This is a genomic window from uncultured Porphyromonas sp., from assembly GCF_938039215.1.
GTDB lineage: Bacteria > Bacteroidota > Bacteroidia > Bacteroidales > Porphyromonadaceae > Porphyromonas.
The window spans coordinates 1-85,146 of record NZ_CALHVI010000031.1 but is presented as its reverse complement, the minus strand read 5'-3'; the positions used below and the strand labels follow the sequence as shown (position 1 = coordinate 85,146).

Here is an 85,146-nt window from a genome sequence, read left to right as displayed (position 1 = left end):
TACCCAGCCTGATAAGCAGGCTTCTACGCTTACGCTTACTCTCCGCGACAAGACTCTTAAAAGAGCTCTTGACATCCTCTCTGCCCAAGTGATGGCTTACAATCAGGAGGAGGTAGAGATGCGTAATCAGGTCTCTAGGAATACGGCAGAGTTTGTCAACGAACGACTGGAAGCCCTAGGCCGAGAGCTCGGTATTGTCGAGCAAGATATGGCTCGCTTCTCTACACGCAATAAGACGCTGGATTTCTCCTCCAAGGTCGGGAGCTACAATGCTCGCTCCCTCGAAGAGGAAGATGCTTCCATCAAGATCGAGAAGGAACTCAAGCTCGTCTCCTACATGCTCTCTCAGCTAAATAGCCCTAGTACCCGTGGTGGGCTCATGCCTCTTAATATCGCTATTCCAGACCAAGAGCTGGATAGCTATATCACGCAGTACAACCAGCTGAAGTTCCAGCGAGATAAGCTCGTAGAGAGCTCTGGAGGTAGCACGCAGAATCCCGTCATCGCCGAGTATGATGCCACGCTTGATCAGCTCCGCAAGGCTGCTGTCGAGATCCTGAACCAGCAGGCAAATGCCCTAAGAGCTCGTCTCAAGAGTGTTGAGCGAGATCAGTCAGATCTCTTCTCTAAGCTGCCTGGTGTGACTGAAGAAGGTCGTAATAAGGCAGACATTGATCGTCGCCTAGCGATCCAAGAAGGCCTCTATACCGAGCTGCTGAGCAAGCGTGAGGAGTATGCCCTTCGTCAGTCCATGACTCAAGATAGTGCCTACATCCTCGATATGAACGATGCGCCCAATACGCCTCCCGTTAGCCCCAATACGCTACGGACGATCGTCTTGGCTCTCCTGCTTGGGCTTGCACTTCCTACGATCGTGCTGATCACTCGTCTGCTGACGGATAATAAGGTACGCACTCGTAAGGACATCCTTGATCGTGTGTCGATCCCCTTCCTTGGTGATATTCCTAAGGAAGAGCGAACCAAGTCTGGGCATACTCGTGGTGTACGTGAGCAGGGAGGTGATGAGACCTCCGAGGCCTTCCGAGTCCTGCGTGAGAATATGCGCTTCATGATCGGCTCAGGAGAAGGGCAGACGAAGAAGATCATCTTCACCTCCTTCGGGGAATCAGCAGGGAAGTCGTATGTCTCGTACAATCTGGCTAAGACGCTTACCTTCTCGGGTCATCGTGTTGTGCTTGTCGACTTAGACCTACGTAAGGGTACGCTCTCCCACCGTGCTGGTATCATCGGTAAGGGGGTCACGGAGTACCTCTCCGATCCGTCGCTTCAGGTCGAGCAGATCCTCCGCAAGGATCCTAATGCTCCTAAGCTCTCGATCATCTCCTCTGGTGCGGTACCTCCCAACCCTGCAGAGCTTCTCCTTGGCTCACGCCTCGATGAACTTGCCGATAAGCTCAGTGAGCAGTTCGACTTCGTTGTCTTTGACAATGTGCCCTTCGGTAGCGTAGCTGATGCTGCTATCGCTAACCGTGTAGCAGACCTCACCATCTTCATCCTTCGTGCGGCAAGACTCGACCGCCGTGCGCTCCCCGAGCTCCAGCGTCTGTACGATGAGCAGGTACTGACGAACATGGCCATTGTCCTCAATGGTGCTACCGAGGGTGGTCATGGCTACGGCTATGGCTACGGCTATGGTTACGGCTACGGTTACGGCTATGGCTACGGGAACAAGAAGAAGAAAAAGACCTTGCTCCAGCATCTAGGCATTCGCCGCTAAATTATCTACAGAGATACACTCCTCCTTGAGCGGGAGGGGTGTATCTCTTTCTACATTATAGTCCCTCTAGAATAGAAGTCTTATGGCTCGAAATCTCCAATCAGTAGGTGATCTCAGCTACTACGATTGTCTCTTGCCTTGCATTCCGCTAGGGGAGAGCATCACTCCGTGTATCTATCAGACCTGCAGGAGTAAGACTTCCCTGCCAGAGGCTATACAAGAGAACATAGCGAGACTGAAGAAGTCCAATCCCACATGGACGCATGAGCTCTTCGACGACCGTGATATCGAGAGCTTCATCCTAGAGCACTATGGGGAAGAGATCCTCGACTATTACCGTCGCATCAACCCCGTCTATGGGGCCGCTCGAGCAGACTTCTTCCGCTATCTTCTAGTCTATGCCCGTGGGGGAATTTACCTTGATATCAAGAGTACTCTCACGAAGCCTCTAGATCAAGTCCTCCACGCTACAGACCGCTACATCCTATCGCATTGGGACAACCTCCCTGGTGGGATTCATCCACCGAAGCATGGGGTCAATCTCAAGCGACTCCCTACGCTCGCTCGGGGCGAGTGGTGCCAATGGTTCATCGTCTCTGTCGCTGGGCACCCTTTCCTAAGAGAAGTTATCCTAGAGATGCTCGCAGCGATGGATCGCTACAATCCCTTCACTTGGGGTGTCGCAGGTCATGGCATCTTCCCCGTTACGGGACCTCATCGCTATAGTTGGGGGATCGAGCGGGTGCTCCCCCTTCTCCCTGCTGATATGTATCGCATCCTAGAGCGCCCACAAGATCTAGGCCTGCAGTACTCGATCTATGAGCAGGTCTCACTGCTGCACCATCGTGAGGTGCTGGGGGCAAACTACGACGAGCCCCTAGAGCCTGTGATTGCAAGTCGATGGGATCCTCTCTTTGCTCTCTATAAGCCTTGGAAGCGGGTGAAGCAACGCTATAAAGGCTGGAAGCGTCAGCGCCGAGCTCGCCGAGCCCAAAGTAAGAAGTCCAGCTAGCCATGAATGCTATGAGCCCCTCTGGCCCCCTTCTCTCGGTACTTGTCCCCGTCTACAATGTCGCTCCTTACCTCGAGCAATGTCTTGACTCGATACTGAGCCAGCCCTATTCCCATCTAGAGGTCTTGGTCATCGACGATGGCTCTACGGATGGGAGTGGAGCTATCTGCGATCGCTATGCCGAGCGTGATGCTCGCATCCGTGTCGTCCATCAGGCGAATGCAGGGCTCTCAGCAGCACGCAATGCTGCGATGGAGCTGATGCAAGGGGCTTTCTTCACTTGTGTTGATTCGGACGACTGGCTTACGGAGGATGCTTTCTCTGCTCCGATGGCTTACATGGCAGCGAACCCGCTGGTCGATGTCCTAGAGCTAGGCTATATCGAAGTGAATTGTCGGACGGGAGAGGAACGCCCCGTCTTGGCTCAAGGGGTAGAGTATTCCTCGGAGGAAGCTCTTAGCCACCTCGCAGCTCTCTCGGGAGTCACGGGCATGGCTTGGGGGAAGATCTTCCGTACCGATACGATGGGAGGACTTCGCTTCCCCGTGGGAAGACCTTACGAAGACATGCCCTTTGTCTTTGAAGCTCTAGCACGCTCGCACCGCTACCGCTACCTCTCTTGGCTGAGCTATCACTATCGAATAGCTAGGTCGGGGAGTATCACGGAGACCTATGACGGTCGTCTTGTTTACCTCTTTGAGAATCTCCTGGATCTACTGCCAACGATCGAGACTTTGCGTTCGGAGTATCTGCCCCTGCTCCATGAGACGCTCTATCGTCGGCTACTTATATTTTCTCTTTGGGCAATGCGTCACGAGCAGGTTGCCCCAGGGCTACTAGCTCTTCTTCTCCCTTATACGAAGCGATTACGTGGCCTAAGCTATCCTATGGGCTCTACGGCTGACCGCCTTCGTCGTAGCCTTTTCCTCTCCTACCCGAGGCTCTTCCTCTCAATGAAGCGATACATCGGTCGTCGCAACTAATAAAAGACACATACTGCATGGACGAAAAACTTACCTATTGCATTGCTCAGGAGTACATCCAACTGAATACCCCTTCGGCAGAGGCCACACGGGCGATACTGCCGAACTATGAGCCTTTCCGAGTGGACGCACTGCCCGCGGGAGTGCAGCCTCTCTTTACCTTCACGGGGGGAGCTGATCTCCGAGACCTGCCTCGCAAGACCCTTTTGGAAGATAAGTCCTCTGATGGCGTACGGGCATGCGTTTATCACACGACCGATGCTCGGATCTTGCTGGAGCTATCGACAGAGGAGCGCACGCACACGATGGTGATTGATCGTGATTGGACGGAGGTCCAGTCGGATGTCCTGATGGATGATCCTTCGGATTTTTTCTTCATCAATCGTCTTGTCATGATCGTCTATGGGGTGGCTATTGCTCCGCATCACATGCTGAAGATCCATGCTTCCGTGACCGAACTAGCAGGCAATGCTCTGCTCTTCCTCGGTACGAGTGGGACGGGCAAGAGCACGCACAGCCGACTCTGGCGTAAGTTCGTCCCTGGGGCTACTCTGCTCAATGACGACGAGCCGATCCTGCGCATCATGGAGGATGGCGAAGTGCGTGTCTTCGGCTGCCCATGGAGTGGAAGTACACCTTGCTACCGCAATGCCTCTGCTCGTGTCTCTGCCTTTGTCCACCTTCATCAGAGCCCAGAGAACAAGCTGACCAAGCTCCGTGGACGTGATAGTTTTGATTCGCTTTACTCCTCGACGGCTTTCCTGCATTCGGACAAGAAGCGCCACCTCGCTACCTTCGACACGGTAGCGGATGTGCTGGGGCAGATCCCCGTGTACCGCTTGGACTGCCGCCCTGATGAGGAAGCCGTCCAGCTCTCACGCACGCTACTCCCCTAAGAGTCCATCGATGGTGGGAGGAATAAGCAAAAGTGCTCTGCAGAAGCAGATGACGATCCAGAGCGAGCTCTTCTTTGCCGAGATCCTAGATCGGATAGCGGCGGGGAAGCATCCTCGACTCTTGCCTCGTGGCTCGAGTATGCGCCCGTTCATCCGAGGGGACAAGGATCAGATCGTGCTCTCCATGCTCACGGAGGCTTCGTGCGAAGTTGGTCGTGTCGTCTTGGTGCGCATCGATCGTGGCTACCTCATTCATCGCATCACTCGGGTCGATGGCGCTGTCTACACGCTCCGAGGGGACGGCAATCCCTATCAGCGGGAGCAGTGCACACGGGAGCAGATCCTTGCAGAAGTGACCTTGGTGATCCGAGGGAAGCAGGAGATCGCTCTTGGGAGCAAGCTGTGGAAGCGCTACGAGCGCTTTTGGCCCGAGAATGATACGCTCCGTCGCCTAGCGCTAGCGATCTATCGACGGACGCTCTATCGCTGGGGGCTTTAGGAGCGAAGGCGCTTCTCCGTTCCGCTTATTTCTCATCTCCAAGGCTAGAGCCTGAGCCTTGTCTAAGCTGGCTCTAGTTATTCCGCCTCTTTCTCTGAAGGGCGAAGGCTGATAAGGCCACTTTCCCTCGTCTCTTCTCCCTATACTATGGCTACCTGCAGACCTCTGGGCTCTGCAGGTAGCTTTTTTCTGTCTGGATGCCGTGGGGCTTCCCTTCGAGACAGAGCTTTCTTTGCCTGCTCCTTCGCCTTGTCTTCAGCTCGTCTCTCCTCTCCCTCTTTGCTTGAGGTGGGAGCGGTCAGAAAATGGGGGGATTTCACCCGTGATCTTAGGCAAAATGAATATCTTTGCTCGTACTCTTAGAGGCTGCTCTCCTCAGCCTCTTGCTCGGAGAGTGTCACGAGAAATCTCCCTAATCGACGACGATCCATCCTCCTCTGCACCATGTATCGCTACATCTATCTCCTGCTTCTCATCGCTCTTGGCGGTGGTAGGGCTTACGCACAGCAGAGCTTCTCTGCTCCTGGTGGCTTCACTGTCTGTGTCGGAGACAGCCTGCAGTTCGGACTCCCTGCCTATGATAGGACCTATAGGCATATCTTTGATCGTCTCTCTCAAGAGGGGGCGAAGCTAGCTCCTCGCATCAAGGAGGCTTTGCCCTTCACCCGAGCTAAGCTGGAGGGCTACAAGCTCTTCTCAATGGACTCTGCGAGAGCCCAGCTGGATACCTTCCTCGTCCTTCGGCATCCTCGCTTCCCCGAGGACACGCTCTTCGTCCGTCTCAAGGATGCTGTCTCCTTGGGGGAAGTGCTGGTCTGTGATCCCACGCATACGCTTCTCTATCCTGAGGCTAAAGAGCTCACTCCCGACCTCTTTGTACCTGCCCTCCTCCGTGCTGGCTACCTCAGCCCAGGGGAGGACGCGAACGAACTCCAACTCGAGTACTACTCCTCGGCTAGCGGATATAGCTTAGAGTCTGACACCCTAGAGTATCAGCGAGTCATGGCTCGGATCCCTCGAGAGCTCCAGCAGGCGGCCTCTACGATTGAGCTTGGGAAGATATACTACATGGCTTATCCCCTGATATGCGCAGGCTACAACACAGAGTATGGAGGCTATCCTGTGGCAGATCTTCTTACGGGAGGGGTCTTAGGGGCAGCTATCCGCTATCCGAATGCCCGCTATTCGGGTGTGTTTGCTGTTCGGGGCTATATCCCCATCATCCACGTGCCAGCCGAGGTAGCTAAGCGCTATGAGGAGCGCTCGCATAGCGTCGGGAGCGATATACACCCACTGGCAGGACGGCTCTACTTCCGTATGGTGCCCGTCTCGAAGACTACGCTGTCTGAGGAGGCACTTTCGATCCCAGCTCTGGAGATCGAGTGTCTTGGTTTGGACCTCTACGAGTTCGATCACTGTGAGTACTACCATCTGGGCTCGGGCCGTGCCTTGAGTCTCGAGAAGTAGCTCTGCCCTACGCTTACCCTTGGTTTATCTCTGCCTCTTGCTCGGAGGAAGTCTCAGAAAATCTCCCTAATGGACGACGATTCATCTCCCATCTGCTCTATGTATCGCTACATCTATCTCCTGCTCCTCATCGCTCTTGGCGGTGGTACGGCCTCCGCACAGCAGAGCTTCTCTGCCGCTGGAGGCTTCACTGTCCGTGTCGGAGACAGCCTACAGTTCGGACTTCCCGCCCCCGCTAAGAGCTATATCTATGTCTTCGATCGTCTCTCGCAGGAGCAAGAAGAGCTGCCTTCTCGCTTCAAGGAGGCGCTCCCCTTCAGCCGAGCTAAGGTAGAGGGCTACAAGCTCTTCTCTAGAGATGCGACGACCTCCAAGCTGGATACCTTCCTCGTCCTTCGGCATCCTCGCTTCCCCGATGACTCGCTCTTCCTTGATCTTAGCTGGGCTGTCATCTCGGGCGAAGTGTTGGTGTCCGATCCCACGCACACGCCTCTCTTCCCTGAGGCCAAAGAGCTCACTCCCGACCTCTACGTGCCTGCCCTCCTTCGTGCGGGCTACCTTGCTCCTGGGGAGATAGCCAAGGAACTCTATCTCAACTTCGTCTCTACGATCAGAGAAGATACCTTAGCGTCTGACTCCCCCGAGTATCTGCAGTTCGTCGCTCGGTCTTCTGCTGAGCTCCAGCAGAAGACCGAGGCTTTCGACCTCGGGCAGGTGTACTACATGAGCAAGGATGTCACTTGCTCTGGCTATAACACCAAGCGGGGAGGCTATCCTGTGGAGGACCTCTTCCTCGGAGGCTTCTCTGGTACTCCGCCTCGCCACCCAGGAGTGATCTTCCCTGCTAATGTTCAGGTCAGGGGGGATGTGCCCTTTGTCTCCGTTCCTGCTGGGCGTGCTCGGCGCTATGAGCAGCGCTCTTCGAGTGTCGGGAGCGATATACACTTACTCTCGGGACGGGTCTACTTCGTCATACTTCCCGCCTCGAAGCCTCCTCGTCCAGAAGCAGCGCACTTGCTCCCGACGATCAAGATCAGGTGTCGAGGCTTGGACCTCTATGAGTTCGCCCACTGCGAGTACTACCATCTGGGGTCGGGTCATGCCATCATCCCCTTGTAGTAGCCTACTCTTCTTCCACTCTTTATTTCTCCCCTTTTCTTCACCTCCCACATACATTATCCTCATGCCCCAGCGCCTCTTCCTTCTCGATGCTTATGCCCTGATCTATCGAGCTTACTATGCCTTCATCAAGTCCCCTCGGATCGATACCAAGGGGCGCAATACCAGCGCCGTCTTCGGCTTCGTGCTCATGCTCGAAGATCTGCTGGGGAAGGAGAATCCCGATGAGATCGCTGTCGTCTTCGACCCTCCTGGGGGGACCTTCAGGCATCGGGAATATCCCGAGTACAAGGCGCAGCGAGAAGAAACTCCCGAGGGGATACGCATAGCCGTACCGCTCATTCGGGAGCTGCTGAAGGCCTACCGCATCCCCGCCGTCGAAGTCCTCGACTACGAGGCGGATGATGTCATCGGCACGCTCAGCGTGCACGCTGCCGAGGCAGGCCGTGAGGTCTATATGGTCACCCCTGACAAGGACTATGGACAGCTGGTGAGCGATCGGGTGCGTATGTACCGCCCGATGCAGGGAGGGGGCTACGAAGTCTGGGGACCCGAAGAGATTAAGGAGAAGTTCGGGCTCCAGTCGCCTCTCCAAGTCATTGACTACCTTGCCCTCCTCGGGGATAAGGTGGATAACATCCCTGGCTGTAAGGGCATCGGGGAGAAGGGAGCGCAGAAGCTCCTCGCCGAATACGGTACGATCGACAGCCTCCTAGCGCATGCCTCCGAGATCAAGGGTGCTACGGGCAAGAAGATCCAAGAGGGGGCAGAGGCCATCCGCCTGTCCTATTATCTGGCTACGATCCGCAGGGATGTGCCTCTGGACTATACCCCAGGAGCATTTGCCCAAGCGCCCAAGGACGAGGAGGCTGTGCGTAGGCTCTTCGAGGATCTGGAGTTCCGTACGCTCCTCTCCCGTGTCCTTGGTCCAGCCCGTCCCGCTACCCCTAAGCCTCAGCCCGAACCGATGGGCGATCTCTTCGCCCAGCTCGAGGAGCGTGAGGAGGTCGATACCCCCGAAGTCTCAGCCCTACCGAAGCTCTCCATCGAAGTGCTCGATCGCTCTTCCCTCCCCGCCTTCCTCGCTCGTGCTGAAGGGGCGAAGACCCTAGCGCTTGACACCGAGACGACGGGCATCGACCCGCTGACCGCAGGGCTCGTCGCCATCACCTTTGCCCTAGATGCCGAGAAGACCTACTACCTCGATGTGCCAGCCGACCCCGAGGCAGCTCGCTCCCTCCTGCAAGAGCTTCATCCCCTCTTTGCCCGTGAGGGTCTCCTCAAGGTAGGGCAGAATCTGAAGTACGACCTGCAGGTGCTTCGCTCCTACGGTGTCGAGGTTGCTGGGCCTTTCTTCGACACGATGATCGCCCACTATCTCCTCTATCCAGACATGCGTCACGGGCTTGATGAGCTGGCGGAGAAGTTCCTAGGCTATCGGATGATGCCCTTCGAGGAAATGATTGCTCCCCAGACGACTAAGTCCTTCGACCTAAGACTCGTCGAGCCAGAGCGCCTACAGTTCTACGCTGCCGAGGACACCCACATCACCTACCTCCTCTATGAATACTTCGCTGCTCGCATGGAGAAGGCGGGGCTCACGAAGCTCTTCGAGGAGATCGAGATGCCTCTGATGCTTGTCCTCCTCGGGATGGAGCGGGAGGGCGTGCGCCTGGACAAAGCGTGTCTTGCCCGTCAGGCCAAGGAGCTCCAGGAGGCTCTTGCCCTTCTCGAGGAAGAGATCAACACCCTCATCGGCCATCCGATCAATATCAACAGCAGTAAGCAGGTAGGCGAAGTGCTCTTCGATGAGCTCCAGATCGTCGACAAGCCCAAGAAGACTAAGACCGGAGGCTACACGACAAGCGAAGAGGTGCTGGAGAAGCTTCGGGACAAGCATCCCGTCGTAGGCAAGATCCTCGACTACCGAGGGGTAAAGAAGCTCCTCAGTACCTATGTCGAGTCCCTGCCCGAACTGGTCTATCCCGATGGCAAGATCCACACCACCTTCAATCAGACCATCGCTGCTACCGGTCGCCTCTCCAGCAGTAATCCGAACATCCAGAACATCCCCATCCGCACTCCCGAAGGCCGTGCTATCCGTGAGGCCTTCGTACCAGACGAAGGCTGTACCTTCCTCAGTGCCGACTATTCGCAGATTGAGCTTCGTCTGATGGCGCACTTCAGCCAAGACCCTGCCCTCATCGAGGCTTTCCGTTCGGGGCAAGACGTGCATCAGGCTACGGCGGCCAAGATCTATGGTATCCCGCTAGAGGAAGTGTCGCCAGACATGCGCCGTCGTGCGAAGACTGCCAACTTCGGAATCATCTACGGGATCTCTGCCTTTGGGCTCAGCGAACGGCTCTCTATCCCCCGCAAGGAGGCCAAAGAGCTTATCGATGGCTACTTTGCCTCTTATCCTGGGGTGGCTCGCTACATGACGGAGGTCGTCGAGACCGCTAAGAAGCAGGGCTACGTGACGACGCTCCTCGACCGCCGTCGCCTCCTGCCCGACATCAACAGCGCCAATGCCGTCGTCCGTGGTTATGCCGAGCGCAATGCCATCAACGCCCCTCTGCAAGGCTCTGCTGCCGACCTCATCAAGATCGCTATGATTCGCCTAGACGAAGCGATCCGCCAGCGGGGTCTCCGTAGTCGCATGATCCTGCAGGTACACGACGAACTGAACTTCAACGTCCCCTTCGCCGAACTCGAAGAGATGACTGAGTTGGTACGCACGACGATGGAGTCGATTTACCCTTCGCTCCTCGTTCCCCTCGAGGTCAGCATCGGCCACGGCCCCACGTGGCTCGCCGCCCACTAGCCCCGTCGCCTCGCTCCCCGCCCGAGCTGGCGCCTGCTCTCCAGCCCCAAGGGTCGAGCGACGCTCCTCGTAAGGAGTACGAACCAGATCCTCTAAGGGATGAGCGACCCATCTCGTGGGGGGAACGGATAGCATCCTCTGAGGACTGAGGGACGCATTTGCTAAGGGACGAATAGCATAGCTCCTGAAGGTACTCCCCCCTCGTCCCCTCAGCGCATCAATGATAGCCCCCGTAGCGAAAGCCTCCTTTCGCTACGGGGGCTTCTCTCTTCCCTCCACTTTCCCTCCCTCGCCCTGCCTTTGTCGTCTCTCCCGAGGCACCAATAGCGCCTCCCAAGAGGCGCTACTGCTACCTCCGAGGAGGTGCTACTGGTGCTTCTAAGGTGTCGCTATTAGTACCTCCCTAGCATTCCTCTCATCCTTCCTCCCGAGGCAAGAAGCCCACTACAAATAAGCCTCCTCTACAGCCTCTTTTCCCTCGCAATAGCTAAGGGAAAAGTCTATACGAAAACAGTTGCCTGCACGTTCCGAAACTGCTACCTTTGCTCTGAGACTAGTCCCTCATTCATTACCGCCCTAATACATCTTCCTAGCTATGAGTCGTATCTGGACTTCATTCAGAGCATGGGTAAAAGACATGCACCAAGCATGGTCAAAGCATATCTTCATCGTTTCCGTCGTAGCCGTGGCCTTCGGCATGCTCCAGAAGCCCTTCTTGGCACTACTCAGCTTTATCGAGTCGCTTTGCTTAGCCCCTCTATCGCCAGATTGGTTCGGTGGATTAGTTTTCTTCCTTGTCTGCTACCTACTTAAGCGGGAATGGGATTATAGGAAGATCTATGTGCCTCGCCCCGTCTCTTTGTGGCTCTTTCTCCTGCTTGGGATCTATCTGTACTATAGGCATTGGGAAGGCTCTTTCTCGTTTTGGCTGATCCCTTACTTAGGGAAGCTGGCTTGGTCGGATCTCTTACTACTCCCCTGGGGCGGGGCTGTCGCTATTGCCCTTCGACCCAGGTCGAAGGGAGATTATTTGGGCATTGGTATTACTTTGGTTATACTTTGTGCTCTTGGTTATTTCTTACTTCAAGGGAAGAGGGAGGCCTCATTGGGATGGCTTCTCGGGAGTATTGCCATAGCTGTGGTTTCTTGCCTGTTAGGTTATCTCATTCTACGGCGATGGGGCTATAGGCTACAGCCAGAGATCAAGAAAGAAGCTCAAAGGGAGACGGAGCTGAGTTCTCTAGCTATTGATACAGATAGTGCTATTGTAAGTGAGAAAGAGGACTGGTTGGGGTTCTCTGGTATGGCTTGGATTCTCTGTCAAAATCTTGAAATGCTAGACCTGCATGAGAGGTCTCTGACGGTCGGAGTTATTGCCCCCTGGGGAAGGGGGAAGAGTTCCTTTATCAATCTCTTGAGGGAGGGACTGGAGTTCTGTGAGGAGATCATTGTTGTCTTCAATCCTCGAGGCTCAAAGTCGGTCTCCTCGATCCCAGAGGACTTCTTTGATACCTTTGCGAAGGAGTTGTCCCGGCATTACTTAGGCTTTGGCCTCTTGCTCGCTCGGTATACCAAGCATCTAGGATTGCTGAATCAATATGCATGGACTCGTCCCCTAGGCTCTCTCCTTACTCTACTTTTGCCTGGGAAAGAGCAGGAGGCGGTCAATCGTACCCTTAGAGAGCTCGGTAAGCGGGTATATGTTCTCCTCGATGATCTAGACCGTCTCTCAGGAGAAGAAATACTAGAAGTCCTAAAGCTTATGGATCGTAGTGCCTCCTTCTCGAATACGGTCTTCATCACCGCCTATGACAAGGCGTATGTGAACAATGTACTGAAGAAACACCTAGATCACGGGCTTGCTCATTCCTTTATTGATAAGTACATCTCTTGGGAATTCCCCCTGCTAGAGCCCAATAAGGAAATGTTGGAGCGACTCGTAGGTATAGTCTTGTCAAGGAAGGTATACGCTGCATCCCCCATCTGTAGACATATACAAAGAAGCTGGAGTCAGATCGGGCGTACAGTTGTGGAGTCCCTGGATTCAATACGCGATCTCAAGCGTTATCTTAATCTGGTTATCCCTCGCTATAATGGGGCATTTAGCGAGGTGGATTGTAAAGATTTCTTCTTGCTCTATTTGCTTTGCTACAAAGATTTTGGCATTTATTTAGCTCTGCATTCAAGACGAATTTTGCAACTAGATGTTCCTACCCAGACCTATGTGCTTATCCCCAATTATGAGGAAGAACTGAAGCGAGTGTCTCAATGGGAAGGGAGTAAAAGTATCCTAGAGAGGTTGTTCGCTCCGAGCCCAGAAGAGGAAGAGACGGATCCGTGGTGTCGCTCTCTTCGCAGTGCGCTGGGGTTTGATACTTACTTTAGGGGCTTTAACTTCCTGGAAGGTAGTCTTTACGGGCTGGTTTTATCGGAAATAATCCTCTCTATGAGAAAGGGGACCCTCCTTATGGATGTTGATGACCTGATCAGACAGCAAGGGGTAGGACGTGTTGTTGACACCTTCCTCTGTCTAGTGAGATCTTATCTTCAAGGGGGAGAAAATCGAGCAGAGGCAATTAAGACTATGGCATATATGGCCTTCACTGGGAACTTGCCCGAGAGGGAGGCTGAGATCCTGGAGGAAGAACTTTTCGAGTTCTTTTCTCTAGATCGGTATGAGAAGTATAAAGAGCTTCAGGTTGCTCCAGATCTTCCGAGCTATAAGTCCTTGTTGGAGCCAATGCTCACTTTTGTTGTTGAAGAGAACCCTCAATGGATATCTTCGATAATCCAAGACTTGTCTCAGGAAGGAAGTGTATTTCCCGGAGGGTGTACCTATAGTATAGAGGAACTATCTAGGCTACTGTCCGATCATCAGAAGAGCAAAGGAGCTCAGTAGAAGCTCAGCAATGGTATTTGGGAGGATCTCCTAAGCCTTGTTTGTAAGAGGGATTGTAAGAGCTATGCCTAGTATCCTGCGTGGCTACCGAGCAACTTGCCTCCTTGCCCCAGAAGAGCCTAGTGGAGCGTGTATGGATGGTCGCATTTAGGGGTATGATCCCCGTCCTAGCATCGCCAAGCTTGAGCATGCTACTGCTCAGCGCTTACTTCTCCTATAGGAGGAGTAGAGATGTACACTTGATGCGTGGATGGTCGAACAACAGATCCCCCAGCTAGATCTATCTTAGGCTATGTGAGGAGTATCCCAAAGGATGAGCCTTGTAGGAGCTTTGAGCTCTTGTCTGGTGAAGAGGGGGATCTAGAGAGCATCGACTATCTCTATCGGGCGATCTTAGCCCAAGAGGAAAGAGAACGTCAGCAGGCTGCCTCCGAGGGGTAGGGCTATGGCGCTACGGCGACGGAGGCAGGGCTTCCTCCTTCCCCTTGCTCGGGGAAAAAACAGTACCGGCCAGCTCGCACATGCGGGCTGGCCGGTATTGTAGAGGAGAGGGGGGCTTGTGCGCCTTACATCTTCACCATGCCACTGAAGCCCATGAAGGCCATGGCAAGGAGACCCGCTGAGATCAGCGCAATGGGTATGCCCTTCATAGCGGGGGGCAGTTCGGTGCGGCTGAGTTGCTCACGAATGCCGGCAAAGACTACTAGCGCTAGGGTGAAGCCTAAGGCAATGGAGATGGCGTAGACAATGCTCTCGAGGAGGTTGAAGTCCTTTTGGATGACTAGGATCGCTACCCCGAGCACACAGCAGTTCGTAGTGATCAGGGGAAGGAAGACCCCGAGTGCTTGGTAGAGGGCGGGTGATACCTTCTTGAGGATGATCTCTACCATTTGTACTAGGGCGGCGATGACGAGGATGAAGGTGATGGTCTGCATGTACTCCATCCCTAGCGGCTCTAGTACGAACTTCTGGAGAAGGAAGGTGCACATCGTCGAGAGGGCTAGGACAAAGGTCACCGCAGCGCCCATGCCCAGCGCCGTGTCTACTTTCTTAGATACGCCGAGGAAGGGACAGATACCGAGGAACTGCGAGAGTACAACGTTGTTGACGAAGACCGCAGCGACAAAGAGGAGGAGATAATGTGTCATGGGAGGATTACTTCTTGCTACTGAGCTTATTCTTGAGGGCGATGAGGTAGCCTAGCACGAGGAAGGCTCCAGGAGCGAGGACGAAGAGGAGTGCTCCGTATTCCTTGGGCAGGATCTGTAGCGTGAAGACGGCACCACTGCCGAGGAGCTCACGTAGCAGACCCAGCACTGTCAGGGAGAGGGTGAACCCGAGGCCAATACCCACGCCGTCGAGGCACGAGTGGAGGACGCCCTGCTTGGCTGCTACTGCTTCGGCACGACCGAGCACGATACAGTTCACGACGATCAGAGGGATGAAGAGCCCCAGCGAAGCGTAGAGGCTAGGGACGAAGGCCTGCATGAGCATCTGCACGATCGTCACAAAGCCTGCGATGACGACGATGAAGCTGGGGATGCGGACAGCGTCGGGTACGAGGCTCTTGATCAGGGAGATGACGGTATTGGAGCAAATGAGGACGAACATCGTCGCCAAGCCCATCGCCATACCATTGAGCGCTGAGGTCGTCGTGGCGAGCGTAGGGCACATGCCGAGGAGGAGCACGAAGGTAGGGTTCTCCGTCGTGATGCCGTTGCGGATGATATCTAGCGGTTTCATAGGATCGAGGACTGAGGGTAGGGGGTTACTTCGATGCCGAGGAGTCGGCTGGCGCTACTGCGGGTGCTGGGCTGGGAGCTTCACCTGTCCCGACTTCGAGCGTAGAGAAGGTGCGCCAAGCACGATTGACTGCGTCGAGGAAGGCACGGCTACTGATCGTCGCAGCGGTGATAGCGTCTACCTTCCCCCCATCCTTAGAGACGGTAAGGGGGGCTTCCTTCTTCATGTTCAGCCCACGTACATCGCGGATACCAGAGCCTTCGCTCTTCTCGTGGTACCACTCGGGTATGCGAGACCCGAGACCAGGGCTCTCGGAGTGCTGGAGGACGGAGAAGTCTACGAGCTGACCCGTAGCATCGAAGCCGACCATCACACGGATAAGCCCGCTGAAGCCCTTCTGCGTGTAGCTCTCGATGGCAAAGCCTACCAGAGCCCCGCCCTTCTTAGCAGGGTAGACGGTGAGGCTGTCTGTCTCGCCCTCGGGGAGGACGAGCATCTTCTCCTCGAAGGGATTATTATCGAAGGCGGGGGCTACGGCACGGATAGCTTCTACCTTAGCCTTCATCTCTGCCTCGGCGATGGGAGCCGTCGTCACTTGGTTCACGACAGCGAGGATCCCCGAGACGAGGACACATATCCCTCCGAGGGAGAGGAGCATGTTGGGGAGTGTCGAACTGAGCTTCTTCATACGGCTAACGTCCACCGAAGTGCTTCGGACGGATATACATGTTGATCAGAGGAGTGAAGCTATTCATGATGAGGATAGCGAAGGACATCCCTTCGGGGTAGCTACCGAAGAGACGGATGAGGATCGTCAGTAGACCGATCAGCGCACCATAGAGGAGTTGGCCTCGGGCACTCATGGGGCTCGTCACATAGTCTGTTGCCATGAAGATCGCCCCGAGCATCATACCGCCTGTCAGCAGGTGGAAGAGGGGCGAGGGATAGAGCGCTGGGTCAATGAGGTGCATGAGCCCAGAGAAGGCGAAGGCCGTCCCTAGTACGGCTACGGGGATGTGCCACGTGATCACTCGGCGATAGAGCAGGTACCCCAGCCCTAGGAGTAGTGCTAGCGCACTGACTTCGCCCAGACTACCGCCATGGATGCCGAAGAAGAGATCCATGGACGAAGGGATCTGGTCCCAGCTCATGCCAGGAGCACCCGTCTGTATCCCCTTGGCAATGCCTAGCGGGGTAGCACTTGTGACAGCGTCGGTATAGCTCATGTACTGCCCAGGCTGTGGCCAGAGCGTCATCTGAGCGGGATAGGCGATGAGGAGGAAGACACGCCCCACGAGTGCGGGGTTGAAGATATTTCCTCCGAGCCCTCCGAAGCTCATCTTCCCTACACCGATCGCCACCACTGCGCCGATGAGGATGATCCACCAGGGGAGGCTCGAGGGAAGGTTCATCCCGAGGAGGAGCCCCGTAAGAATGGCGGAGCCATCGCCTATGGACGTGGGTCGCTTGTAGAGATACTTAGTGATGGCCCATTCGGTGACGACACAGCCGAGGACACTTACAAGTAGGACAACGAAGGCTCCTAGCCCGAAGGTGAAGAGCGAGACTAAGCACGCTGGGGCTAGGGCGATGAGCACAGCATACATGTTGCGCTCGACGCTGTCACCGCTGTGGATGTGAGGGGAGGGGGATATGATGAGACGATCCATGAGGATTAGCTTTTGCGGGCACGGATGATGGCGGAGACCTTCTGCTTGCCCGTACGGATGAAGTCAAGGAGAGGGCGGTTAGAAGGGCAGGTATAGCTACAGGAGCCACACTCGATGCAGTCCACGATGTAGCCCTTCTCGGTGGCTTCCCAGTCGGCATACTGGACATCCCGCATGAGGAAGGCGGGGTTAAGCCCCATAGGGCAGACGGAGACGCACTTAGCGCAGCGGATGCAGTTGCGCATGGGGCGACGAGTGGATTCTTCACGGGGCAGGATGAGTACGCCCGAGGTGCCCTTGGTCACGGGAACTTCGGTGCTCAGTAGTGCCTTACCCATCATCGGGCCACCGCCGATGATCTTACCCGTGTCTTCGGGTAGTCCGCCCGAAGCCGAGATGAGATGCCCGATAGGTGTACCGATGCGAGCTCGGAAGTTCGAGGGGGTCTCTAGGTGCTTGCCCGTGACGGTGGTGATGCGCTCGACCAGAGGTTTCCTCTTCTGTACGGCTTCGTAGACAGCGAATACCGTCCCGACATTCTGCACGACAGCTCCTGCGGAGATAGGTAGAGCACCGCTCTTGATCTGCTTGCGAAGGACGGCATCGATGAGCTGCTTCTCCCCGCCTTGAGGATACTGCACCTTCAGGGGAAGCACCTCTGTCCCCTCGTAGTCCATAGCGAGCTGGGAGAGGTAGAGGATGGCATCCTTCTTATTGTTCTCGATCCCAATGACGGCACGGCTTACCCCGAGGGCACGCTTGAGGATCTCTACACCGACGAGGATCTCTTCGCCCTTGCTGAGCATGAGGGCGTGGTCGCTGGTGAGGTAAGGCTCACACTCTACGGCATTGACGATCAAGACCTCGGCCTTAGCTCCTGGGGGAGGGGAGAGCTTGACATGGGTGGGGAAGGTCGCCCCCCCCAGCCCTACGATACCAGCAGCGGAGATGCGCTCGATGATCTCCCGAGGCTCTAGGCTGCATGCCTTGATGAGCTCAGGGGAGCGGTCGATGCCTTCTTCCCATTCTTCCTCTTCAGCGGAGACGCTGATGACGATGGCAGGGCGCTTGTATCCCCCAGCATCGAAGAAGCTGTCGATCTTGGTGACCTTGCCAGTGACAGATGAGTGGATGTTAGCGGAGATGAAGCCTCCAGTCTTAGCGATGACTGTACCGACTTTCACGAGGTCGCCCTTCTGTACGGTAGGGACGGCAGGAGCGCCGATGTGCTGACCTATGGGGATGATGACCTCACGAGGCAGGGGTAGCTCTCTAATGGGCTGCTCTGCCGAAAGTTTGTTTTCGGGGGGGTGAATACCTCCGAGACGGAATGTGCGTAGCATGTGTCGTAGGAGAGAGGTCTATAGGTTAGGCGGTAAGCGGTTCGGTGGGAGGTGTCGGAGTGGCTGGAGCTGCAGGCTCCTTCTCCTTCTTGGGGGCTTCTTCCTGAGGTTCCTTAGGCTTGGGGGGAGGGAAGCCTAGCTCATGGATGGCATGGGTAGGACAGACGGGGACGCACTTACGGCAGAGGCGACACTTGGTGTGATCGATGTAGGAGAGGTTGTCAGCGATGGTGATGGCTTCGAACTTACACTCCTTGAAGCAGAGGGAGCAACCGATACACGCATTGCTACAAGCCTTCTTAGCCGCACCGCCCTTGTCCTTATTGACGCAGCTGACGAAGATGCGTCGACTCTTGGGACCTTTCTTGCGTAGCTCGATGATGGTCTTAGGGCAAGCCTTGACACAGGCACCGCAGGCCACGCACTTATCCTCGAGGATGACGGGGAGGCGGGTCTCTGGGTCCATGTACATGGCATCGAAGTTACACGAGTGGACGCAGTCAGCCATGCCGAGACAGCCCCAGCTGCAGTCGGTGTCCCCCTTGTAGAGGGCTGAGGCGATGGCGCAGCTACTAGCTCCGTCGTAGATGTTGGTTCGGGGGCGAGCTTCGCAAGTGCCGTTGCATCGGACGACGGCGACCAGCGGATCTTGCTTCTGGGCAGCAATGCCGAGGATGCCACTGACCTTCTCCATGACGGGTGTTCCCCCGACGGGGCAGAAGAGCCCTTCGAGGGTCTCGCTCTTACAACAAGCGCCAGCGAAGGCGGCACAACCAGGGAAGCCACAGCCTCCGCAGTTCGCTTGAGGCAGGACATCAGCGACCTCTGCGATGCGAGGGTCTTCCTTGACTTCGAACTTCCGAGAGACGAAGTAGAGCAGGAGAGCTCCTATCGCTCCGATAAGCGTCAAGACGATGATCGTAATATACATAGGGAAAGGGTGCTATTCGTGGTGAGGGGCTAGGGACTCGACCTTGAGAGTAAGGCGACGACCCAAGCGCTGACGCTGGGAGTAGAGGAAGAGATAGTAGAGGGTGAGGACACCGAGTGCCAAGGCTACCGAGCCCCCTTCGCTAAGCTGGAGTAGCGACTGCCCAAGGGCAACTGCCGCCACGAGGAGTAGGAGGGGGAGGACAAAAGCCAAGACCACAGCCAAGCGACCTACGCTCGTCTGGGCTACTACTCGGACGGGCTGACCGATGGAGAAGCTCCGTCCGTGCGTCTTGAGATGTAGATAGCGATCCTTGCATTCGGTGCTGACACACCAGTTGCGGGCATGGCAACCGCTGCAGGCACTCTGCTGCTGGATCTGGACGGTGACTTCGTCAGGGGAGATAGCTGTGACGATCCCCAGACGCTGATCCGTCTCTTTAATAGTTCCGTTCATGTGGTGAAGTGCTAATGGGTGAGGGGTCGTAGTTATCGACCCAATTTCATCGGTGCTCTCCTTGTGGATCTCTCGCAGGGAGAGGGGTGAGAAGCGGTAGCACCAGATCCATCCTATTCACATGAGCAAATGTATGCAATCACAGAGAAAGACGCAAACTCAGCGAGGGTGCGTTGCGAAGCGTATGCAAGCTAACCCTCTGATCCAAGCAGGGGTAAGGTGTAGGTCGTACTATGAGGGTAGCTAAAAAAGCCCTGCCCAGAGCTCCCTTGGGAGGGTTCTGGGCAGGGCTAAATATTTTAAGAAGTAGATTGAGCCCTACTTACTCGCTGAGCAGGGTGACATCTGAGGCGACGAGTTGCCCCTTTTCATTGCGGTTCAAGTGAACTTCGACAAAGTCTCCGACGAGGAGGTCATTGAAGTTCACCCCGTTGAGACTCTTGTAGTGGAAGAAGGCATTCTCCTTCACTCCGACATCGATGAATCCGAAGCCTGCCTTGAGGGTGTTGATCTGCCCTCTGATGAAGCCTGAGGGGAGCTCTTCGCCGATGACGATCGTATGTTTCTCTTCGGGGAGGTCGATATGTCCGATGATCTTGACTTCGGGGGCTTCGATCGAATCCTTCACAGATAGGGTGATCTCGGGCTCGGGAGCTTTGGCCAGTCGTGGCTTCTCTTCTTCGGGAGTAGGCTGATCCTGCTCGGCAGGTGGGAGCTCATCATCTCGGAGGCGAGCAACAGATGCAGGGTCGATGGTGCGGGCGTGCGCCGTGGGGGCTTGATAAGGTCGTCCCTTGACCTCTCGGTTGCGCTCTTCGCTTACCCCCTTGTTGACAAAGAGTCCATTGATGATGGGGTCGCTTCGATAGGCTCTGCTGTCGATGAGCTCGTTCATCATGATGGGATAAGTTGCCTCTTCGAGGAGGTCGAAGGAGGTGTAGGTCGTCGTTGGTTCCCGACGAGCTTCTCCCTCGTGCTCCAGATCCCAGCCGAGGACCATCACACGGGTGCCCAAAGCATGGAGCTTGCGAACAAGAGGGATGTAGTCACCATCGGCAGCGATGAGTACGACGATATCAAACTCGTGCTGCAGGGCTCGCTCGTAGGCTTCTAGAGCAAAGAGGACATCCACACCCTTCTCCTTTTTCTTGTTCCCCTTGCCAGCACGAGAGAGGGGAAGATGGTGCATCGTCACCCCCTCAGAGTTGAGCACATCATCAAAGAGTCGTTCGTAGTAGAGTACGTCTCCTGCAGCTTTGGCCGCTTCTGGGGCTGTGAGTCGACCTCGGAAGTAATGAGCATCGACGATCTTGCAGAGTTCAGGCGAAGTCCCCTCAAGTTGGGCAATTTGATATTTGAGGAAGCGGTGTAGTCCTCCTACGCTGAGGCGGCTTTTTCGCTCGTGATACTGATAGTAAAAAGTGCTGACATGCCAGAAGTAGTTGCCGTCGTAGAAGACACCTATTCTAGTCAGGTGTGATTTTTTTTCTTTAAGCATAATTCAATCCATTATAATAATCAACAGAAAATAGCGTTCACTACAAAGTTAGTTTTTTTTCTCCGTAGTTGTTCACTCGTTTTATAAGCTTGTTAAAGCTGTTGTAGTCCAGCTGTTTGTGGCTGGAAAGAGCAGGGCATCTGCTCGAAGATATATGCCGAATATGTCGGCTGGATATATGGATATAACAGTTCGTATCTAGGGGCTGTTGTGGCTACTTGGTGGGGCTTGTATTGAGTGGATCGTCTATGTCTTTGTTTTTGAGTGTCCTAGCCTCTAGCTGTCAGCCCCTATGCTTGATTTGCTTATAGCTTCTCACTCCTTTTGATCACAGAGGAGGGTCAAGGTTTAATCAGCCTTCCCATGATTGACCTTGGGACATGATAAGCGGATCTTCTTTATTGATGTTGCTTTGATCGGGGTGGAGTTTGAGGAGGATGAGTTGGCGGAGAATAAACAGCCTGGATGCTTCTTCCTCGGAGGGTCTTTCATGGACTTCTTAATGGTGGCTTTAGAAACCTACGGTAGGTCGTCACTGCGACCTACCGTGGGTCGTCGAGGCGACCTACAGTAGGTTTTATCGGCGACCTACCGTAGGGTCCGAAATGCCCCCTTCGAAGCGCTCCGCCGTGACCCCTCGAGAAGTCCTTCTACAGGCGGGATGTCGGCAGGTCGAGACCTCTGGGCTTTTCCGATCGAATTTCCCCCATCTTTACTCCTGCTCCACACGCGCCGATTTTGTTCCTAAGGATGCTCGTGGCGAGAAAGAAACAGCCAGAGCTTCCCAAAGCTCTGGCTGTAAGGTCTGAAGGGGGTTGTGCTTGGGACGTGTCGTGAGCGTCGCCACTACATAATACGGAGCTAGCGTGTCGTGCTCCTGCTGGCCTCCCGCCCCTAGAGGGAGAGGCGCAGGGATAGGACGAGCGAGCGTGGACGTAGGTGGTAGGTGGTCCAGTATTCCTCTAGTTCCTCCAGACGGCGGATGGAGTAGCTACGTATGTCGCTGAGGTTGTCGCCGTCGAGGACGAGTTCTACTTGTTTAGAAGGTTTGTAGCTCAGGCTTGCCCCGAGGAAGAGGAAGTCTCGCCGACCAAGGTAGGCACCATTATTATGGCAGTGCTTGGCGTGGAGCTTACCCTGCAGGCGAGTGGGGAGGAAGTCGAGGGAGAGCTGGAGGCGTTGATTCAGTTCGTTGCTTCTCAGTTCTCGCCCAGCGAGATGCGAGCTTAGTCCCTGAAAGCGGACGTCATACTCCAGGCGGTAGCCTCGGATGAGATCCAGTCCTAGGGAGCCCAGTAGGCTGTAGCTTAGGGCTCGGTAGTTCATGCGATCTCCCTGACGGAGTAGCTCTTGATCGCTTTGGGAGAGCGAAGCCGAGAGCACCAGCTGCATCGTCTGCCAGTCGATGTCCTTACGGCCGTAGGCGGAGAGGGTGTAGCGCTCGCTGTGGTGGGGCATGTAGGTCGCCTCGAGGAAACTCTGCCCCTCGTCATCGAGGGTCGTGCCGTAGGCGATGTCACTCCATGAGTGGTGCCATGCCGCTCCGATGTGGGCGAAGATCCGACTGAAGAGATCTCGGTAGGAGAGCCGTGCATCAGCGTTCACGGTAGGACTATCGTGGAGGGTCGCTCGGTAGCGGGACAGGCTACGATAGTTCTGCATCACGGTCGCAGAGAGGAGCTGATGCCAGGGAGTCTCGCTGGAGCTGTAGCTGGCATTTGCCTGGAGACTATAGCTGTCACTGGCCTTCCAGACTAGGGAGAGGGAGGGCTGGAGGTAGAAGCGAAGGCGCTGGGCATCATTGCTCTCTCCTAGGATGGGCATATTGTCTAGAGCGGTGTAGCTGAGCGCTAGAGGGAGGGTGAGCGTCCCCTGAAGTGCTCCATGGCTGTAGCGTGCCACGGGACCAAAGGCTAGGCGCGAGTGTAGGTGGCTGAGCTTACCCTGAGTAGTCCGATGGATATCGGGGTGGGTGAGCTGGGAGTGAAGGGTCGTATAGGTGGCATCCAGGTGGCCCGTGGCCGAGAGCGTCCAGCGTCGGGACTTGACCTTGCCTAGAAGTTCGAATCGATTGACCGAGGAGTAGGAGCTGACTCCTAGCTCCTGCCGAGCTATCTTGGTCCCCTCGAGGCTGAGGGCTTGTGGGGTATAGCTGAGGCTATTGGTAGAGCTCCATTCGAAGCCCGCTCCCCCAGCCGTTCGGTGCACCCAGCGGGTGCGGTTGTTCAGGCGGAGTGATCGGTAGCGGAGTGTCTGTAGGCTCTGTGTCCTCTTGGAGCCTGCTCCTACGACGAGAGGATTTCTGATACTTGTGGAGTGGATCTCCCCATGCCCTTCGTCCCACGCTCCCGAGAGGAAGAAGGTGGAGCTGAAGAAGCTCTGCGTGTGGTTCTTCTCGTAGTTTAGCTGTAGCTCTGCGGCGTGACTCCGTGTGCGGTCACTGATGTCCTCGGTGAGCTGTAGCTGAGCCCCCTCGGGGAGGAGGTAGGTGGTCTTGGCGAAGGAGCTCCCGTAGGCTAGCTGATGGCGGTAGTGGAGATTGTAGCTGAGACTTGCGCTGTCGGCGAGTCGGGTGAGCGTGCTGAGGTTAGCTCTATGACGGTAGCCGAAGAGCCCATTCCCTACAGGAGGGCGGCCATGCACTACGAGGCTGAGCAGACGGATGTCCTCAGAGGTGAAGCCTCCATAGTGCGCTACGGCATCGTCGAACTCCTGCCCTAGATTGTCACTGCTGTAGCGGAGGAGGTGCTGTCGCTTCTTCCCGAAGTGCATGGCTTGAAGCGAGGCATCCCACAGCGGACCTGGAGCGTAGCTTCCTGCACCGAGGCGAAGAGCCTTGGACCATATTCCCTTGGCTTTGTCCGTGAGCTTGAGGTTGATGGCCGCCTGCTGGGTGCTCTGTTGGTCCTCTAGGGCACGCACAGGCTGGTGGTGCTCCAGTACCTGTACGGTGGAGATGTCCTGCGCCCTAATCCCTTGGGTGGCGAGGCCGTAGCGTCCACGTAGTAGGTCTAGGCCCTCGATGTAGAAGCGGTTGATGGGGAGGCCTTGGTACTTGATGACCTTGTTGTCCTCGATCGTGATGCCGGGCAGGCGCTGCAGCACGTCGCCTATGGTGCGATCCTGCTGTAGGGTGTAGGCCGAGACCAGGTAGTTGAGGGTATCCCGCTGTGCCCAGAGCTTCTGAGCTTTCACGATGACTTCACGCAGGAGGCGCTCTTCGTGCTCGAGGTTGAGGTCAAGTGTCTGGGACTGGGCCTTGAGGTGAAGTAGCCGACGCTTGAAGCCTAGGCTCCTGACACGAAGCACCAGAGCGGGGAGCGAAGTCTCTAGCTGGAGTCGGTAGCGCCCTTCGCTGTCGGAGATGGTGTAGGTCAGGAGGCTGGAGTCGGAGGGCTGTAGCAGGGCTAGCACGGCACCCGCTACAGGCTCCGTGCCCGAGCGTAGCTGACCGCTGAGGGTCACCGTCTGAGTCTGAGCTCCGACGGAGGCGAAGCTCAGGACGAGGGTGACGAGGAGCAGAAGGCGCCGACACATGAGGGTTTAGTAGTCTAGGGGCTGGAACTTCGCCGGCTTCATGTTGACTGGGACATCCCCCAGCGTCATCGTGCCGTTCATGACGGTCATACTACTGATCTCGTCGGGCTTGATATAGTAGTAGGGTTTGCTCAGATAGTTGGGATTGGTGAAGAGGCGATTGCGTAGCTCAACGAACTTGCTCCGTGCGCACTTCACAGCTCCCTCTGGTGTGCTGTAGCGGATAGCCTCCTTCACTGCCTCTACGCCCTGGCATTCGAAGCGGTGGATACCATCCTCCGATGTGGCTCGAAGGATCAGTCCAGGTAGTCCACCGAGCCGCCAAGGTCCGAAGCGGGTAGGTAGGCTCTCGGCGAACCAAGCCTCCCATTTGAGACCTGCGTATTCGCCCGTCGCTTTCTGGCAGGAGTGTCCACAGATCGAATCGTACTGGCTGAGTACCGTCCAGCTGATCTGCTTCATGGCCTCGGTGGTGAGGTAGCGGTAGGGCGGGATGATCTCGACGGAGGTCATGCGCCCCTTGGGGTAGTTCTGCCAGGTGGTGGGGACATAGAGTAGCTGTTCGCTCTGATCCTTCTCTCCGTCGTGTCGCTTGCGTCCCATGGTGCAGGCTTGATCCTGTCCGACCTGGAGGGTGAGTCCGTAGCTGACGGTGAGATCCTTACCCTGAGCGTCGGTGCTCCGACAGCTGTATTCGTAGTTCGCCACTAGGAGGGTGTGAGCGATGCTGTCCGAGTCTTGCCTCTGAGCTGTCAGTGTGTAGTAGCCGAGGAGCGTGAGGATGATGATGCTTAGCGTTCTCATGTTTAAATGTTGGAATGGTGTGACTCCTAAATCTTGATTGGTGATGTTTCAAAGGTACTGATTTACCCCCAACTTATTCCGTCACTCTAGGCAGTGGGAAGGAGGGTGGTCCTGCACCCCTCAAAAGAAACCTACGGTAGGTCGTCACTGCGACCTACCGTGGGTCGTCGAGGCGACCTACAGTAGGTTTTATCGGCGACCTACCGTAGGGTCCGAAATGCCCCCTTCGAAGCGCTCCGCCGTGACCCCTCGAGAAGCCGCTCTACAAGCGGGCTGTGAGCGGGTCGAGACCTCTAGGCTTCTCCGACCGAATTTCACCCACATTTGCCCCAGCTCCGAGCGTGCTGATTTTCGCCGTCGCCCCTAGGGGATAAAGAGCTGCGAATGTAGGGTGAGAAGGGTGTCCTCTGGAGAATTAGTAATATCTTTGCCTTGACGTTTCTCCCCATTCGTTCACTCATTTGACACTCACGATAATGGTAGATATTCGCACCTCCTTCGCAGGGCTGACCTTGCAGAGCCCGATCATCCTCAGTAGCTCGGGCTTGACCCGCAATATCGAGCGTACCAAGTCCTTCGTCGAGGCTGGCGCTGGCGCTGTCATCCTGAAGTCGCTCTTCGAAGAGCAGATCCTCATGCAGACGGGGCATCTGATCGCACAGAATGATTATCCCGAGGCAGAGGATTACATCTCTTCCTATGTCCGCAGTGAGGCCATCGAAGGCTATCTGAAGCTGATTCGTCAGGCTAAGGAAGAACTCTCTGTCCCCGTCATAGCTAGTATCAACTGTAGCTCTTCAGGGAGCTGGGCGGAGTTCGCCGAGCGCATCCACGAGGCAGGAGCAGATGCCTTGGAGATCAATGTTATGCGTCTGGAGACGGATCTCTACTTCGATCCAGTCAGGGCCGAGGAGCTCTATGTCTCCATCGTCTCCTCGCTCGTCGGCAAGGGGCTTCCTATCATCGTCAAGCTCTCCCGCTACCATACGAACCTCCCCGTGCTCGTCGACAAGCTCCGTGCAGCAGGGGCCGCGGCGGTGACCCTCTTCAATCGCACCTACCAGATCGATATTGATCTGGATCGTGAACAGCTCATCGGTGGTGAAGTCTTCTCCCATGCGGGTGACTTCACCGAGACCCTGCGCTTCACGGGGCTCGTCCGTGGTCTAGTCCCCGATGTGCAGATCTCAGCGTCTACGGGAGTCTATACTTGGGAGGAGCTGACGAAGGCTATTCTTGCTGGTGCAGATACTACGCAGATGTGTACCGCCGTTTATAAGCAAGGTGCAGCTGCGATCAAGGAAGCCCTTGTGGGACTCCAGCGCTGGATGGTCGAGCACGGCTACCAGAGCCTCGATGAACTCCGTGGCCGTCTGAGCTATGGCTCTGTGTCAGATCCCAGCCTCTTCGAGCGAGTCCAGTTCATGAAGTATTTCAGTAGCCGTCAAGGTTAAGAGTCAAGAGACTTTATCAAACAACATAATATTGTATATAAGAATGAAGAAGCAATCAATGGCGGCAGCGTTCCTCGCTGGCGCTCTCGTCCTATCAAGTTGTGGTGCTAGCAATGCTATCAAGGGTGCTGGTATCGGTGCAGGTGCAGGTGCTCTGATCGGTGCTGGTATCGGTCGTGTCGCAGGTAACACTGCTATCGGTGCTGCTATCGGTGGTGTCATCGGTGGTACTGCAGGTACGCTCATCGGTAAGAAGATGGATAAGCAGAAGAAGGAACTGGAGCAGGATGTCAAGAATGCCAAGATCGAATCGATCAACGATGGTCAGGCTATCCGTGTCACCTTCGACAGTGGTATCCTCTTCGCTACCAGCTCCTCTTCCCTCAGCGCTGCTTCGCAGACGACGCTACGTAAGTTCGCTGCTAACCTCGCAGAGCACAGCCAGACGGACCTGCTCATCGTAGGGCACACGGACAATACGGGGAACGACCGCATCAACGATCCTCTCTCCTACAACCGTGCAGAAAGCGTTCGTAACTTCCTCGCTGGCCAGGGCATCGCATCTTCGCGTATCAAGGTCGAAGGTAAGGGTAGCCACGAGCCTGTAGCAGACAACTCTACTGCCGCTGGTCGTCGTGAGAACCGTCGTGTAGAAGTCTACATCCTTCCTAGCAAGGATATGGTGAAGGCCGCTCAGGACGGTACGCTCAAGTAGTCTCTACTTCGCCTATAAATAAAGCACTCGCCTCGGTCCAAGTCGGATCGAGGCGAGTGCTTTATATATATCTATGGAGTGAGCTCGGATGTCGGATGGCTACTTCTTGAGCCCCTTCACTCGGGAGGGGTTTTGCTTGACGAAGTCTTCCCAGTTCTTCGTCGCTCCTCCCGAAGCCGAACGGAGGGGAGAGGAGGTCAGGAAGTGGTGGCAGAGGGCTGCTGCTAGGCCGTCGGTAGCATCTAGCTCCCGTGGCATGTCTTCGGCGGGGATCTTCAGATAGCGCTGGACCATCCCTGCGACTTGTTCCTTGGAGGCGGCTCCATTGCCGGTGATGGCCTGCTTGATGCGCATCGGGACATATTCGGTGATGGGGATGTCACGGGTGAGTGCTGCAGCCATGGCTACGCCTTGGGCACGTCCTAGCTTGAGCATGCTCTGTACATTCTTGCCGAAGAAGGGGGCTTCGATCGCTAGCTCGTCGGGGTGGAACTCATCGATGAGCCCTTGTACACGATCGAAGATGCGCTTGAGGCGTAGGTAGTGATTCTCGAACTTATCCAGAGAGATCACCCCCAGAGCCAGCAGGCGAGCCGTCTGCCCCTTCACCTCGATCAGACCGTAGCCCATGACGATGGTCCCAGGGTCAATGCCCATGATGATACGCTCGCTCATATATGCTGCTTCTGTCGTGTGATGTCTATTATATATATGTAGTAGGGTGGCTCCTTACTCGACGACGTGCATGATCGTGCTGAAGCCAAGGACCTGCTCCCCGAAGCGCTTCACCAGAAGGTCGGCGATGCGTAGCCCTGTGTTCGATAGAATGTCCTGCAGGTGTGCCTCCCCTTCGGCATAGAAGTGTAGAGCGAAGGAGAGGGCATCGGCTTCCTCATCTTGAGGGATGACGCGATGTAGGCAGGGGGTCCGAACAAGTGTGTCGGCTTCGAGGGCGGGGAGATAGATCTCTCGCATGAAGGAGAGGAAGTCGGTCTCGGTGCTCGGTGCTAGGACAAAAGTTGTGTTATAGAGAATCATAAGTCTTGTCTTTTAGGGAGGGTGGTGCAAAATTTTTTCTGCTGTCCACAAGGAACAAAGATACTTGTAAATAAAATATTTACTACCTTTGTGCCGTTGATGAGGTGCATGCGGAAGTTCCTCATAAGTGTCTGGGGTATTAGCTCATCTGGCTAGAGCGCGACACTGGCAGTGTCGAGGTGAGCGGTTCGAGTCCGCTATACTCCACAGAGGAAGGAAGAGAATGAGTCTCTCCTAACTCGTAATACCGCAAAAGGCGCACTTGGGGTAGCCTCTTCAGGAAACTCCGATACGTCGAGAAAGCATGGGTGGGTGTCTCAGACGCATACTCATGGGTCAACGGCAATATTAAGGGAAGACTTATTGTTGAATCAGAAAGTTGCTGTATCTTTGCGGTGTTATTCATGACGAATTCGAAATTAATAACTAATTAACGTAAGAAAGAAAGATGAAGAAGTTTTTCGCATTTGCAGTTGTCGCAGTAGCTGCTACGTTTGCATCTTGTGCAGGTAACAGCGATCAGAACGCTCAGGATTCTGTAGCTGCTGATAGCGCTGTAGTCGAAGCTGTATCTGCAGTAGTTGATTCTGCTGCTATGGTTGACTCTGCTGCCACTGCAGTTGTTGACTCTATCGCTAAGTAAGCAATAGGTTCGACCTAAGATTAGCCACGGGCACGGTGTCTCTCTCAAGGAGATATCGTGCCCGTGAGCCATATAGAGGCTCTGGGGGATCCTGCCCTCAGAGCCTCTTCCCCTTCTGGGTAAGATGCCGTATCTTTGTATAGCTAATAGGATAGATATGATCACAGTAGAGCGCTACCACGATATCAGTATGGGCCACCGTGTCGTCGGCCACGAAAGTAAATGCCGACATCTCCATGGACATAACTATCGGATCCACTTCGTCTGTACAGCCTCAGAGCTTGATCCTCTGGGCCGTGTCATCGACTTCTCTGAGATCCGAGATCGCTTGTGTATGTGGCTCGAAGAGCATTGGGATCATCGGATGATGATCTGGAGTGAAGATCCCCTACTCCCCGAGCTTCAGCGCTTGGTGCCTGAGGATCTGTGTATCGTCCCCTTCAACCCCACTGCAGAGCAAATTGCTATCCACCTCGTCTCAGTCGTCGGCCCAGAGCAACTCAAAGGCTCGGGGATCACACTCCTTGCCTGTCGCGTAGAGGAGACCCGCAAGTGCTCCGCCTCTTACAGTAGATAGTCCATTCTCCGTTACCCCGAGCTTAGCTTCTTGCCTCGCTCTGGGCCAGTGATATTGCCTATCTTTGTGCTACTATCAGATACTACACATCTATACATATAGGAATGATGAATATCCGTACGTTAGCTCTGCTTGCTATGGCTGCTACAGCCCTATCATCTGCACCCCTCCTCGCTCAGGAGGCACCACGCACCCCGACACTTGAGGAATACACGCTTGGCTCTCCTAAGATGCTTCGTCGTACCTCGCTTCGCTCTTTGAGCTGGCTAGGGAATGACTACATCTATATCGACAGCACACGCCTAGTCATCGGGAAGCCCGCTACCCAGACGAAGGAGACGACGCTCCTTACCCAAGACGAACTTCTCTCGATTCTCGGGGAAGCCTCTAAGGGGAAGGGGGCAAAGTATTTCTCTCCCTTCACAGTAGTCGGAGGCGATAGAGAACTCCTCTCCATCACCTTCGGGCAGAAGCACCACCTTGTAGATCCTCGTGCAAAGAAGCTCGTAGCATCCTTCGAGCGTGCCAAGGCGGAGCAAGCTTTCCTCCTAGCTCCTCGAGCCGATCATGCCGCAGTAGTCAAGGAGGACAACCTCTTCGTCCTCGCTCCTGATGGTACTTCTCGCCAGCTGACCACCGATGGTAGCCCCACGATCGTCTACGGGCAGACCGTGCATCAGAACGAATTCGGGATCAATGGCGGACTCTTCTGGAGCCCTGATGGCAGGCAGCTCGCCTTCTATAGGATGGATCAGACGATGATCGCAGCTTATCCCCTCGTGCATACCGATGCTCGTAAGGCTACCGAAGAGAAGCTCTACTATCCTATGGCGGGGATGCCTAGCCACCATGTCACCCTAGGTGTCTATGACTTAGCTTCGGGTAAGGTGGTCTACATCAAGACGGGTGAACCTAAGGAAAAGTACCTGACGAATATCTCTTGGGCTCCTGATGGTAAGACGATCTACATCGCAGAGCTCAACCGAGAGCAGAATCACATGGATCTGAAGGCCTACGATCCTAAGACGGGTGATTATATCAAGACGCTCTTCTCCGAGTCCAACCGTAAGTACATCGAGCCTCAGTGGCCGATGCGCTTCATCCCTGGACGTGATCACGAGTTCGTCTGGCAGACGCGCCGTGATGGCTACACTCACCTCTATCACTACAATGTCGATGGTAAGCTCCTTGGGCAGATCACCCGTGGAGAGTGGGAGGTCACAGACTTCCTCGGCTTTGCAGATGGAGGCAAGACGCTGGTCTATACCTCTACCGAGCTCAGCCCCATTGACCGAGTCGTCTCCTCTGTCAGCCTCAATGGACGGAAGAAAAAGCTCCTTACCCCTCAGAGTGGATGGCATGTCGCCCGACTCTCACACGATGGGAAGTTCCTCCTCGATACCTACGAGTCGCTGAAGAATCCTACGGAGCAGCGCCTAGTCTCCGTCTCCAACGGTAAGCAGCTAGCTAAGCTCTATCAGTCGAAGGATCCCGAAGCGGGTTTCATCAATCCCGAGATCACCTTCGGTAAGATCAAGGCTGCTGATGGGGTGACTGATCTCCACTACCGCTTGCTCAAGCCAACGAACTTTGACCCCAGCAAGAAGTATCCTACCATCGTCTATGTCTACAATGGCCCTCATGCCCAGCTCGTGCAGAATCGCTTCCACGCTGGTTGCTTAGGTTGGGATCTCTACATGGCTACTCAGGGCTATGTCGTCTTCACTGTCGATGGTCGTGGCTCTGCACACCGTGGGGCTGACTTCGAGCAGATCATCCACCGCCACCTCGGTAAGAATGAGATGGCAGACCAGATGAAGGGGGTAGACTTCCTCAAGAGCCTCCCTTATGTCGATGCCGATCGTATCGGGGTTGCTGGCTGGAGCTATGGTGGCTTCATGACGACGAACCTCATGCTTACCTATCCTGATGTCTTCAAGGTAGGGGTCGCTGGTGGCGCTGTCACAGACTGGGCTCGCTACGAAGTCATGTACGGCGAGCGCTATATGGACACACCACAGGACAACCCCGAGGGCTACAAGGAAACGAACCTATCCCTCCGAGCTAAGGACCTGAAGGGTCGCCTCCTCCTCATCCACGGGACGATCGACCCAACGGTCGTCTGGCAGCACACGCAGCTCTTTGTCGAGGCTTGTGTCAAGGCTGGCACTTACCCCGACTACATGATCTACCCTGAGCATCGTCACAATGTGATGGGTGTAGATCGTGTGCATCTCAACTATACGATGGCTCGCTATTTCTTTGATCACTTGTAGTCACTGGGCACATCGTATCCACTCTAAATTGCTTCTATGAATATTCTCCTATTGGGATCGGGCGGACGTGAGCATGCGCTGGCATGGCGCATGGCTCGTAGTCCCCACCTCAGTCAGCTCTTCATTGCGCCCGGTAACCCTGGGATGTCACTCTATGGGACGTGTCTCCCTCGTATCGGAGTCACAGACTTCGCTGCTATCGCTGATCTAATTCGTCGGGAACGAATCAAGCTCCTCGTCGTTGGTCCCGAGGTCCCCTTGGTCGAGGGGATCGCAGATTACCTCAGAGAGGAAGCGGGTCTGAAGGACCTTCTGATCGTCGGCCCTGATGCCCGTGGAGCACAGCTCGAAGGGAGTAAGGACTTCAGCAAAGCCTTCATGCTGCGCTATGGGATCCCCACCGCAGGATATAAGACCTTCGATCGTCAGTCCTACGATGACGCTGTGGCTTATCTCAAGACACTTCGTCCTCCCTATGTGCTCAAAGCCGATGGACTGGCCGCTGGTAAGGGGGTCATCATCAGTGAAGATCTAGAGGAGGCGGAGCGAGAGCTGCAGGAGCTATTGACCGGTCGCTTCGGAGAAGCTAGCACACGTGTTGTCATCGAGGAGTATCTCCATGGGATCGAATGCTCGGTCTTCATCGCTACGGATGGTCACAACTGGCGCATCCTGCCCGTGGCGAAGGACTACAAGCGCATCGGCGAAGGGGATACGGGTCCCAATACGGGAGGGATGGGCTCTGTCTCTCCAGTGAGCTTCGCAGACGAAGTCTTCATGAAGAAGGTCGAGGAGCGTGTTGTACGTCCTACGATCGAAGGCTTACGAAGCGAAGGGATTGACTATCGGGGCTTCATCTTCGCTGGTCTGATGAATGTCGACGGTGATCCGTATGTCATCGAGTACAATTGCCGTATGGGAGACCCTGAGACGGAGTCTGTGATGCTCCGTATCGACTCCGACTTCGTCGAGCTCCTAGAGCGTATGGCTACGGGTGATCTCGGTGACTACCAGCTCGAGGAATCCACGAAGTACGCAGCTACCGTGGTGCTTGTCTCCGAAGGTTATCCAGGCTCCTATGCCAAGGGTAAGCCTATCAGCTATCCTCATGAGCCGACCTTCGACTCTGCTCTCTTCCATGCAGGTACAGCCCAGGATAACTCGGGGCATCTCGTTACCTCTGGGGGACGAGTGCTCACTGCGAGTTGTCTCGGATCCACGTTGGAGGAAGCCTTAGAGCGATGCTATAAGCTCGCTGATCAGGTGCACTTTGAGGGTAAGTCTCTACGCCGAGACATCGGTCAAGATCTTCTGAAGCTGTCCTAGTATAGTATTCTTCTCACAATGCCTATGGGGAAGCCTCTCTATGGAGAGGCCTTGCCCGTAGGCATTGCTTTTCTCCCCACTCTGAGCATCTACGATTATGTACACCTCCTCGTCGGCACGGCGACGTACGAACTGGCTTGAGGTCATCCTTTGGATCCTAATCTTCTTGCTGGTCTATATACTCCCGTCGTCTCCTCATCTGAGTTTTCAGGTCGAGGTCATAGAGGGGCTCATCCCCCAGCTCCCTGCAGCATCGACGTGGATCAGTAGACTGATCGGACTTCTAGCCCTAGCCTTGATCAGTACGCTTGCTATCTATACGGGAGAGCGCTATCTCCTGATAGAGAAGGGAGAGCGAGCTACGATGGTACTCTTTTTTGTAGCTCTGATGACGACCTCGCCGTCTCTGGGTGCACTCTCGGGGCTTGCGGTGATCTTCCTGCAACTGATCCTCTTCTTGAGCTTCGGTCTCTATCAAGATACGCACCAGCCTCGTTTCTATCTCTTCATTGGACTGCTGGTGGGGCTTCTGTGTCTACTTACCCCGCTCTATGGGGTCCTGCTACCCATCATCCTACTAGCACAGTATCGCCTGCGCTCTATGGAGAGTCGCTCTTTTGTGGGGCTGATAGCGGGTGCCTTCCTTCCCATGTGGCTTCTCTTCGCAGTACTCATCTTCCAGGGATTTAGCGTGCTGAGTAGCTACGAGCAGCTTTTCCTGAGGGACTTTCCTTTGCCTCTTCCTCGGGAAGTGAGCGGGATGGCGTTCGTCACACCCCTGTGTTATTGGAGCTTCGTCGTGTGCTTCCTTGTTGGGAGCTTGCTCTATCGAAGACGTTTCTATCGGGAGAATGTCCGACATCGGGATATGTTCGCCGTCCTGCATTTCTATCCGTTGGTGCTCCTCTTGCTCGTCCCGTTCATGGCGGCAGAGGCTCCGGCCTTACTCCAGCTGACGGTCGTTCCCATTGGCTTCATCGTAGCCCGAGGGATGGGGGCTGTTCCCGAACGCATGGGGCTCGTTTTGCGAGCAATCCTGCTTACGCTCCTTCTTGCTCAGTATCTCTATACTCTTGGCTTCTTTGATCTAGTGCAGCGCATGCTTTCCTAAAGACTTATGACACCATGCCTTTTCTTAGGCACCCATACATATAGCTATGAATAATCCCAATAATGTAAAGGTCGGGAGCCAAGTGCGCTTCCTCAATGCCGTCGGTGGCGGGCGGGTCGCTCGTATCACGGCTGATACAGCTTGGGTCGAAGATGCTGATGGCTTCGAGATCCCCACTCTTCTGAAGGAATGTGTTGTTGTCGATGAAGGTGATACCTTCATCCCCGAGATTCGTCCTCCTCAGATTATTCAAGAGAAGCTCCAGAAGGCGAAGCCCGAAGCTCAGCCTCAGCCAGAGGTCAAGGTGAAGCACTCCGCTCCCAAGCAAAGCCTTCCACAGACCTATCGTCCTGATGCCGATGAGCTGACAGCTACGCTTGCCTTCCTTCCTCAAGATCGGACGAAGCTAGGGCTGACGAACTACGAAGCCTACCTCATTAATTACAGCAACTTCTCACTCTACTTTGCCTACCTGAGTGCTGTTGGTACGGGCTATAAGCTCCGAGCCTCGGGTGTGATCGAGCCGCATTCGGATGCTTTCCTGGAGGAGTTTGCTCCCGCAGAGCTCAATGATCTGGAGCAACTAGCAGTGCAAATCCTTCCCTTCTCAGAGCAACGAGTCACTAAGCTCCAGCATCCCCTTTCGGTGCGCTTGCGCCTAGATACCACAAAGTTCTTCAAGCTCCACTCCTTCCGTGAGAATGATTACTTCACGGATGAGGCGCTGATGATCCCGATCGTAGAGCGGGGTGCGGGCAAGGAGCCCCCAACGATCGATCCCCAAGCCCTAGAGCAATCCCTCAAGGCAAAGAAGGTAGCAGAGCGCGCCGAGCGTCGCCCTTCACCTGCGACAACTCAGCGAGAGGAACCACTTGTCGTTGATCTTCATGCCTCCAATCTGCTGGAGACGACCGCCGGGATGTCTAGTGCGGATATTCACGCTTACCAGCTGGAGTACTTCCACCGTACGATGCGTGAACACCTCAAGGAGAAGGGGCGTAAGATCATCTTCATCCATGGGAAGGGTGACGGTATCCTTCGCTCTTCGATCGAGCGGGAGTTGAAGCATAAGTATTCGACTTGCCGCTATCAAGATGCGTCCTTTAGGGAATATGGCTTCGGGGCTACTCAGGTTACACTCGGCTAATCGGTAGGGATGAAAGAGATCGAACGCAAGTTTCTTGTTTCTACTGTTGCCTTCCGAGAGGCAGCAATAGAAACTCTTCCGATTGACCAAGGCTACCTCCATGCTGATAGCCCAACGGTGCGTGTGCGTCGTCGTGGAGAACAGGCCTTCCTTACGATCAAGAGCCGTGCGGATGAGCGTGGGCTGGTGCGTGACGAATACGAGTATGAGATCCCGCTAGCCGATGTCGAGGCTCTTCTGGTGATGTGTGGGGAGCGTCGTCTCACGAAGGTGCGCCATCTGGTGCCATACCAAGGTCATCTATGGGAGGTGGATGTCTTTGCTGGACGGCATGAGGGGCTCTGTTTGGCAGAGATCGAGCTGAGTACTCCCGAAGAGCACTTCGACCTTCCGCCATGGGTGGGCGAAGAGGTGACGGGTGATCCCCGCTATTACAATAGCGTCCTAGCTGAAAGCAAACAATATGAGTATCCTCATGGTTAGGTAATTGATAGGCTCCGCAAGATGGCCTTTCCCGAATAAGATTTTATCACTTCAAATAAAGAACGCAATGAAGTTCGAACTCATCCAACTCCCCTATGCCCCTAATGCGCTTGAGCCTGCTATCAGCGCAGAGACGCTCTCCTTCCACCATGGCAAGCACCTCGCTGGCTATGTGAATACGCTCAACTCCCTCATCGAAGGGACGGAGCTCGCTGATGCTTCTCTTGAGGAGATCATCTGCAAGAGCGAAGGACCGATCTTCAACAATGCAGGCCAGACGCTCAATCATAACCTCTACTTCACTCAGTTTGGACCAGGCAAGAGAGGCCAGCCTACGGGTAAGCTCCTTGATGCCATTGTCGCTAAGTGGGGTAGCTTTGAAGCCTTCCAGCAGGAATTCCTCACGGCTTGCACGACGCTCTTCGGCTCGGGTTGGGCTTGGCTCTCTGCTAAGGAAGACGGTGAACTCGTCATCACGAAGGAGCCTAACGGAAGCAATCCTGTGGTCCATGGCCTTCGCCCCCTCTTCGGTGTCGATGTCTGGGAGCACGCTTACTACCTCAGCTACCAGAATCGCCGTGCCGACCACATCAAGGATATCTGGGCGATCGTAGACTGGGACGTTGTAGCTAGCCGCTACTAGTAGATCCCCAAGCATTTCTCCTCCTTCGGGGGCAGAAGCAAACGACAGCCCACAGCACTCCACTTAGGTGGAGGCTGTGGGCTGTTTCGTTTCTCTGGTCTGAATGGCGGAATTGTCGTAGCTTTGCTCCTCATTGATACAGATAGATCATGCAGCTAGTCAAGAAGATTATCATCGCACTCATCGTGCTCATCATCATCGCAGCCCTCGTCTCGCTCTTCTTCCTAGGTGAAGCGCAGCGGATGATCGTCGGTATGGGTGCCGCTTTAGGCATCGTCAACCTCCTCGGTCTGCTTTACTTCGTCAATAAGAATGGTGACGGGCGGAGCAAGCCTAGAGCTTAGCGAAGCGGCTTCTAGTCCCATAGCCCCTAGCCCCGTGTAGTCCTAGCACGGATAGAGAAAAAGCCCCAGAGATCAGCTTGCCCTTAGGGTAGCTGGTCTCTGGGGCTTTGTTGTTGGAGGACTATGGTGTTTCCTCGAAGTAGAGGATTACTCTACGCTACGCATGGGAGGCTTGACGACTTCGGCAGCGAGCTTGCGTCCGCGCACCACGATGTAGATAGGTGTACCTACTGCGGAGTGCTCCTTCTTCACATAGCCCATCCCGATCCCCGTCTTGAGGGTGGGGGACATTGTGCCTGAAGTGACTTCACCGATGATATTGCCTTCGGCATCTGCGATCTCGTAGTGCGAGCGGGGCACACCCTTGTCGGAGAGCTTGAAGGCAACGAGCTTGCGAGTGATCCCTTCGGCTTTTTGCTTCTCGAGGAAGGCCTTGCTGGGGAAGTTCTTTTCGGGTAGTAGCTTGGTGATCCAGCCGAGTCCAGCTTCTAGAGGAGAAGTGGTGTCGGTGATATCATTGCCGTAGAGGCAGAAGCCCATCTCTAGGCGGAGCGTGTCACGAGCGCCGAGACCGATGGGGCGGATGCCTTCGGGCTTACCTGCTTCGAAGATAGCATTCCAGATCTTCTCTCCATGCTGAGGATAGAAGTAGATCTCGAAGCCTCCTGCACCAGTGTAACCCGTGTTGGATAGGATGACCTCAGGGCAACCAGCAAAGGTGCCTACCTTGAAGGTATAGTAGGGGATGGAGGAGAGGTCTACATCTGTTAGGCGCTGGAGCACTTGGGTAGCAAGAGGACCTTGGACCGCGAGCTGACCTACATTGTCACTGCTATTCTCTAGCACGGCTCCAGCAGCGTTGTGTGCTTGGCACCAAGCCCAGTCCTTATCAATGTTGGCAGCATTGACGACGAGGAGATACTTTTCGTCTTCGTAGTGGTAGACGAGCAGGTCATCGACGATACCACCTTGTTCGTTGGGGAAGCAGGTGTATTGGATATCACCGACCTTGAGCTTGGAGGCATCGTTGCTGGTGATATCCTGGACGAACTGGAGCGCATTTGGCCCCTTAACCCAGAATTCCCCCATGTGCGAGACATCGAATACACCTACGCCCTTGACGACGGTCATGTGCTCTTCGATGATCCCCGTAGGATATTCGATAGGCATGTCGTAGCCTGCGAACTCGTGCATCTTAGCTCCTAGAGCTTTGTGAATGTCGGTGAATGGAGTTGTCTTCATTGTGTTGCTTACGTTTAATGTAGTTCTGTTAGTTGTATATGCCCCAAAGGTAGTGAGATCTAGGGAAGAAACCTAGGCTATTGCACTTCCTAAAATAATATCAGAAGGCCTTGCTTTCACCTGATTAGATCGGTGTTGATGAAGGCAAAGAAAGGCTTGCTTTCCCACGCTTGATTTGGATAGATCTACTCCGTTGGGCAGTGTCGGATAGCCTTGCTCAGAGAGACGCTTTCAGTTATGAGGTCATACCTGTCTATGTGCACTATGTTGATCTGGGAGGGTTGAATTTCCTGCCTCCTTTTATCCTTTTACTCTGAGAGCGACTCTTTAGAGAGCCACTAGCCCCATGACCCTTGCTCGGGAGGATCATGGGGCTAGCCATTTGTAGTCGAGGAGAGGAAGCTCTTACTTCAGAGCCTCGAGGACATTGCGCTCGATGCGCCCTGCGAGGTCGTCGGTGGGCTCAGCGACGAACTTATGACCTGTGACTGTTTCGTAGAGCTCGACGTAGCGGTCGGTGACGCTCTGGCAATAGGCTTCGGTCATCTCGGGGACGACTTCACCCTCACGACCTTGGAAGCCGTTCTTGATGAGCCACTGACGGACGAACTCCTTGGAGAGTTGCTTCTGCTCCTCGCCACGCTCGAAGCGCTCTTCGTAACCTTCAGCATAGAAGTAGCGGGAAGAGTCGGGCGTGTGGATCTCGTCGATGAGGTAGATCTTGCCATCCTTCTTGCCGAACTCATACTTGGTGTCTACGAGGATCAGCTCACGCTGGCGAGCCATCTCCTGACCCCGAGCGAAGAGGGCATAGGTATAGGCTTCGAGCTGCTTGTAGTCTTCTTCGCTGACGAGACCCGTGCGGATGATCTCTTCACGAGAGATATTCTCGTCATGCCCGACATCTTCCTTGGTTGTCGGGGTGATGATGGGGCTGGGGAAGGCTTCATTCTCACGCATGCCGTCGGGTAGCTGGATACCGCAGAGGGTGCGCTCTCCAGCCTGATAGGCACGCCAAGCGGAGCCCGTGAGGTAGCCACGGATGACCATCTCCACGCGGAAGGGTTCGCAGCGATGCCCCAGAGAGACCATGGGATCGGGGGAAGAGATCAGCCAGTTGGGGACGATGTCTCGGGTGGCTTCGAGGAAGTACGTAGCGATCTGATTGAGCACCTGTCCCTTGTGGGGAATGCCCTTGGGGAGGATCACGTCGAAGGCGGAGATACGGTCGGTAGCGATCATCGCTACCTTGTCGCCTGAGAGGAAGTAGACATCACGGACCTTGCCATGATAGACTCGCTCTTGATTTGGGAAATGAAAGTCGGTGTGGACGAGCGTCTGTGCCATAGTTATGTATGCTTGTATGAGAATTGGAGTGAAAAGAGGCTAGGAGGGGGTCTGGGAGGAGCGCTCTTCTTTCTTGTCTAGAGCGTCGTAGACCTCTACGATCTCAGCCACGAGTGGGTGGCGGACGATATCGGTCTTCTCGAAGTGAATGAAGCTAATGCTTTTGAGATGATGGAGCTTCTCGAGTGCATCCTTGAGCCCTGAGGTGATGCCCCGAGGGAGGTCGATCTGGGTGAAGTCGCCCGTGACGATCATCTTGGAGTTCATCCCAAGGCGGGTGAGGAACATCTTCATCTGTTGGGGAGTCGTGTTCTGCGCTTCGTCGAGGATGATGATCGCATCGCTAAGCGTGCGTCCACGCATGAAGGCCAGCGGAGCTATCTGAATGACACCCGTGTCGATGAGGTCCTTGAGCTTGGGGGCTGGGATCAGTTCGCCCAGTGCATCATATAGAGGCTGGAGGTAGGGGTCGAGCTTGTCCTTCATCTCCCCAGGAAGGAAGCCGAGCTTCTCACCGGCCTCTACTGCAGGGCGGGAGAGGATGATGCGGCGCACTTGCTTGGACTTCAGGGCTTTCACTGCAAGGCAGATGGCGAGGAAGGTCTTCCCCGATCCAGCGGCTCCCGTGGCGAAGCAGAGGTCTCGGGAGGCAAACTCTCGTACCATGCGACGCTGGCGATCACCTCGGGGGAGAATGGCCTTGCCATGGACACCGTAGATGAGGACGTCGCTCTCGGTAGTCGAGGGAGCATCTTCGCCACTCTTCTTGCTGCGATGGCGACGTACGGTGTCGATGATCTGCGCTTCGGTGAGCTGATTGTAGCGGCTACATATCTGCTCTAGAGAGGAGAGGATGTGTAGGAGCTCTTCGGCGGCTTGGTCTTCGCCAAGTACCTTGATGACATTTTGGTGAATGCGTAGCTTCGTCTTAGGGAAGAGGCTTTGTAGCGTGACGAGGTTCGCTCGGTTGACACCGATGAACTCTTGGACATCGGCCTCCTCTAGGACGTAGAGTCGCTCCATCATAGGCTTTATATTCTTTGGGATTGGGAGATGAGTTGCTTGATGAGGCAGAGCCATTCAGGATACTGCTCGCTCAGCGCTGAGACACTGAGGGGGAAGCGGTAGCTCCAGTACTGCGCTGGATCTTCGGGGTGATTGATCTGCTCGGCCTCGGGGCTGGTCAGCCAGAGACGGGGCTCTAGGCTCATCCAGTCGGACAGGGGAAGGATCGTAGCCATAGCGGGCGAAGCGAGATGCGCCTCGATGATCTTCCGATAGAGCTCCTCCAGACGGAGGGGCTCTTCTTGTCTCAGCTCTTCTCGCTGGTAGCGCTCCTGCTCGCTTGCGGGGAGTGAAGCCCACCAACCTCTCAGGGAGGGCATATCATGCGTGGAGGTCGTGGCGATGGAGCGGGTGGGGAAGGTGTCGGGGTGTGCCCAGCCCGTCGGGGTGAAGCTCTTAGGCATGCGCTCCAGCTCGAGGGAGAGGATCTGCAGTGCCTCCAGCACGGCAGGTACAGTGGCGGGGATCATCCCCAGATCCTCGGCGCAGAGGAGGAGGTCCGTGTGCTCGATGAGTGCACCCAGCCGTCGGAGGGCTGTCGTCTGGAAGAGCTCATTGTGTCGGACATAGAAGAAGTCTCCGCTGATCGCTCGCCATCGTCCTTGGAGCTCTGGACTCCACCGTCCGAAGAGGCGGCTGCGCTCTAGGGCGATCCTAGGGTGGTAACCTTCGCTATACGGATCACGGATGAGTGCCGTCTCGGTGCATAGCTGCTGGAGCTGGAGACAAGCCTCTTCTCCAAGGGCTTCCTTGAGCTGAGGCTGGTCGTAGTCACGCTGCTTCGTGTGGGCAAGGTGGTAGAGGCCTTCGACTGAAGTCTCCTTCAGATAGCCCTGCTGACAGAGCGTGTCGAGGGTCTTCTCCCCGAGGAGTTCAGTGATATCTGCTCGGTGGATCAGTGGCTCAGTCAGTAGCTCTACGGGATAGTCTACTTCGAGGAGCTCCTGCCATTCCCCAAGTGTATAGGGATGGGCGGGATGGAAGTGCCCCAAGAGTCCCGAGTGCTCCGATCGGGGAACTTCCCAGATGCGGAAGAACCCGAGGATATGGTCGATGCGGAAGGCATGGAAGTAGTGCGCTTGGCGGGCAAAGCGCTTGCGCCACCAGAGGAAGTCATCCGTCTGCATGCGCTCCCAGTCGTAGGTGGGGAAGCCCCAGTTCTGCCCGTCTGCTGCGAAGTCATCGGGCGGAGCTCCTGCCGACTGATCGGTGTGGAAGAGGCTAGGGTCGATCCAGACATCTACCCCGTGGGGGGCTACTCCGATAGGAAGGTCTCCCTTGAGGAAGACCCTCTTCTCTTCGGCATAGCGGCGCACCGCTCGTAGCTGGCGGTCGAGGACGAACTGTAGCCAATAGTAGTAATGGATCTCTTCACGCACCTCAGCCTCTTCGGCGAAGGTCTTCGCTCGCTGGGCATCGTACTGCTCCCAGCCCGTCCACCGCTCTGGGGCTAAGCCTGGATGGCGATCCCTCAGCACGCAGTAGAGTGCATAGGGGCGGAGCCAGTGCTCGGACTCGGTGAAGAAGCTCTGGAAAAGCGGGCTCGATAGATCTGCTTGTCCCTGCTCGGCGAAGACTCGTCTTAGATACCGCTCCTTGAGTGCGAGCACTCGAGGGTAGTCTACTTGGGGAAGCGCACGTAGCTCAGCGGCCTCCGCTTCAAAAGCCTGCTGCTGGGCTGGATCGGACAGAGCTCCCAGCTCAGCGGGATCTATATATATGGGGTGTAGGGCATCGACCGAGATCGCATTGTAGGGGTAGGAATCGCCCTTGTCTCGGGTGAAGGTCGTGTCGTTGATCGGTAGGAGCTGTAGGGCGTGCATCTCGGCTTCGGCCACGAGGTCGATCGCCTCACGAAGCGTGGCGAAGTCCCCGATGCCCCAGTCGTGCTCGCTCCTCAGAGAGAAGAGCGGAGCCACGATGCCCGCCGTGCGGGTCGAGCGAGTGGGGAGGTGGAGGAAGCTGTCCTGGAAGTGGATCCCGTCGTAGCTCGATCCCGTAGGAAGCTGAGCCTGTCTATTTGCTCCTTCTTCCCAGAGCCATCCGCCTTCTGCCGTGCGGATCAGATACTTGTAGCTAAGGGTCTGCCCTTCGCTGGATGCTGTCTCTAGGGGGAGGGGAAGGCTGATCGTCCAGCGCCCTTGCCCTTGATAGCTGAGGGGCTGTGCTTCGGAGGCATCCCACGAGCCAAGCTGAGGAGATGAACCTAAGATGAAGAGCCCTTCCTCGGGGCGCAGATCGGGAGCAAAGACCGAGAAAGCTAGGTAAGGCGTGCCTAGAGCGAGGTCGTCCGAAGAGCAGGAGCGATGCCGAAGGACATCACAAAGTGCCCGTGAGAAGCTCGGGGCATCTGCGGGCTGATCGATCCAGCGATCTTGGGTGAAGAGATGTTCCCCTCCCTCAAGGCTTGGGAGCGTGTGCTTGATCCGCCACTCACGACGTAGTGGCTCCCCCTCGGAGTCACCGAGGTAATAGCTGTAGCGGAAAGAAGAGGGGTGGGGGAGGTCAAGGGTCGTTTGCCAGCGTCCGTCGCCTAGGTCTTCGAGTGGGAAGGCCTTCGTAGCGTCTAGGGAAGAGTCGGGAGATGGCTGTCTCTCGAGCCATATCCACTCATTCGGATGTGCTCGATATTCGATGGAGAAGGTGACTATCATCTAAGAGGGTGTCCTACCATTCGTTGTCTCGGGGCAAGGGGCATGATCGCTGCACCTTTTACCCGCACAAAGGTACATAATTCTCCCCGCTGAGTGATCGGGGAGATGCTCCATCCCTAGTGTGTGATCTTCGAGGGGGAGTGCCGTGAGGAGGCTTTGTTCGTAGTGCCCTCCCTCTCTTGGCGATTTCCTTGGATTGCGCACTAGGATCGAAGACCGATCACCCGTGACGTGAGCCTTGATGATATAGCTTCTTGCTGGATGATGTTTCAGCCCTTCGGCGTAGGGCCGTATTTCCCCTTTATAATGGACTCTCAAGAGGGGTGGAAAAACGACCCACGGTAGGTCGTCGATAAAACCTACTGTGGGTCGTCTCACCGACCTACCGTGGGTCGCAAGGGCGACCTACAGTAGGTTTTATTTGGGGGCTGTCCTAGTTCCCTTGCTTTCGGGCAGGTCTGAGGGGAGAAATCCCCGTCTGTGAGCCGCCTCCTACTGAGGCGTAGATGCAGCCCGTGGCGATGGGGGAAGAGCGGCCCCGATCTTCTTCACCGAGGGTCGGATGTGCGCCTTTAGTTTGGGGCGCTTTCTCCTCCGCTCTTTTGCCTTCTATCGGGCACGTCTCCAAAGGGGGTGAACGGATGGGTATTGCTCGAATGAGTCTGATGTACTATCTTTGCACTGCATTTCGTGCGCTTCTGGTGAGTTTGTCATGGAATGGAAGGGCTTGTCTCGTGGTGTAATGGTAGCACAACAGGTTTTGGTTCTGTTTGTCAAGGTTCGAATCCTTGCGAGACAACAACGGAAGAGGGAGTTTCGACTCCCTCTTTTTTGTTTGGTGGTCTTCTCCTGAAATTGAGTTTGTAACCCCTCCTCGCTAATGTCGAGGGTGTGCTGATCCAAGGCGCGGAGATTCATCTCGCAATTTTCCATACCTTTGCATAGTAAAGGTGATAGCTCACAGCTCTCTAATAATAAGGAATTAAAGTGCAACTCCCACATTAAGCATGAATACAAATCTCCCTCTAGCCCAGCGTCAGCTCCTTGAGAAGGTGTTGTATATCCTTCATAGGACTGGAGGGTTAGATTATTACCGAATTTTCAAGATCCTCTATTTCGCAGAGAGGTCCTATTTAGCGAAGTTCTGCAGGAAGATGGTCGAGGATAACTTCTGTGCCTTGCCTTATGGACCTGTGCCGACGAATCTATATAATGCGGTTCGGAATGGTGGTGATCGATCTCTCCTGTCTGTCGCTCTGTGGAGGGAGATCCGGAGTGCGGGAGAAGATGCTCCTACAGTGCTCTTGCCTCTGAGGGAACCCGATATGGACTATATCGCCAAGCATGAGGCAGAGGTCCTTGACGAGGCGATAGCCACGTATGCTTCGAAGAGTTTCACCGAACTTAAGACTCTATCTCATGGAGTAGCTTTTAACGGGACGCAACATTGCAATGTGATTAGCTCAGAGGCGATCGCTCTTGAAGGGGGGCTGGATAAGGCTGGACTTCCTTATTTGAAGGAACAGCTAGAGTGGCAAGCCATCGAGAAGGAGGTGCTCTGATGGATGCAGGAGTTACATCTATTGGTTCTGTCCACTATATTGCTATGGATCGGGCTAATGGAATTGTCCCTAAAGATGGGTATTCATCTAGAAATAAGTTCTTCGTGATTCTTGGTTGGGATGACTCGGGAAATGCGTATGGGGGCGTGGTGTTTAACTCTGGAGTGAACCAGAAGCTTCCCTACAATGTGCGGCTATACCATTATCCCATAGGTAAGTCCGCCTATAGCTTCCTCTCTCATAATAGCTTTATCGACTGCACGTCTCTGATGCGGGTGTGTGGCTCTCAGCTTTCCTCTGCAACTTTCTGTGGAGCACTAACCCAAGAGCATCTAGAGTGTGTCTTAGGGGCGGTACGTGAAGCAGGTACGATTTCTGCTATTAAGCTCCGGATGTATGGGATTATCCCTTAGGTGATAGTTCCATAGAGAAGAGGGTGAGGGGGCTTCTTATAAGGAGTCTTTTGTCTTCAGCTGGCATTTTTCCCTCTGAATAGGGGACGAAGTGTTGGGGATATTTGCAGGTATCGGAAAAAGTAGTATCTTTGCAACGTCAAAAGGCAAAACGGCCAAGCACGGTGTGGTAGTTCAGCTGGTTAGAATACCTGCCTGTCACGCAGGGGGTCGCGGGTTCGAGTCCCGTCCATACCGCTTAAAGGAGCTGTGTCATCCTTCTCCCCGATGAGAAGATAGCACAGCTTCTGTGCCAAAAGCCTAGCTCGGGATGTAGCGCAGTCCGGTTAGCGCACCTGCTTTGGGAGCAGGGGGTCCCAGGTTCGAATCCTGGTATCCCGACACAATTAGGGAGGTCTGATGTAGAGCACTACGTCAGACCTCTTTCTTATATATCCAGCTGGGACTCTAGATGTGCCCTCTGGAAGAGACTCTTCGATCGCTGGGGAAGCCTTCGCAGGGAGAGTCGTATCTTTATGCCGTGGGGCTATCTCCCCATCCCGACAAAAAATCAGATGAAGCAAGAATCTCGCATGATCGCTAAGACGCTACAAGCTCTAGAGCCCGTCTTGGCCAAAGAACTTGAAGCTCTAGGAGCGACAGATATAGAGGAAGGGCGCCGCATGGTCTCCTTCACCGGAGACAAGAAACTCCTCTACAAGGCAAACTACTGCCTGCGCACTGCCCTGCGTATCCTCCTGCCTATCGCTACCTTCCGAGCGACGAACCCCGATGAACTCTATGCCCAGCTCAAGCGCCTGGACTGGAGTGCTTGGATGCGGTCAGGAGATAGCTTCGCTTTCGATACCGTAGTCTATTCGGAGGCCTTCACCCACAGTAAGTACGTAGGCTATCGTGCCAAGGATGCGCTCGTCGACTACTTCGTAGAGCGTGGAGAGAATCGCCCTTCGGTGCGTCTGGACAATCCCGATCGCCTCTTCCACATCCATATCGCCCATGACGAGGTGACCCTAGCGCTGGATAGCTCGGGAGAAAGCCTTCACAAGCGTGGCTGGCGTGTGGCTCAGACAGAGGCTCCGATGAGTGAAGTGCTCGCCGCTGGTATCTTGATGCTGGCGGACTGGGACGGCTCGACGGACTTCGTCGATCCTATGTGTGGCTCGGGGACGCTCCTCATCGAGGCCGCACTCATTGCCCGAGGGATTGCTCCAGGCTCCTTCCGCCGAAGCTTCGCCTTCCAGCGCTGGCTGGACTACGATGCAGGGCTCTTCGATCTAGTCAAGGAGGAGGCTGCTTCGCTCCTTCGCCCCTTCGAGCATCATATCTATGGCTCGGACAATTCGATCGAGGCCGTCAAGGTCGCTCGCTACAATGTCCGCACGGCAGGCCTCGATGACATCATCACCGTCGCCCATCGAGCCATGCAGGACTGCCCTGCTCCCGAGGCACCCGTCCTCCTCGTGACCAATCCGCCCTATGGCGAGCGTCTGCGTCCACGCTCCATAGAAGACCTCTACCGAATGATCGGTGAGCGCCTCAAGCATAACTATGCTGGCTCTAAGGCGTGGATCATCGCCTACAAGCCTGAGCACTTTGACTCCATAGGTCTCAGACAGAATGTCCGTATCAAGATGCTCAACGGCTCTCTGGAGTGCGAGCTCCGTGGCTATGAGCTCTTCGCTGGGAAGCGTGAGGACTACAAGCGTGAGCGAGGAGGCGAAGATCGCCCCGAGGCTCCCCGCCGTGAGCGTGCTCCACGCTCCGAGCGTCCTCGTCGAGAGTTTGACCGCCCTAAGAGATCCTTCGACCGCTCCGATCGTCCTGACCGAACGGAGCGCCCCGACCATGATCGCAGAGATCGCCCCGAGAGAGGGGAACGTTTTGACCGATCCAGCCGCACTGACCGCCCCGACCGTGACCGCAGAGAGCGCACCGATAGACCCGATAGTTTTGACCGATCCAGTCGCACTGATCGCCCCGAACGTGCCGATCGCCCTAGTCGCCCTCGCCGTGAGCGTGACTTTGATCGTGCTTCATCTTCGGATCGTCCCCGTCGTCCTCGCCCTGCTGATGATCGTCCTCGGGATGAAAGAGGCCCTCGCAGAGAATACTCCGAGAAGAAAAAAGAAGGTGGTCTGTGGCCCAATGATCGCTTCCGTTACCGAGACGAAGAGGGACGTGAACGTGTTCGCCCTAAGCGTTCTAGCCGTATCCAGATCTTCTCTACAGACGAGGAGAAGTAGCCCCAAGAAGCGTCGCTAGGTACAAGTAATATCGGTGGATGTTTGGTCGTTTCGATTTTTGTTGTACCTTTGCAGTGCAAACGGGTCAGCCCAGGTGGCGGAATTGGTAGACGCGCTCGTTTCAGGTGCGAGTGTTCAAAAGACGTGCAGGTTCGATTCCTGTCCTGGGCACAACCTGACGCTAAGCGTCTCAAGTTTGCAAAGCTTCAAATACGCGGGTGGTGAAATTGGTAGACACGCTACTTTGAGGGGGTAGTGCCGGTTACGGCGTGTGAGTTCAAATCTCATCCCGCGTACAAAGAAAGAGAGCGAGACTCCTTAAGAAGTAATTCTTGAGGAGTCTCGCTGCTTTTATACATATAGATCGTATAGCGCATGCAAGACAAGAGTATGATCGTCTATCCTAATGCCAAGATCAATCTTGGTCTCTTCATCACAGGTCGCCGCTCCGATGGTTACCATCTGCTGGAGACGGGCTTCCTCCCTATTCCCCTCTGCGATGTCCTTGAGATCTCCCTAGCAGACGATGCTACGGAGGATCAACTAGAAGTCGTGGGAGCTATCGAGACGGGAGCACTGAGTGACAACCTTGTACTTCGTGCCGTGAGAGCCCTTCGTGCTGTCCGTCCCTTCCCTGCGCTCTCCCTTCGCCTTACGAAGCATATCCCTTCGGGAGCAGGTATGGGTGGTGGATCGGCAGATGCTTCCTTCACCCTCACTGCTGTCAATGAGCTCTGCTCCCTCGGATTCTCCCCCGAGGAGCTGGAGCGTATAGCCGTGCAGCTCGGAGCGGACTGCCCTATCTTCGTGCGCAATCAGCCCGCTTTGGGTCGAGGAATAGGCGAGCTGCTTTCGCCCCTTTCCCTCCCCCAGCTCGAAGGCTATCACCTAACGATCGTCAAGCCCGAGATCCATATCTCCACTGCCGAAGCCTTCCGTGGTCTCCTCCCGATCAAGCCGATGGAGACCTCCCTCGACGTACTCCTCAGCGAGCCTATCACCTCTTGGCCCTCGGCTGTGATCAATGACTTTGAGCCTAGCCTTTTCCCTCGCTACCCAGAGCTGAAGGAGATCAAAGAGAAGCTCTACGACCTAGGGGCGGACTTCGCTCTGATGACAGGCTCGGGTGCAGCCCTCTACGCTCTATCAAAGGAGCCTCTACCATTAGACTCCTTTGAGGGGAAGGGCTATTTCCTCTGGCAGGGCACGCTCTAAGATCTCCCTTCTTCCCCAACCAAACCTTACCCCTATGACTTCTTCACCTTTTATCCCCCAACTGCTTGTGGCTGCTGGCTCTTCGGGCAGTGGCAAGACTACCTTTACCCTCGGACTTCTTCGTGCTTTGAAGAAGCGGGGACTCACGGTACAGAGCTTTAAGTGTGGGCCTGACTACATCGACCCGAAGTTCCATCACCTAGCGAGTGGTAGTTCGTCGATCAACCTCGATCTCTTCATGATGAGCCCCGAGCATGTACGTGCCGTCTATGCACGACATACCCAGACGGCTGATGCTGTCGTCGTCGAGGGGGTCATGGGGCTCTATGATGGCTATGTGCGGATGCACGGCTCTTCGGCCGAGGTAGCACGGACGGTAGCTATTCCTACGGTGCTTCTGGTCGATGCTCGTTCGTCGGCTTATTCCGTCGGGGCACTACTCTATGGCTTCAAGCACTTCCGTCAAGATACGGAGGTCGTCGGGGTGGTCTTCAATCGGGTGGCATCGGAGAATCATTACCGCTTCCTGCGTGAGGCTGCAGAGGACGCTGGGGTATGTCCCTTAGGCTATATCCCCAAGACCAAGCTCCTAGAGATCCCTTCACGTCACCTTGGCCTATCGCTCGAGGAACTGGGGCGTATGGATGCGCTCCCCGAAGAGGTAGCCCAGATGCTCGAAGAGCACGTTGATCTGGATCAGCTCATCGCTTTATGTACCCGTCCTCGCCCCGAGCTGATCGAGGAAGAGCTTTCTCGCCCCGCCTCTTCTCGGCGCATTGCTATCGCTCGGGATGAAGCGTTCAACTTCATCTATGAGGAGAATGTGCATCGCCTTCGGGACTTCGGGGAAGTGGTCTTCTTCTCTCCGCTAAGGGATGAGGCTTTACCTGAGTGTGATCTCTTGTACTTACCTGGGGGCTATCCAGAGTTCTACCTCTCGGAGCTCTCCAAAGCAGAGCAGACCCGACGAAGTATCCAGGACCATGCAGCGGCAGGGGGGAAGATCCTAGCGGAGTGTGGTGGGATGATGTACCTCTGTCGGGCTATCCGTGATGAGGAAGGAGCAAGCTATCCGATGTGTGGCGTGCTTGACCTTGAGGCTACGATGGAAGGGATGCGCCTCAAGCTCGGCTACCGCAAGGTCTATGTCGGAGGCTCAGAGTGGCGAGGGCATGAGTTCCACTACTCCAGCATTGTCTCTGGAGTAGGAGGAGAAGAGACGGTAGGTCATCAGCTGACGGCTCGGGATGAGTCAGCGCCAACGCTCCTCTACCGCAAGGGAAATGTCTTAGCTGGCTACACGCACCTTTACTTCGCCGAGCAAGATCCCTTCACCCTCTTCGACTAAGGCATATTCAGCCCCTAATCATTGCCCCTCTCGTTCCCACTAATAAGGGAAGAGAAATGCAGCCTACCGTAGATCGGTTTTGAAACCTACTGTGGGTCGCCTCGACGACCTACCGTGGGTCGATGAGACGACCTACAGTAGGTTTTTCTTGCGACCTACCGAAGGTCACTTTTTTGCCCTTGGGGAAGAAGGGGAGAAAGGAGCGGTAGATCCCGCTTGGTGAGCGGGAAGTCTCGCCCTTCGATGGAGCGAAATGAAGGCAGGTGAAATGAGCGGTCTTTGGAACTCTTCTTGAGGAATGGAGACGAAGGCGATTTTCCTACCCAGATAATAGAAATGAGTCAGCCCCGAGCATCAGACTGTCTGATGCTCGGGGCTGGCTATTTGGGGAGGTCGGGGCTTACTTTGCGAGGCCACGTGAGCGCAGCAGGCTCAACATGTCGGGCTCGGTGAGGCCTGTGAATTCGGTGAAGAACGTGCCGACGGGCTTCGTGTTGCCTCGTGAGATGACGAGGTCACGGAAGCGCTGACCATTCTCACGGGTCATACCGCCATGCGCCTGGAACCAGTCGAAGATGTTGTCATCAAGGACTTCGGTCCAGAGGTACGAATAGTAGCCCGAGGCATAGCCACCACCGAAGACATGGAGATAGTAGGCCGAGCGGTAGCGGGGAGGTACTAGGGTGAAGGGAAGGCCTGACTTGGTGAGCGCTTCACGCTCGAAGGCATCCACATCGGTGATCTTAGTTCCAGCAGGGAGAAGTCCCCATGCCATATCGATGGTGACGGAAGCGAGATTCTCACCGAGTGCATAGGACTGCCCGAAGTTCGCCGAAGCCTTGAACTTGTCGATCAGTTCCTGTGGCATAGGCTCACCCGTCTTGTAGTGACGTGCGTAGTTGTGAAGGACGACGGAGTCAGTCATCCAATGCTCATTGAACTGCGAAGGCATCTCGACGAAGTCTCGTGGGGTATTTGTCCCCGAGAGGGTCTCGTACTTCTGCGAAGCGAAGATCCCGTGGAGTGCGTGCCCGAACTCATGGAACATCGTCTCGACGTTGTCCGAAGAGAGGAAGGCAGGAGCACCCTTGGCAGGGGCGGGGAAGTTGCAGACGTTGTAGATGACAGGCTTCGTACCGAAGAGCGTGCTCTGCTGGACGAAGTTGGACATCCAAGCACCACCTGTCTTGGTAGGACGACGGAAGTAGTCGGTGTAGAAGAGGGCTAGAGGAGTGTTGTCCTTGTCGAAGACCTCATAGACCTTCACCCCATCTGCGTAGACGGGGATGTCGGGGCGAGGCTTGAAGGTCAGGCCATAGAGGCGGTTAGCAGCGAAGAAGATCCCATTCTCTAGGACACTATCTAGGACGAAGTAGGGTTTGAGGTCAGCCTCATTGAGGTCGAACTTCTCCTTCTTCAGACGTTCTGCATAATAGTCCCAGTCCCAAGCCTCAAGCTTGAACTCCTTGCCCTCGGTCTTTTGAGCGAAGGCTTGTAGCTCGGCTGCATCTTCGGCGACCTTGGTGCGGCAGGCTGGAGCGAGCTGATCGACTAGGCGCAGGACGGCCTCGGGACGCTGAGCCATCTGATCGCTTAGTGCCCAAGCGGAGAAGCTGGGGAAGCCAAGGAGCTTCGCCTTGGAAGCACGAAGCTCTGCGATGCGGGTGATCGTGGCATGCGTGCCCGTGCTATCGGCTGCTGAGCAGCGATTGAGGGAGGCTTCGAGCACACGACGACGCAGGTCTCGGTTGTTCAGCTCGGCGATGTAGCCAGGACGAGTGGTGTTGGTTTGCTCGAGGAGGTACTTGCCCTTCTGCCCAGACTGGGTAGCCGCTTCGGCAGCACGAGCGATGGCTTCTTCGGAGAGACCATCGAGCTCTTCTACTCGATCTACGAGGACGGCAGCGGCCTTAGTCCCTGCATTCACTTGATTGGTGAACTTGGTCTGAAGGACGGCGATCTCGCTGTTGATCTTCTTGAGCTCCTCCTTGTCTTGGGGGGAGAGAAGGGCACCTTCGTGGACGAACTGATCATAGATCACTTCGGTGAGGCGAAGGTCTTCGCCTTGGAGACTAGAGCGCTGATCGTAGACGGCCTTGATGCGGGCGAAGAGCTTCTCGTTCAGCAGGAGGGCATCCTGATGATCGGAGAGCATGGGGGTCGTCTCCTCGTCGATCTTCTGCAGCTCCTCCGTGCCGTCGGCACCGACAAGCCCCGAGAGGATGGAGGTCGCACGAGCGAGGAGTCGTCCTGACTTCTCATAGGCGAGGACTGTGTTCTCGAAGGTGGGAGCTTCTGCATTCTGCGTGATGCTGTCGATCTCGGCCAGCTGGATGCGTATCCCCTCTTCGATGGCAGGGATGAAGTGCTCGGGACGGATCTTGGTGAAGTCAGGAGCTTGATAGTCTAGGGTGCTCTCTGTGAGTAGCGGGTTCTCCTTCGTCGAGGAGGAGTGACAGGCTGCGAGCATAGCTAGGAGGCTAAGGGTAGCGATAAATCGTTTCATTGTCGTATGGTTTAGCTAGTCGTGTAGTGTGTGGGGACTAGAGGAGGGGCTGCGGCTCTCCGATCCAAGCGATCCCTTCGTCGATGGTGCGGATCTCTGTGGTGTAGAGCAGGCGACGTAGGTCTTCGATGGTGCACTTGACGCAGTAGTCACCAGCTAGACCTGCTATGTCGATGCGCATGGCATTCATCAGTAGGTCGGGCACGGCATCATGGAAGGCGCTGTAGGCATCCTTCTGGCGGGTCATCGCCTTGGGGATGAAGAGTACGTTCATGCCCTTGCGCTTGAGATCCATGATGACATCCGCTAGTGGGGGATAGAGGGCTGCCCCGACGGTGAAGCGTATGCAGTGGATGGGCCACTGGCCACCCTGTACGTCGAAGCTACAGTGATCAGCAGGATGCTGGTCCATTGTGACGACGATGGCATCGTACTCCGCATGGTGCTCTCGGGTCCAAGCGGTGATGTAGTCCATAGCTGCGGCAGCTCCTGGGACGGGGAGGCTACCTGTGATGAAATCGTTCTGAGGGTCTACGATGAGTAGGACATTCATGATCGGTAGAAGAAAAGATGTGTGTGATGTGTGAGGTGTATGGTAAAGGCAGAGGCTGTACCCTGACCTTGTCCCCAGTGGGGATTAAGCGAAGGATACAGCCTCTGTCATGTGTGCTTGGATGTGTGAGGAGAGATCAGAGTTCGAGGTCGATGTCGAACTGCTCATGCCAGGGCAGACCCTGCTTCATGAGTTGCTCCATGAAGGGATCTGGGTCGAATTCCTCGACGTTGTAGACCCCTGGGCGGCGCCAGAGCCCCTTGAAGAACATCAGCGCGCCGATGGTAGCGGGTACGCCCGTCGTGTAGCTTACGCCCTGAGCGCCCGTCTCCTGATAAGCGGCCTGATGGCTGCAGTTGTTCCAGACGTAGTAAGTCCTCTCCTTGCCGTCCTTGATACCACGGATACGGCAACCGATGGAGGTCTCGCCGGTGTAGTTCTCACCGAGCTCTCCAGGATTGGGGAGGATGGCCTTGAGGAACTGGATAGGCACGATCTCTACACCGTTGTAGAGGACGGGGTCGATGCGGGTGATCCCGATATTCTGCATGACGCGTAGGTGGGTGAGGTATTCCTGCCCGAAGGTCATCCAGAAGCGTGCACGACGCAGGGTGGGGTAGTTCTTGACGAGCGACTCCAGCTCTTCGTGGTAGAGGAGGTAGGATTCACGGACACCGATACCTGGGTAGGTCAGAGGCTTGTGGATCTCCTGAGGCTCGGTCTCGCGCCACTGGCCATCTTCGTAGTACTTCCCCTTCTGGGTGATCTCACGGATGTTGATCTCGGGGTTGAAGTTCGTAGCGAAGGCCTTGTGGTGGTCGCCTCCATTGCAGTCGACGATATCGAGGTAGTGGATCTCGTCGAAGTGATGCTTGGCCGCATAGGCGGTGAAGACCCCCGTGACTCCAGGGTCGAAGCCACAGCCGAGGATAGCCGTCAGCCCCGCTTCCTCGAAGCGCTGCTTATAGGCCCACTGCCAGCTGTACTCAAACTTCGCTTCGTCCAGCGGCTCATAGTTCGCCGTGTCGAGGTAGTTCACACCAGCCTCTAGGCAGGCATCCATGATGTGGAGATCCTGATAGGGTAGGGCTACGTTGATGACGAGCTCGGGCTTGAAGGCCTTCATCAGGGCCACTAGCTCGGGCACGTTGTCAGCATCGACGGCAGCCGTCTGGATCTTGACGTTGGTGATTTCGGAGGCGATCTTATCGCACTTACTCTTGGTGCGGCTAGCGAGCATGATCTCAGTGAATACGTCGCTATTCTGTGCCACCTTCTTGGCCACTACCGTGCCGACACCGCCGGCACCGATAATGAGGACTCTTCCCATACGCTATTTCTGTCTTCTTGGACTAAAGGATATTGATTGATCGAATGTGGTGTCTCACCCACTATGGGTATAGACTGCCACAAAGATACGAAAAGTAGAGGAAGCGACTCGCTCCGATGATCTTACCTTGACCTTTTCGATGCCTCGGAGGAAGAGCCCTAAGTGGGGGGCAAAGAAAACCTACTGTGGGTCGCCTGACCGACCCACAGTAGGTCGTCGATGCGACCCACAGTAGGTTTTTTCGGCGACCTACGGTAGGTCGTTTTCCGACCCTAATACGTATCTTTGTTCCTACGCTCCGAAATGGGTGGTTTTACCCTGAGGACGAACTCCTAGCATCGAGAACAAACTAATGACAGACCACTACGTCGTCTCCGCACGCAAGTACCGCCCCGATACCTTCCAGAGTATCGTAGGCCAAGGGGCTATGGCCTCTACGCTCCGTACGGCGGTACTCTCGGGCAAGCTCTCTCATGCCTACCTCTTCTGTGGACCTCGAGGGGTCGGGAAGACCACGGCGGCCCGAGTGCTAGCTAAGACCATCAACTGCATGAACCTCTCCCCCGAAGGCGAGGCGTGCAATGCGTGTGAGAGTTGCCGAGCCTTCAACGAGCAGCGCTCCTTCAATATCTTCGAGCTGGACGCTGCGTCCAATAATTCCGTCGAGGATATCCGCCAGCTCACCGAGCAGGTGCTCATGCCTCCCGCTCTGGGGCGCTACAAGGTCTACATCATCGACGAGGTGCACATGCTCTCCTCGGCGGCCTTCAATGCCTTCCTCAAGACCCTCGAAGAGCCCCCCTCCTATGCGATCTTCATCCTCGCTACGACGGAGAAGCATAAGATCCTGCCCACGATCCTCTCCCGCTGTCAGATCTATGACTTCAAGCGGATCACCGTCCCCGACATCACCCAGCATCTGAAGTATGTGGCTGAGAGCGAAGGCATCGAGGCCGAAGAAGCTGCACTCGGACTGATCGCTGAGAAGGCGGATGGCGGGATGCGAGATGCGCTCTCCATGTTTGACCGCATAGCGAGCTTCGCTGGCGGACATATTACCTATGAGCATGCCCTCGAGAGCCTGAATGTCCTCGACTATACGTACTTCATCCGCACCTTCGAGCTCCTCTTAGCGGGGGATTATCGGGGATTGCTTCTCCTGCTGGATGAGCTGCTCGGTAAGGGCTTCGAGGGGCAAACGATCCTCTCGGGGCTCTCGTCCTTCGTCAGAGACCTCTTAGTGGCTCAGCACCCCGACACGCTCTCTCTGCTGGAGAAGCCCGCCGAGGTGGCTGCCTCCTACCAGCGTATCGCCCAGCAGTGCCCCGCCGCCAGCCTCTTTGGCGCACTGAAGACCCTTGTGCAGGCCGATCAGCAGTATCGGACAGCGACCAACCGCCGTCTCCTCTTAGAACTGAGCTTCCTCAGTCTGATCTCCCTTTTTCGCACCGGCTCTGAGCTAGCCCCAGCGCCTTCGCCTCAGAGCCCACCTCAGTCCAGCCCTTCGCCCCAGACGGCCCCCCAAGGGAATGCCGTAGCGTCGCACCCCCAACCTCAGGTCGCTCCACAGCCCGTCGCACCCCAGCCTGCTCCCGCACCCGTGAGGACGGAGCCCGCCCCTAGTGCGTCCGCTCCTAGTACCCCTACCCCTCAGCCTCGCTCTGCGACTCCCCCCGCAGCACCTCGCTCCGAGAGCGTGACTCCGCCTGCCCCTGCAGGCAGACCCACGCAGCGACTCTTCGGGGCACGCCGACGTGCTACCCCCGTAGAGACCGAAGCCGTAGCTTCGACCGCTACTCCCGCTCCCCCCACGGAGGATCAGCCCTTCACTGAGGAAGATCTCCAGCGAGCTTGGGTGCGCTTCGTCGAGCGAGAGCTTCGCCCCGAGCAGATCATCTGTCGCAATATCCTCAAGGCAGAGCTCCCTACGCTCCTCGAAGGGACGACGGCAGAGGTGGCCCTACCTCCAGGGGATGCTATCCGCACAACTGTGATGGAAGTGCACCTGCAGCTAGAGACCTTCCTGCGTACGACGCTCCAGAATAGTACGCTCAGCCTCACCCTTCGAGAGAAGAATCCCGAAGAGCAGGCCCAAGTCATCCTCACCCCCGAGGACCGACTGCGTAAGCTCGCCGAGAGCAATCCCGATGTGCTCAAGCTCAAGGAAGCCTTGCATCTGCACTTCGCTTAGCATCTCGACAGCATCCTTTCTCCCTCAGCTCTTACACATCTATACATATATCCTATGAAGATCAAGAAGCAACTTACTGCGCTTATCGCTGCCTCGGCTTTGGCAGGCGCTATCCCCGCCTCTGCACACGAAGGACAGCACATGACCCCCGAGATGATGCTCTCGCTAGCACGTGTCGGAGCTTCGTCTCTCTCGCCCGACGGCAAGACCATCGTCTATAGTGTCGGCTTCCCCAACATCAAGGAGAATAAGATCCGCACCGAACTCTTCTCCATCGCAAGCAATGGCACGGGTCGCCGTCAGCTCACCAAGGGCATCGCTGGTCTGCAAGCAGCCCGCTGGATCCAGCAGGGTCGTCGCATCAGCTATATCTCTTCGGAGAGTGGCGAGCCTCAAGTCTGGACGATGGCACCCGATGGCACCGACCGCAAGCAGGTGACTCGTATCGAAGGCGGCCTCTCCGACTACCTCTTCTCACCCGATGAGACCAAGCTGGCTTATATAAAGGAGATCCCCTTCGGCAAGAGTACGAAGGAGGTATATCCTGACCTGCCGAAGGCCACGGGTCGTATCGTCACCGACCTGATGTACAAGCATTGGGACGAGTGGGTAGAGACCATCCCCCATATCTTCATCGCTTCGGTGGGGAATGAGCCGATCACTTCGGGGAAGGACATATTAGAAGGCGAACCCTATGAAGCTCCTACCAAGCCCTTCGGTGGTTCGGAGGAACTCTCTTGGAGCCCCGATGGGAAGACCCTAGCTTATTCCTCCCGCAAGAAGACGGGACTTGAGTATTCCCTCTCTACAAATACCGACATCTACCTCTACGACCTGGCTTCGGGCTCGACCCGCAATATCACCGAGGGTAATGGTGGCTACGACACGCATCCCCGCTTCTCTCCCGACGGATCGAAGATCAGCTGGATCAGCATGGAGCGTGACGGCTACGAAGCCGACCTGAAGCGCCTCTTCATCCAAGAGCTCAAGACGGGGAAGAAGACCTTCCTCACCGATGGCTTCGAATACGATGTCGACGAGACGGTCTGGTCTCCTGACAGCAAGTCCATCTTCTTCCTCGCCACGAAGCACGCCGAAGCTCAGCTCTGGGAGCTGGCACTCAAGGGTCGAAAGATCCGCCAGATCACTACCGGCATGCATGACTACACGTCGCTGGATCTTCAGGCGGGCAAGCTCCTTGCCGGTAGACAGAGCTACACCCTGCCCACCGACCTCTACCTCGTAGACCCAAAGACGGGACGAGCAGACCAACTTACCCACGAGAATAAGGTGACCCTCGACCGCCTCAGCCCGATCTCCGTCGAGAAGCGCTGGGTCAAGACCACCGACGGTGGCAATATGCTCGTCTGGGTCATCCTCCCACCGAACTTCGACAAGACCAAGAAGTACCCCGCACTGCTCTTCTGTCAGGGCGGACCTCAGAGCGCCGTCAGCCAGTTCTTCTCGTACCGCTGGAACATGCGTCTAATGGCCGAGCAAGGCTATGTCGTCATCGCTCCTAATCGTCACGGCGTACCCAGCTTCGGCAAGGCTTGGAATGAGCAGATCAGTGGCGACTATTCGGGCCAAAACATCCAGGACTACCTCACCGCAGTGGACGAAGTGAAGAAGGAGCCATGGGTCGATGCCGATCGTCTTGGCTGTGTCGGTGCCAGCTACGGGGGCTATTCGGTCTTCTACCTAGCTGGTGTTCACCAGAAGCGTTTCAAGGCCTTCATCGCCCACGCCGGTATCTTCAACCTCGAGATGCAGTACATGACGACCGAAGAAATGTGGTTCGCCAACTGGGACATGGGTGGAGCGCCTTGGGAGAAGGACAATGCTGTCGCCCAGCGCACCTTCGCCAACTCCCCGCACAAGCTGGTGGGTAACTGGGATACACCTATTCTTGTCATCCACGGCGAACGTGATTACCGCATCCTCGCAGGCCAAGGCATGGCCGCCTTCAATGCAGCGAAGCTCCGAGGTATCCCTGCCGAGCTGCTGATCTACCCCGATGAGAACCATTGGATTCTTCGTCCGCAGAATGCTCTTCTTTGGCAGCGCACCTACTTCAATTGGCTCGACAAGTACCTGAAGAAGTAATCCTGCCTCCCCCCTTCCATCATCCGCACCCTGCGGAAACAAGAAGCCCCGCCCGCACTCGAAGAAGAGTGCGGGCGGGGCTTCCCCGTTTATCTTAAGGTGTCTCCGTGGAGGGAGAAGAATCTAAAGACTAGAATTCTTCACCGCCACCTTCACTACCTGCACCCTTGTAGATGCGGATGAAGTCTTCAGCGATCTTCAACCAGTCTTGAGAGCTGAGACCCTTCATAAGGTTGTTAGCCATAGCCTTGTAGTCATCTCTAAGTTGGTCGAGGGGCAGAGGTTCGCCACTAGGGGGAACGCGTAGTTCATCCGTGAATTCGCGAGTCCCGTAGACATATACAGGGAAGGAGACTTCAAAGATCTTGCTGCCCTTCTTAGTGAACTGCTCGTTGGGCGCAAAGAATGGAGCAGGCTGACCAGCTTGAAGCTTGCCCTCAGGTGCGTGCCACAGTGCTAGGTGGAGCTTGAAGTGCGAAACCTTGGGGAACTGCATGTAGCCCTTCATACCAATAGGTTCGGTGTCAGGTAGCCACTTGACACGCTTCTCCTCGGGGTCCTGCTTGATGCTCTTCTGGACACTCTTGTTCCAAGGATCACTGTCGCAGTACTCGTAGCGAAGTACGTTCTTGGGGTTCTTAGGATCGAACTCGATCGCTTCTTGACCTTCGAAGGCCTTGACTTCGGTAGGATAGAGGAAGAGCTGGTACTGACTGCGCACCTTGGCATCAGCATAAGCTTCATTGACCAGCTTGCCCTGAGCATCATAGTAGTTGACCCAAAGAGCGTAGTCTGGAGCTGCTGAGGAGATGTCCTTCGGGAAGTACTGGATCATCTCGATAGCAAGGAGGCGGTCGGGTGACCCAGCTTCGAGCGTCCAGTCATTGCCCTTCTTGACGAAGGTGATGAACTGCTCTTGCTTCAGCAGAGGGTTATTCAGGACGGCATCGTTGCCGAGGAAGTGAATACCCTTCTTGGAGTGCAGGTGAGACTCCCCGATGCGGAAGGTAACCTTCGTGATCTCAGGAAGACCATTCGAAGGCTTGGGCTGCTCCTCGGGAGTAGGAGTGGGCTTAGGCTTGGGTTGCTCGTTTTCCTTCGAGCAAGAAGTCAGCGCTGAAGCTCCTAGGAGCAGAGCACCCATAAGCAGGGTGACAGCAAAGTTTCGTTTCATACGATTCTGGTTTATTATAATAGGTTTAGGTAAAACTACAGGTGGAAGGAGCTGTTGTCGTTGCCGGGCTCGGCGCTATTCTCATTTTCTTCCATTTCTTGAGGAGTCTTGCCGAAGGCCTTGGCCATATCGTTCCAGTAGCGATTGCTATCGTGGAACTGGTCTTTCTTATTAGCGATGACACGCACGGGAAGGAGGAACTCGAAGACCGTGCTCCATGTGATGCTTGCTTCTGGCTTGTAGAACTCGGAGCTGACCAGGCCCTTGCTGCCATCCTTGAAGAACTTCGAGCCCTTGGTGTGCTTGAGGCTTACCTTGAGATAGAAGTTGGGAAGCTGGTTACCAGACTTCTTCCCATCCCAGTTACGGTCTCTGTCGAGGAACTTGAAGTGCCCCTTCAGCCCGATGTTATTGACATTCTCGGTGCCAGGTACACGGAGTAGATGCTCCTTGGCATCGCCATCACCCTTCATCTGATAGTAGGGATCCTTCGTGTCTCGGTAGGTGTAGGCGAGCATAGCTTGGATCTTCTCTTCGGGTGTCCCGACAGGAATGCTGGGCTTAGCCTGAGAGAAGTGATCCCAGAGGATTGCCTTGTCCGTACGGAAGTCTTGCACTTCGAAAGGCTGACCCTTGTCGTCCTTATCTGAGAGCGTGAAGAAGATCTGATAGTGCTCCGAGAGATCGGTCAGTGCCTGATTGACTGGCTTGCCCTGAGCATCCTTGAAGTCGAAGAGCAGGGCGAAGAGTGCGCCTCCCTGATGAGCTTGGAAGTAAGGCATCGTCTTAAGCTTCTCTTCCCAGACGATAGATACCTTCCCATTCCCTTCGTTGCGGAGCGTGAAGCGCTGCTCTTGAGGGTAGAGAAGTCCCTTGCGGACATTGTTGCCGTGGAGATTGCCGTGACCATGGTCGTGCCCTTCCTTGATGAGCACCTCACAGGTCGCCCAGTCGAAGCTCTTAGCCTTAGGAGTCGGCGTGGGTGTCGGTGTAGGAGTGGGCGTAGGCTTCGGAGTGTTAGGTTCGTTGTTCTTCGAGCCACAGGAAGCTAGCCCAGCCGTAAGACTGAGAGCAAGCGTCCAGATAGACAGTTTACTTAGATACGTTTTCATAGACTGTTAGGATTGTATGTGTGAGATCTTTAGTTGCTACATACGGAAGTTGGGGTCGAGGCTCATCCCTCCTTCGAAGAGTGCAGGGCGGATACGCTCAGCAGAGCCTCCTGTGTGCTTAGCGATGTCTTGGGCACACTGCTCTGGAGATCCGTCGGCATCAGCGATGACACGGAAGGGGATCTTGATATTGATGTCTGTGACCGTCCAAGCATCATGGCGCTCATAGAACTCTAGGAGCTTGTCGGGCCCCTTCCCGATGTACTTGCTCCCTACGGTGATGTGTACGAGGGTGAGCTGCATCTGGAAGACAATGTCGGGGTGAACGAATTGGAACCAACCCTTGAGCCCCGTGCGATCAAGCGGATCTGCGGGATTGAGGGAGCGCTTCTGTCTGAGGAAGTCAACGGTACGCTCCTGCTTAGTGTTTGGATCGGTGTACTTCTCTCCGAGGGTGAGCTCGATCGGGTCGGTATCTCTGTAGGTAAAGTTAAATATCCGAGGTGATAGCCCCTTGAGGTGGATAGGACGGTAGCGCTTGTAGGGATCGCTCTCCTTATAGTTAGGTGCGGTCTCTTCTTGCTTCTGCCCCGACTCATCAAGAAGGTAGGTGAACTCCTCATAAGGTCGTCCGTCCAGATGTGTAGGATAGGCGAACTTCCCGATGCGGTCTACGTTCATGATCTGGAAGAAGTGCTGATGGATAGGGAGCATACTCCCCTCGATGTCGTCAGGGAAATAGCCGAGGAACTGATAGTTCATTAGCTCCTTCTTGTCATTGTAGTAGCGCATCTCTAGCGTGTAGTAGAGATCTTTGCCCTTGATGACATCGAAGGCTTTACGATCACCATAGTAAGTGATACTCCCCGTCTCACCTGCAGAGCGTCTGAGGTCAATCGTCTGATAGACGGGAAGGATATCATTGTGTCGTTGCTCATAAGCCTCTACATACTTCCCCGAGGGATGCATTCGTCCTAGGCGGAGTACGATGAGGGCACGAGCCCATTCTTCGTGCCCTTTGATCATGTCCTCGACGCTAGGCTCATCAGCCTTGACCTGACAAGAAGGGAGAAGGAGGCTAGCTGGTAGGACAAGAGCCCAGAGGCCGAGGAGGAATCGCAGGCTATGTCTGAAGGATCTAGTCGATATCATGGTGTGGAACGTGAATTAGAAGTAGAGTATCGTTCGCAGGGTTAGACTCCGTCCTGGCGAATGAGCATAGTAGCGGAAGCGGTCAGAGTATTCTTTGTAGAGCGCATTGAGGGTATTCTCTGAGGAGAGAAGGACTTTGAGGGAATGGCGCTGATCGAAGGCATAGCGTAGCTCGCCCTGTATGTTGAGGAGGAAGTAAGCATCTGGAGTCGAGGAGACAAGTTCCTTCTCGGGGTCGAAGCGGGTCTGCTTCGTCACGTAGATCCCTTCGGAGCTGAGCTTGGTACTCCAGCGGCTGTGTGCACCGAAGCTGCGCAGCCACTGTGCACCGAGTGTATAGCGGTCAGCGGGCATGAAGGGGAGCCAAGTCTGACGGGTGATGTTGCGTCCACGTATCCATTCTCCCTTACCGGTAAGCGTGAGTTCGTCTGTGGGCATAGCCGTCAGCGTCACGTCTCCACCAACGAAGCGACAGTTGTCCTGCTCGAATGCAAAGATGGGATAGACACCACTCCAGTGGACATGAATACCATTTTCTCCCTTCGTCTTATTAGGAGCGTCGTAGATATAATTGTCAATATGCTGGTAGAAGAGGCTAGGCTCGATGGTCAACCAATCACGTTGGTACTTCACTGCGAAGACTGCCTTGTAGCCTCTCTCGCTCTTTAGGTTGCGATTGCCCAGTGACCAGGAGCCACCATGATGAAGGCCGTTGCTGTAGAGCTCGTTGACGTCTGGGGCACGCCAGGCAAGTCCGAGGCTAGCACGTGCAGAGAGTGCGTCGGATATACGGTAGTGGGAGGCGAGACTTCCCGTGATGTTGGTGTAGGTATTCTTATCTCCGTAGCGAAGTCTACGCCAGTCACGACCCGCCGCATCGGTGATACGGTGGTCGTAGCGCAGGCCAGCTTCGAGGGCAAGTGCATCGAAGCTCGCCTTCTGTACCAGGTAAGCGCCGAGGTTGAGTGTCGCAAAGTTGGGGATGAATGGCGTAGCTGCCGTGCCGGGCTGATTGGTATTCTTCTGGTAGAGATGGGATAGTCCGACCTGCGTCTCCCATCCGCTTCGGCTCCACTGCAGGCGCCACAGGAGATCAGTCGTGTAAGTCATCAGGTGAAGATCCATCACGGGGGTCTGCGTCCAAGCTTCTACCTTGCGGTTTTCATATTCCTGACGGTGGTTGTCTTGGTAAGCGGCCCAGAGATGAAGCTCTTGTTGGTCCTGGATTTGCCAGAGCACGTCGCCCTTGACCAGCGTATGTCGGGACTTTTGTCGGGGAGCTTTGATCTTGTATGAGAATGGTGAGATGTTGATATCATTAGGACGCCCGGTATCGAAGACTTGTTGGAGCTCGAAGAGATCACCTATATGCGAGCCGATGAAGATGCCACTCTCGGTGGAATAGAGGCTACCGTAGAGGGTAGCACGTAGTCGGTCGGTCTTGTATCCAGTGTAGACCGAGCCGCTCCATTCCTCTAGTCCCGTGTTGTTCAGCAGATATTCGGCTGTGGAGTAGTCGCCAGCACGGCGGTACATACCATGGAGTCGAAGGCCGGCACCTCGTAGTCCTGCTTCGATACTTCCAGAGGCGTCGAAGCCTCTGCCGTTAGAGACGTAGCCGACATTGGTATGTCCACGGTAGGATAGCTCTTGACTCGAAGGTAGTGGCGATGGATTGACGAGGACGACACCGCCAAGAGCGCCAGCTCCGTAACGAACAGCCTCTGCGCCCTTGATGACTTCCACGAGCCCAGCGCCTGTATGGTCTACTTCGGGAGCGTGATCAGCACCCCAGCTTTGGCTTTCGAGGCGGACACCGTTGTTAATTAGCAGGATTCGGCTACTGTGCATTCCCTGGATGACCGGCTTGGAGATGGTTGCCCCGCTCTTGATCGAACTGACACCAGGAATGGCTTCTAGGAGACGAGCTAGCGACTTGTTGCTCTGGGATTGAAGGGCTGCTGTGGAGAGCGCCGAAGTATGTTGGATTCGGTTGATGGTCTTGCCTTGGCCGCTGACGGTGACACCTTCGATGCGCTTGTCAGCTTCTTGCTCTATATATATGGTGAGCGTTGCGCCGGGCTTAGGGGTAGGGAAGTGTCGGTTTCGGATGGTTTTGTAGCCAGCCCCAACTAGGGAGAGCTGGATCTCGGAGCTTCCACCAGCTGGAAGGGGTAGCGAACAGACCCCTTCTTTATTGGTCATTCGCTCGGCTCCTTTTCGGAGGTGGACAGTGATCGAAGGTACTGGCTGCTTTGTTAGGGCATGGAGTACGACCACTTGGAAGTGCCTTCCCTTCTGCGCACGAGCTTGTGGGGCGATGCCCAGCGAGAACAAGAACAGAAGGGTTAGGCAAATGCGTAGAGCTTTTCTAGACATGTCTTGCCTTAGTTTTCGTTTAAGATGTTAGGCCAACGCTGATACGGGTAAGGAAGTTATCCTGTATAGCTAGGGTCTTTGGTTGGTTTGTGTTGGCGAGAGTGTGTGCTTCACCTGCGCTTTTCACGGGCGCAAAGGTAGCTCAATTTTCTATTCGGTCAAGAAGAGTAAAAAGTTCGCCTTTCTCTTCCATCGTTTTCGCCTTTTCTTTCAGTCGCTTTGCCCTTATCCTTCGGATGTGCCGCCCTGCTGCTTCGGGTAGTTTGCGCTTGCTTCGAAGGGGCTTCAGAGAGCCTCCTTAGGAGCGTCTTCGCCTTCTATCAGAAGGTTTGTGAGGCTTCCGCAGAAGGGGCGAGGACGAAGGGAAGACTGAGGAGAGCGAGCGGGCAAAAACGTCCCTTCGGAAGTGACCGTGCGAGCCGAGGAAAGTGAAGGCAGATCTTGCCCTGAAAATTATTGGTTTGGGGGTAGAGTAGAGGCTATTAATTCGTATATTTGAGGCATCATTTACATAGAAACGCAAGGCTATGAAGACCGACATCGAAATCGCCCGCTCGATTGTGCTTGAGCCGATCGAGAAGATAGCAGACCAAGTCGCTATCCCCACACACCACTTAGAGCACTACGGCAGGAGTCTTGCCAAGGTGGATCTAGCAGAACTCAGTTCGCCCAACAAGCCAGGCAAGCTCATCCTTGTCACAGCCATCACCCCGACAAAGGCCGGTATCGGTAAGACTACCGTATCGATCGGCCTGGCGCTGGGGATGAATCGCCTCGGGAAGAAGGCCGTCGTCGCCCTCCGTGAGCCGTCACTCGGCCCCTGCTTTGGGATGAAGGGCGGCGCCGCTGGAGGGGGTTACGCCCAAGTGCTCCCGATGGAGAAGATCAACCTGCACTTCACAGGGGACTTCCACGCCATCACTTCGGCGCACAACATGATCACCGCCCTCCTGGACAATTACATTTATCAGAACCGCAATACCGATAAGGGCCTGAGTGAAGTCCTCTGGAAGCGCGTCCTCGATATCAATGACCGAGCCCTGCGCTCCGTCGTCACGGGACTCGGCGGTACGATCAATGGTGTGCCCGCTGAATCAGGATTCGACATCACGCCAGCATCGGAGATCATGGCGATCCTTTGCCTCTCCACGTCGCTGGACGATCTGCGCCGCCGGCTGGAGAATATACTTCTCGGCTACACCAAGGCAGGCGAGCCCTTCACTGTACGTGATCTCGGCGTGGCTGGTGCCATCACCGTCCTGCTCTTAGACGCAATCAAGCCCAATCTGGCACAGACGACCGAGCACACTCCAGCCTTCATCCACGGCGGACCATTTGCCAATATCGCCCACGGATGTAATTCGATCCTCGCCACTCGCATGGCACTCGCTCACTCGGAATATACGATCACGGAGGCGGGCTTCGGGGCGGACCTCGGCGCTGAGAAGTTCTACAACATCAAGTGTCGTACAGCGGGACTCCAACCAGCGCTAACGGTGCTCGTCGCTACCCTTGGCGGGCTGAAGATGCACGGCGGAGTCGACGAGAAGTCACTGAACGAAGAGAACCTCGAAGGGATACGTCAGGGCTTAGCTAACCTCGATCGGCACATCGCTAACCTGCAGAGCTTCGGCCAAACAGTGGTAGTGGCCTTCAATCGCTTCGCTACCGATACCGACCGAGAAATAGAACTCGTCCGTGAGCACTGCCAGAAGCAAGGCGTTGGCTTCGCAGTGAACACCGCCTTTGGCGAAGGCGGGAAGGGCGCAGAAGCTCTTGCGGAGCTCGTCATCAATACCATCGAGAGCCAACCTTCTGCACCGCTCCGCTTCACTTACCCTCTTGAAGCCTCCATCGAAGAGAAGGCCGCAGAAGTAGCACGACAGATCTACGGCGCTCGCTCGATCAATTTTTCTGCGAAGGCACGTAAGCAGCTCGACCGCATAGCTCGTCATGGCTGGTCACGTTTCCCTATCTGTATCGCCAAGACTCAGTATTCCTTCAGCGATGACCCGACGGCTTACGGCAGTGTGCGGGACTTCGACCTCGAAGTGCGTGATGTCGTCATCAATACTGGCGCAGAGATGATCGTCCTTGTCCTTGGTACGCTCGTGCGTATGCCAGGGCTTCCCAAGGTGCCTCAAGCTGAGAAGATCGACTTCATCGATGGACACATCGAAGGACTTAGTTAGGCTGCTACATTATAATTAGTGGGGTTGGCCCATTATATAGTGAGACCACTCCATATATAATTAGCTAGACTACTACATATAATATATACTTCACTCAACTCAACGAAGCGCAATGAACTACGACTTAGCTATCATCGGTGCCGGCCCTGGTGGAACGGATGCCGCAGAGCATGCAGCCGCACACGGACTTAAAGTAATCCTCTTCGAGAAGAACAAGCTCGGCGGTGTTTGTCTCAATGAAGGTTGCATCCCGACAAAGACTCTTCTCCGCTCCGCCCACCTGCTCTCCGAAGCCCTCGAAGGGAAGAAATACGGCGTGACTATCCCAGAAGCCTCCTTCGAACTCTCGAAAGTTATGTCCCGCAAGACGAAGATCCTAAAGAAGCTTGGTGCGGGTATCCGCCTTGGTCTCCAGAATCACGGAGTGGAGATCGTGACTGAAGAGGCTCGCCTCACGGGTAAGACCTCTGACGGCTTCACGATCGCAGCAGGCGAATCAAGCTACACAGCTCGCCATGTCATCATAGCTACCGGCTCCAAGGCCTTTATCCCTCCCATCGATGGGCTGAGCGATGTCCCCTACTGGACGGCTCGTGAAGCGCTTGAAGTAGAAGAACTTCCCAAGAGTCTCGTAGTCTTAGGTGGCGGTGTCATCGGGATGGAATTCGTTTCGCTCTTCTCTACGCTCGGTGTCGAAGTGACCGTCATCGAGATGCTACCCAAGATCCTTGGGCCGATGGACGAAGAGCTCTCGACGGAATTACAGCAAGCCTTCGAGAAGCGTAAGGTGAAGTTCCATCTCTCTACGAAGGTGACAGCTGTGCGTGAAGGCAAGGTCATCGCCGAGCATGAGGGGGAGCAGCTGGAGATTCCTTTCGACAAGCTGCTTGTAAGCGTAGGTCGTCGTGCTGTCACGGATGGACTTGGGCTGGAGACCGTTGGTGTCGAGCTCAATCGTGGAGCTATCGTCGTCAATGAGCATCTTGAAACTTCGGTCGCAGGGATTTATGCCGTCGGGGATGTCAATGGTGTCTCTATGCTCGCTCATACTGCCGCTCGTGAGGGACAAGTTGCCGTTCACCATATCACGAACTATCCAGATGCGATGAGCTATCGAGCTATCCCAGGGATTGTCTATACGGATCCCGAGATTGCTTCTGTAGGACAGACCGAGCAGGAGTTGCGAGCTTCGGGTGTGGACTATCAGGTGCATCGTGTGCCAATGTCTCTCTCGGGACGCTTCGTTATCGAGAATGAGCAGGGGAATGGTTTCTGCAAGCTCCTTACCGATGCTGATGGTGTGATCCTTGGTGCACATATGCTAGGCAATGGCTCTTCGGAAATCCTCGTGCCAGCGATTATGGCTGTAGAGCAACGCATGACTCTCTCTGAACTCTCTCGTATTGTCTTCCCTCACCCTACGGTGTCGGAGATCGTCCGTGTAGCAGCATTGAGTTAGGGGCTCAAATACTTAGGGGCGGAGGCTGTTAGCTCTCCCGCTTCTCCTTTATCTATTGGGCTGGGTACCTTCCTTAGAGGTGCCCAGCCCTCTTCTTTTCTGTCTTCTTGGGAAGCAGTAGTAAGTGCCCAGAGGCGCTATGGCTTCCGCCAAGGTGTTTGTACTGGTGCCTCTTGTCGAGCTGTAGTATAAGGGAGGGAAGATTTAGCTGATCGTGCTCTGGTGATTATGAGAGAAGGCTCCGTCTTTTGCCTTAGACAAGGTGAGTGGAGCTGAAAGCATCCGTTCGGATCTCTACAGACGGTGCTATTTGTCTCTGTGCACCTCGCTTCTAGGCAAGGAGGTTACGGCTCATCTTTCGTTCCTAAGCGCTCCTCCGTTATTTATAGCAAAATGCTTACTTTTGCTCGTGAAGGGGCGCATTGTCAAGTGATTCGCTTTCTGCTCCCGTAGGATCAAGCGGATCTTGCACATCTCAGGGTCGCTCTTTCGCAATGTGGGCCTCTTCTCAGGCTCTTGGAGGAAGACCCTTGTCTCATCACTGCTCCCCAACCTAACCGATTCTCACACTTTAATCTTTGTCAAAAAAATGGCCGCTTACTCTACAGTCTACACCTACAGACCAATTGCCAATGTCGAAGTGGAGCTTACCTCTCCGCTCTCGGGACGGGTAGAGCCCCTCGAACTTACTCTCTATGCCTACAAAGTAGAATCGATGTTGTACTGGGCGGTACGTAAGTCGCCCACTGCTTCCTATCGAGTCAAGAGTACGGGTGAGGAGATCCCCGCAGCTCATTGGACTGATGAGATGGAGGCTTTCTATAAGGAACGTGCAGCCGCCTACACCCCAATACCTGACGCTGGTACGCATCTGAACTTCTTTGGTAAGATGATCCTAGGCCTCGTCGGTGTTGTCATCCTCTCCACTCTTTGGGGTATTCTCTCCGAACTTCTATAGGACTGGTCAGATCGCAGGGTGCTATCCAGATGCCTACTATCCATATCGGAGGCATTCGTAGGGGACTTCTCTACCTGCCCTTGTAGCGACAGAGGACGAGCACAAGGCTGATCCATCCACTATGTAATACTTTAATTTCTCTTCATTAAGTAATGAGCGAAAACGACAACAAATTCATCTCCCGTAATATGTACACGGGATCCCGCAGCCGTAAGCCTATCCTTGGAGCTATCGCTACCGCAGTCTTTGGGGTGCTGGTGATTGCTTTCGGTGCTTGGCGCTACTTCAGCATGACGGCAGCTTTTGATGCTGGCGAGACGGTTAGAATTCATCGCTACGAGAGCCTCATCTACGATATCGCTGGCTTCCTTGGTATCGGGATCGTCTATCTGATCCTTGGTCTCCTCATCATCTACTACGCCTACAGCGAGTATAAGGATAAGACGAAGCTCGAGGATAAAAAGCCCGAACAGTAGTCTCTTCAGTGCACCGAGCGCTAAGAGCCTCGCTACTATAAATGCTCCGCCCCGACTTCCGCTTTTGCGGTTGGAGGGGCGGAGCTTTCTGTTTTCTCTTCCTCTCTATGATTCTGCCTTGAGCTGTTCTGTATGATGTGGGGTGTGGTGCCTGCTGGTTACTCTTGTGTCGGGAGTATTCTAGAAGGTTGTCGGGTAGACTCAGGTCCCCTCTATATGTGGAACTTGTATCCACGATGGATCTGTCGTTTGTCTGGGGTGTGGTGACTATGAGCTTCGGGTCAGCTGGAGATTCGTGTCATTATCACACGCCTTGAGGGCTTTAGGAGGGAGTTGGGAGTGGATGCTTAATTATTTTAGTATGCTGTGTTTTAGTTGCTTGTCAGTGGCGCTTGTTCTTCACGTGTAGAAAGGGTTTATAAGTGCTTGCAATTAACCTTTTTATTGATACCTTTGCCATGAGTAGAGCTAAAGGTCTCGGTGTGCGAGGTCTGCTTTACTCTTTAAAACGTTTCTAAATATTCATCTACACAAATATCTGCTCTTATGAAGAAGCACAATTTCTCAGCCGGACCATCGATCCTCGATGAGAGTGTTATCAGAGACGCTGCCTCTGCAGTCCTCAACTATCAGGGTACGGGTCTATCTATCCTCGAAGTATCGCATCGTGCAAAGGAATTCTCTGCTACGATGGAGGAAGCTCGCAATATCATGAAGGAGCTTCTTGATATCCCTGAAGGCTACGAAGTCCTCTTCCTCGGTGGTGGTGCTAGCCTGCAGTTCGCTCAGGTACCTATGAACCTCCTCAAGAAGAAGGCTGCTTACGTCGACTCAGGTACGTGGGCAAATAAGGCTGTTAAGGAAGCTAAGGCCTTTGGGGAAGTTGTAACCTTCTCATCTAAGGATGACAACTACATCTGGTATCCAAAGCCATGGGAAAAGAACGAAGTCCCCAGTGATGTCGACTACCTCCACATCACGACCAACAACACGGTCTATGGTACTGAGCTTCGCTATGACCCTAATGTCAACGTCCGCCTCGTCGGTGACATGTCCTCGGATATCTTCACTCGCCAGGTAGATGTATCGAAGTACGACCTGATCTATGGTGGTGCTCAGAAGAACATCGCACCTGCAGGGGTCACCTTCGTCATCGTACGTCGTGATGCAGTCGGCCATATCGAAGACAATCGTATCATCCCCACGATGCTGAAGTACGATGTACACTTCAAGGATTCGATGTACAATACGCCTCCTGTCTTCCCAGTATACGTAGCCCTTCAAACGATGAAGTGGTACAAGGAACTCGGTGGTGTGAAGGTCCTCGAACAGATGAACCTCGAGAAGTCTGCACTGCTCTACGACGAAATCGATCGCAACCGCCTCTTCCGTGGTACTGTCAACACCGAAGACCGCTCGATCATGAACGTCTGCTTCGTCCTCAACGATGAGTACAAGGAGCTCGAGCAGGAGTTCTATGACTTCGCAGTCTCTCGTGGTGCATACAGCTTCAAGGGGCACCGCTCTGTAGGTGGCTTCCGTGCTTCTCTCTACAACGCTCTACCTAAGAGCAGCGTCCAGTTCCTCGTGGACCTCATGAAGGAATTCGAACGTAAGCACTAATCCTCCCCCTCTCTCGTACGAGACCAATACGACGGCACAGATCACCCCGACCCTCCTCGCTGTGGGTGCGAGTGGTCTGTGCCGTCGCACTATCATAGTCTACACTCAATACACATCAATACATCATGTCAAAGGTTCTTATCGCCACCGAAAAGCCATTCGCCGCACCTGCTGTGGCTGGTATCAAGCAGATCCTCTCCGAAGCTGGATTTGACGTCGTCCTCCTAGAGAAGTACACCGCAAAGTCTGAACTCCTCGCTGCAGTAGCAGATGTCGATGCGATCATCATCCGCAGCGATATCATAGACAAGGAAGTCTTCGATGCTGCTCGTCAGCTCAAGATCGTCGTCCGTGCTGGTGCAGGATATGACAATGTCGACCTCGAAGCTGCTACGGCTCACGGTGTATGCGTCATGAACACTCCTGGGCAGAATGCTAATGCTGTAGCTGAGCTCGTCTTCGCTATGCTGCTCTTCAGCGTACGTAACCGCTTCAACGGTACGTCGGGTACCGAACTCAAGGATAAGAAGCTCGGCCTCCTCGCTTATGGTAACACGGGCCGCAACGTAGCTCGCATCGCTAAGGGCATCGGCATGGAGATCTATGCTTACGATCCCTTCACGCCTGCCGAAGTCATCGAGAAGGAAGGTGTACACGCTGTCAGCAGCCAGAAGGAACTCTTCTCTACCTGCGACATTGTATCGCTCCATATCCCAGCTACGCCTGAGACGAAGGGCTCTATCGGTCGCGAGCTCGTGAGCCTCCTGCCTAAGAAGGCTATCCTCGTGAACACGGCTCGTAAGGAGATCATCAATGAGCCTGAGCTCATCGCTCTCCTGAAGGAACGTGAAGATCTCCGCTATCTGGCTGATATCCGTCCTGCTGCTCACGAAGAGTTCGAAGCTGCCGCTGGCGAACGCTACTTCTCTACGCCTAAGAAGATGGGGGCTCAGACTGCTGAAGCTAACACCAACGCTGGCCTTGCTGCTGCTCGCCAGATCGTCGGCTTCATCAAGGAGGGCAACGAACGCTTCCGCCTCAACAAGTAGTCCGCTCCGTAGTATCAACCCATTCCCATCAGATACGAACCTCTATGGCTATCATCAAACCTTTCCGTGGCATACGTCCTCCTCAGGAGCTCGTAGAGCGTGTAGCCTCTCGCCCCTATGACGTACTCAACAGTGAAGAAGCTCGTGCCGAAGCTGAAGGCAATGAGATGTCGCTCTATCATATCATCCGCCCAGAGATTGACTTCCCTGTAGGCACCGATGAGCATGAAGAGAAGGTCTACCAGAAGGCAGCTGAGAACTTCCGTCTCTTCCGAGACAAGGGCTGGCTCGTCCAGGACGCTAAGGAGAACTACTATGTCTATGCTCAGACGATGAACGGTAAGACGCAGTACGGTCTAGTCGTCTGCGCTGCTGTCGAAGACTATATGTCTGGGGTCATCAAGAAGCACGAGCTGACTCGCCGTGACAAGGAAGAAGACCGCATGAAGCATGTCCGTGTGAACAATGCGAACATCGAACCTGTCTTCTTCGCTTATCCATCCAAGGACGAGATCAATAAGATCGTTGCTAAGTACACGGAGAAGGCTCCCGTCTATAGCTTTGTAGCTCCTCTTGATGGCTTCGGTCATGAGTTCTGGATCATCGATGAGGCTGCTGATATCCAGCGCATCACCGAGCTCTTCGCAGAGATGCCAGCACTCTACATCGCAGACGGTCACCACCGCTCAGCTGCTGCTGCCCTCGTTGGTGATGAGAAGCGTAAGCAGAACCCCAACCACACGGGTAATGAAGAGTACAACTACTTCATGGCTGTGTGCTTCCCCGACGATCAGCTGACGATCATTGACTACAACCGTGTGGTCAAGGATCTCAATGGTCTCACGAAGGAAGAGCTTCTGAAGAAGCTTGAGAAGAACTTCGTCGTCGAGGACAAGGGTACGGAGATCTACAAGCCTCAGGCGCTGCACAACTTCTCCCTCTACCTCGGGGATCATTGGTATTCGCTCACGGCTAAGCCCGGCACCTACGACGACCACGATCCGATCGGGGTGCTTGACGTGACGATCTCTTCTAACCTCATCCTCGATGAGATCCTCGGCATTAAGGACCTCCGCTCGGATAAGCGCATCGACTTCGTCGGTGGTATCCGTGGTCTCGGAGAGCTGAAGAAGAGAGTCGATAGCGGAGAGATGAAGTTTGCTCTTGCACTCTACCCTGTCTCTATGAAGCAGCTGATCGATATCGCTGACTCGGGCAACATCATGCCACCAAAGACCACGTGGTTCGAGCCTAAGCTCCGCTCCGGTCTGATCATCCACGAGCTCGTCTAAGAGCACTCCCCTTATGAAACCTCCGAATAGTGCCCTTGGGCCTATTCGGAGGTTTTCGTTTTCCCTTACTTTCGTTTTACCATACACCACATGATGCTTATCATGAGACGCACCTATTCTCTTTTTTCGCTCCTCTTCGTTCTGATTGGTCTGCTGTGCTCGGGCTGTTCTAGCCGAGATGCGGGCTATCCACTTCCTCAGCCTCAGCCGAAGGGCTCTGTGCTTCACCTAGCCGTAGCGACACCTCGGAGCATTGTCTTGCGGGGGCTGGAGTCGGAGGATCCGATGCTTCGTATCTCTTCGCTCCGCTTTGTCTTCTACTCGGCTGACAAATCGGTAGTGAGCCAAGTGCGTGAGCTCGCTGTCTCCTCATCGACCGACCTCTCGGACCTTGCTTTGGCTTTGCCCGAAGGGGATTATAAGCTCGTTGTCATTGCCAATCCCACGGCTAAGCTCATCGCAAAGACAGCTGTGGGGAGTCCACTCGCCCAGCTTACGGGCTACGATCGCTTCTATCTGGATGGGTTAGCCACTCAGGGGAGTCAGCTGACGGTAAGCCTACTGAATGAGCAGGGGCCTATCTCGGTCGCTGCTTCAGACTTTGCTAGTTCGACACCTAAGATCCGTGTTCAGCTAGAGGCTTCGCTAGCCCGTGTGCTGGTGTATGGCGAGCCTCGTCTAGCTGGAGGAGCGAAGCGTGGTGAAGCACCAGCGGGCTATGTCGTCTCTCCACAGGCGCTCTATACGGCACCCTTGCGTCCGCTGGGTCTGCTTCGCACGGGAAGAAATGAAGTGGCGGGGGATGGTTCGCTTGCCCAAGACCGCTACCCTTCGAGCCGTATGTACGAGGCTTGGAAGGATGCCGCCCCTAAGATGCTCACGGAGCTTCTTACGTACTATTCGCAGGATCGGCTGACGACCCGTGAGGGTGGGGAAGAGGTCTACCACGCAGGATTGCTCCCCAATGAGCAAGCACTGAATGGAGCTGTCTCCAATATTCATGTCTATGCTCGTGAGACGACGATCCCTCCCACTGCCTACTTGGTCGGGGCGCTCCCTTCGCTCGTCATCCGGTTCCCTTATATCCCGAGTGGGCTGACGCTCCAGGCTGGAGAAGGCTGGGTGAGCTTCCGTGGTGCGTACTATACGGAGAGCCAGCTCAAGGGATGGCTTGCCTCGGGGCAGTTCGCTGAGCCTGCTTTAGGTGAAGCGGTGCAGCAGGCGGGGATCACTGCAGACTCGTTCAAAGCTCCCTTTGAGAAGGGTGATCTGCGCTTCTACTACCGAGGTTACAACTACTATGTCGTGCCCATTCGCCACTTCGAGGATGCCAAGGCTCCCGAGAAGACTTCCATTGGACGCTATGGGCTGGTGCGTGGTGCTGAATATCGTATTCATCTGACACAGATTCTTCGACCAGGGACACCCCTACCTCCCGATCTCAAGGCGAATCTCGCTCCCATAGCCGAAGAGAAGGATCTGCATGCTATCGTCAGCGTGCGCCCCATCGTCGTCCATTCTTCGGAAGTTCATATTTAGCGGGCTGCGACAGATGTGTCGCTCCCCTCATGTAATCACCCTTCTGGAGCGGGCTAGCTGAGGCTCGGCAAGGTGATCTATCGTGGGTCGTAAAAGAACCCTACGGTAAGTCGCCTTACCGACCCACGGTAGGTCGTCGATGCGACCCACAGTAGGTTTTATTTGCGACCTACCGTAGGTCGTATTTTGGGGGGGCTCGAAGGCCCGTCTCTGCGCCGTCTGAATGGATGTCTAATTGCTTCGGTACTTACCCTTCTGAGTTTGCAATGCGTCGAGGGGTTTCTTCCTTGTTTCTTCGTCTGCTGATCTTGTGCTCTTAGCTAGAGTAGCCCTTGCTTGAATTGCCCTGTATCGGTCTGTGTTGCCTTCTTGGAGAGGAGTAGATGTTCTCCGTGTGTATGTATGGTGTTAGAATAAGGATGGATCCACGGATGATCCCGTGACTCCATTGGAAAGTGTGTCACCCAGAGACCGGCGGAGCTTGAAGTGATCGCGCTTATAGTTTGCTGGCACCTCAGAAATAATCTTTATCTTTGCCCCTGCGAGGTATCCCGATGAGGGAACGTCGCTCCGATTAGCCTCGAGCTCCGCAAAGAGCACGGGGCTAATCCTTTTAGTACTCCTACTCCACCTATGTATATCCAAGCTCCTCGACAGGCTTTCGCTCAAGGCGAGACGCAGGAGATGTAGCCTCCGACCATACTGCCTCAAGAGAGTATTCGGATTTTGAAGCAGGAGCTCACGGCTTAGGTGTTTCTTACATAGCGTTCCTACAGATTTATAGTATCTTTGCAGGAACGAACAAGTAACAAATTTCATCATAATGAGCTCAATGATAAAAGTCACATTCCCTGACGGTAGTCAGCGTGAGTATCCCGTAGGGACGACCTCTTGGGATATAGCTGGTGATATCAGCCCCCGCCTACAGCAGGATGTCCTAGCTGCTGGGGTCAATGGTCAGATCTGGGACCTCATGCGTCCCCTCAAGGAAGACACCGAGCTGAAGCTCTACAAGTGGGATGACCCCGAGGGGAAGTATGCCTACTGGCACTCAAGTGCGCACCTCATGGCCGAAGCCCTTCAGGCGCTTTATCCTGGGGTAAAGTTCGGTATCGGTCCTGCGATCGAGAATGGCTTCTACTATGATATTGATCTGGGCGAAGGCGTACAGCTACGTGATGCCGACTTGGGCGCTATCGAGGCCAAGATGGCTGAGTTCGCAGCCCGCAAGGAACCCATCATCCGCAAGGACATCACGAAGGCCGATGTGACGGAGTTCTTCAAGCAGAAGAACGACGAGTACAAGCTCGAGCTCATTGCCGACCTCCCCGACGGGACGATCACGACCTACACGCAGGGCGAATTCACCGACCTCTGCCGTGGCCCACACGTGCCCAATACGGGCTATATCAAGGCGATCAAGCTGCTGAGCGTGGCTGGTGCCTACTGGCGTGGGGATGAGAAGCGCAAGCAGCTCACCCGCCTCTATGGGATCACCTTCCCCAAGAAGAAGATGCTCGATGAGTATCTGACGCTCCTCGAAGAAGCGAAGAAGCGTGACCACCGTAAGATCGGTAAGGAACTTGGTCTCTTCGCCTTCTCTCAGAATGTAGGCTCGGGGCTTCCCCTCTGGCTTCCTCGTGGTACGCAGCTCCGTCTGCGTCTGGAGGACTTCCTCAAGCAGATCCAGAAGGAGTTCGGCTACCAGCAGGTCATCTCTCCACATATTGGCTCGAAGCAGCTCTATGTCACTTCGGGTCACTGGGCTAAGTACGGGGCAGACTCCTTCCGCCCCATCACGACTCCTCAGGAGGGCGAAGAGTTCATGCTCAAGCCAATGAACTGCCCCCACCACTGTGAGATCTTCAAGGCGATCGGCCCTCACTCCTATCGTGACCTGCCTCAGCGTCTGGCTGAGTTCGGTACGGTCTATCGCTACGAGCAGAGTGGTGAGCTTCACGGGCTGACACGTGTCCGTGGCTTCACGCAGGACGATGCCCACCTCTTCTGTCGCCCCGACCAGATCAAGGAGGAATTCTGCAAGGTGATGGACATCATCTTCATCATCTTCAAGGCGCTCAACTTCGAGAGCTTCGAAGCTCAGATCTCTCTGCGTGATCAGGTCAATCGTGATAAGTATATCGGTAGCGAAGAGAACTGGGAGCGTGCCGAGCAGGCTATCATCGAGGCTTGTGCCGAGAAGGGTCTACCCGCTAAGATCGAATATGGTGAAGCAGCCTTCTACGGCCCCAAGCTGGACTTCATGGTCAAGGATGCCCTCGGCCGTCGCTGGCAGCTGGGTACCATTCAGGTAGACTACAACCTCCCCGAGCGCTTCGACCTCGAGTACACTGGTGCGGACAACAAGAAGCATCGCCCCGTCATGATCCACCGAGCTCCCTTCGGATCCATGGAGCGCTTCGTCGCCGTCCTCATCGAGCATACCGCTGGGCACTTCCCTCTCTGGCTTACGCCTGACCAGGTCGTCGTACTCCCCATCAGCGAGAAGTTCAACGACTATGCACACCGAGTAGCAGCTCAACTCAACGCTCAGGATATCCGCACTCAGGTGGATGATCGCAATGAGAAGATCGGTCGTAAGATCCGTGACAATGAGCTCAAGCGCATCCCTTACATGCTGATCGTCGGCGAAAAGGAAGCCCAAGAGGGCGAAGTATCTGTGCGTGTGCAAGGTGAAGGTGATAAGGGTTCAGTAAAAATCGCTACCTTTGCCGAGCAAATCACCGCAGAAGTCGAGCGTCAGCTCAATGCATGGCATGCTGAACAGCAGTAGTGGACTTCAGTGATAGGATACAATCAATAATACTGAATGGCAGTAGACAACAAACAAAAGTTCCAGTACCGCACGAACGAGGCTATCCGCGTCAAGGAAGTCCGTCTCGTCGGGGACAATGTAGAGCAGGGGGTATATACGATACAGCAGGCTCTTCGTATCGCAAATGACCAAGAGCTTGACCTCGTAGAGATCTCTCCCAATGTCAACCCTCCAGTATGTCGCGTCGTAGACTATCAGAAGTTCATCTTCCAGCTGAAGAAGAAGCAGAAGGAACAGAAGGCTAAGAGCGTCAAGGTCGTCGTCAAGGAGATCCGTTTCGGCCCTCAGACCGATGATCACGACTACAACTTCAAGCTCAAGCACGCTAAGGGCTTCCTCAGCGAAGGCTCGAAGGTCAAGGCTTATGTCTTCTTCCGTGGTCGATCCATCCTCTTCAAGGATCAGGGTGAAGTGCTTCTCCTGCGCTTCGCAAATGATCTGGAGGACTATGGTCGCGTCGAGAGTATGCCCGTCCTCGAAGGGAAGCGCATGACTATCATGCTCGCCCCTAAGAAGGTCGCTACTCCAGCTCCTTCGTCCAAGAAGGAAAAGCCCCAGCGTGAAGAGCAGAGCGAAGAAGCGTCTGCCGAATAAACTAAGCAACCCCATCCCAGCACCTCGCGCATAGGCTGCGTCAGTGGAGTTGGGTCAGTAAATAACTCATATAAACAAAAAGAAAATGCCTAAGCTGAAGACAAACTCCAGCGCTAAGAAGCGTTTCGCGCTCACTGGCTCTGGGAAGATCAAGCGCAAACATGCCTTCAAGAGTCACATCCTCACGAAGAAGACGAAGAAGCAAAAGCGTAACCTCACCTACTTCACCACTGTGGACAAGGTAGACGTACGCGAAGTCAAGGAACTCCTCCGTCTCCGCTAAACGGCAAGTTTGCACAACGATTATTCAGTAACAGAGAGGTAAGCTAATCCAAGTACCATCACCAAGGGCTCGTCCCAAGGTCTGGTCGCTACCAATCACAAAGAAGAAACATCATGCCAAGATCAGTCAATCATGTAGCTTCTCGCGCTAAGCGCAAGCGCATCCTTAAGCTCACTCGTGGGTACTACGGTGCTCGCAAGAACGTCTGGACAGTCGCCAAGAACACTTGGGAGAAGGGGCTCACCTACGCCTTCCGTGACCGTAAGAACAAGAAGCGTAACTTCCGTGCGCTTTGGATCCAGCGTATCAACGCTGCTGCACGTCTCGAAGGGCTCTCCTACTCTCGCCTGATGGGCGCTCTCCACGCTCAGGGTATCGAGATCAACCGCAAGGTCCTCGCTGACCTCGCTGTCAACCACCCCGAAGCCTTCAAGGCCATCGTAGCTAAGGTAAAGTAGTCGCTCCCTAGCGAACTACTCAATCGCATAGCAGAAGCCCTACCCGATGAGGTCAATTACCTCTCGGGTAGGGCTTCGCTTATTTATCTCGCTCCTGTGCTCCCTTGCAGCCCCGATTCCTCACTCTCTCACTTCCTTATCCCCTTCCTTCCCGCCCCCTTGCTCGCTTCTTAGTTTCTCATCGTCCTAGTAGCGCACCCAAGGAGGGTGCTTGCCTCTCCATTGGGGTGGAGCAGAAGCAGCTAGTTGGATCTAATTGTTGTGTTGTATTTGATTGAATAATAGTGATGTACATTTAGTATATCTTGTTTCCTTTGATATAATTACTCTTCTCCCTATATTTGCCCTAGAGCTTCACTAACTAAAATAAGAGGGAGTGTACAATGAAAAAGAATCTATTCACATCGGGACTGCTTCTGCTCTTGCTGTCCTTCTGTATCGGGCTCGTCTCCTGCGATGAGAAAGCCCCCGACCTGTCGAAGAAAGAGCGTGATCCACGCCTCATAGGGGCTTGGACTTATATTGGGAATCGCCCTGAGCAAATTCTCGAAGGAGATAAAACCATCGAGTTCAAGGCTGATGGTTCGTGTGTAGGCTTCGGCTACCCAGGTGGTAAGCGGTTGTTCTACACGAAAGGGAATGATCATCTCTATCTCTTTGTCTATGGCCTTGGACTAAAGCTCTCGAATAGAACTTACGAGGAGTATTACCTGATTGAGCGAGATACGCTTTACATTTGGGGTATAGAAGAGGATATGCTCGCACGGCACTACGATCGAGCACTTGCTTACACGCGCACTCCTAAGCCCTAGATTAGCTCGGTCGACTATTTGGCTTGTTGGAGGAGCTCGTGATGAGCCTACATCGGAGCAATCCTCATTGAGCCCAGCTAACCTTGTTTCCCTAGTAGATCTTGAGCATGATCCTGCAGACGGTGAATGAAATCCGCAGAGATAGCCCCATCCTCAAGAAGCTGGAGGACGAAGGCAAGATCAAGATTTGCGGAGCTGTCTATGACTTGGCTTCGGGTAAGGTTTACTTCCTCTAAGCTGCTTGTCTTAAGGGGCGATCCGAAGTAGGGTCAGCCCCAGGTGCGGAGTGAATCCGCCCAATTAGAAATAGTACCATGGGACTGTGTCACGAGCTAGGCTGTGACGCAGTCCCATGGTTGCTTTTAGGGGTGTTGGGTTGCTCTAGGTGGGGGAGAGGAGAGGTGCTGAGTTGGGTGTTTGATGTCGTAGGCTAGCTTGATCCAGCATCTGATCACTGAGGAAATTTCGGGAGATGCATATTTGTCTTTTGATATTTCCTTATTTTGCAGGAAGTAAGGAGCATAGCTAGCTCTCATCTAGTATGTACGAAAGAAGATATTCAGGAAGACGCACAGCTCGTCAGATCGAGAAGGATGTGATGGATGCCGTCAGGCAGATCATCAAGGAGAAGGGCGTTTCTTCGGTTACCATCAAGGAAGTCTCTAGGGTCTCTAAGACCGATGTCATCGTCCTAGAGCGCAGGTACAAGAGTGATGAAGGGCTTATCCGAGCCTATACCTCTCAGTTTGACTTCTTCCTCAATGATCATATCGGTCTAGATGTAGCGAAGTATGCTACATCAGAGGAGTTCTTCAGGGCACTGATCACCCAGTTCATCGATGCCATATACAAGAGTAAGGACATGCAGTCCATCATGGTATGGGAGATGTACGAAGACAGCCCATTAACCCGCAAGAGCGCTCGACGAAGGGAGGATACGCTCACCGAGTTCTTGCCGGGGTTCGCTAAGCTGATCGATAAGGATCGGATCATGCCAGAGGCTTTGTTTGCAGTGCTCACGGGAGGGTTGTATTATATCCTTCTACGAGGAAGGCGCTCCACCTTCTGTGGTATTGATTTCAGTACGAAGGCTGGGCGGCAGATCTTGGCTGATGCTCTTTTAGAGATCACGAAGAAGTTCCTGCTTGATCATCCAGCCTCCGAGTAGAAGGGTGGGGCTACCTCTAGCCCTAGCTCCTACACCCTATTCATTGAATTTAGATAAATCTCCTTGTGGCTACATCTGGTAGGCAACATTTTCTAGCTTAGCTTGTTGTAGTCTCACAAGTATCATTATTTCTTATCCACTTAAATATATGCCCACCAAGATCACCCAAGAAGCTGCCTTGCGCTACCACGAAGAGGGTCGCCCTGGCAAGATCGCCATCATACCTACTAAGCCTTATGCTACGGCCTATGACCTCTCGCTGGCCTATTCGCCTGGTGTCGCTGAGCCTTGTCTAGCGATCGCTGAGCGTCCCGAAGATGCCTATCGCTATACGAGTAAGGGGAACCTTGTGGGGGTGATCTCCAATGGGACCGCCGTCCTAGGCCTTGGGAATATCGGTGCAGAGGCAAGTAAACCTGTCATGGAGGGTAAGGCTCTGCTCTTCAAGATCTATTCGGGGATTGATGCCTTCGACATCGAGGTCGATGCTACGGATCCCGAGGCATTCATCGCTGCGGTCAAGGCTATTGCTCCTACCTTCGGGGCAATTAACCTAGAGGATATCAAGGCTCCCGAATGTTTCGAGATCGAGCGCCGACTCAAGGAGGAGCTTCCCATCCCAGTGATGCACGATGACCAGCACGGTACGGCCATTATCTCGGGTGCTGGGCTATTGAATGCTCTGGAGCTAGCGGGTAAGCCTATTGGCGATGTGCGGATTGTGATCTCGGGTGCAGGAGCTGCGGCTATCGCTTGTGCTCGCCTCTACTGTGCACTGGGTGCTAAGCACGAGCATATCGTGATGACAGACTCGAAGGGAGTTATCCGAGCTTCTCGCTCCGACCTCAACGAGATGAAGCGGGAGTTCGCTACCAAGGAAGAAGAGCTGACGACACTAGCGGAAGCGCTTGTCGGCGCGGATGTCTTCGTCGGTCTGTCAAAGGGAGGCATGGTCACAGGGGAGATGGTGAAGACCATGGCTGAGCATCCCATCATCTTTGCCCTAGCTAATCCTACCCCAGAGATCTCCTACGAGGAGGCAAAGGCTGCTAACCCTGAGGTCTTGATGAGTACGGGGCGTACTGACTACCCCAACCAGATCAACAACGTCCTAGCCTTCCCCTATATCTTCCGTGGTGCACTTGATACGCATGCTACGGCGATCAATGGGGAGATGGAGTTGGCCGCCACACGAGCTATCGCTGTTCTGGCGAAGGAGCCCGTCCCCGAGTATGTGTGTCAGGCTTATGGAGCGAAGGAGCTGACCTTTGGTCCTGAATACTTCATCCCCAAGCCCGTCGACCGTCGCCTCATCGTCGAGGTCTCTACGGCTGTAGCACGGGCAGCGATGGAGAGTGGGGTAGCACGTCATACGATCACGGACTGGGCTGCCTACGCTGAGCATCTCACCTCACTCTTGGGCTAAGAGCTTAGACTCCTTGGCTGGGGCATAGATCGCCCTCGGCTAAGGTAGGCTTAGATACTAAAGACCCCGCCCCGACTTCTCGCTGGAGAAGTCGGGGCGGGGTCTTTGGTTCGGATGACGAAGGGGGCGCTTAGGCTTCCTTCACACGACCGATATAGGAACCGTTGCGGGTGTCGATGGTGATCAGCTCACCTTCGCTGATGAAGAGGGGGACACGTACCTCTGCACCCGTTTCGACGGTAGCAGGCTTGAGGGTGTTGGTGGCGGTGTCGCCCTTGAGGCCTGGCTCGGTGTAGGTGACACGAAGGTCTACGTGAGCAGGGAGCTCGCAGGTCAGGACGGTCTCAGAGGCTGCATGGACCATAGCTTCGACGGTGTCACCTTCCTTGAGGAACTGGACTCCATCGATGACGGCCTCGGGGATAGAGATCTGCTCGAAGGTCTCAGGGTGCATGAAGTTCAGCCCCATCTCATCCTTGTAGAGGTACTGGTAGGGACGACGCTCGATGCGAACTTCTTCGACCTTCACGCCGCTGTTCCAAGTCTTGTCGATGACACGACCCGTAGCCACGTTCTTCAGCTTAGAGCGAACGAAAGCTGGACCCTTACCGGGCTTGACGTGGAGGAATTCGACGATGAAGTAGTACTGCCCATCGATGTCGAGGCACATACCATTACGGAAGTCTGCTGTAGTAGCCATAGATATTTATTTAGAAATGTTTGCTCAGTTTATGCAGTGCAAAAATAGGAAAAACTAAGGAATAGCCTTGAGACTAAAGCCCATACTTCTCGTGGAGCTGGTCGAAGCGACGGAGGGCAGCATCGCCATGCTTAGCGAAGCCACTACGCACCTTGTCGAGGCTCTTCTTCTGGCCGAGCTTGGTCTTGGAGAAGAACTTGTCGGCATAGCAGATCAGCTCCTCCTCGGCACTGACGGGGGTGTAGATCCCAGGGGGAAGGGGGATGCCTCGCTCTAGGATCTCTTCGGCAGTAAGGCCACTGCCCGTATGTCGCTCGGCTACATACGCATGCCGAGGCAGGCCAAGGCTACGAAGGAGTTCTGCTCCGAGGTAGCCGTGGAGGATGTAGGGAGCTTCGCCCGTGCAGAAGATGTCGGGGGCATTCGTCTGGAAGATCCCGATGTCGTGGAGCATGGCTGCCTCAGCGACGAAGGTGCGGTCGAGCTGCATCTCGGGGTGAGCGTCGAGGAGCTCTAGGGCAAGTCCAGTGACATCCTCGGCATGCAGGCGCAGGATGCGCTCGATGTCGCTCCCTGGTGTATAGTATCGGTGAATGAGGGCTAATGGATCCATTACTTACGGGTAGGCTTGGAGGTGCGTGAAGCGGGTGTCTTAGGCTTGGCGGTGCGAGACGCTGGAGCCTTCTGCTTAGTCGTGCGGGACGCTGGAGTGGTCGTCTTGGGGGTAGAAGGCTGGGGAGCTGGGGTAGCGGGCATCGCAGGCTCGGGAGTGACGGGTACAGAGTCTGGTGCTTCCTCGCCACCGAAGAGAGCGGTCTTCACTCGTCGAATATCATCGACCGAACTGATGAGGCGAGGGTAGAGGTAGGAGCTCTGACGGGAGGAGGGGGGCGTACCGCTGGCTGCATCGTAGGGAGCTGTGGGGAAGATCCCTTCGATGAGGAGGCAGCCGTAGCCTAGGAGGTAGACTCCGACGAGAAGTCCGAGGACCAGACCAATGATCCTGTCGAGGACGAAGAGGAATGTCCCCTTGGTAAGTGAGCTGAACCAGCTCCCTACCATGCGGATGCCCATGTAGATAAGTGCGAAGGAGACGAGGGGGATGATGAAGCCCCAGCCTCCGATGCTCTGGCCATCGCCCCCACCGAAGAGGCTTTCGATCCATGGGGCTAAGCGCCACGCCTCACGGAAGGCGATGATGAGGGCGGCTATCTGGATGACTCGTCGCACGGCACCACCGAAGAGCCCGCCGAGGGCGAAGAGGAGGACCCCGCCTCCGAGGAATAGATCAAGTTGGTTCATCACTTGCTTATGCTGTCTGTACTACTTTCTATTGCTTTGAGTTCCCAAAGTTAGTGTATCCTCGCTAGACTTAGCCCTGTACTACGAGTAGGTCCTACCTATAAAAGGACGAATGTACACCCCTCTCGGGAGTGGCTGGCGAAAGGCCTCCAAACCGACCTACGGTAGGTCGCCGAAAAAACCTACTGTGGGTCGGTCGACCGACCTACCG

67 protein-coding genes, 6 tRNA genes and 1 pseudogene are annotated in these 85,146 nt (G+C 55.0%); 48 read left to right on the top strand and 26 right to left on the bottom strand.

What is annotated here, in order from left to right:
• The 9 genes from Q0336_RS04375 to Q0336_RS04335 all read left to right on the top strand — a co-directional run.
• On the top strand, window positions 1–1,738 hold a 1,738-nt coding region (locus tag Q0336_RS04375; RefSeq protein ID WP_298526079.1), incomplete at its 5' end, for a tyrosine-protein kinase family protein.
• An 82-nt stretch (window positions 1,739–1,820) separates the two neighbouring features.
• Window positions 1,821–2,750, top strand: coding sequence for a glycosyltransferase (locus Q0336_RS04370; RefSeq protein WP_298526077.1), 930 nt, complete (start codon window positions 1,821–1,823; stop codon window positions 2,748–2,750).
• A gap of 11 nt (window positions 2,751–2,761) precedes the next feature.
• Window positions 2,762–3,733 carry a glycosyltransferase gene (locus Q0336_RS04365; RefSeq protein ID WP_298526076.1) on the top strand — a complete coding sequence of 324 codons (972 nt, stop codon included), beginning with the start codon at window positions 2,762–2,764 and terminating at the stop codon, window positions 3,731–3,733.
• 17 nt (window positions 3,734–3,750) lie between these two features.
• Complete coding sequence (locus tag Q0336_RS04360; protein ID WP_298526075.1) at window positions 3,751–4,629, top strand: hypothetical protein; 879 nt, start codon at window positions 3,751–3,753, stop codon at window positions 4,627–4,629.
• A 49-nt stretch (window positions 4,630–4,678) separates the two neighbouring features.
• Window positions 4,679–5,128 carry a hypothetical protein gene (locus Q0336_RS04355; RefSeq protein ID WP_298526073.1) on the top strand — a complete coding sequence of 150 codons (450 nt, stop codon included), beginning with the start codon at window positions 4,679–4,681 and terminating at the stop codon, window positions 5,126–5,128.
• A gap of 444 nt (window positions 5,129–5,572) precedes the next feature.
• The gene (locus Q0336_RS04350; RefSeq protein ID WP_298526071.1) at window positions 5,573–6,595 is read left to right on the top strand and encodes a hypothetical protein; all 1,023 of its coding nucleotides are present in this window, start codon (window positions 5,573–5,575) and stop codon (window positions 6,593–6,595) included.
• A gap of 69 nt (window positions 6,596–6,664) precedes the next feature.
• Entirely contained in the window at window positions 6,665–7,714 is a 1,050-nt protein-coding gene (locus tag Q0336_RS04345; RefSeq protein ID WP_298526069.1) for a hypothetical protein, read from the top strand.
• Window positions 7,715–7,778: 64 nt separating this feature from the next.
• Window positions 7,779–10,538 carry a DNA polymerase I gene (polA, locus tag Q0336_RS04340; protein WP_298526067.1) on the top strand — a complete coding sequence of 920 codons (2,760 nt, stop codon included), beginning with the start codon at window positions 7,779–7,781 and terminating at the stop codon, window positions 10,536–10,538.
• A 637-nt stretch (window positions 10,539–11,175) separates the two neighbouring features.
• A complete protein-coding gene (locus Q0336_RS04335) occupies window positions 11,176–13,437 on the top strand; it encodes a P-loop NTPase fold protein (protein ID WP_298526065.1) in 2,262 nt (753 codons plus the stop codon).
• Between the two features lie 566 nt (window positions 13,438–14,003).
• Here the strand turns inward: Q0336_RS04335 and rsxA are convergent.
• The 10 genes from rsxA to Q0336_RS04285 all read right to left on the bottom strand — a co-directional run bounded on the left by rsxA (window position 14,004) and on the right by Q0336_RS04285 (window position 25,419).
• A complete protein-coding gene (gene rsxA / locus Q0336_RS04330; RefSeq protein ID WP_021667772.1) occupies window positions 14,004–14,585 on the bottom strand; it encodes an electron transport complex subunit RsxA in 582 nt (193 codons plus the stop codon).
• A 7-nt stretch (window positions 14,586–14,592) separates the two neighbouring features.
• The gene (locus tag Q0336_RS04325; protein ID WP_021667773.1) at window positions 14,593–15,180 is read right to left on the bottom strand and encodes an electron transport complex subunit E; all 588 of its coding nucleotides are present in this window, start codon (window positions 15,178–15,180) and stop codon (window positions 14,593–14,595) included.
• A 25-nt stretch (window positions 15,181–15,205) separates the two neighbouring features.
• On the bottom strand, window positions 15,206–15,868 hold the full coding sequence (locus Q0336_RS04320; RefSeq protein WP_298526062.1) for an RnfABCDGE type electron transport complex subunit G: 663 nt from the start codon (window positions 15,866–15,868) through the stop codon (window positions 15,206–15,208).
• Between the two features lie 4 nt (window positions 15,869–15,872).
• Complete coding sequence (locus tag Q0336_RS04315) at window positions 15,873–16,850, bottom strand: RnfABCDGE type electron transport complex subunit D (protein WP_298526060.1); 978 nt, start codon at window positions 16,848–16,850, stop codon at window positions 15,873–15,875.
• 5 nt (window positions 16,851–16,855) lie between these two features.
• A complete protein-coding gene (rsxC, locus tag Q0336_RS04310; RefSeq protein ID WP_298526059.1) occupies window positions 16,856–18,193 on the bottom strand; it encodes an electron transport complex subunit RsxC in 1,338 nt (445 codons plus the stop codon).
• Between the two features lie 25 nt (window positions 18,194–18,218).
• The gene (locus Q0336_RS04305; RefSeq protein WP_298526057.1) at window positions 18,219–19,124 is read right to left on the bottom strand and encodes a Fe-S cluster domain-containing protein; all 906 of its coding nucleotides are present in this window, start codon (window positions 19,122–19,124) and stop codon (window positions 18,219–18,221) included.
• 12 nt (window positions 19,125–19,136) lie between these two features.
• Complete coding sequence (locus Q0336_RS04300) at window positions 19,137–19,580, bottom strand: SoxR reducing system RseC family protein (protein WP_298526055.1); 444 nt, start codon at window positions 19,578–19,580, stop codon at window positions 19,137–19,139.
• A gap of 322 nt (window positions 19,581–19,902) precedes the next feature.
• On the bottom strand, window positions 19,903–21,078 hold the full coding sequence (locus tag Q0336_RS04295; protein WP_298526054.1) for an NYN domain-containing protein: 1,176 nt from the start codon (window positions 21,076–21,078) through the stop codon (window positions 19,903–19,905).
• Between the two features lie 894 nt (window positions 21,079–21,972).
• Window positions 21,973–24,615, bottom strand: a complete 2,643-nt coding sequence (locus tag Q0336_RS04290) for a carboxypeptidase-like regulatory domain-containing protein (protein WP_298526052.1) — start codon at window positions 24,613–24,615, stop codon at window positions 21,973–21,975.
• A gap of 6 nt (window positions 24,616–24,621) precedes the next feature.
• Window positions 24,622–25,419, bottom strand: coding sequence for a GLPGLI family protein (locus tag Q0336_RS04285; protein ID WP_298526050.1), 798 nt, complete (start codon window positions 25,417–25,419; stop codon window positions 24,622–24,624).
• A 476-nt stretch (window positions 25,420–25,895) separates the two neighbouring features.
• Between Q0336_RS04285 and Q0336_RS04280 the strand changes: the two genes are divergently transcribed.
• On the top strand, window positions 25,896–26,873 hold the full coding sequence (locus Q0336_RS04280; protein WP_298526049.1) for a dihydroorotate dehydrogenase-like protein: 978 nt from the start codon (window positions 25,896–25,898) through the stop codon (window positions 26,871–26,873).
• 43 nt (window positions 26,874–26,916) lie between these two features.
• Window positions 26,917–27,588 carry an OmpA family protein gene (locus Q0336_RS04275; protein WP_298526047.1) on the top strand — a complete coding sequence of 224 codons (672 nt, stop codon included), beginning with the start codon at window positions 26,917–26,919 and terminating at the stop codon, window positions 27,586–27,588.
• A 99-nt stretch (window positions 27,589–27,687) separates the two neighbouring features.
• On the opposite strand, the gene ruvC is transcribed toward Q0336_RS04275, so the two are convergent.
• Window positions 27,688–28,263, bottom strand: a complete 576-nt coding sequence (ruvC, locus tag Q0336_RS04270; protein WP_298526045.1) for a crossover junction endodeoxyribonuclease RuvC — start codon at window positions 28,261–28,263, stop codon at window positions 27,688–27,690.
• Window positions 28,264–28,317: 54 nt separating this feature from the next.
• Window positions 28,318–28,626, bottom strand: a complete 309-nt coding sequence (locus Q0336_RS04265; RefSeq protein ID WP_298526043.1) for a DUF4286 family protein — start codon at window positions 28,624–28,626, stop codon at window positions 28,318–28,320.
• A 133-nt stretch (window positions 28,627–28,759) separates the two neighbouring features.
• On the opposite strand from Q0336_RS04265, the gene Q0336_RS04260 reads away from it, so the two are divergent.
• From Q0336_RS04260 to Q0336_RS04215, 10 genes are all read left to right on the top strand, one after another.
• Window positions 28,760–28,833: transfer RNA gene (locus Q0336_RS04260), tRNA-Ala, on the top strand.
• A gap of 241 nt (window positions 28,834–29,074) precedes the next feature.
• Window positions 29,075–29,269, top strand: a complete 195-nt coding sequence (locus Q0336_RS04255) for a hypothetical protein (RefSeq protein ID WP_298526041.1) — start codon at window positions 29,075–29,077, stop codon at window positions 29,267–29,269.
• Window positions 29,270–29,426: 157 nt separating this feature from the next.
• Window positions 29,427–29,846 carry a 6-carboxytetrahydropterin synthase gene (locus Q0336_RS04250; protein ID WP_298526039.1) on the top strand — a complete coding sequence of 140 codons (420 nt, stop codon included), beginning with the start codon at window positions 29,427–29,429 and terminating at the stop codon, window positions 29,844–29,846.
• 107 nt (window positions 29,847–29,953) lie between these two features.
• Complete coding sequence (locus Q0336_RS04245; RefSeq protein ID WP_366139520.1) at window positions 29,954–32,122, top strand: S9 family peptidase; 2,169 nt, start codon at window positions 29,954–29,956, stop codon at window positions 32,120–32,122.
• 36 nt (window positions 32,123–32,158) lie between these two features.
• Window positions 32,159–33,448: a phosphoribosylamine--glycine ligase gene (gene purD, locus Q0336_RS04240; protein WP_298526035.1), complete on the top strand. Its 1,290-nt coding sequence runs from the start codon at window positions 32,159–32,161 to the stop codon at window positions 33,446–33,448.
• A gap of 97 nt (window positions 33,449–33,545) precedes the next feature.
• On the top strand, window positions 33,546–34,559 hold the full coding sequence (locus tag Q0336_RS04235; RefSeq protein WP_298526033.1) for a DUF6427 family protein: 1,014 nt from the start codon (window positions 33,546–33,548) through the stop codon (window positions 34,557–34,559).
• Between the two features lie 46 nt (window positions 34,560–34,605).
• Entirely contained in the window at window positions 34,606–35,706 is a 1,101-nt protein-coding gene (locus Q0336_RS04230; protein WP_298526031.1) for a DUF2027 domain-containing protein, read from the top strand.
• 9 nt (window positions 35,707–35,715) lie between these two features.
• Window positions 35,716–36,189 (top strand): CYTH domain-containing protein, encoded by a 474-nt coding sequence (locus Q0336_RS04225; RefSeq protein ID WP_298526029.1) that lies wholly within the window; start codon window positions 35,716–35,718, stop codon window positions 36,187–36,189.
• A 67-nt stretch (window positions 36,190–36,256) separates the two neighbouring features.
• On the top strand, window positions 36,257–36,832 hold the full coding sequence (locus Q0336_RS04220; protein WP_298526027.1) for a superoxide dismutase: 576 nt from the start codon (window positions 36,257–36,259) through the stop codon (window positions 36,830–36,832).
• A gap of 149 nt (window positions 36,833–36,981) precedes the next feature.
• Window positions 36,982–37,176, top strand: coding sequence for a hypothetical protein (locus tag Q0336_RS04215; protein ID WP_298526026.1), 195 nt, complete (start codon window positions 36,982–36,984; stop codon window positions 37,174–37,176).
• Between the two features lie 147 nt (window positions 37,177–37,323).
• On the opposite strand, the gene gcvT is transcribed toward Q0336_RS04215, so the two are convergent.
• The 4 genes from gcvT to Q0336_RS04195 all read right to left on the bottom strand — a co-directional run bounded on the left by gcvT (window position 37,324) and on the right by Q0336_RS04195 (window position 43,484).
• Window positions 37,324–38,418, bottom strand: a complete 1,095-nt coding sequence (gene gcvT, locus Q0336_RS04210) for a glycine cleavage system aminomethyltransferase GcvT (protein WP_298526023.1) — start codon at window positions 38,416–38,418, stop codon at window positions 37,324–37,326.
• Between the two features lie 405 nt (window positions 38,419–38,823).
• Window positions 38,824–39,765, bottom strand: a complete 942-nt coding sequence (locus Q0336_RS04205) for a phosphoribosylaminoimidazolesuccinocarboxamide synthase (RefSeq protein WP_298526021.1) — start codon at window positions 39,763–39,765, stop codon at window positions 38,824–38,826.
• A gap of 39 nt (window positions 39,766–39,804) precedes the next feature.
• The gene (locus Q0336_RS04200; protein ID WP_298526019.1) at window positions 39,805–40,791 is read right to left on the bottom strand and encodes a PhoH family protein; all 987 of its coding nucleotides are present in this window, start codon (window positions 40,789–40,791) and stop codon (window positions 39,805–39,807) included.
• A 5-nt stretch (window positions 40,792–40,796) separates the two neighbouring features.
• Complete coding sequence (locus tag Q0336_RS04195; protein WP_298526017.1) at window positions 40,797–43,484, bottom strand: 4-alpha-glucanotransferase; 2,688 nt, start codon at window positions 43,482–43,484, stop codon at window positions 40,797–40,799.
• A 728-nt stretch (window positions 43,485–44,212) separates the two neighbouring features.
• Between Q0336_RS04195 and Q0336_RS04190 the strand changes: the two genes are divergently transcribed.
• The 9 genes from Q0336_RS04190 to Q0336_RS04150 all read left to right on the top strand — a co-directional run bounded on the left by Q0336_RS04190 (window position 44,213) and on the right by Q0336_RS04150 (window position 50,265).
• Window positions 44,213–44,283, top strand: a tRNA-Gln gene (locus Q0336_RS04190).
• Between the two features lie 208 nt (window positions 44,284–44,491).
• A complete protein-coding gene (locus Q0336_RS04185; protein WP_298526015.1) occupies window positions 44,492–45,046 on the top strand; it encodes a Panacea domain-containing protein in 555 nt (184 codons plus the stop codon).
• Window positions 45,047–45,622: 576 nt separating this feature from the next.
• Window positions 45,623–45,696, top strand: a tRNA-Asp gene (locus tag Q0336_RS04180).
• 69 nt (window positions 45,697–45,765) lie between these two features.
• Window positions 45,766–45,840 (top strand) — tRNA-Pro (locus tag Q0336_RS04175).
• 173 nt (window positions 45,841–46,013) lie between these two features.
• The gene (locus Q0336_RS04170; RefSeq protein WP_298526013.1) at window positions 46,014–47,702 is read left to right on the top strand and encodes a THUMP domain-containing protein; all 1,689 of its coding nucleotides are present in this window, start codon (window positions 46,014–46,016) and stop codon (window positions 47,700–47,702) included.
• Window positions 47,703–47,790: 88 nt separating this feature from the next.
• Window positions 47,791–47,873: transfer RNA gene (locus Q0336_RS04165), tRNA-Leu, on the top strand.
• A gap of 41 nt (window positions 47,874–47,914) precedes the next feature.
• Window positions 47,915–47,998, top strand: a tRNA-Leu gene (locus Q0336_RS04160).
• A 79-nt stretch (window positions 47,999–48,077) separates the two neighbouring features.
• Entirely contained in the window at window positions 48,078–48,917 is an 840-nt protein-coding gene (ispE, locus tag Q0336_RS04155; protein WP_298526011.1) for a 4-(cytidine 5'-diphospho)-2-C-methyl-D-erythritol kinase, read from the top strand.
• 34 nt (window positions 48,918–48,951) lie between these two features.
• The gene (locus Q0336_RS04150; RefSeq protein WP_298526009.1) at window positions 48,952–50,265 is read left to right on the top strand and encodes a cobyrinate a,c-diamide synthase; all 1,314 of its coding nucleotides are present in this window, start codon (window positions 48,952–48,954) and stop codon (window positions 50,263–50,265) included.
• A gap of 400 nt (window positions 50,266–50,665) precedes the next feature.
• On the opposite strand, the gene Q0336_RS04145 is transcribed toward Q0336_RS04150, so the two are convergent.
• From Q0336_RS04145 to Q0336_RS04135, 3 genes are all read right to left on the bottom strand, one after another.
• Entirely contained in the window at window positions 50,666–52,771 is a 2,106-nt protein-coding gene (locus tag Q0336_RS04145; RefSeq protein ID WP_298526007.1) for a M3 family metallopeptidase, read from the bottom strand.
• 37 nt (window positions 52,772–52,808) lie between these two features.
• Entirely contained in the window at window positions 52,809–53,324 is a 516-nt protein-coding gene (locus tag Q0336_RS04140; protein ID WP_298526005.1) for an isochorismatase family protein, read from the bottom strand.
• 136 nt (window positions 53,325–53,460) lie between these two features.
• Window positions 53,461–54,654: a saccharopine dehydrogenase family protein gene (locus Q0336_RS04135; RefSeq protein WP_298526003.1), complete on the bottom strand. Its 1,194-nt coding sequence runs from the start codon at window positions 54,652–54,654 to the stop codon at window positions 53,461–53,463.
• 352 nt (window positions 54,655–55,006) lie between these two features.
• Between Q0336_RS04135 and Q0336_RS04130 the strand changes: the two genes are divergently transcribed.
• Together Q0336_RS04130 and Q0336_RS04125 are read left to right on the top strand one after the other, a co-directional pair.
• On the top strand, window positions 55,007–56,845 hold the full coding sequence (locus Q0336_RS04130) for a DNA polymerase III subunit gamma/tau (protein ID WP_298526002.1): 1,839 nt from the start codon (window positions 55,007–55,009) through the stop codon (window positions 56,843–56,845).
• 54 nt (window positions 56,846–56,899) lie between these two features.
• Complete coding sequence (locus Q0336_RS04125) at window positions 56,900–58,951, top strand: S9 family peptidase (RefSeq protein WP_298526000.1); 2,052 nt, start codon at window positions 56,900–56,902, stop codon at window positions 58,949–58,951.
• 130 nt (window positions 58,952–59,081) lie between these two features.
• On the opposite strand, the gene Q0336_RS04120 is transcribed toward Q0336_RS04125, so the two are convergent.
• Genes Q0336_RS04120 through Q0336_RS04105 form a run of 4 tightly spaced genes read right to left on the bottom strand, consistent with a single transcriptional unit; the run spans window position 59,082 to window position 64,594 of the window.
• Window positions 59,082–60,125, bottom strand: a complete 1,044-nt coding sequence (locus Q0336_RS04120) for a hypothetical protein (RefSeq protein WP_298525998.1) — start codon at window positions 60,123–60,125, stop codon at window positions 59,082–59,084.
• Window positions 60,126–60,160: 35 nt separating this feature from the next.
• A complete protein-coding gene (locus tag Q0336_RS04115) occupies window positions 60,161–61,237 on the bottom strand; it encodes a hypothetical protein (protein ID WP_298525996.1) in 1,077 nt (358 codons plus the stop codon).
• Window positions 61,238–61,273: 36 nt separating this feature from the next.
• Entirely contained in the window at window positions 61,274–62,389 is a 1,116-nt protein-coding gene (locus Q0336_RS04110) for a hypothetical protein (RefSeq protein WP_298525994.1), read from the bottom strand.
• A gap of 15 nt (window positions 62,390–62,404) precedes the next feature.
• Complete coding sequence (locus Q0336_RS04105; RefSeq protein WP_298525992.1) at window positions 62,405–64,594, bottom strand: TonB-dependent receptor; 2,190 nt, start codon at window positions 64,592–64,594, stop codon at window positions 62,405–62,407.
• A 701-nt stretch (window positions 64,595–65,295) separates the two neighbouring features.
• Between Q0336_RS04105 and Q0336_RS04100 the strand changes: the two genes are divergently transcribed.
• From Q0336_RS04100 to Q0336_RS04025, 16 genes and pseudogenes are all read left to right on the top strand, one after another.
• Entirely contained in the window at window positions 65,296–66,960 is a 1,665-nt protein-coding gene (locus Q0336_RS04100) for a formate--tetrahydrofolate ligase (protein WP_298525990.1), read from the top strand.
• Between the two features lie 112 nt (window positions 66,961–67,072).
• Window positions 67,073–68,419 carry a dihydrolipoyl dehydrogenase gene (gene lpdA / locus Q0336_RS04095; protein WP_298525988.1) on the top strand — a complete coding sequence of 449 codons (1,347 nt, stop codon included), beginning with the start codon at window positions 67,073–67,075 and terminating at the stop codon, window positions 68,417–68,419.
• Between the two features lie 589 nt (window positions 68,420–69,008).
• Window positions 69,009–69,377 (top strand): hypothetical protein, encoded by a 369-nt coding sequence (locus Q0336_RS04090; RefSeq protein WP_298525986.1) that lies wholly within the window; start codon window positions 69,009–69,011, stop codon window positions 69,375–69,377.
• A gap of 152 nt (window positions 69,378–69,529) precedes the next feature.
• Window positions 69,530–69,853 (top strand): hypothetical protein, encoded by a 324-nt coding sequence (locus Q0336_RS04085; RefSeq protein WP_298525985.1) that lies wholly within the window; start codon window positions 69,530–69,532, stop codon window positions 69,851–69,853.
• A 546-nt stretch (window positions 69,854–70,399) separates the two neighbouring features.
• Complete coding sequence (serC, locus tag Q0336_RS04080; protein ID WP_298525982.1) at window positions 70,400–71,476, top strand: 3-phosphoserine/phosphohydroxythreonine transaminase; 1,077 nt, start codon at window positions 70,400–70,402, stop codon at window positions 71,474–71,476.
• A 125-nt stretch (window positions 71,477–71,601) separates the two neighbouring features.
• On the top strand, window positions 71,602–72,525 hold the full coding sequence (locus tag Q0336_RS04075; protein WP_298525980.1) for an NAD(P)-dependent oxidoreductase: 924 nt from the start codon (window positions 71,602–71,604) through the stop codon (window positions 72,523–72,525).
• Window positions 72,526–72,569: 44 nt separating this feature from the next.
• Window positions 72,570–73,817: a DUF1015 domain-containing protein gene (locus Q0336_RS04070; protein ID WP_298525978.1), complete on the top strand. Its 1,248-nt coding sequence runs from the start codon at window positions 72,570–72,572 to the stop codon at window positions 73,815–73,817.
• Between the two features lie 90 nt (window positions 73,818–73,907).
• On the top strand, window positions 73,908–75,356 hold the full coding sequence (locus Q0336_RS04065) for an Mfa1 fimbrilin C-terminal domain-containing protein (protein ID WP_298525976.1): 1,449 nt from the start codon (window positions 73,908–73,910) through the stop codon (window positions 75,354–75,356).
• Between the two features lie 832 nt (window positions 75,357–76,188).
• Window positions 76,189–78,150 (top strand): threonine--tRNA ligase, encoded by a 1,962-nt coding sequence (gene thrS, locus Q0336_RS04060; protein WP_298525974.1) that lies wholly within the window; start codon window positions 76,189–76,191, stop codon window positions 78,148–78,150.
• Window positions 78,151–78,186: 36 nt separating this feature from the next.
• Window positions 78,187–78,786 carry a translation initiation factor IF-3 gene (gene infC, locus Q0336_RS04055; RefSeq protein ID WP_298525972.1) on the top strand — a complete coding sequence of 200 codons (600 nt, stop codon included), beginning with the start codon at window positions 78,187–78,189 and terminating at the stop codon, window positions 78,784–78,786.
• An 85-nt stretch (window positions 78,787–78,871) separates the two neighbouring features.
• Entirely contained in the window at window positions 78,872–79,069 is a 198-nt protein-coding gene (gene rpmI / locus Q0336_RS04050; RefSeq protein ID WP_009432744.1) for a 50S ribosomal protein L35, read from the top strand.
• Window positions 79,070–79,182: 113 nt separating this feature from the next.
• Entirely contained in the window at window positions 79,183–79,527 is a 345-nt protein-coding gene (gene rplT / locus Q0336_RS04045; protein ID WP_009432755.1) for a 50S ribosomal protein L20, read from the top strand.
• Window positions 79,528–79,910: 383 nt separating this feature from the next.
• On the top strand, window positions 79,911–80,339 hold the full coding sequence (locus Q0336_RS04040; RefSeq protein WP_298525969.1) for a hypothetical protein: 429 nt from the start codon (window positions 79,911–79,913) through the stop codon (window positions 80,337–80,339).
• A 107-nt stretch (window positions 80,340–80,446) separates the two neighbouring features.
• Window positions 80,447–80,575, top strand: a complete 129-nt coding sequence (locus Q0336_RS04035; RefSeq protein ID WP_298525968.1) for a hypothetical protein — start codon at window positions 80,447–80,449, stop codon at window positions 80,573–80,575.
• 305 nt (window positions 80,576–80,880) lie between these two features.
• Window positions 80,881–81,507 carry a hypothetical protein gene (locus Q0336_RS04030; protein ID WP_298525967.1) on the top strand — a complete coding sequence of 209 codons (627 nt, stop codon included), beginning with the start codon at window positions 80,881–80,883 and terminating at the stop codon, window positions 81,505–81,507.
• A 148-nt stretch (window positions 81,508–81,655) separates the two neighbouring features.
• A pseudogene (locus Q0336_RS04025) lies at window positions 81,656–82,930 on the top strand (malic enzyme-like NAD(P)-binding protein); the annotation flags it as partial.
• 133 nt (window positions 82,931–83,063) lie between these two features.
• Here Q0336_RS04025 and efp read toward each other — a convergent pair.
• The 3 genes from efp to Q0336_RS04010 form a co-directional block, all read right to left on the bottom strand.
• On the bottom strand, window positions 83,064–83,633 hold the full coding sequence (gene efp / locus Q0336_RS04020) for an elongation factor P (protein WP_298525965.1): 570 nt from the start codon (window positions 83,631–83,633) through the stop codon (window positions 83,064–83,066).
• Window positions 83,634–83,706: 73 nt separating this feature from the next.
• Window positions 83,707–84,246, bottom strand: a complete 540-nt coding sequence (locus tag Q0336_RS04015; RefSeq protein ID WP_298525963.1) for an HDIG domain-containing metalloprotein — start codon at window positions 84,244–84,246, stop codon at window positions 83,707–83,709.
• A complete protein-coding gene (locus Q0336_RS04010) occupies window positions 84,246–84,935 on the bottom strand; it encodes a CvpA family protein (protein WP_298525961.1) in 690 nt (229 codons plus the stop codon). The genes Q0336_RS04015 and Q0336_RS04010 overlap by 1 nt, the downstream gene beginning before the upstream one ends.
• Window positions 84,936–85,146: the final 211 nt, after the last annotated feature.

Excerpts from the sequence above, each read along its gene's own strand:
- efp (WP_298525965.1), bottom strand. The coding sequence starts at position 83,633 with ATGGCTACTACAGCAGACTTCCGTAATGGTATGTGCCTCGACATCGAT.
- ispE (WP_298526011.1), top strand. The coding sequence starts at position 48,078 with ATGCAAGACAAGAGTATGATCGTCTATCCTAATGCCAAGATCAATCTT.
- Q0336_RS04090 (WP_298525986.1), top strand. The coding sequence starts at position 69,009 with ATGGCCGCTTACTCTACAGTCTACACCTACAGACCAATTGCCAATGTC.
- Q0336_RS04255 (WP_298526041.1), top strand. The coding sequence starts at position 29,075 with ATGAAGAAGTTTTTCGCATTTGCAGTTGTCGCAGTAGCTGCTACGTTT.
- Q0336_RS04250 (WP_298526039.1), top strand. The coding sequence starts at position 29,427 with ATGATCACAGTAGAGCGCTACCACGATATCAGTATGGGCCACCGTGTC.
- Q0336_RS04360 (WP_298526075.1), top strand. The coding sequence starts at position 3,751 with ATGGACGAAAAACTTACCTATTGCATTGCTCAGGAGTACATCCAACTG.
- Q0336_RS04245 (WP_366139520.1), top strand. The coding sequence starts at position 29,954 with ATGAATATCCGTACGTTAGCTCTGCTTGCTATGGCTGCTACAGCCCTA.
- Q0336_RS04265 (WP_298526043.1), bottom strand. The coding sequence starts at position 28,626 with ATGATTCTCTATAACACAACTTTTGTCCTAGCACCGAGCACCGAGACC.
- Q0336_RS04040 (WP_298525969.1), top strand. The coding sequence starts at position 79,911 with ATGAAAAAGAATCTATTCACATCGGGACTGCTTCTGCTCTTGCTGTCC.
- gcvT (WP_298526023.1), bottom strand. The coding sequence starts at position 38,418 with ATGAAGACAACTCCATTCACCGACATTCACAAAGCTCTAGGAGCTAAG.
- Q0336_RS04235 (WP_298526033.1), top strand. The coding sequence starts at position 33,546 with ATGTACACCTCCTCGTCGGCACGGCGACGTACGAACTGGCTTGAGGTC.
- Q0336_RS04220 (WP_298526027.1), top strand. The coding sequence starts at position 36,257 with ATGAAGTTCGAACTCATCCAACTCCCCTATGCCCCTAATGCGCTTGAG.
- Q0336_RS04275 (WP_298526047.1), top strand. The coding sequence starts at position 26,917 with ATGAAGAAGCAATCAATGGCGGCAGCGTTCCTCGCTGGCGCTCTCGTC.
- Q0336_RS04335 (WP_298526065.1), top strand. The coding sequence starts at position 11,176 with ATGCACCAAGCATGGTCAAAGCATATCTTCATCGTTTCCGTCGTAGCC.
- Q0336_RS04145 (WP_298526007.1), bottom strand. The coding sequence starts at position 52,771 with ATGAAACGATTTATCGCTACCCTTAGCCTCCTAGCTATGCTCGCAGCC.
- Q0336_RS04110 (WP_298525994.1), bottom strand. The coding sequence starts at position 62,389 with ATGATATCGACTAGATCCTTCAGACATAGCCTGCGATTCCTCCTCGGC.
- rplT (WP_009432755.1), top strand. The coding sequence starts at position 79,183 with ATGCCAAGATCAGTCAATCATGTAGCTTCTCGCGCTAAGCGCAAGCGC.
- Q0336_RS04370 (WP_298526077.1), top strand. The coding sequence starts at position 1,821 with ATGGCTCGAAATCTCCAATCAGTAGGTGATCTCAGCTACTACGATTGT.
- Q0336_RS04205 (WP_298526021.1), bottom strand. The coding sequence starts at position 39,765 with ATGGCACAGACGCTCGTCCACACCGACTTTCATTTCCCAAATCAAGAG.
- Q0336_RS04355 (WP_298526073.1), top strand. The coding sequence starts at position 4,679 with ATGACGATCCAGAGCGAGCTCTTCTTTGCCGAGATCCTAGATCGGATA.
- Q0336_RS04185 (WP_298526015.1), top strand. The coding sequence starts at position 44,492 with ATGAATACAAATCTCCCTCTAGCCCAGCGTCAGCTCCTTGAGAAGGTG.
- Q0336_RS04170 (WP_298526013.1), top strand. The coding sequence starts at position 46,014 with ATGAAGCAAGAATCTCGCATGATCGCTAAGACGCTACAAGCTCTAGAG.
- Q0336_RS04295 (WP_298526054.1), bottom strand. The coding sequence starts at position 21,078 with ATGCTTAAAGAAAAAAAATCACACCTGACTAGAATAGGTGTCTTCTAC.
- rsxC (WP_298526059.1), bottom strand. The coding sequence starts at position 18,193 with ATGCTACGCACATTCCGTCTCGGAGGTATTCACCCCCCCGAAAACAAA.
- Q0336_RS04015 (WP_298525963.1), bottom strand. The coding sequence starts at position 84,246 with ATGGATCCATTAGCCCTCATTCACCGATACTATACACCAGGGAGCGAC.
- Q0336_RS04140 (WP_298526005.1), bottom strand. The coding sequence starts at position 53,324 with ATGAATGTCCTACTCATCGTAGACCCTCAGAACGATTTCATCACAGGT.
- infC (WP_298525972.1), top strand. The coding sequence starts at position 78,187 with ATGGCAGTAGACAACAAACAAAAGTTCCAGTACCGCACGAACGAGGCT.
- Q0336_RS04315 (WP_298526060.1), bottom strand. The coding sequence starts at position 16,850 with ATGGATCGTCTCATCATATCCCCCTCCCCTCACATCCACAGCGGTGAC.
- Q0336_RS04085 (WP_298525985.1), top strand. The coding sequence starts at position 69,530 with ATGAGCGAAAACGACAACAAATTCATCTCCCGTAATATGTACACGGGA.
- Q0336_RS04115 (WP_298525996.1), bottom strand. The coding sequence starts at position 61,237 with ATGAAAACGTATCTAAGTAAACTGTCTATCTGGACGCTTGCTCTCAGT.
- Q0336_RS04065 (WP_298525976.1), top strand. The coding sequence starts at position 73,908 with ATGATGCTTATCATGAGACGCACCTATTCTCTTTTTTCGCTCCTCTTC.
- Q0336_RS04070 (WP_298525978.1), top strand. The coding sequence starts at position 72,570 with ATGGCTATCATCAAACCTTTCCGTGGCATACGTCCTCCTCAGGAGCTC.
- Q0336_RS04225 (WP_298526029.1), top strand. The coding sequence starts at position 35,716 with ATGAAAGAGATCGAACGCAAGTTTCTTGTTTCTACTGTTGCCTTCCGA.
- Q0336_RS04345 (WP_298526069.1), top strand. The coding sequence starts at position 6,665 with ATGGACGACGATTCATCTCCCATCTGCTCTATGTATCGCTACATCTAT.
- rpmI (WP_009432744.1), top strand. The coding sequence starts at position 78,872 with ATGCCTAAGCTGAAGACAAACTCCAGCGCTAAGAAGCGTTTCGCGCTC.
- Q0336_RS04195 (WP_298526017.1), bottom strand. The coding sequence starts at position 43,484 with ATGATAGTCACCTTCTCCATCGAATATCGAGCACATCCGAATGAGTGG.
- Q0336_RS04285 (WP_298526050.1), bottom strand. The coding sequence starts at position 25,419 with ATGAGAACGCTAAGCATCATCATCCTCACGCTCCTCGGCTACTACACA.
- lpdA (WP_298525988.1), top strand. The coding sequence starts at position 67,073 with ATGAACTACGACTTAGCTATCATCGGTGCCGGCCCTGGTGGAACGGAT.
- Q0336_RS04320 (WP_298526062.1), bottom strand. The coding sequence starts at position 15,868 with ATGAAGAAGCTCAGTTCGACACTCCCCAACATGCTCCTCTCCCTCGGA.
- Q0336_RS04100 (WP_298525990.1), top strand. The coding sequence starts at position 65,296 with ATGAAGACCGACATCGAAATCGCCCGCTCGATTGTGCTTGAGCCGATC.
- Q0336_RS04010 (WP_298525961.1), bottom strand. The coding sequence starts at position 84,935 with ATGAACCAACTTGATCTATTCCTCGGAGGCGGGGTCCTCCTCTTCGCC.
- Q0336_RS04135 (WP_298526003.1), bottom strand. The coding sequence starts at position 54,654 with ATGGGAAGAGTCCTCATTATCGGTGCCGGCGGTGTCGGCACGGTAGTG.
- Q0336_RS04130 (WP_298526002.1), top strand. The coding sequence starts at position 55,007 with ATGACAGACCACTACGTCGTCTCCGCACGCAAGTACCGCCCCGATACC.
- Q0336_RS04150 (WP_298526009.1), top strand. The coding sequence starts at position 48,952 with ATGACTTCTTCACCTTTTATCCCCCAACTGCTTGTGGCTGCTGGCTCT.
- Q0336_RS04230 (WP_298526031.1), top strand. The coding sequence starts at position 34,606 with ATGAATAATCCCAATAATGTAAAGGTCGGGAGCCAAGTGCGCTTCCTC.
- ruvC (WP_298526045.1), bottom strand. The coding sequence starts at position 28,263 with ATGAGCGAGCGTATCATCATGGGCATTGACCCTGGGACCATCGTCATG.
- Q0336_RS04120 (WP_298525998.1), bottom strand. The coding sequence starts at position 60,125 with ATGAAACGAAACTTTGCTGTCACCCTGCTTATGGGTGCTCTGCTCCTA.
- Q0336_RS04290 (WP_298526052.1), bottom strand. The coding sequence starts at position 24,615 with ATGTGTCGGCGCCTTCTGCTCCTCGTCACCCTCGTCCTGAGCTTCGCC.
- Q0336_RS04035 (WP_298525968.1), top strand. The coding sequence starts at position 80,447 with ATGATCCTGCAGACGGTGAATGAAATCCGCAGAGATAGCCCCATCCTC.
- Q0336_RS04075 (WP_298525980.1), top strand. The coding sequence starts at position 71,602 with ATGTCAAAGGTTCTTATCGCCACCGAAAAGCCATTCGCCGCACCTGCT.
- Q0336_RS04325 (WP_021667773.1), bottom strand. The coding sequence starts at position 15,180 with ATGAAACCGCTAGATATCATCCGCAACGGCATCACGACGGAGAACCCT.
- rsxA (WP_021667772.1), bottom strand. The coding sequence starts at position 14,585 with ATGACACATTATCTCCTCCTCTTTGTCGCTGCGGTCTTCGTCAACAAC.
- Q0336_RS04350 (WP_298526071.1), top strand. The coding sequence starts at position 5,573 with ATGTATCGCTACATCTATCTCCTGCTTCTCATCGCTCTTGGCGGTGGT.
- Q0336_RS04280 (WP_298526049.1), top strand. The coding sequence starts at position 25,896 with ATGGTAGATATTCGCACCTCCTTCGCAGGGCTGACCTTGCAGAGCCCG.
- Q0336_RS04125 (WP_298526000.1), top strand. The coding sequence starts at position 56,900 with ATGAAGATCAAGAAGCAACTTACTGCGCTTATCGCTGCCTCGGCTTTG.
- Q0336_RS04305 (WP_298526057.1), bottom strand. The coding sequence starts at position 19,124 with ATGTATATTACGATCATCGTCTTGACGCTTATCGGAGCGATAGGAGCT.
- thrS (WP_298525974.1), top strand. The coding sequence starts at position 76,189 with ATGATAAAAGTCACATTCCCTGACGGTAGTCAGCGTGAGTATCCCGTA.
- purD (WP_298526035.1), top strand. The coding sequence starts at position 32,159 with ATGAATATTCTCCTATTGGGATCGGGCGGACGTGAGCATGCGCTGGCA.
- Q0336_RS04200 (WP_298526019.1), bottom strand. The coding sequence starts at position 40,791 with ATGATGGAGCGACTCTACGTCCTAGAGGAGGCCGATGTCCAAGAGTTC.
- Q0336_RS04300 (WP_298526055.1), bottom strand. The coding sequence starts at position 19,580 with ATGAACGGAACTATTAAAGAGACGGATCAGCGTCTGGGGATCGTCACA.
- Q0336_RS04215 (WP_298526026.1), top strand. The coding sequence starts at position 36,982 with ATGCAGCTAGTCAAGAAGATTATCATCGCACTCATCGTGCTCATCATC.
- Q0336_RS04105 (WP_298525992.1), bottom strand. The coding sequence starts at position 64,594 with ATGACCAATAAAGAAGGGGTCTGTTCGCTACCCCTTCCAGCTGGTGGA.
- polA (WP_298526067.1), top strand. The coding sequence starts at position 7,779 with ATGCCCCAGCGCCTCTTCCTTCTCGATGCTTATGCCCTGATCTATCGA.
- Q0336_RS04365 (WP_298526076.1), top strand. The coding sequence starts at position 2,762 with ATGAGCCCCTCTGGCCCCCTTCTCTCGGTACTTGTCCCCGTCTACAAT.
- Q0336_RS04030 (WP_298525967.1), top strand. The coding sequence starts at position 80,881 with ATGTACGAAAGAAGATATTCAGGAAGACGCACAGCTCGTCAGATCGAG.
- serC (WP_298525982.1), top strand. The coding sequence starts at position 70,400 with ATGAAGAAGCACAATTTCTCAGCCGGACCATCGATCCTCGATGAGAGT.